The 113206-nt window shown below is 66.2% G+C and carries 100 protein-coding genes, 3 rRNA genes and 1 riboswitch (2 of these 104 cut by a window edge); of the genes, 69 read left to right on the forward strand and 34 right to left on the reverse strand.

Going from position 1 to position 113206, the window contains the following annotated elements; genetic code table 11:
- From A1D30_RS16925 to rrf (A1D30_RS16935), 3 genes are all read left to right on the forward strand, one after another.
- Positions 1-2685: ribosomal RNA gene (locus A1D30_RS16925) — 23S ribosomal RNA — on the forward strand; it begins 194 nt to the left of the window's first position.
- A 157-nt stretch (positions 2686-2842) separates the two neighbouring features.
- Positions 2843-2955, forward strand: a 5S ribosomal RNA gene (gene rrf, locus A1D30_RS16930).
- Between the two features lie 21 nt (positions 2956-2976).
- Positions 2977-3089, forward strand: a 5S ribosomal RNA gene (gene rrf, locus A1D30_RS16935).
- 178 nt (positions 3090-3267) lie between these two features.
- Here rrf (A1D30_RS16935) and A1D30_RS16940 read toward each other — a convergent pair.
- Entirely contained in the window at positions 3268-4386 is a 1119-nt protein-coding gene (locus A1D30_RS16940; RefSeq protein ID WP_063461989.1) for an MBL fold metallo-hydrolase, read from the reverse strand.
- Positions 4387-4511: 125 nt separating this feature from the next.
- On the opposite strand from A1D30_RS16940, the gene A1D30_RS16945 reads away from it, so the two are divergent.
- The 8 genes from A1D30_RS16945 (at position 4512) to A1D30_RS16980 (ending at position 12412) form a co-directional block, all read left to right on the forward strand.
- Positions 4512-4907: a MerR family DNA-binding transcriptional regulator gene (locus tag A1D30_RS16945; RefSeq protein ID WP_063461990.1), complete on the forward strand. Its 396-nt coding sequence runs from the start codon at positions 4512-4514 to the stop codon at positions 4905-4907.
- 120 nt (positions 4908-5027) lie between these two features.
- Positions 5028-5411, forward strand: coding sequence for a PaaI family thioesterase (locus tag A1D30_RS16950; RefSeq protein WP_199866005.1), 384 nt, complete (start codon positions 5028-5030; stop codon positions 5409-5411).
- Positions 5412-5449: 38 nt separating this feature from the next.
- Positions 5450-6640 carry an isovaleryl-CoA dehydrogenase gene (locus A1D30_RS16955; protein ID WP_063461904.1) on the forward strand — a complete coding sequence of 397 codons (1191 nt, stop codon included), beginning with the start codon at positions 5450-5452 and terminating at the stop codon, positions 6638-6640.
- Positions 6641-6693: 53 nt separating this feature from the next.
- The gene (gene can / locus A1D30_RS16960; protein WP_063461905.1) at positions 6694-7353 is read left to right on the forward strand and encodes a carbonate dehydratase; all 660 of its coding nucleotides are present in this window, start codon (positions 6694-6696) and stop codon (positions 7351-7353) included.
- A 44-nt stretch (positions 7354-7397) separates the two neighbouring features.
- Positions 7398-9203, forward strand: a complete 1806-nt coding sequence (gene aceK, locus A1D30_RS16965; protein WP_063461906.1) for a bifunctional isocitrate dehydrogenase kinase/phosphatase — start codon at positions 7398-7400, stop codon at positions 9201-9203.
- Positions 9204-9261: 58 nt separating this feature from the next.
- Positions 9262-10455: an acetyl-CoA C-acyltransferase gene (locus A1D30_RS16970; RefSeq protein ID WP_063461991.1), complete on the forward strand. Its 1194-nt coding sequence runs from the start codon at positions 9262-9264 to the stop codon at positions 10453-10455.
- A gap of 121 nt (positions 10456-10576) precedes the next feature.
- Positions 10577-11245, forward strand: coding sequence for an SDR family oxidoreductase (locus A1D30_RS16975; protein WP_063461907.1), 669 nt, complete (start codon positions 10577-10579; stop codon positions 11243-11245).
- Positions 11246-11281: 36 nt separating this feature from the next.
- Positions 11282-12412, forward strand: coding sequence for an acyl-CoA dehydrogenase family protein (locus A1D30_RS16980; RefSeq protein WP_063461908.1), 1131 nt, complete (start codon positions 11282-11284; stop codon positions 12410-12412).
- A gap of 22 nt (positions 12413-12434) precedes the next feature.
- Here A1D30_RS16980 and A1D30_RS16985 read toward each other — a convergent pair whose 3' ends face one another.
- From A1D30_RS16985 to A1D30_RS17000, 4 genes are all read right to left on the reverse strand, one after another.
- Positions 12435-13625, reverse strand: coding sequence for a hypothetical protein (locus tag A1D30_RS16985; protein ID WP_063461909.1), 1191 nt, complete (start codon positions 13623-13625; stop codon positions 12435-12437).
- Between the two features lie 82 nt (positions 13626-13707).
- A complete protein-coding gene (locus A1D30_RS16990) occupies positions 13708-15621 on the reverse strand; it encodes a hybrid sensor histidine kinase/response regulator (RefSeq protein WP_063461910.1) in 1914 nt (637 codons plus the stop codon).
- Positions 15618-17462 carry a hybrid sensor histidine kinase/response regulator gene (locus A1D30_RS16995; protein WP_082836501.1) on the reverse strand — a complete coding sequence of 615 codons (1845 nt, stop codon included), beginning with the start codon at positions 17460-17462 and terminating at the stop codon, positions 15618-15620. Before A1D30_RS16995 ends, A1D30_RS16990 begins: the two co-directional genes overlap by 4 nt.
- A 73-nt stretch (positions 17463-17535) precedes the next feature.
- Entirely contained in the window at positions 17536-18255 is a 720-nt protein-coding gene (locus tag A1D30_RS17000; protein ID WP_242421928.1) for a response regulator transcription factor, read from the reverse strand.
- Between the two features lie 109 nt (positions 18256-18364).
- On the opposite strand from A1D30_RS17000, the gene A1D30_RS17005 reads away from it, so the two are divergent.
- Together A1D30_RS17005 and A1D30_RS25570 are read left to right on the forward strand one after the other, a co-directional pair.
- Complete coding sequence (locus A1D30_RS17005; protein ID WP_063461911.1) at positions 18365-19438, forward strand: hypothetical protein; 1074 nt, start codon at positions 18365-18367, stop codon at positions 19436-19438.
- A gap of 132 nt (positions 19439-19570) precedes the next feature.
- On the forward strand, positions 19571-20623 hold the full coding sequence (locus A1D30_RS25570) for a DUF4369 domain-containing protein (protein ID WP_131798473.1): 1053 nt from the start codon (positions 19571-19573) through the stop codon (positions 20621-20623).
- Between the two features lie 36 nt (positions 20624-20659).
- On the opposite strand, the gene A1D30_RS17015 is transcribed toward A1D30_RS25570, so the two are convergent.
- Positions 20660-21139, reverse strand: a complete 480-nt coding sequence (locus A1D30_RS17015; protein WP_063461913.1) for a YetF domain-containing protein — start codon at positions 21137-21139, stop codon at positions 20660-20662.
- A 129-nt stretch (positions 21140-21268) separates the two neighbouring features.
- Between A1D30_RS17015 and A1D30_RS17020 the strand changes: the two genes are divergently transcribed.
- From A1D30_RS17020 to A1D30_RS17035, 4 genes are read left to right on the forward strand one after another with little or no spacing between them, the layout of a single operon-like run.
- Positions 21269-21967: a DUF4197 domain-containing protein gene (locus A1D30_RS17020; RefSeq protein WP_063461914.1), complete on the forward strand. Its 699-nt coding sequence runs from the start codon at positions 21269-21271 to the stop codon at positions 21965-21967.
- A gap of 34 nt (positions 21968-22001) precedes the next feature.
- Positions 22002-22427 (forward strand): YchJ family metal-binding protein, encoded by a 426-nt coding sequence (locus A1D30_RS17025; RefSeq protein ID WP_109790977.1) that lies wholly within the window; start codon positions 22002-22004, stop codon positions 22425-22427.
- A gap of 51 nt (positions 22428-22478) precedes the next feature.
- The gene (locus tag A1D30_RS17030; protein WP_063461916.1) at positions 22479-23132 is read left to right on the forward strand and encodes an HAD family phosphatase; all 654 of its coding nucleotides are present in this window, start codon (positions 22479-22481) and stop codon (positions 23130-23132) included.
- A gap of 60 nt (positions 23133-23192) precedes the next feature.
- The gene (locus tag A1D30_RS17035) at positions 23193-24647 is read left to right on the forward strand and encodes a patatin-like phospholipase family protein (RefSeq protein WP_242421929.1); all 1455 of its coding nucleotides are present in this window, start codon (positions 23193-23195) and stop codon (positions 24645-24647) included.
- A 201-nt stretch (positions 24648-24848) separates the two neighbouring features.
- Here the strand turns inward: A1D30_RS17035 and A1D30_RS17040 are convergent, their stop codons facing one another.
- The 3 genes from A1D30_RS17040 to A1D30_RS17050 form a co-directional block, all read right to left on the reverse strand.
- A complete protein-coding gene (locus A1D30_RS17040) occupies positions 24849-25523 on the reverse strand; it encodes a glutathione S-transferase family protein (RefSeq protein ID WP_063461917.1) in 675 nt (224 codons plus the stop codon).
- Positions 25524-25536: 13 nt separating this feature from the next.
- Positions 25537-26196: a hypothetical protein gene (locus tag A1D30_RS17045; RefSeq protein WP_131798474.1), complete on the reverse strand. Its 660-nt coding sequence runs from the start codon at positions 26194-26196 to the stop codon at positions 25537-25539.
- A 119-nt stretch (positions 26197-26315) separates the two neighbouring features.
- Entirely contained in the window at positions 26316-27404 is a 1089-nt protein-coding gene (locus A1D30_RS17050) for an AraC family transcriptional regulator (RefSeq protein ID WP_063461919.1), read from the reverse strand.
- Positions 27405-27524: 120 nt separating this feature from the next.
- On the opposite strand from A1D30_RS17050, the gene A1D30_RS17055 reads away from it, so the two are divergent.
- The 16 genes from A1D30_RS17055 to A1D30_RS17130 all read left to right on the forward strand — a co-directional run bounded on the left by A1D30_RS17055 (position 27525) and on the right by A1D30_RS17130 (position 42966).
- Positions 27525-29261: an AMP-binding protein gene (locus A1D30_RS17055; RefSeq protein ID WP_063461920.1), complete on the forward strand. Its 1737-nt coding sequence runs from the start codon at positions 27525-27527 to the stop codon at positions 29259-29261.
- A gap of 15 nt (positions 29262-29276) precedes the next feature.
- A complete protein-coding gene (locus A1D30_RS17060; RefSeq protein ID WP_063461921.1) occupies positions 29277-30884 on the forward strand; it encodes a carboxyl transferase domain-containing protein in 1608 nt (535 codons plus the stop codon).
- Positions 30885-30909: 25 nt separating this feature from the next.
- Entirely contained in the window at positions 30910-31797 is an 888-nt protein-coding gene (locus tag A1D30_RS17065; protein WP_082836502.1) for a dienelactone hydrolase family protein, read from the forward strand.
- A 15-nt stretch (positions 31798-31812) separates the two neighbouring features.
- Entirely contained in the window at positions 31813-32688 is an 876-nt protein-coding gene (locus A1D30_RS17070) for a dienelactone hydrolase family protein (protein ID WP_131798475.1), read from the forward strand.
- Positions 32685-33200, forward strand: coding sequence for a DinB family protein (locus tag A1D30_RS17075; protein WP_063461924.1), 516 nt, complete (start codon positions 32685-32687; stop codon positions 33198-33200). Before A1D30_RS17070 ends, A1D30_RS17075 begins: the two co-directional genes overlap by 4 nt.
- Entirely contained in the window at positions 33197-33982 is a 786-nt protein-coding gene (locus A1D30_RS17080) for an enoyl-CoA hydratase/isomerase family protein (RefSeq protein WP_063461925.1), read from the forward strand. The genes A1D30_RS17075 and A1D30_RS17080 overlap by 4 nt, the downstream gene beginning before the upstream one ends.
- A gap of 20 nt (positions 33983-34002) precedes the next feature.
- A complete protein-coding gene (locus A1D30_RS17085) occupies positions 34003-34728 on the forward strand; it encodes a DUF4126 domain-containing protein (protein ID WP_063461926.1) in 726 nt (241 codons plus the stop codon).
- A gap of 22 nt (positions 34729-34750) precedes the next feature.
- A complete protein-coding gene (locus A1D30_RS17090) occupies positions 34751-35242 on the forward strand; it encodes a hypothetical protein (protein WP_063461927.1) in 492 nt (163 codons plus the stop codon).
- Between the two features lie 12 nt (positions 35243-35254).
- Positions 35255-37282 carry an acetyl/propionyl/methylcrotonyl-CoA carboxylase subunit alpha gene (locus A1D30_RS17095; RefSeq protein ID WP_063461928.1) on the forward strand — a complete coding sequence of 676 codons (2028 nt, stop codon included), beginning with the start codon at positions 35255-35257 and terminating at the stop codon, positions 37280-37282.
- Positions 37283-37345: 63 nt separating this feature from the next.
- Positions 37346-38266 (forward strand): glyoxylate/hydroxypyruvate reductase A, encoded by a 921-nt coding sequence (locus tag A1D30_RS17100; protein WP_063461929.1) that lies wholly within the window; start codon positions 37346-37348, stop codon positions 38264-38266.
- Between the two features lie 29 nt (positions 38267-38295).
- Complete coding sequence (locus A1D30_RS17105) at positions 38296-39210, forward strand: hydroxymethylglutaryl-CoA lyase (protein WP_063461930.1); 915 nt, start codon at positions 38296-38298, stop codon at positions 39208-39210.
- Positions 39211-39237: 27 nt separating this feature from the next.
- Positions 39238-39747 carry a YbaK/EbsC family protein gene (locus A1D30_RS17110; RefSeq protein ID WP_063461931.1) on the forward strand — a complete coding sequence of 170 codons (510 nt, stop codon included), beginning with the start codon at positions 39238-39240 and terminating at the stop codon, positions 39745-39747.
- Positions 39744-40001 (forward strand): DUF1289 domain-containing protein, encoded by a 258-nt coding sequence (locus A1D30_RS17115; RefSeq protein WP_063461932.1) that lies wholly within the window; start codon positions 39744-39746, stop codon positions 39999-40001. Before A1D30_RS17110 ends, A1D30_RS17115 begins: the two co-directional genes overlap by 4 nt.
- An 80-nt stretch (positions 40002-40081) precedes the next feature.
- Entirely contained in the window at positions 40082-40735 is a 654-nt protein-coding gene (locus A1D30_RS17120; protein WP_063461933.1) for a 2-hydroxychromene-2-carboxylate isomerase, read from the forward strand.
- 173 nt (positions 40736-40908) lie between these two features.
- Complete coding sequence (locus A1D30_RS17125) at positions 40909-42570, forward strand: MFS transporter (RefSeq protein ID WP_063461934.1); 1662 nt, start codon at positions 40909-40911, stop codon at positions 42568-42570.
- A gap of 192 nt (positions 42571-42762) precedes the next feature.
- The gene (locus tag A1D30_RS17130; RefSeq protein ID WP_063461935.1) at positions 42763-42966 is read left to right on the forward strand and encodes a hypothetical protein; all 204 of its coding nucleotides are present in this window, start codon (positions 42763-42765) and stop codon (positions 42964-42966) included.
- 304 nt (positions 42967-43270) lie between these two features.
- On the opposite strand, the gene A1D30_RS17135 is transcribed toward A1D30_RS17130, so the two are convergent.
- Both A1D30_RS17135 and A1D30_RS17140 read right to left on the reverse strand, forming a co-directional pair.
- The gene (locus tag A1D30_RS17135) at positions 43271-44389 is read right to left on the reverse strand and encodes an ABC transporter substrate-binding protein (RefSeq protein ID WP_063461936.1); all 1119 of its coding nucleotides are present in this window, start codon (positions 44387-44389) and stop codon (positions 43271-43273) included.
- 90 nt (positions 44390-44479) lie between these two features.
- Positions 44480-45565, reverse strand: coding sequence for an ABC transporter substrate-binding protein (locus A1D30_RS17140; RefSeq protein ID WP_063461937.1), 1086 nt, complete (start codon positions 45563-45565; stop codon positions 44480-44482).
- Between the two features lie 243 nt (positions 45566-45808).
- Between A1D30_RS17140 and uvrA the strand changes: the two genes are divergently transcribed.
- The 3 genes from uvrA (at position 45809) to A1D30_RS17155 (ending at position 52947) form a co-directional block, all read left to right on the forward strand.
- Positions 45809-51682, forward strand: a complete 5874-nt coding sequence (gene uvrA, locus A1D30_RS17145) for an excinuclease ABC subunit UvrA (protein WP_063461938.1) — start codon at positions 45809-45811, stop codon at positions 51680-51682.
- A 160-nt stretch (positions 51683-51842) separates the two neighbouring features.
- Positions 51843-52349: a hypothetical protein gene (locus A1D30_RS17150; RefSeq protein ID WP_063461939.1), complete on the forward strand. Its 507-nt coding sequence runs from the start codon at positions 51843-51845 to the stop codon at positions 52347-52349.
- A gap of 250 nt (positions 52350-52599) precedes the next feature.
- The gene (locus tag A1D30_RS17155; RefSeq protein WP_063461995.1) at positions 52600-52947 is read left to right on the forward strand and encodes a hypothetical protein; all 348 of its coding nucleotides are present in this window, start codon (positions 52600-52602) and stop codon (positions 52945-52947) included.
- Between the two features lie 42 nt (positions 52948-52989).
- Here A1D30_RS17155 and A1D30_RS17160 read toward each other — a convergent pair whose 3' ends face one another.
- Positions 52990-53949, reverse strand: coding sequence for an arginine deiminase-related protein (locus tag A1D30_RS17160; RefSeq protein WP_063461940.1), 960 nt, complete (start codon positions 53947-53949; stop codon positions 52990-52992).
- 138 nt (positions 53950-54087) lie between these two features.
- Here A1D30_RS17160 and A1D30_RS17165 point away from each other — a divergent pair, with 138 nt between their 5' ends.
- The 3 genes from A1D30_RS17165 to A1D30_RS17175 all read left to right on the forward strand — a co-directional run bounded on the left by A1D30_RS17165 (position 54088) and on the right by A1D30_RS17175 (position 57178).
- Positions 54088-54519 (forward strand): Lrp/AsnC family transcriptional regulator, encoded by a 432-nt coding sequence (locus A1D30_RS17165; RefSeq protein ID WP_056057905.1) that lies wholly within the window; start codon positions 54088-54090, stop codon positions 54517-54519.
- A 127-nt stretch (positions 54520-54646) separates the two neighbouring features.
- Positions 54647-55609: a tripartite tricarboxylate transporter substrate binding protein gene (locus A1D30_RS17170; RefSeq protein WP_063461941.1), complete on the forward strand. Its 963-nt coding sequence runs from the start codon at positions 54647-54649 to the stop codon at positions 55607-55609.
- A 72-nt stretch (positions 55610-55681) separates the two neighbouring features.
- Positions 55682-57178 carry an NYN domain-containing protein gene (locus A1D30_RS17175; protein WP_063461942.1) on the forward strand — a complete coding sequence of 499 codons (1497 nt, stop codon included), beginning with the start codon at positions 55682-55684 and terminating at the stop codon, positions 57176-57178.
- Positions 57179-57181: 3 nt separating this feature from the next.
- Here the strand turns inward: A1D30_RS17175 and A1D30_RS17180 are convergent, their stop codons facing one another.
- Positions 57182-58234: a PfkB family carbohydrate kinase gene (locus tag A1D30_RS17180; RefSeq protein WP_063461943.1), complete on the reverse strand. Its 1053-nt coding sequence runs from the start codon at positions 58232-58234 to the stop codon at positions 57182-57184.
- 136 nt (positions 58235-58370) lie between these two features.
- On the opposite strand from A1D30_RS17180, the gene A1D30_RS17185 reads away from it, so the two are divergent.
- The 5 genes from A1D30_RS17185 (at position 58371) to A1D30_RS17205 (ending at position 63034) form a co-directional block, all read left to right on the forward strand.
- Positions 58371-59384, forward strand: coding sequence for a sugar ABC transporter substrate-binding protein (locus tag A1D30_RS17185; protein ID WP_063461944.1), 1014 nt, complete (start codon positions 58371-58373; stop codon positions 59382-59384).
- Between the two features lie 164 nt (positions 59385-59548).
- Entirely contained in the window at positions 59549-60508 is a 960-nt protein-coding gene (locus tag A1D30_RS17190) for an ABC transporter permease (protein ID WP_063461945.1), read from the forward strand.
- A 2-nt stretch (positions 60509-60510) separates the two neighbouring features.
- Positions 60511-61317 (forward strand): ATP-binding cassette domain-containing protein, encoded by an 807-nt coding sequence (locus A1D30_RS17195; protein ID WP_063461946.1) that lies wholly within the window; start codon positions 60511-60513, stop codon positions 61315-61317.
- A gap of 9 nt (positions 61318-61326) precedes the next feature.
- On the forward strand, positions 61327-61779 hold the full coding sequence (locus tag A1D30_RS17200; RefSeq protein ID WP_063461947.1) for an RbsD/FucU domain-containing protein: 453 nt from the start codon (positions 61327-61329) through the stop codon (positions 61777-61779).
- A 13-nt stretch (positions 61780-61792) separates the two neighbouring features.
- On the forward strand, positions 61793-63034 hold the full coding sequence (locus A1D30_RS17205) for an ROK family transcriptional regulator (RefSeq protein ID WP_063461948.1): 1242 nt from the start codon (positions 61793-61795) through the stop codon (positions 63032-63034).
- Between the two features lie 133 nt (positions 63035-63167).
- Here the strand turns inward: A1D30_RS17205 and A1D30_RS17210 are convergent, their stop codons facing one another.
- The 3 genes from A1D30_RS17210 to A1D30_RS17220 all read right to left on the reverse strand — a co-directional run bounded on the left by A1D30_RS17210 (position 63168) and on the right by A1D30_RS17220 (position 66672).
- Complete coding sequence (locus A1D30_RS17210) at positions 63168-63977, reverse strand: HAD family hydrolase (protein WP_063461949.1); 810 nt, start codon at positions 63975-63977, stop codon at positions 63168-63170.
- A 6-nt stretch (positions 63978-63983) separates the two neighbouring features.
- Positions 63984-65612 carry a peptide chain release factor 3 gene (locus tag A1D30_RS17215; RefSeq protein ID WP_063461950.1) on the reverse strand — a complete coding sequence of 543 codons (1629 nt, stop codon included), beginning with the start codon at positions 65610-65612 and terminating at the stop codon, positions 63984-63986.
- Between the two features lie 289 nt (positions 65613-65901).
- Complete coding sequence (locus A1D30_RS17220; protein ID WP_063461951.1) at positions 65902-66672, reverse strand: SDR family oxidoreductase; 771 nt, start codon at positions 66670-66672, stop codon at positions 65902-65904.
- Positions 66673-66861: 189 nt separating this feature from the next.
- Positions 66862-66941, forward strand: a riboswitch (S-adenosyl-L-homocysteine riboswitch).
- A gap of 69 nt (positions 66942-67010) precedes the next feature.
- Between A1D30_RS17220 and ahcY the strand changes: the two genes are divergently transcribed.
- From ahcY to A1D30_RS17240, 4 genes are all read left to right on the forward strand, one after another.
- Positions 67011-68447, forward strand: a complete 1437-nt coding sequence (gene ahcY / locus A1D30_RS17225) for an adenosylhomocysteinase (protein WP_063461996.1) — start codon at positions 67011-67013, stop codon at positions 68445-68447.
- Between the two features lie 174 nt (positions 68448-68621).
- A complete protein-coding gene (locus A1D30_RS17230) occupies positions 68622-69620 on the forward strand; it encodes a TlyA family RNA methyltransferase (RefSeq protein WP_063461952.1) in 999 nt (332 codons plus the stop codon).
- The gene (gene metF, locus A1D30_RS17235; RefSeq protein WP_063461953.1) at positions 69617-70468 is read left to right on the forward strand and encodes a methylenetetrahydrofolate reductase [NAD(P)H]; all 852 of its coding nucleotides are present in this window, start codon (positions 69617-69619) and stop codon (positions 70466-70468) included. The genes A1D30_RS17230 and metF overlap by 4 nt, the downstream gene beginning before the upstream one ends.
- Entirely contained in the window at positions 70468-71040 is a 573-nt protein-coding gene (locus A1D30_RS17240) for a septal ring lytic transglycosylase RlpA family protein (protein ID WP_109790976.1), read from the forward strand. The genes metF and A1D30_RS17240 overlap by 1 nt, the downstream gene beginning before the upstream one ends.
- Positions 71041-71099: 59 nt before the next feature.
- Here the strand turns inward: A1D30_RS17240 and rlmJ are convergent, their stop codons facing one another.
- Positions 71100-71987: a 23S rRNA (adenine(2030)-N(6))-methyltransferase RlmJ gene (gene rlmJ / locus A1D30_RS17245; RefSeq protein WP_063461954.1), complete on the reverse strand. Its 888-nt coding sequence runs from the start codon at positions 71985-71987 to the stop codon at positions 71100-71102.
- Between the two features lie 287 nt (positions 71988-72274).
- Here rlmJ and A1D30_RS17250 point away from each other — a divergent pair, with 287 nt between their 5' ends.
- The 6 genes from A1D30_RS17250 to erpA all read left to right on the forward strand — a co-directional run bounded on the left by A1D30_RS17250 (position 72275) and on the right by erpA (position 77141).
- Positions 72275-74230 (forward strand): serine/threonine-protein kinase, encoded by a 1956-nt coding sequence (locus tag A1D30_RS17250; protein WP_063461955.1) that lies wholly within the window; start codon positions 72275-72277, stop codon positions 74228-74230.
- Positions 74231-74433: 203 nt separating this feature from the next.
- Positions 74434-74865, forward strand: coding sequence for a 50S ribosomal protein L13 (gene rplM / locus A1D30_RS17255; RefSeq protein WP_063461956.1), 432 nt, complete (start codon positions 74434-74436; stop codon positions 74863-74865).
- 11 nt (positions 74866-74876) lie between these two features.
- Positions 74877-75269: a 30S ribosomal protein S9 gene (gene rpsI, locus A1D30_RS17260; RefSeq protein WP_007856955.1), complete on the forward strand. Its 393-nt coding sequence runs from the start codon at positions 74877-74879 to the stop codon at positions 75267-75269.
- Between the two features lie 155 nt (positions 75270-75424).
- Entirely contained in the window at positions 75425-76135 is a 711-nt protein-coding gene (locus tag A1D30_RS17265) for a DUF6776 family protein (protein WP_063461957.1), read from the forward strand.
- A gap of 181 nt (positions 76136-76316) precedes the next feature.
- Positions 76317-76715: a polymer-forming cytoskeletal protein gene (locus tag A1D30_RS17270; protein WP_063461958.1), complete on the forward strand. Its 399-nt coding sequence runs from the start codon at positions 76317-76319 to the stop codon at positions 76713-76715.
- A 60-nt stretch (positions 76716-76775) separates the two neighbouring features.
- Complete coding sequence (erpA, locus tag A1D30_RS17275; RefSeq protein ID WP_056414289.1) at positions 76776-77141, forward strand: iron-sulfur cluster insertion protein ErpA; 366 nt, start codon at positions 76776-76778, stop codon at positions 77139-77141.
- A 110-nt stretch (positions 77142-77251) separates the two neighbouring features.
- On the opposite strand, the gene A1D30_RS17280 is transcribed toward erpA, so the two are convergent.
- Both A1D30_RS17280 and A1D30_RS17285 read right to left on the reverse strand, forming a co-directional pair.
- Positions 77252-78367: an anhydro-N-acetylmuramic acid kinase gene (locus A1D30_RS17280; RefSeq protein WP_277922022.1), complete on the reverse strand. Its 1116-nt coding sequence runs from the start codon at positions 78365-78367 to the stop codon at positions 77252-77254.
- A gap of 193 nt (positions 78368-78560) precedes the next feature.
- The gene (locus tag A1D30_RS17285) at positions 78561-79931 is read right to left on the reverse strand and encodes a M23 family metallopeptidase (RefSeq protein WP_063461959.1); all 1371 of its coding nucleotides are present in this window, start codon (positions 79929-79931) and stop codon (positions 78561-78563) included.
- Between the two features lie 203 nt (positions 79932-80134).
- On the opposite strand from A1D30_RS17285, the gene tyrS reads away from it, so the two are divergent.
- Entirely contained in the window at positions 80135-81367 is a 1233-nt protein-coding gene (tyrS, locus tag A1D30_RS17290; RefSeq protein ID WP_063461960.1) for a tyrosine--tRNA ligase, read from the forward strand.
- Positions 81368-81474: 107 nt separating this feature from the next.
- Here tyrS and A1D30_RS17295 read toward each other — a convergent pair whose 3' ends face one another.
- Positions 81475-82476 (reverse strand): LysR substrate-binding domain-containing protein, encoded by a 1002-nt coding sequence (locus A1D30_RS17295; RefSeq protein ID WP_063461961.1) that lies wholly within the window; start codon positions 82474-82476, stop codon positions 81475-81477.
- A 137-nt stretch (positions 82477-82613) separates the two neighbouring features.
- Here A1D30_RS17295 and A1D30_RS17300 point away from each other — a divergent pair, with 137 nt between their 5' ends.
- Together A1D30_RS17300 and A1D30_RS17305 are read left to right on the forward strand one after the other, a co-directional pair.
- Positions 82614-83189, forward strand: a complete 576-nt coding sequence (locus A1D30_RS17300; RefSeq protein WP_063461962.1) for a DUF2917 domain-containing protein — start codon at positions 82614-82616, stop codon at positions 83187-83189.
- Positions 83190-83294: 105 nt separating this feature from the next.
- Complete coding sequence (locus tag A1D30_RS17305) at positions 83295-83687, forward strand: DUF2917 domain-containing protein (protein ID WP_063461963.1); 393 nt, start codon at positions 83295-83297, stop codon at positions 83685-83687.
- Between the two features lie 136 nt (positions 83688-83823).
- Here A1D30_RS17305 and A1D30_RS17310 read toward each other — a convergent pair whose 3' ends face one another.
- Positions 83824-84513, reverse strand: coding sequence for a TetR family transcriptional regulator (locus A1D30_RS17310; RefSeq protein ID WP_063461964.1), 690 nt, complete (start codon positions 84511-84513; stop codon positions 83824-83826).
- 250 nt (positions 84514-84763) lie between these two features.
- Between A1D30_RS17310 and fabF the strand changes: the two genes are divergently transcribed.
- On the forward strand, positions 84764-86044 hold the full coding sequence (gene fabF / locus A1D30_RS17315; protein WP_063461965.1) for a beta-ketoacyl-ACP synthase II: 1281 nt from the start codon (positions 84764-84766) through the stop codon (positions 86042-86044).
- 28 nt (positions 86045-86072) lie between these two features.
- On the opposite strand, the gene A1D30_RS17320 is transcribed toward fabF, so the two are convergent.
- Positions 86073-86471 (reverse strand): BLUF domain-containing protein, encoded by a 399-nt coding sequence (locus A1D30_RS17320; RefSeq protein WP_063461966.1) that lies wholly within the window; start codon positions 86469-86471, stop codon positions 86073-86075.
- A gap of 138 nt (positions 86472-86609) precedes the next feature.
- Between A1D30_RS17320 and A1D30_RS17325 the strand changes: the two genes are divergently transcribed.
- Positions 86610-87365, forward strand: a complete 756-nt coding sequence (locus A1D30_RS17325; protein WP_063461967.1) for a Crp/Fnr family transcriptional regulator — start codon at positions 86610-86612, stop codon at positions 87363-87365.
- On the opposite strand, the gene A1D30_RS25865 is transcribed toward A1D30_RS17325, so the two are convergent.
- Positions 87329-87487, reverse strand: coding sequence for a hypothetical protein (locus tag A1D30_RS25865; RefSeq protein WP_157891337.1), 159 nt, complete (start codon positions 87485-87487; stop codon positions 87329-87331). The two genes, A1D30_RS17325 and A1D30_RS25865, sit on opposite strands and share 37 nt — an antisense overlap.
- A 45-nt stretch (positions 87488-87532) precedes the next feature.
- Between A1D30_RS25865 and glmU the strand changes: the two genes are divergently transcribed.
- The gene (gene glmU / locus A1D30_RS17330; RefSeq protein WP_063461968.1) at positions 87533-88951 is read left to right on the forward strand and encodes a bifunctional UDP-N-acetylglucosamine diphosphorylase/glucosamine-1-phosphate N-acetyltransferase GlmU; all 1419 of its coding nucleotides are present in this window, start codon (positions 87533-87535) and stop codon (positions 88949-88951) included.
- A gap of 123 nt (positions 88952-89074) precedes the next feature.
- Positions 89075-89878, forward strand: coding sequence for an ATP-binding protein (locus A1D30_RS17335; protein WP_063461969.1), 804 nt, complete (start codon positions 89075-89077; stop codon positions 89876-89878).
- A gap of 26 nt (positions 89879-89904) precedes the next feature.
- On the opposite strand, the gene A1D30_RS17340 is transcribed toward A1D30_RS17335, so the two are convergent.
- Together A1D30_RS17340 and A1D30_RS17345 are read right to left on the reverse strand one after the other, a co-directional pair.
- Positions 89905-90957, reverse strand: a complete 1053-nt coding sequence (locus A1D30_RS17340) for a diguanylate cyclase (RefSeq protein ID WP_063461970.1) — start codon at positions 90955-90957, stop codon at positions 89905-89907.
- A 150-nt stretch (positions 90958-91107) separates the two neighbouring features.
- Entirely contained in the window at positions 91108-91599 is a 492-nt protein-coding gene (locus A1D30_RS17345) for an Lrp/AsnC family transcriptional regulator (RefSeq protein WP_063461971.1), read from the reverse strand.
- A 135-nt stretch (positions 91600-91734) separates the two neighbouring features.
- Here A1D30_RS17345 and glmS point away from each other — a divergent pair, with 135 nt between their 5' ends.
- Positions 91735-93660, forward strand: coding sequence for a glutamine--fructose-6-phosphate transaminase (isomerizing) (gene glmS / locus A1D30_RS17350; protein ID WP_063461972.1), 1926 nt, complete (start codon positions 91735-91737; stop codon positions 93658-93660).
- A 638-nt stretch (positions 93661-94298) separates the two neighbouring features.
- On the opposite strand, the gene A1D30_RS17355 is transcribed toward glmS, so the two are convergent.
- Positions 94299-95207 (reverse strand): LysR family transcriptional regulator, encoded by a 909-nt coding sequence (locus A1D30_RS17355; protein ID WP_063461973.1) that lies wholly within the window; start codon positions 95205-95207, stop codon positions 94299-94301.
- A gap of 223 nt (positions 95208-95430) precedes the next feature.
- On the opposite strand from A1D30_RS17355, the gene A1D30_RS17360 reads away from it, so the two are divergent.
- From A1D30_RS17360 to A1D30_RS17375, 4 genes are all read left to right on the forward strand, one after another.
- Complete coding sequence (locus tag A1D30_RS17360) at positions 95431-96069, forward strand: NAD(P)H-dependent oxidoreductase (protein ID WP_063461974.1); 639 nt, start codon at positions 95431-95433, stop codon at positions 96067-96069.
- Positions 96066-96926: an NAD(P)-dependent oxidoreductase gene (locus A1D30_RS17365; RefSeq protein ID WP_063461975.1), complete on the forward strand. Its 861-nt coding sequence runs from the start codon at positions 96066-96068 to the stop codon at positions 96924-96926. The genes A1D30_RS17360 and A1D30_RS17365 overlap by 4 nt, the downstream gene beginning before the upstream one ends.
- Positions 96927-97364: 438 nt before the next feature.
- Positions 97365-97664, forward strand: a complete 300-nt coding sequence (locus A1D30_RS17370) for a putative quinol monooxygenase (RefSeq protein ID WP_063461976.1) — start codon at positions 97365-97367, stop codon at positions 97662-97664.
- Between the two features lie 367 nt (positions 97665-98031).
- Positions 98032-100062: a UvrD-helicase domain-containing protein gene (locus A1D30_RS17375; protein WP_063461977.1), complete on the forward strand. Its 2031-nt coding sequence runs from the start codon at positions 98032-98034 to the stop codon at positions 100060-100062.
- 22 nt (positions 100063-100084) lie between these two features.
- Here the strand turns inward: A1D30_RS17375 and A1D30_RS17380 are convergent, their stop codons facing one another.
- The 8 genes from A1D30_RS17380 to A1D30_RS17415 form a co-directional block, all read right to left on the reverse strand.
- Positions 100085-100714 (reverse strand): DUF2894 domain-containing protein, encoded by a 630-nt coding sequence (locus A1D30_RS17380; RefSeq protein ID WP_063461978.1) that lies wholly within the window; start codon positions 100712-100714, stop codon positions 100085-100087.
- Positions 100707-101366, reverse strand: coding sequence for an OmpA family protein (locus tag A1D30_RS17385; protein ID WP_063461979.1), 660 nt, complete (start codon positions 101364-101366; stop codon positions 100707-100709). The genes A1D30_RS17380 and A1D30_RS17385 overlap by 8 nt, the downstream gene beginning before the upstream one ends.
- Entirely contained in the window at positions 101363-104056 is a 2694-nt protein-coding gene (locus A1D30_RS17390; protein ID WP_063461980.1) for a DUF802 domain-containing protein, read from the reverse strand. The genes A1D30_RS17385 and A1D30_RS17390 overlap by 4 nt, the downstream gene beginning before the upstream one ends.
- Positions 104053-104841 (reverse strand): DUF3348 family protein, encoded by a 789-nt coding sequence (locus A1D30_RS17395; protein ID WP_063461981.1) that lies wholly within the window; start codon positions 104839-104841, stop codon positions 104053-104055. Before A1D30_RS17395 ends, A1D30_RS17390 begins: the two co-directional genes overlap by 4 nt.
- A 274-nt stretch (positions 104842-105115) precedes the next feature.
- Entirely contained in the window at positions 105116-106384 is a 1269-nt protein-coding gene (gene boxA, locus A1D30_RS17400; RefSeq protein WP_063461982.1) for a benzoyl-CoA 2,3-epoxidase subunit BoxA, read from the reverse strand.
- Between the two features lie 146 nt (positions 106385-106530).
- Entirely contained in the window at positions 106531-107958 is a 1428-nt protein-coding gene (gene boxB / locus A1D30_RS17405) for a benzoyl-CoA 2,3-epoxidase subunit BoxB (RefSeq protein ID WP_063461983.1), read from the reverse strand.
- Between the two features lie 44 nt (positions 107959-108002).
- Positions 108003-109673 (reverse strand): 2,3-epoxybenzoyl-CoA dihydrolase, encoded by a 1671-nt coding sequence (gene boxC / locus A1D30_RS17410; RefSeq protein ID WP_063461984.1) that lies wholly within the window; start codon positions 109671-109673, stop codon positions 108003-108005.
- Between the two features lie 184 nt (positions 109674-109857).
- On the reverse strand, positions 109858-110787 hold the full coding sequence (locus A1D30_RS17415) for a helix-turn-helix transcriptional regulator (protein ID WP_063461999.1): 930 nt from the start codon (positions 110785-110787) through the stop codon (positions 109858-109860).
- 199 nt (positions 110788-110986) lie between these two features.
- On the opposite strand from A1D30_RS17415, the gene A1D30_RS17420 reads away from it, so the two are divergent.
- The 3 genes from A1D30_RS17420 to A1D30_RS17430 all read left to right on the forward strand — a co-directional run.
- Positions 110987-111454, forward strand: coding sequence for a DUF4863 family protein (locus A1D30_RS17420; protein WP_063461985.1), 468 nt, complete (start codon positions 110987-110989; stop codon positions 111452-111454).
- Positions 111455-111515: 61 nt separating this feature from the next.
- Entirely contained in the window at positions 111516-113078 is a 1563-nt protein-coding gene (locus tag A1D30_RS17425) for a 3,4-dehydroadipyl-CoA semialdehyde dehydrogenase (RefSeq protein WP_063461986.1), read from the forward strand.
- Positions 113079-113129: 51 nt separating this feature from the next.
- Positions 113130-113206 carry the beginning of a benzoate-CoA ligase family protein gene (locus tag A1D30_RS17430; RefSeq protein WP_063461987.1) on the forward strand. 1480 nt of this gene lie beyond the right edge of the window, so the window shows 77 of its 1557 coding nt (coding positions 1-77); it begins with the start codon at positions 113130-113132; the stop codon falls past the right edge of the window.

Below are 113206 nucleotides of genomic sequence, written 5' to 3' on the forward strand. Positions count from 1 at the left end.
ATCTCAGTAGCTCGAGGAAAAGACATCAACCGAGATTCCGAAAGTAGTGGCGAGCGAAATCGGAAGAGCCTTCTAGTGATAGCACGACTGTTAGCAAAACGGAATGGAAAGTCCGGCCATAGCAGGTGATAGCCCTGTATGCGAAAACAGACGTGTGGTACTAAGTTAGAGAAAAGTAGGGCGGGACACGAGAAATCCTGTCTGAATATGGGGGGACCATCCTCCAAGGCTAAATACTCGTAATCGACCGATAGTGAACCAGTACCGTGAGGGAAAGGCGAAAAGAACCCCGGGAGGGGAGTGAAATAGATCCTGAAACCGCATGCTTACAAAAAGTAGGAGCCCGCAAGGGTGACTGCGTACCTTTTGTATAATGGGTCAGCGACTTACATTCAGTGGCAAGGTTAACCGAATAGGGAAGCCGTAGAGAAATCGAGTCCGAATAGGGCGAATCAGTCGCTGGGTGTAGACCCGAAACCAAGTGATCTATCCATGGCCAGGATGAAGGTGCCGTAACAGGTACTGGAGGTCCGAACCCACTAGTGTTGCAAAACTAGGGGATGAGCTGTGGATAGGGGTGAAAGGCTAAACAAACTTGGAAATAGCTGGTTCTCTCCGAAAACTATTTAGGTAGTGCCTCAAGTATTACCTGCGGGGGTAGAGCACTGTTTAGGCTAGGGGGTCATGGCGACTTACCAAACCTATGCAAACTCCGAATACCGCAGAGTACAGCTTGGGAGACAGAGCACCGGGTGCTAACGTCCGGACTCAAGAGGGAAACAACCCAGACCGCCAGCTAAGGTCCCTAAAATTGGCTAAGTGGGAAACGAAGTGGGAAGGCTAAAACAGTCAGGATGTTGGCTTAGAAGCAGCCATCATTTAAAGAAAGCGTAATAGCTCACTGATCGAGTCGTCCTGCGCGGAAGATGTAACGGGGCTAAGCCAGTTACCGAAGCTGCGGATTTGCAATTTATTGCAAGTGGTAGGAGAGCGTTCTGTAGGCCTGTGAAGGTGTCTGGTAACGGATGCTGGAGGTATCAGAAGTGCGAATGCTGACATGAGTAGCGTTAAAGGGGGTGAAAAGCCCCCTCGCCGTAAGCGCAAGGTTTTCTACGCAACGTTCATCGGCGTAGAGTGAGTCGGCCCCTAAGGCGAGGCAGAGATGCGTAGCTGATGGGAAACAGGTCAATATTCCTGTACCGATCAATAGTGCGATGTGGGGACGGAGAAGGTTAGCTCAGCCAACTGTTGGATATGTTGGTTCAAGCCTGTAGTCGTGCCTGGTAGGCAAATCCGCCGGGCTTAGATGAGGGGTGATAACGAGTCTGCTTGCAGACGAAGTGAGTGATACCCTGCTTCCAGGAAAAGCCACTAAGCTTCAGCTATTGACGACCGTACCGCAAACCGACACTGGTGCGCGAGATGAGTATTCTAAGGCGCTTGAGAGAACTCAGGAGAAGGAACTCGGCAAATTGATACCGTAACTTCGGGAGAAGGTATGCCCCAAGTAGGTGAACTCGTACAGAGGGAGCCCAACGGGGTTGCAAAAAATCGGTGGCTGCGACTGTTTAATAAAAACACAGCACTCTGCAAACACGAAAGTGGACGTATAGGGTGTGACGCCTGCCCGGTGCTGGAAGATTAAATGATGGGGTGCAAGCTCTTGATTGAAGTCCCAGTAAACGGCGGCCGTAACTATAACGGTCCTAAGGTAGCGAAATTCCTTGTCGGGTAAGTTCCGACCTGCACGAATGGCGTAACGATGGCCACACTGTCTCCTCCTGAGACTCAGCGAAGTTGAAATGTTTGTGATGATGCAATCTCCCCGCGGAAAGACGGAAAGACCCCATGAACCTTTACTGTAGCTTTGTATTGGACTTTGAACAGATCTGTGTAGGATAGGTGGGAGGCTTTGAAGTGATGTCGCTAGATGTCATGGAGCCAACGTTGAAATACCACCCTGGTGTGTTTGAGGTTCTAACCTAGGTCCATTATCTGGATCGGGGACAGTGCATGGTAGGCAGTTTGACTGGGGCGGTCTCCTCCCAAAGCGTAACGGAGGAGTTCGAAGGTACGCTAGTTACGGTCGGACATCGTGACGATAGTGCAATGGCATAAGCGTGCTTAACTGCGAGACTGACAAGTCGAGCAGATGCGAAAGCAGGACATAGTGATCCGGTGGTTCTGTATGGAAGGGCCATCGCTCAACGGATAAAAGGTACTCTGGGGATAACAGGCTGATACCGCCCAAGAGTTCATATCGACGGCGGTGTTTGGCACCTCGATGTCGGCTCATCTCATCCTGGGGCTGTAGCCGGTCCCAAGGGTATGGCTGTTCGCCATTTAAAGAGGTACGTGAGCTGGGTTTAAAACGTCGTGAGACAGTTTGGTCCCTATCTTCCGTGGGCGCTGCAGATTTGAGGAAGCCTGCTCCTAGTACGAGAGGACCGGAGTGGACACACCTCTGGTGTATCGGTTGTCACGCCAGTGGCATTGCCGAGTAGCTAAGTGTGGAAGAGATAACCGCTGAAAGCATCTAAGCGGGAAACTCGTTTCAAGATGAGATCTGCCGGGGCCTTGAGCCCCCTAAAGAGTCGTTCAAGACCAGGACGTTGATAGGTCAGGTGTGGAAGCGCAGTAATGCGTTAAGCTAACTGATACTAATTGCTCGTGCGGCTTGACCCTATAACTTTGATAGCCAATCCCCGTGACTGCAACCGCAGCACCCGGACGCTTCGAAGATTGTTATGCCAAGTTAGACGCAGTCAAAACACATAAAATCTGATTCCAAACTCTATGAATTCGTTAGCYTGCTCACAGAGCAGGCCAACACCAAGTTATGCCTGATGACCATAGCAAGTTGGTACCACTCCTTCCCATCCCGAACAGGACAGTGAAACGACTTTGCGCCGATGATAGTGCGGGTTCCCGTGTGAAAGTAGGTCATCGTCAGGCTCTTACAGCCACCAAGTTATGCCTGATGACCATAGCAAGTTGGTACCACTCCTTCCCATCCCGAACAGGACAGTGAAACGACTTTGCGCCGATGATAGTGCGGGTTCCCGTGTGAAAGTAGGTCATCGTCAGGCTCTTACAGCCCAGAAAACCCCAGTCTCCAAAGGACTGGGGTTTTTTGCTTTTTGAAGGCGCATAACAACAAACTGGCTGCATTGATCTTGATAGCACCTACGGCCTATCAGGCGCAGCGGGGTACTGAATCAGTCAGAACCTCATCACGATCCATGTGCTGCCGGACCGCAGCGAAAACTATCCCGCGATCTGAACCGCACCCTCTCGGCTTCCCTTTGTCGAGCCCTGCGCGAGCTGGAACCGATGAACCCCGTTGGCGTCCCAAATCCGCTGCAGTCGCCCCTCAAACCACAACCAATGCAAGTGGGCCAATGCCTCGCCCATGGCAAAGGTCATCTGGTGGGCATCCAGCTTGCGCTTGAACATGATGGGCAGCACGTCGAATGCGGACAACGAACGCTCCTCGGCTGCCACAAGGATCTCATTGAGCCGATCCTGATGGTGACTTTGTAGCTGGTGGATGCGTTCGTGCAGGCCTTGGAAGGGCTTGCCGTGGGAGGGGAGCGCCAGCGTTTCCTCTGGCAGGACCAGGTAGCGCAGCAAAGAGGTCAAAAACAGCCGCAAGGGGTTGGATTCTGGCTCCGATGCATGAACGCGCACGTTGGTGGAGATCCGGGGCAACACCATGTCGCCGCTGATGAGGGCCGACAGCTCCCCGCAGTACAGCGCGATGTGTTCGGGGGCGTGACCATAACCGCTGATGCACTGCCAAACACGCCCGCCGATCTCCAGTAGGTCCCCATCCATGAGCCGGCGGAATCGGGGTGGTAGCGCGGGGACGAGCGTTGGAAAGTACGAAGCCCGCCCCCGCACATGCTGGAGGAATTCCCCATCCTGCATGCCATGCAGGGTATAGAAATCGGCGCCGGCCTCACCGCCAAAGCCATTGCGGTCGTACACGGCGACTCTGGCTACTTGGTAGTCGGTGGCGCTGATCCACAGGTTCACATTCCAGCGTTCGCACAGCCAATGCGCCAAGCCGATGTGGTCTGGATGCATGTGGGTGACGATCACCCGCAAGATGGGCAGGCCCTCCAGGCTGCTGGCAAACACCTGCTCCCACTGCGCGCGCGTGCTCGGACTGTCAATGCAGCAATCCACCACGGTCCAGCCCTCCACGAGGGTGCCGTGCACATCGGGCTGCCGATCCCGCAGCAGCCACAGGTTGATATGGTCAAGTGCGAACGGCAGGCCCATGCGAATCCACTTGACGCCGGGCGCGACGGTGATGGTGCCACCTTCAGGCGGAAGAACATCCCCCAACGGGTAGTGGATCTGGTGTTCAAGTGGATTCATGGCATCAGTGGTATGGGTTAGCATTGACGTTAACGTAAACGTCATGCATCCGGAGCATTGTAGGGACCGATGGCCCAGAGGCTGTCTCCTGCGCGAAACCGCAACGGATGCACGCAGCCCACACCATGGCCAATACCTACACCATCAGCGACCTCGCCAAAGAGTTTGACCTCACCACCCGGGCCATCCGCTTCTACGAAGACATGGGCCTGTTGCAGCCTGAGCGCACGGGGGCCGCAGGCCGCAACCGGGTCTACAGCGCCCGGGACCGCACCCGCTTGCGACTTACCCTGCGTGCCAAGCGCTTGGGACTGTCCCTCACCGAGGCCAAGGAGATCATTGATCTCTATGACAGCCCGCGTGATACCGGCGTGCAGCTGCGCAAATTCCTCGATGTACTGGTGCTGCACCGCAAGCAACTGGAGGAGCAGATGGCCGACCTGCGGGCCAACCTCGAAGAGGTCCAGGAGCACGAGGAAGAGGCGCGCGCGCTGCTGCACAAGGTGGAAACGCAAAAATGATTCATAATTGACGTTTACGTAAACGTAAATCAGGAGACCGGCGTGACAACGACCCCTTTCGAGCCCCGCTGTGCCCACTACGCAGACCGTGTGAAGGGCAGCTTTGCGCGCCAAGGGGCGATGGCGACTCTGGGTGGCCGTCTAGGTCTGCTGGAGCCTGGGGCGGTGGACATTGAGCTTCCCTGGGCCCCCGGGCTGACCCAGCAGCATGGCTTCCTGCATGCAGGCATGGTCGCCACCGCGCTGGACTCCGCCTGCGGCTACGCGGGCTTTACCCTGATGGCGGAGGACGCCGCCGTTCTCACCATCGAATTCAAGATCAACCTGCTGGCCCCTGCCAAGGGCGAGTGGTTTCGCATGGAAGGCCGGGTCGTCAAGCCCGGCCGCACCATCACCGTGTGCGAAGGCCGGACCTTCGCCATCGACGGCAACCAAGAAAAGCTGGTGGCCACCATGGGGTGCACCCTCATGGCGGTTACCGGGCGCGACGCGATCCAGGGCTGAGCGCAGCATTTCCCCTATCCATTCCGAGGAGACATTCCATGAGCATTCCCGCCAACCTGCCCGGCCTCAACTTCCAGCTGGGCGAAGACATTGATGCCCTGCGCGACGCCGTGCGCGACTTTGCCCAGGCCGAAATCGCGCCGCGCGCGGCAGATATCGACAAGAGCGACCAGTTCCCCATGGACCTCTGGCGCAAGATGGGCGACCTGGGCGTGCTCGGCATCACGGTGCCCGAGCAGTACGGCGGCGCTGCCATGGGCTACCTGGCCCACATGGTGGCGATGGAAGAAATCTCCCGCGCCAGCGCCTCGGTGGGCCTGTCTTACGGCGCGCACAGCAACCTGTGCGTGAACCAGATCAACCGCAACGGCAACGAGGCACAAAAGGCCAAGTACCTGTCCAAGCTGATCAGCGGCGAGCACGTGGGCGCGCTGGCGATGAGCGAACCCGGCGCGGGCTCCGATGTGATCAGCATGAAGCTCAAGGCCGAGGACAAGGGCGGTTATTACCTGCTCAACGGCAGCAAGATGTGGATCACCAACGGCCCGGACGCCGACACCCTGGTGGTTTATGCCAAGACCGAACCTGAACTCGGCGCGCGCGGCGTCACGGCCTTCCTGATCGAGAAGGGCATGAAGGGCTTCTCCATTGCCCAAAAGCTCGACAAGCTCGGCATGCGCGGCAGCCACACCGGCGAGCTGGTGTTCCAGGATGTGGAAGTGCCTGCCGAGAACGTGCTGGGCGGCCTGAACCAGGGCGCCAAGGTGCTGATGAGTGGCCTGGACTATGAGCGCGCGGTGCTGACCGGCGGCCCTCTGGGCATCATGCAGTCGGTGATGGACAACGTGATCCCTTACATTCACGACCGCAAGCAGTTCGGCCAGAGCATTGGCGAATTCCAGCTCATCCAGGGCAAGGTGGCCGACATGTACACCGTGCTCCAGGCGGGGCGCTCGTTTGCCTACACCGTGGCCAAGAACCTCGACATGCTCGGGACCGACCATGTGCGCCAGGTTCGCAAAGACTGCGCCAGCGTCATCCTCTGGTGTGCCGAAAAAGCCACCTGGATGGCGGGCGAAGGCGTGCAGATCTATGGTGGCAACGGCTACATCAACGAGTACCCCCTGGGCCGCCTCTGGCGCGATGCCAAGCTGTACGAGATTGGTGCGGGCACCAGCGAGATCCGCCGCATGCTGATCGGGCGCGAGCTGTTTGCCGAAACCTGCTGACCTGCGGACCTTTGCCGCAGGCCGATCCACTGTTTGAAAGAGCCAGACCCACCATGCCCACCTCCATCGAAGACCTGTTTGTCCACAACCGCGCCTGGGCGGCCCAGATGGAACGCGAGCGCCCTGGCTTTTTCACCGGCCTGCTGGCGCAGCAAAAGCCCAAGTACATGTGGATCGGCTGCTCCGACAGCCGCGTGCCCGCCAACCAGATCACGGGCCTGGAGCCGGGCGAGGTGTTCGTGCACCGCAACGTGGCCAACGTGGTCGTGCCCACCGACCTCAACTGCCTGTCCACCATCCAGTACGCGGTGGACCAGTTGCACGTGGAGCACCTCATGGTCGTGGGCCACTACGGCTGCGGCGGCGTGCTGGCCGCGCTGGAGGGCATGCGTGTCGGCCTGGCCGACAACTGGATCCGCCATGTGTCCGACGTGCGCGACCGCCACCGCGACCTGATCGCATCCATTGAACCCCAGTGGCGCCACGACGTGCTGTGCGAGCTGAACGCCATCGAGCAGGTGGTGAACGTGGCGCAAAGCACCGTGATGCTCGACGCCTGGGGCCGGGGCCAGAAGGTCACGCTGCATGGCTGGTGCTATGGCCTGAAAGACGGGCTCATCAACAACCTGCACATGTCGGTGGACAGCACCGAAGGCCTGGAGTCGCTCTACAAGGCGGCCATCGCTGGCGTGGCTGCCGCCAAGCGGCAGTAAGCGGCGCCCCCAAGCCTGCTCAGCGCGACGGCCCAGACCCCGCCATGTTCCCGCAGCGCCTCGATGCCCCCCAGGCCTACGGCATTGCCAAGGCCATGATGGATGGCTTCAACCGCCACTACCGGCTGTTCCGCACCGAGTCTGCGCGGGCCAAGCACCGGTTTGAAACCGCCGACTGGCACGGCCAGCAGCGGGCGCAGCGGGAGCGCATCGAGTTCTACGACCTGCGGGTGAAGGAATGCGTGCGCCGGCTGGAGAAGGAATTCAGCGCGGGTGCACAGCCCATGGACGTATGGCACCAGATCAAGCTGCACTACATCGGGCTGCTGGTGAACCACCACCAGCCTGAGCTGGCCGAGACCTTCTTCAACTCGGTCACCACCAAGATCCTGCACCGCACGCATTTCCACAACGACTTCATCTTTGTGCGGCCTGCGGTCAGCACTGAATACATCGAGAACGACGAGCCCGCCGCGCGGCCCACCTACCGGGCCTACTACCCCACGCGCGACACGCTGGGCGACGCGTTCCAGACCATCATCGAGAACTTCCAGCTCCAGCGCGAGTTTGCCGACCTGCCGCGCGACACCGCCTGTGTGGTGGCCGCGATGCGCAGCCGCCTGGACAAGGTCAAGCTGCGCACCAACTTCCAGGTGCAGGTGCTCACCAGCCTGTTCTTTCGCAACAAGGGCGCCTACGTGGTGGGCAAGATCATCAACGGCTTCAATGAGGTGCCGTTTGCGCTGCCCATCCTGCACGACGATGCTGGCCGCTTGTACATTGACGCCGCGCTGTTTGGCGAAGACGACATGCAGATGCTGTTCAGCTTTGCGCGTGCGTACTTCATGGTGGACATGGAGGTGCCCAGCGCCTACGTGCAGTTCTTGCGCAGCCTCATGCCGCGCAAGCCGCGTGCCGAGATCTACAACGCCTTGGGCCTGGCCAAGCAGGGCAAGACGCTGTTCTACCGCGACTTTCTGTACCACCTGAAGCACTCCAGCGACCAGTTCCGAATTGCGCCGGGCATCAAAGGCATGGTGATGCTGGTGTTCGACCTGCCGAGCTTCCCGTTTGTGTTCAAGCTCATCAAGGACTACTTTCCGCATCAGAAGGAAACCACGCGCGAGCAGATCAAGGCCAAGTACCTGCTGGTCAAGCAGCACGACCGCGTGGGCCGCATGGCCGACACGCTGGAGTACAGCGAGGTGGCCTTTCCGCGCGACCGCTTCGATGACGCGCTGATCGCCGAGATCGAGAAGTTCGCGCCCAGCCAGCTTGAAATCAGCGACCGCGATGGCGACGGCCAGACCGAGGTGATCATCAAGCACCTGTACATCGAGCGGCGCATGATTCCGCTCAACATCTACCTGCAGGAAGCCTTCGACACCGGCCTGGCCGACCCGCGCGCGCGCCAGCAGATGGAGCACAGCGTCATCGAATACGGCAACGCCATCAAGGACCTTGTGGCCGCCAACATCTTCCCCGGCGACATGCTCTGGAAGAACTTCGGCATCACGCGCAACGGCAAGGTCGTGTTCTACGACTACGACGAGATCGAGTACCTCACCGACTGCAACTTCCGCCGCGTGCCCACGCCGCGCAACGAAGAGGAAGAGATGAGCGGCGAGGTCTGGTATAGCGTGGGCCCGCGCGACGTGTTTCCCGAAACCTTCGGCCCCTTCCTGCTGGGCAACGACGCCGTGCGCGAGGTGTTCATGCAGCACCATGCCGATTTGCTCGACGCCGCGTTCTGGCAGTCGCACAAGGAGCGCATCCAGGCCGGCCACATGTTCGATGTGTTCCCTTACGACACCGAGCGCCGCTTTGCGCAGGGTGCTGCGGCCCGCTGACGCCAGCCAGTTTTTTGTCCCCCCTTTTTCTCAGCCCCTTTCCCAGGAGACCTTCACCATGTCCACGACCATCCAAGACCCCATCGTCATCGTCGGCGCTGCACGCACCCCCATGGGCTCGCTGCAGGGCGACTTCTCCAGCCTGGCCGCGCACGACCTGGGCGGCGCCGCCATCAAGGCCGCCATCGAGCGCGCTGGTGTCTCGCCCGATGCCGTGGGCGAAGTGCTGTTCGGCAACTGCCTGATGGCCGGCCAGGGCCAGGCACCTGCGCGCCAGGCGGCGTTCAAGGGCGGCCTGCCCAAGGGCGCGGGCGCGGTCACGCTCAGCAAGATGTGCGGCTCAGGCATGAAGGCCGCGATGATGGCGCACGACATGCTGCTGGCCGGCTCGCACGACGTGATGGTGGCGGGTGGCATGGAGAGCATGACCAACGCCCCCTACCTGCTGCAAAAGGGCCGTGGCGGCTACCGCCTGGGCCATGACCGTATCTTCGACCACATGATGCTCGACGGCCTGGAAGACGCGTACGAAGCGGGCCGCAGCATGGGCACCTTCGGTGAAGACTGCGCCGCCAAATACAGCTTCACGCGCGAACAGCAGGACGCGTTTGCCACCGCCAGCGTGCAGCGCGCCAAGGCCGCCACCGAGTCCGGCGCGTTCGCTGCCGAGATCGTGCCCGTCACCGTCAAGACCCGTGCGGGCGAGACCGTGGTGTCGGTGGACGAAGGCCCCGGCAAGGTCAAGCTCGAAAAGATCGCCACCTTGAAGCCCGCATTCAAGAAGGACGGCACCATCACCGCCGCCTCCAGCTCCAGCATCAACGACGGCGCCGCCGCGCTCGTGATGATGCGCGAGTCCACCGCCAAGAAGCTGGGCGCCAAGCCCCTGGCCCGCATCGTGAGCCATGCCACCCACGCGCAAGAGCCCGAGTGGTTTGCCACAGCCCCCCTGGGCGCCACGCAGAAGGCGCTGGCCAAGGCTGGGTGGCAGGTGGGCGATGTGCAGCTGTGGGAGATCAATGAAGCCTTCGCCGTGGTGCCCATGGCGCTGATGAAGGAACTGGACTTGCCCCACGACAAGGTCAACGTGAACGGGGGCGCCTGCGCGCTGGGCCACCCGATTGGCGCCAGCGGCGCGCGCATCATGGTCACGCTGATCCATGCGCTCAAGGCCCGTGGCCTGACCAAGGGCCTGGCCACGCTGTGCATCGGCGGCGGCGAGGCCACGGCCGTGGCGCTGGAACTGGTGTGATGCCAGCACCCGGCCCCGCCGGGTGCCGTGGGGAGCGAATCTGCACAGAGCAGGTTTGCTCATGTTTTGATAGCTTATTTCGTATGCTGGACGCGCGGAAGAGGCCTATTTTGTTCAAAAAATGAACTCCATACTCGTCATCGGCGCCTCGCGGGGCATTGGCCTGGAGCTGGTGCGCCAGTACGCCGAGGCGGGCCGCCGCGTGATTGCCACCGTGCGCGACGACGCGGGCCGCGAGCGCGTGCTGGCACTGGGCGCCGAGGCGCTGACGGTGGACGTGGCCCAGCCCGCCAGCATCAGCGGCCTGGCCTGGCAGCTCGATGGCGAGAAGATCGACATCGCCTGGTACGTGGCCGGCGTGATCCGCCGCCCGAACGCCCTCACGCCGCCCACGCAGCAGGACTTTGACGCCGTCATGCACACCAACGTGCTGGGCGCGATGCAGGCCATCCCTCAGGTGGCGCCGCTGGTGGCGGATGCGGGCGGGGTGTTTGCGTTCATCTCGTCCTCCATGTCGCAGATCGGTAGCGTGCCGAACAGCGGGTCCTGGCTGTACCGCACCAGCAAGGCCGCGCTCAACATGGCTGTGGCTGCGGCCCAGCACGACTACCCCGGCGCCACGCTGGTCACCATCGACCCCGGCTGGGTGCAGACCGACATGGGCGGCGACAGCGCCCCGCTCACGGTGGAGGACAGCGTGCACGGCCTGCGCAGCACGGTGGCGGGCCTGACCCCGGCCGACAAGGGCCGCCTGCTGCACCACGACGGCCGCCGCGCCGCGCACTGGTAATTCTTTTCAACGAACAACGACTTTCGGAGACACCTCATGCTGCTGACCCAAGACCAGGAAATGATCCGCGACGCCGTGCGCGACTTTGCGCAGACCGAGCTGTGGCCCCATGCTGCGCGTTGGGACAAGGAACACCACTTTCCCAAGGACGCCCACCAGGGGCTGGCCGCGCTGGGCGCCTACGGCATCTGCGTGCCCGAAGAGTTTGGCGGCGCCAATCTCGATTACCTCACGCTCGCGCTGGTGCTTGAAGAAATCGCCGCCGGTGACGGCGGCACCAGCACCGCCATCAGCGTGACCAACTGCCCCGTCAACGCCATCCTCATGCGCTACGGCAACGCGCAGCAAAAGCGCGACTGGCTCACGCCGCTGGCGCGTGGCGAGATGCTGGGCGCGTTCTGCCTGACCGAGCCGCATGTGGGCTCGGACGCCTCGGCCCTGCGCACCACGGCGGTGAAGCAGGGCGATGAATACGTGATCAACGGCGTCAAGCAGTTCATCACCAGCGGCAAGAACGGCCAGGTAGCCATCGTGATCGCCGTCACCGACAAGGGCGCGGGCAAGAAGGGCATGAGCGCCTTCCTGGTGCCCACCAACAACCCCGGCTACGTGGTCGCACGGCTCGAAGACAAGCTGGGCCAGCACAGCAGCGACACCGCGCAAATCAATTTCGACAACTGCCGCATCCCGGCCGAGAACCTGATCGGCGCCGAGGGCGAGGGCTACAAGATCGCGCTGGGCGCGCTCGAAGGCGGGCGCATCGGCATCGCAGCGCAAAGCGTGGGCATGGCGCGCAGCGCGTTCGACGCGGCGCTCGCGTATTCGAAGGAGCGTGAGAGCTTCGGCACCGCCATCTTCAACCACCAGGCCGTGGGTTTCAGGCTGGCCGACTGTGCCACGCAGATCGAGGCCGCACGCCAGCTCATCTGGCATGCCGCAGCGCTGCGCGATGCGGGCAAGCCCTGCCTGAAGGAAGCCGCCATGGCCAAACTGTTTGCCAGCGAGATGGCCGAGCGCGTGTGCAGCGCCGCCATCCAGACGCTGGGCGGCTACGGCGTGGTGAACGATTTCCCGGTGGAGCGCATCTACCGCGACGTGCGCGTGTGCCAGATTTACGAAGGCACGAGCGACGTGCAGAAAATCATCATCCAGCGCGCGCTGGCCTGAGACTGTGAAAGCGTCCTGAGCCTTAGCCCCGCATGCGCAGTTCGCGCTCCAGCATGGCCAGCCGCTCGGGCTCGGCATGGTGGCGCGACACGGGGTAGACGCCCGCAAACGCCTCGCGTGCGGCCTCGGGGCGGCCGCTCCAGGCCAGGGCCAGGGCGTAGTCACAGGTGCACACCGCCAGTGACGGCCAGGCGCCCGGGGCCTTGGGCACCAGCGCGAGGAACTGCGCGCAGGCCTGGCCCAGGTGGCGGGCCGCTTCGCTCGCCAGCGCCGGGTCGCGCAGCGCAATCAGGCCCCGCACCCAGTCGATGAAGGCCTGGCCGTGGGGCGGCAGCAGTTCTGTTTTTGTGGCGTCCAGCAGGCGCTGCGCTTCGTCGGTGTGGCCCGCCCGCGCTTCGCCCAGGGCCAGGTCCAACTGCAGGATGGGTTCGGCGGGGCGCAGGGCCATCAGCTCGCGCAGGCGGGCCGCGAACCCCGCGTGGTCGCCCGCTGCCAGGGGCAGGGTGTAGGTGCGCGCCAGAAAATCCGTGTCGTCCGGCGGGCGCATCGGGTGCACACGCAGCCGCAGGATGGCGGCTTCCACCCCCTCGGTGCGCGCCTCGAACCAGGCCATGCGCACAGCCGCATCCCAGGCGGGCTCGCGCATGAAACTGTGGCGCTCGGCGGCGTCGGCCAGGCGCTCGGCCAGCACCTGAAGGCGCGGCAGGTCGCCCGTGGCATGGGCCAGCAGGGCCTGCTGGTACATGCGCTGGAACCGCTGCATGTAGGCAAACCAGGCAAAGGGCACCAGCATGGCCACCACCACAGCGCCTTGCACCCAGGCACGCCATTCGCGCCACACGGCCAGCGCCAGCAGCGCGGCGCAGACCAGCAGCCAGGTGCGGTTGTTGCGCAGCAGCTGGCGCAGCGCAGTAAACAGGCCCGGGTTCTCCTGGGCTTCGATCTGGTCGCGTGCCAGCTGGCGCAGCGCCTTCACATCCAGAGTGCCCAGCACCTCGTCAGTCATCTCGGTCATCGCGCGGGCATACAGACCCGACGAGTGCAGCCGCACCTGGCTCAGCGGGGGCTGCAGCGCATGGACCGCCTGCAGGGCTTCTTCGGCGGTGGTGGCGTGGACAAAGCCCTCGGTGGGCTGGCCGTTGGCATCCTGGGCCTGGTACAGCCAGCGCGGCTTGCCGCTGGCAGAGGGGCTGGAAGGGTCTTGCTGCTTCAATCTGTGGCTCCGTGGGCGACGTGCAGCCGCGCACTATGCCGGTCGTACGGCCAAGCCCCACTGACGTACGGATGGCCGGGCCTCAGCGCTGGACCGTCGGTACCTCGGAGTCCAGCCAGCGCATCAGCAAGGCGTGCAGTTCGCCCACGTCTACGGGCTTGCGCAACACCACATAGCCTTCGGCCTCGGCCTCCTGCAAGGCGGGGGCGTCGAACTCGCCGCTCACCATGGCTCCACGCGCACCGGGGTGGCGGTCCAGCAACGCGCGCAGCACGTCAAAGCCGCTTTCGCCGGTGCGCAGCCGCTGGTCGCACAGCACCACCTCGGGGGGCGGGCCGCTGGCCGCAGCCGCCAGTGCCTCTTGCGCATTGGCGGCCAGGCGCACCTTCAGGCCCCAGCTGTGCAGCAGGTTGCACCAGGCCTGCTGCACCTGCGGGTCGTCGTCCAGCACCAGGCAGGCGCCGTGCAGGGTGGGCAAAGGCGGCGGAGCCGCACCGGGGGCGCTCTGCGCGCCCATGCCCGCCGGGGTGTTCTTGTGTTCAGGGGGCAACACGGCGGCGGTGGCGGCCAGTTGCAGCCAGAAGCAAGACCCCCGCCCCAGCCTCGAGCGCAGGCCGTGTTCGGCCGCCATCAGCTCGGCGCAGCGCGCCACCACAGCCAGCCCCAGGCCATGGCCTGCATCCACCTGCGTGCTGCCGCGCTGCAGGCGTTCGTAGGGCTGGTAGATGCGGTGGCGGTCCTGCTCGGCCACACCCACGCCGGTGTCCCACACGGCAATGCGCCACCGCCCGCCCCGGCGGCGCGCGGCCAGCAGCACACCGCCGTGGCGCGTGTAGCGCAGCGCGTTGTGCACCAGGTTGATCACACATTGGCGCAGCAGCACCGGGTCGGCCAGCACGGTGGCGCCCTCGGGCGGCAGGTGCTCGCGCAGCGCCAGGCCCAGGTCGCGCGCTTCGGCGCGGAACAGCAAGGCCACGTCGTGCAGCAGCGGCCGCAGCGCCACGGGCTGGCGGCGCGCCTGCAGGGTGCCGCTTTCGATGCGCGAGAGGTCCAGCAGCGCGTTGAACATCAGGCTCACCGAGCGCAGGCTGCGGCGCATGTCGTCCAGCGCGGGCAGCAGCGCAGTGTCGTGGTTGCGCCGCGCCAGCGCCTCGATCTGGAAGCCCATGGCGTGGATGGGCTGGCGCAGGTCGTGGCTGGCGGTGCTGAGGAAAAGGTTCTTGGCGCGCAGCGCCTGCTCGGCCTCGGCGTGGGCCTGCTGCGCCTCCAGCGCCAGGCGCAGGCTTTCCTCCTCCAGCCGCACCTGCTGCAGAAAGAAGTTGTGCGCCACCACCGCATGCCGGTACAGCGCCGCCATCAGCAACAGCGACATGGGGATGATGAAGCGCCAGGGCGACGCTGGCGGCCCGCCCGGCATGGCCGGGTCGCCAAACAGGTTGGGCCATTGCGACAGCGACAGCGGCACCAGCACCGAGATCACCCCCCAGCCAAACCCGTAAAAGCGCAGAAATGTACCCAGCGAGGGCAGCTGGAAGGTGGCGGTGCCCACAATCACCACCGCCAGGCTCACATGCAGCAACAGCACAAAGTCGAAGCTGGCGCGGCCGGGCGTCAGCACCACGATGGCGCCCAGCGAGGCCAGGCCCAGGGCCTGCCCCAGGCTGGTGTTGCGCACCCGGGGCCGCCAGCGCCGCAGCCAGGCGGCGTCGTCGGCGGCGGCCGTGCCGCTGCGGCTGGCCCGCAGCTGGCGCGACTGCACCCACACGGCCGCTGCGGCCAGCGTGTACAGCACCGTCCAGGCCAGCATGCCCAGGGGGTTGCGGCCCAGCCCCTGGAACCACATGGTGAACAGCACCCCCAGCAGCGGCATCGCAAAAATGCCCTGGGCCAGGCGCTGGTGGGTCAGCTCCAGCATGCGCACCTGGCCGCGCTCGGCCAGGTCGCCGGTGTCCAGCGCGCGGGGAAACCACTGCCGCCACAGGGCCAGCACCCTCATGGCTGAGGCACCTCCACGGCGGCAGCCGCATCCACCGGCGCCGCCAGCCAGCGGCTGAGCAGCGCCTGCAGGTCGGCCACGTCTACGGGCTTTTTCAGCACCAGGTAGCCCTCGTCTTCGGCGCGGCGCAAGGCCGGGGCATCGAACTCGCCGCTCACCATCGCCCCGCGCGCCTGCGGGCAGCGCGCCAGCAGGGCCAGCAGCACGTCAAACCCGCTTTCGCCCGAGCGCAGCCTCTGGTCGCACAGCACCACATCGATGGCCTGTCCCGCATCCACATGCGCAAACGCCTGCCGGGCGTCGGATGCCAGGCAGACCTGCAGCCCCCAACTGCTCAGCAGGGCCGACCAGGCGCCCAGCACGTGCGGGTCGTCATCCAGGATCAGGCAGCGGCCTTGCAGCGGCCGGGCGGGCTGGCTGCGGGGGCTGGCCGGGCAGGGCCCCGGGGCGGCTGCGGGCAACTGCAGCCAGAAGCAGGAGCCCGTGCCCAGGCGCGACTGCAGGCCATGCTGCGCGCCCATCAGGTCCACGCAGCGTGCCACCACGGCCAGCCCGAGCCCGTGGCCCTCGCGGTTGATGTGCCAGGCGTGCTGGGGGCGGTAAAACGGCTGGTAGATGCGGGCGCGGTCTTCCAGCGCCACGCCCAGGCCCGTGTCCCACACCTCGATGCGCCAATGGCCCTGCCGCCGCCGCGCCCCGATGAGCACGCCGCCCTGCGGCGTGTAGCGCAGCGCGTTGTGCACCAGGTTGGACAGCGACTGGCGCAGCAGCGCGGCATCGGCCTGCACGGCTGCGCCTGCTGGCGGCATGTGCAGCCGCAGACGCAGCCCACGCGAGCGGGCCTCGGCCAGGAACTGGATCTCCAGTTCGTTGAAAAACGGGCGCAACAGCAGGGGCTCGGGCCGCACCGCCACCTGGCCGGATTCGATCTTGGACAGGTCGAGCAGCGAGTTGAACATCAGCTGCACCGACTGCAGGTTCAGCCGCAGGTCGGACAAGGGCGCGGCCAGGGCCGTGTCGCGGTTGCGCAGCGCGATGGCTTCGGTGAGCAGGCCCATGGCGTGCACGGGCTGGCGCAGGTCGTGGGCGGCGGTGCTCAGAAAACGGTTCTTCTCGGCCAGGGCGGCCTCGGCGGCGTCGCGCGCTTCGCGGTACTGGGCCGACAGCTGCTGGCCGCGTTCTTCCAGCCAGACCTGGTGCACAAAAAACCGGTGCGCCGTGTGCGAGTGCCGGTACATGGTGAAGGTGTGCAGCAGCGACAGCGGAAGGATGAAATACCAGTGCTGGGGAAACAGCCAGGGCTGCACCAGCAGCGAGGCATTCCATCCGGTCATGAAGAACCGCATGAACACGCTCAGCACCGGCGTCTGGTGCGTGGCATTGCCCGCCAGGATGGCCGCGTTGGTCACCAGCAGCAGCAGCGCAAAGTCGTAGCTCGCATGGCCCGCCGCAATGACCACCGGGGCCGTGGTGCCCGCGCCGTGAATCAGCGCGCAAAGCTCCAGGCGCGGGCGCCAGCGGCGCATGAGGTCGGCCGCATCCCGTCTGCCCTGGTCCTGGCGGAAGACGCGGCGCAAGCGGTGGGAGGTGGCCGCAAACACCACATAGAAGCCGAACCACCCCCACATCCAGCGCGCGTCATGCTGCAGCTGGTAGAACAGCGTGAGCGCCAGCGCCACCAGGGGCAGCACCATGATGCTGGTGTGCAGGCGCTGGTAGGTCATCTCCAGCAGGCGGGCCTGGCCCGCCATGCTCACGGTCTGCAGCGAGGCCTGCGCAGGCTCCTGGGCCGGGGTTGCCGGGGCCCGGGCTGGTGCGGCAGGGGCTGAGACCGGTTCCATCAGCGCCCAGGCGTTGTGAACCGCGTGAATCGCACGCCGCTTGCAACCGGTGTGCAGGGGCCCTCTTCCCGCATCACAGCTCGCCCATGGACGGCAGCACCAGCCGCCGCCCGCGCAGCCGTGTGATCGCCTCCACCCGCGTGCGGGCGCCCAGGCGCAGCAAGATGGCGCTCATGTGTTCCTTGACCGTGCTCTCCGACAGGTCGTATTGCAGGGCAATGCGCTTGTTGGGCAGCCCTTGCAGCACCAGCGCCAGGATTTCGCCCTGGCGCATCGACAGGCCCAGCTCCGTCGGCGTCACGGGCAGGTCGCGGCTGCGCGGGGGCTGGCCGCTGTGGCTGGGGGGCTCAAACCAGGCCAGGCCGCACAGCAGCGCCTCCACGGCCAGGGCAAAGGTCTCGGGCGGGGCCTGCTTGTGGATGAAGCCATGGGCGCCCGCCTGGCGCACGCGCTCCATCACGTTGGGGTCGTCGTCGCCGCTGATCACCGCCAGGGCGCTGCTGGGGCAGTGCTGGCGCAGCTGGGCAATCAGGTCCAGCGCCGCCCCTTCGGCCAGCCAGAAGTCGATGAGGGCAATGGCGGGTGCACCGCGTTCGGCCACCAGGGGCAGCACGTCCTCGGTGCGGCCCGCCACGGCCACCTCCATCCGGGGCAGGCGCGAGCGCAGGAACTCGGCCACGCCGCGTGCTACCAGCGGGTGGTCGTCCAGGACAAGGGCATAGGGTGACGGTGACATGGCCAGGTCGGCAGAGGGGTAGGGGCGCAGGGCTGCACCAAGGGCAAATTTTGCCAAGTGTGGCCCAGGCAGGGTGGCGCGCAAACCCTACCCTGGTAGGGTTCCACGCCGCGTGCTGCGCTGCACAGAATCCGCCCTCCATTCACCCCCCTGGAGGTTTCCGCACATGGCTTCAACCCGCGCACAGCGCATCTGGCACCCCGCACGGCCCGTTTTCCGCTGGGCTCCCCTTGGCCTGGCTGCTGCGCTGCTGGCGGCATGTGGCGGTGGCGACGACAACAACAACGGCAGCACGCCCCCACCGGCTGTGGGGGTGTTCACGGTGGGCGGCGCCGTGGCAGGCCTCGGGGCAGGCAAGACCGTGACCCTGCAGAACCTGGGCACCGACGACCTCACGGTCAACGCCAACGGCAACTTTGTGTTCAACACCCGCATGGACCGGGGCGTGGCCTATGCCGTCACCATCAAGGCACAGCCCGCAGGCCAGCGCTGCACCGTGGCGCAGGGCACGGGCACCGCCACGGCCGACGTGAGCAATGTGCAGGTGCTTTGCGAGAACCTGGCCGCCGCCACCTTCACCGTGGGCGGCGCTGTCTCGGGCCTTAGCGGCAGCGGTCTGGTGCTGCAGAACAACGGGCGCGACGACCTGGGCGTGGCGGCCAACGGCGGCTTCAGCTTTGCCACGGCGCTGGCCGGTGGCACTGCCTACGCCGTCACGGTAAAGACCCAGCCCGGCGGGCAGAGCTGCACCGTCGCCAACGGCGCGGGCACCGTGGGCTCGGCCCATGTGACCACGGTGGACGTGCGCTGCGCCACTGCAGCCGCCGCCCTGCCCCAGGGCGACTGGAAACAGGAGCAGTGTTCGCCCTCGGGCCCCGGCCGGTGGACCCGTTTGTTGTGGCGCATCGATCGGCAGAGTGACACCCGTGCGACGGTCACCCTGGGCGGTGTGACCTACGCCGACGCGAGTTGCTCGGGCGCAGGCACGGTGACGGCCGCGCAGACCGGGGCGGGCGGCAGCTTCACCTTTGACCGCTCCGAGGCGACCGCCTCTGCCGCAGCCTTCTGGGGCAACTGGGCCCAGATCACGGGGCTGACCTCGCGCACCGTGTGGGCGCGCAAAGGGCCCTACCTGTGCCTGCTGGGGGACTCGACACCCACGGTGTTCCCGACGGTGGCCAGTGTCGAGAGCTACATGAACACGCTGATCCCCAACAAGATCTGCTACACGCAGAACTGACAGGCGGCCATTGTCCGGGGCTCTTGGTCCAAGCAGGTGGACCACACTCTGCATAGTGCACGATAGCTCTTTGTAAACTTGCTGAGGCTCTGGGAGAACATTGTGGTTCTCCCTTCTTCATCAATCACAAAGATGTTCGTACTCATGACAAGTCATCGCTCGCAGGTTTTCCAGTGCTTCCCATGGATCGCACGTGAAGCTCTCTTCGTTGCGGCCGCTGCACTCATGGTCGGCTGCGGCGGCGGTAGTGGCAGTGCGGCGCCAATAGGGGCGGAAGGCGCATACACGGTCGGAGGTGTAGTAAGCGGGCTGACAGCGGGTAAGACGCTGGTTCTGCAGAACAGCGGCGGTGACGATCTGGGTGTGAATTCCAATGGAAACTTTGCCTTTGCGACCCGTCTAGACAGCGGTGCGGCATATGCCGTCACGGTCAAGGCGCAGCCCGATGGGCAGCGTTGCGCTGTATCTCAGGGCGCGGGAACTGTAACGGCCAATGTCAGCGGAGTGGTAGTGCGTTGTGAGGCTCTGCCGGTTGCCACGTACACGGTGGGAGGGGTTGTTTCTGGGCTGGACAGTGGTGGCGCTGTGGTGCTGCAGAACAACGCTGGTGATGATATGTCGGTGAGCAGCAACGGCGGCTTCACGTTCCCGACAGCAGTGGGCGAAGGGGCTAGCTACTCAGTTGCCGTCAAGACGCAGCCTTCCTGGCAGACATGCATCGTACAAAACGGTGCCGGCACCGTGTCCACAGCCAATGTGCAGGCGATACAGGTGAATTGTGATTCGCTCATAGCTCAGCTGGAGGGCTTCTGGGTGGAAGACCTGTGTCTCCCCATGGCGTGGGGAACTGCGTTGACCATTGCGCGCCAGGGTCAGTCGCAGGTCAATGTGAAACAAATGGGTGTGATCTATGAGGACGGCTATTGTTCAGGCGCTTTTCGGACCTTGGCGCCATCGGACATGGGCAATGCCGTGTTTACCAGGGTCACATCTTCTGGCGGCGTGACCGTTTTTTGGGGTGCGTGGCCTGAGCGAAATGGCACCTACGACGCGGCCATTTGGACTCGCGTCGGGCCTTACCTGTGCTTCCTGCGCGACAACCCTGAAAGGCCCAGTACCATGGCGGAAGTCGAGGCAAGAACTGCAGGCGCTATAGCAGGCAAAGCTTGCGCGAGACGGCGTTGAGTGCGATTGCGCAGTGCGAGCGCGGGTTCGATATCTTTACGCATCGCCACCCCGCCGCCGCAGCACCACCGTGATCTGCCCGTTGGTTTCAATCGTCGCCCGCTCCACCTCGTGCAGGTGCAGGCAGCCGCTGGCGCGCAGCGCGGCCTCCAGGTCGTCGGTGGAGAGCAGTTCCTTGCGCATCAGGTCTGTATTCACCTGCCCCTGCTGCACCAGCACCTGCGGGCTGCCGTCGATCAGGCGCTCCATCCACGCGTACCGAAAGGTCAGCTGCGCCAGCACCACATGGCAGCCGATGAGCGTGGCGGCAGAGACCAGCCCGCCCACCAGCGAGTTGTCGCCCGCGTTCATCGAGTTCTGCACCGCGTTCGACAGGATCAGCAGCAGCACCAGGTCAAACGGCGCGTACTGCCCCGTCTGCCGCTTGCCCGTGAGGCGCAGGAACACCAGCAGAAACACATAGACCACCACGCCGCGCAGCACAAACTCCCACCACGGCACATTCATATCCCACATTGCAGGGCTCCTTTGAACAGGTTCTTTGTTGAAGGGGTGTTTCGCTCGCCAGTCTATGGCGCTGAGCGAAAATCCGGCGCAATCGCCTGCCTTCGCAGGCACCGCTCCCCCACAGAAAGAAACACCGCCATGCAACGCCGCCACCTCCTCCACACCAGCGCCCTGGGCGCCTTGCTGGGCGCCACCTGGCAGCAGGCCTGGGCCCTGTCGCTGGGCGACCTCTCCAGCGCCGACGCATCCAGCGGGCTCAAGGCGGCGCTGTCGCAGGGCGCGCAGGCGGCGGTGTCGCTGCTGGGGCGCACCGACGGCTTTCTGGGCAACCCCAAGGTGCGCATTGGCCTGCCGGGCTACCTGGAGGATGCCGCCAAGGTCATGAAGTCCCTGGGCCAGGGCAAACGCATCGACGAGCTGGTGGTCTCCATCAACCGCGCGGCAGAAGCCGCCGTACCCATGGGCAAGGATCTGCTGGTGGGCGCCGTGCAGAACATGACGGTGACCGATGCCAAGAACATCCTGACCGGCGGCGACACCTCGGTCACCACCTTTTTTGCCGACAAGACACGCGCCCCGCTGGGCCAGCGCTTTTTGCCCGTGGTGAACGAGGCCACGGAAAAAGTGGGGCTCACCCAGAAGTACAACGCCTTCGCGGGCAAGGCCGCCAGCTTCGGCCTGCTCAAGCCCGAGGAGTCCAACCTCGCGCAGTACGTCACCGGCAAGACGCTGGACGGCCTGTACCTCATGATCGGCGAGGAAGAGCGCCGCATCCGCCAGAACCCGGCCGGTGCGGGCAGCGCCATCGTCCGCAAGGTGTTCGGAACGCTGAGATGATCTTCGTCCGTGTGAAAGGCAGGCCTCCGTGTCCCTGACGAACGCCGAACCCTGCCCCTGTGGCCGTACCCGGGTCACGTCTGGTAAACCTGCCAAGGCTGTGGCACTGCCGTACGCAGATTGCTGTGGCCGCTACCTCGACCATGGGGACGATGCCGCCGCGCCCGATGCGGAAAGCCTCATGCGCTCGCGCTACACCGCCTTTGTGTGTGAGCGGGCCGACTACCTGCAGGCCACCTGGCACCCCAGCACCCGCCCGGCGGCGCTGGATTTTGAGCCCGGCACCCAATGGCTGGGGCTGGAGGTGCGCCGCCACCGCCCCACCGGCGACGACCGCGCCGAGGTGGAGTTTGTCGCCCGTTACCGCGTGGGCGGCCGCGCCGTGCGCCTGCACGAAACCAGCCGCTTCGTGTGCGAAGGCGGGCGCTGGTTCTATGTGGATGGCGACATCCATGCCTGAAAATTTGAATAAAAATGGCCGCCTGCGCGCGACCATCATGCCTTGATAGCTATGAAATTTGAAGCAATCCTGTTTGACTGCGACGGTGTGCTGGTAGACAGCGAACCCATCACCAATGGCGTGCTGCGCGACATGCTCAACGAGGCGGGCTGGGCCATCTCGCACCAGGAGTGCATGGACTACTTCATTGGCCGCACCGTGCGCAGCGCCACCGCCCGCATCGAGGCCGAAACCGGCCGCCCGCTGACGGACGCGTGGATGGCCCTCTTTTACGAGCGGCGCAACATCGCACTGAACGAACGCCTGCTGGCCATCGACCACATCCACCCCGCCATCGAACGCGTGCACGCCCACCACGGCGGGCGCATTGCCTGCGCCTCGGGGGCCGACCGCTTCAAGGTCGAGATGCAGCTGGTCAAGGTCGGGCTCATGCCGTACTTTGAAGGCCGCATCTTCAGCGGGCACGAGGTGCCCCAGACCAAGCCCGCCCCCGATGTCTACCTGGCCGCAGCGGCCGCGCTGCAGGCCAACCCCGCGCGCTGCGCGGTGGTGGAAGACTCGGCCATCGGCGTCACCGCCGGTGTGGCGGCCGGGGCCACCGTGCTGGGCTACGACCCGCTGGGCGACGGTGCAACACTGCGCGCCGCCGGGGCACAACACGTGTTCCGCAGCATGGCCGATCTGCCCGGCCTGCTGGGCTGCTGACGGCCCTGCGGATTGATGAACCTACCGGCCAGCGCGCCAACGCAACCCACAAGGAACGCCATGCACGGGATGAACCACAAGAGCACACGATCGGGGTTCTGCATGCGCAGGGCGCACTGGATGCACTGGGCACGGTGTGCGGCGCTCGGCGTGGCCGCCCTGGCCCTGGCCGGCTGCTCCTCCGTCAAGCCCTGGATCAACGAACCCCTGCCGCCCGAGGACCAGAGCATCCCGGTGCGCAAGTCCGAGCGCGACCCCAGCATCCTGGTGGCCGTGACCCTGTCGGGCGGTGGTGCGCGTGCTGCGGCGTTCGGGTTTGGCGTGCTGACCGAGATGCAGGAAACGCGGTTTGTGTGGAACGGCAGCCCCACCACCTTGCTCGATGCCACCGACGTGGTCAGCGGCGTCTCGGGCGGCAGCATCGTGGCGGCTTATTTTGCGGCGCATGGCATTGAAGGCCTGCCGCGCTTCGAGCACGAGTTTCTGCGCCAGAACTTCCAGAACAGCCTCATCACCCAGGCGCTGCGGCCCGGCAACCTCATCGACCTCACCTCGCCCTGGCTGGGCCGCACCCACCTGCTCGCGCGGCGGCTCGACGAGCTGTATGGCGGCCTCACCTTTGGCGACGTGGAGCGCCGCCCGCGCCACCCGCAGCTGTTCATCACCGCCACCGACATGTCGCTGGGCACGGGCTTCGAGTTCACGTGGGAGCAGTTCTCGCTCATCTGCTCGGACCTGCGCAAGGTGCCGCTGTCGTTTGCCGTGGCCTCGTCGTCGGCCGTGCCGCTGCTGCTCAGCCCCATGACGCTCAAGAACTACGCCCACCAGTGCCCCGAGCGCCGCAGCACCTCGGCCGCCAGCGCCCGCGCCGCCACCGGCGACTACCGCGCCCGCCTGTACCGCGCGCACGAGCTGAGCTACACCGACGCACAGCGCAAGCCCTACATCCACCTGGTGGACGGCGGCCTGGCCGACAACCTGGGCGTGCAGCGCCTGCTCGACCGCGCCCTGGCCGGTGGTGGCCTGCGCCAGACCTTCAGCGAAGTGGGCATACCGCCCGGCACCATCCGCAAGCTGGTGCTGATCACCGTGAACGCCGAGCGCGACCCCTCGGTGGACATCAGCCAGAGCGACAAGGTGCCCAACATGGCGCAGGTGGTGGACGCGCTGCTGTTTGGCACCGGCGCCCGCGCCACGCGCGAGACCCAGGAGTTTCTGCGCGACATCACGCGGCAGTGGAAACAATCGCTTGCCACCGGCTCGCCCGGCAGCACCGACGTGTTTGCGCCCGATGCCGAAGTCCACGTGATCCCCGTCAACCTGCGCGACGCACCCGACGACATCGCCCGCCGCCGCCTGCTGCAGGTGCCCACCGCGTTTTCCATCACATCGGAAGAAGTCACCGACCTCATCGAGGCCGGTGGCAGCGTGCTGCGCCACTCGCCGGAGTTCCGGGCGCTGGTGCAATCGCTGCTGCGCTCGGCGCCGCCTGCGGGGCTGCAGGCCAAGGACTGAGGGCGCGGCCCTCCGCGTGGCGGAAGGCATTTTTGTCGGCCCTCCATCCCCTCACCACCGTTCACGCTGAGCCCGTCGAAGCGCAGCACCCGGCTTCGACGGGCTCAGCCCGAACGGTCGGGGTGGTGCGCTAAGAAGGAGAAAGAAGCGAAGCGGAGCGGACGCCAGAGCCCGCAGGTGCTCAGGGCCGCCCGGTGAAGCTCAAGGCCGCGTATCCGGTGCCGGGGTCGTGGGCACGCCCTGTTCCTCTGCCGCCCGCACCTGCGCCGCCATCGCGCGCTGGTAGCCCGGCCGCTGCTGCAGCCGCTGCCAATACGCTTGCGTCGCGGGCCCAAACTGCGGCGCCAGCCCCAGGTGCTGCGCCAGCAGCAGCGCATMCCCCACCGCCACATCCGCCGCCGTGAACCGGCCCGCGCACAAGTGCTCGCTGCCGCTGTGGATCAATGCCGTTTCTACCGCCCGCAGCCGGGCCAGAAACCAGCGGCTGTAGTCCTCCACCACCTGCGGCTGCTTGCGCTCTACGGGCTCAAAGCGCCCATAGCGCAGCACCAGCGTCTGCGGAAAGGTCAGCGTGGCATCGCTCATGTGCAGCCAGTTCAGGTAGGCGCCATACGCCGGGTGCGTGGGCGCCACGTCCAGCCCCGCATCGGGGTGCGTGGCCGCGAGGTACTGGCACATGGCGGCCGATTCGGTCATGCGGACATCGCCTTGCACCAGCAGGGGCACCGTGCCCAGCGGGTTTTCGTCCAGAAACCACCGGGCCTTGGCGCGCGGCGGGAAGGGGAGCATGTGGAGCTGGTAGGGGAGCTGCAGTTCTTCGAGCATCCACAGGGGTCGGAGGGAGCGGGCGCTGATGCAGTGGTGGAGGTGGAGCATGGGTGGGGTTGTGTCAAAGTCCGCGCAATTTGTCGGCGATGTCGATGGCGTCGAAAGTAGCGGACATTAAAAACATCAACACAAGAATGTCACCGACCTCAATGTCAGTACCGAAGATGTTCCGGCCGTTCTGTGCCGGCCCATAGCTAAGACCTTTCCAACTTACTGGCACGGCATTTGGATTCTTGAAGTTGATGCGTGATCCATGGGCCATAGCGTTTCGCACAACGCGCGCAAACTGCCAGATTGGCGGCCACTTCGCTGCAGCCTCACCAAAGCACCTCTGGATCTCAACGAGATGATTTTCATAAAACTCCGTGAAGATCGGAAAAATCATCTTGAATACATAGGCGTGGACATTCGGCTCCGACAACGGTGAATCCGGTCTGGGTGTCCACGGCGCCAACGTCAACTTCACATAATTCGCCTCAAGCCCAAGTTTTGCATTCTCGATCGGGCCCACCAAAGGTAGCCGGACTTCGAATGGGCCGTAGGCCTTGCACTGGTAAAAAAACCAGTCACCCTGCCCCCACTCTTCAGGGGGTAAAAAACCTTTGGCGAAACACGCGTTCAGTACGAGATACGTTTGTAGCGTGGAGAAGAGGCGATCCGTGCCTTTTTCTACTAGAAGTTCGGTGTGACCCGGATGGTTTGGTACAGGCGATGATTTCATGTTCGAGTGACGTTAACGGTGGAATCTGCTCCTGCCAAGACGTTTCGTGCTGGAGTCTCTGCCGCATTTCTGGTGGCTGAAGTTGGTCTCTGGGGCGCGGTATTTGATAGTTCGTCGTCTTATCTTGCTACTTTTCGAAACTCCGCAGGCGACTGCCCCGTCCACCCCCGGAACGCCCGGATAAAACTCTTCTCGTTCTCAAACCCCGCCGCCTCGGCCACCTGCTTGATCGGCCTTTGCGTGCGGTGCAGCAGCTCCACCGCGCGGGTGCGGCGCACGTCATCCTTCAACCCCTGCAGCGTGGCGCCTTCCTCCTTCAGCTGCCGGTGCAGCGTGCGCGGCGACACATGCAGCAGCGCGGCCAGGGATTCCGCGCTGTGCTGGGGCAGGGCGTGGGCTGGCTGGCCCGGCAGGGGGGCGGCCAGCTGCTGGCGCACGCGCTGCACCAGCAGGCGGTCGCGTCGGTAGTGCAGCACCGTGAGAGGCAGGGCGTGTTGCAGCATCTGGCGCAGGGCCTGTTCGTCGCGGCGCAGGGGCAGGTGCAGGTAGCGGGCGTCGAAGTGGATGGCGGTGCGCGGCGCTTGGAAGGTGACGGGGCCCCGGAACAGCACGGCGTAGGCATCGGCATGTGGTGGCGCATCGAATGCGAATTCGGCAGCGATGAGGGGAATGCGCGAGTCCACCATCCAGCAGGCCAGGCCATGGGCATTGCGCAGCACCGACACCAGGCAGAACTCGCGCAGTACGCCCAGGTCGCGCGCCTCGGTGATGCGCAGCGTGGCGGTATCCCCCTCGGTGGTCAGCTGCAGTGCAATGTCGTCCGTCAGCAGCCCGTGGTGGCGGCACCAGCGGGCCAGGGCGACCTGCAGTGTGGGTGAGCTGATGCTGGCGCGCGCCAGCATGCCGTAGCTGCCCCAGGGCAGGCGGCGGCTGAACCAGCCCAGGGCCTCATCGTCCAGCTCCTGCATGGCGGCGTCGGAGATCTGCTCCATCTGCCAGGCGGTGATGCGGGCGCTGTCGTCCTGCAGCAACTGCGGCGCAATCTGTGCCTGGGCCAGGGCGCGTTCGGGGCTCAGGCCGCGCCGTTCGTAGGCCAGGACAATGGCGCGCACAAAGGCTATGGGCGTGGCGGCGGGGGCTGTGGCGGGCGCGGGCAAGCGGTGTGCGGGTGGGGCGGGCGGTTTCACGCCGCAGAGTGTGCCAGCCATGGCACGATTTGCAACCATTGTGTCCACCCGCCAGGGGTTCAGGCTTCTATGCTTACGGATCGCCCGCCCGCATCTTCTTGCGGCGTTGGGCCGAATGACAGAGCCGAGGAGACAACACCCGTGACGAGCAGCGCAGCCGCAACGAACTCCGCACCGCTGGTGGACAGCCACGCCCGTGGCGCCACCGACGTTCCCCTGATCGAGCAGACCATCGGCGCCTTTTTTGCCGACATGGTGGCCCGCCAGCCCGAGCGCGAGGCGTTGGTCAGCGTGCACCAGGGCCGCCGCTACACCTACGCCCAATTGCAAACCGAAGCCCACCGCCTGGCCAGCGCGTTGCTGGGCATGGGGCTCACCCCCGGTGACCGCGTGGGCATCTGGTCGCACAACAACGCCGAGTGGGTGCTGATGCAGCTGGCCACCGCGCAGGTGGGCCTGGTGCTGGTCAACATCAACCCGGCCTACCGCACGGCCGAGGTGGAATACGCGCTGAACAAGGTGGGCTGCAAGCTGCTGGTGAGCATGGCGCGCTTCAAGACCAGTGACTACCTGGGCATGCTGCGCGAGCTGGCGCCCGAGTGGCAGGGCCAGCAGCCGGGCCACCTGCAAGCGGCCAAGTTGCCGCAGCTGAAGACGGTGGTGTGGATTGATGACGAAGCAGGGCAGGGTGCCGACGAGCCCGGTCTGCTGCGCTTTACCGAGCTGATTGCACGCGGCAACGCGGCCGACCCGCGCCTGGCGCAGGTGGCGGCGGGCCTCCAGGCCACCGACCCCATCAACATCCAGTTCACCAGCGGCACCACGGGCTTCCCCAAGGGGGCCACGCTCACGCACCGCAACATCCTGAACAACGGCTTCTTCATCGGCGAGTGCATGAAGCTCACGCCCGCAGACCGGCTGTGCATCCCTGTGCCGCTGTACCACTGCTTTGGCATGGTGCTGGGCAACCTGGCCTGCTTCACGCACGGTGCGACCATCGTCTACCCCAACGACGGATTTGACCCGCTCACGGTGCTGCAGACGGTGCAGGACGAGCGCTGCACCGGCCTGCACGGCGTGCCCACCATGTTCATTGCCGAGCTGGACCACCCGCGTTTTGCCGAGTTCAACCTCAGCACCCTGCGCACCGGCATCATGGCCGGATCGCCGTGCCCCACCGAGGTGATGAAGCGCGTAGTGGAGCAGATGAACCTGCGCGAGATCACCATCGCCTACGGCATGACCGAGACCAGCCCCGTGAGCTGCCAGAGCAGCACCGACACGCCGCTTTCCAAGCGCGTCTCCACCGTGGGCCAGGTGCAGCCGCACCTGGAGGTCAAGATCGTGGACCCGGACACGGGCGCGGTGGTGCCCATCGGCCAGCGCGGAGAGTTCTGCACCAAGGGCTATTCCGTCATGCACGGCTACTGGGGCGACGAAGCCAAGACCCGCGAAGCCATCGATGAGGGCGGCTGGATGCACACCGGCGACCTGGCCACCATGGACGCCGAGGGCTATGTGAACATCGTCGGCCGCATCAAGGACATGGTGATCCGCGGCGGCGAGAACATCTACCCGCGCGAGATCGAAGAATTTTTGTACCGCCACCCCCAGGTGCAGGACGTGCAGGTGGTGGGCGTGCCCGACCAGAAATACGGCGAGGAACTCTGCGCCTGGATCATTGCCAAGCCCGGCACCCAGCCCACCGAGGACGACATTCGCGCCTTCTGCAAAGGCCAGATCGCGCACTACAAGGTGCCGCGCTACATCCGCTTTGTCACCAGCTTTCCGATGACGGTGACGGGCAAGATCCAGAAGTTCAAGATCCGCGACGAGATGAAAGACCAGCTGGGCCTGGAAGAACAGAAAACCGCTTGAGAGAGCAAAGAACGTATGACCATTCTCGACACCCAACTCAATGCCCGCTCGGCGGACTTCCAGACCAACGCCGCCGCCATGCGCGCGCTGGTGCAGGATCTGCGCGCCCAGCAGGACAAGATCGCCCAGGGCGGCGGCGAGGCAGCCCGCGCCAAACACACCGCACGCGGCAAGCTGCTGCCGCGCGAGCGCGTGGCCAACCTGCTGGACCCCGGCACGCCCTTTCTGGAGCTGGCCCCGCTGGCGGCGCTGAACATGTACAACAACGACGCACCCGGCGCGGGCCTGATTGCAGGCATCGGCCGCGTGAGCGGGGTGGACTGCATGATCGTGTGCAACGACGCCACGGTGAAGGGCGGCACCTACTACCCCATGACGGTGAAGAAGCATCTGCGCGCCCAAGAGGTGGCCGCGCAGAACCGCCTGCCCTGCATCTACCTGGTGGACTCCGGCGGCGCCAACCTGCCCAACCAGGACGACGTGTTCCCCGACCGTGACCACTTCGGCCGAATCTTCTTCAACCAGGCCAACATGAGCGCCCAGGGCATCGCGCAGATCGCGGTGGTCATGGGCAGCTGCACGGCCGGTGGCGCCTATGTGCCCGCCATGAGCGACGAATCCATCATCGTCAAGAACCAGGGCACCATCTTTTTGGGCGGCCCGCCGCTGGTGAAGGCCGCCACGGGCGAGGTGGTGAGCGCCGAAGACCTGGGCGGTGGCGACGTGCACACGCGCCTGTCGGGCGTGGCCGACCACCTGGCGCAGAACGACCTGCATGCGCTGCAGCTGGCGCGCACGGCGGTGCACAATTTGAATAAAAACAAGGCCCCTGCGCCTGCTGATCAAGCCCCAATAGCTCCTAAATTTGTAGCAGAAGAGCTGTATGGCGTGATCCCGGTGGACACGCGCAAGCCCTTTGATGTGCGCGAGATCATTGCGCGGGTGGTGGACGGCAGCGAGTTCGACGAGTTCAAGGCCCGCTTCGGCAGCACCCTGGTGTGCGGCTTTGCGCGCATCGAAGGCATGCCCGTGGGCATCATCGCCAACAACGGCATCCTGTTCAGTGAGAGCGCACAAAAAGGCGCGCACTTCATCGAGCTGTGCTGCCAGCGCAAGATCCCGCTGGTGTTTTTGCAGAACATCACCGGCTTCATGGTCGGCCGCAAGTACGAAAACGAAGGCATCGCGCGCCACGGCGCCAAGCTGGTCACGGCCGTGGCCACGGCCAGCGTGCCCAAGTTCACCATCATCATCGGCGGCAGTTTTGGCGCGGGCAACTACGGCATGTGCGGCCGGGCGTACAGCCCCCGCTTCCTGTGGATGTGGCCCAACGCGCGCATCAGCGTGATGGGCGGCGAGCAGGCCGCCAGCGTGCTGGCCACCGTCAAGCGCGACGGCATCGAAGCCAAGGGCGGCCAGTGGAGCATGGAGGAAGAAGAAGCCTTCAAGGCCCCCATCCGCCGCCAGTACGAAGACCAAGGCCATCCCTACTACGCCACCGCGCGCCTGTGGGATGACGGCGTGATCGACCCGGCTGATACCCGCCGCGTGCTGGCGCTGGGCCTGTCGGCCACGCGCAATGCGCCGATCGAAGACACCAAGTTCGGCATCTTCCGGATGTAGTCGTCGCTATCCAGGAGTGCCTGCCATGCGCCGCCAAACCTCGTTGTGTTGCCTCATCGCCAGCCTGTTGCTGGCCATGCCTGGCGCTGCGTCGGCGCGCCTGCTGGAGGAGCAGATCGATGTGCCCGTGCGCGTGCGTGACGCCTGGGGCAAGGAGGCGGCGCAGAACATTCGCGTGACGGTGTTCTCTGACGATGCCAACCCGCGCCCGGCGCCCATCGCCATCCTCAACCACGGCCGGGCCACCAGCGCAGAAGCGCGTGCGCGTCTGGGGCGTGCGCGTTTTGTCGATGCGTCGCGCTATTTTGTGCAGCGTGGCTTTGTGGTTGCTGTGCCCACACGCGTGGGCTATGGGGTGTCTGGCGGGCCCGATGTGGAAGACACGGGGGCCTGCAACAGCCGCAACTTCGCGCCGGGTTTTGCAGCCGCTGCAGACCAGTCGCTGGCAGTGTTGGCTGCAGTACGCCAGCGCCCGGACGTAGCGCCCGACAGCGTGCTGGCCGTAGGGCAGTCGTTTGGCGGGGCCTCCACCGTGGCGCTCGCGGCGATGAACCCGTCGGGTCTGGGCGCGGCCATCAACTTCGCGGGTGGCTCCGGGGGCGACCCGGTGGGGCGGCCACAAAATCCCTGTTCTTCCGCGCGCCTGGAGAAGGTCTACCGGGACTACGGGGTGCAGGCTCGCGTGCCGATGCTCTGGATCTATGCCGAGAACGACCAGTTCTTCGGTGGCAAGTTGCCGCGCGAGTGGCATGCGGCCTTTGTGCAGGCGGGGGGCACCGCGAAATTCGTGCAGGTGCCGCCCCATGGGGACGATGGCCACCTTCTGTTCAACCAGTTTCCCCAGGTGTGGCAGCCGCTGGTGTCGGAGTTTCTCGACAGCCATGGCTTTGCGCCACCGGGTGGCCGAAAGTAGCAGGAGCGCTTGAGCATGGGTCTTGTCTCTCGCTTTTTGCTGTGCATGGCCACCGCATTCACGGCGGTCACCGTGCATGCCGCGCCAGCGCTGCAGCGTGTGGACCTGCCGCCGCTGCCCTCCGGCGTGGTGCTGCACGCGCACTGGCTGCCCGCCGAGGGTGCGGAGCGTCGCCCGGCGGTGCTTGCGCTGCATGGCTGTGGCGGGCTGTACACCAAGGGGGGTGGTCTGGCCGTGCGTTACCGTGAGACGGCCGAGCGCCTGCACGCCGCAGGCTATGCCGTGCTGATGCCCGACAGCTTTGGTTCGCGCGGCCTGCGTGACATCTGCCAAACCCGCTACCGCGATCGCAGCGTGGACGTGGCCCAGCGTGTGCAGGACGCGCGCGCTGCGCTGGCCTGGCTGGCGGCCCAGCCGCAGGTGGATGCGCGGCACATCGGCGTGCTGGGGTGGTCCAACGGGGCGACCACCACCCTGAATCTGCTGGAGCAACGCCGCACCCGCCCCGAGCCGGGCGAGCCCGCCATCGCCGGTGCGGCCGTTTTCTACCCCGGCTGTGGCCCGCTGGCCAAGCGCCAGGCGGTGCTGGAGGCAGCCCCGCTGCTGATGCTGCTGGGCGCCCTGGACGATTGGACACCGGCCCAGCCCTGCGTGGACTTTGCACGCAGCCTGCAGGCGCGCAGCGGTGGCGGCGACATCACGGTGCAGGTGTACGACAACAGCTACCACGGCTTTGACGGCACCGCCCCGGTGCGCCTGCGCGCGGATGTGCCCAACGGGACCTCCCCGGAGGGCGTGCACCAGGGGGGCAACCCTGAAGCGCGTGCCAAGTCACTGGCTGCGCTCGATGCTTTCTGGAGCCGGGTGCTGGCCACCCGCGCTGCGCCATGAGTACAGGCTGGACCGCGCACTTCGACTTGCTCGCACGCTACAACGTGTGGGCCACGGCGCGCCTGCTGGGCGCTGTGCGGGCGCTGCCGGAAGATGACTACCGGCGCGATGTGGGCCTGTTCTTCCACAGCATCCACCGCACGCTCAACCACCTGCTGGTGGGCGAGCATCTGCTGTGGTTTGTTCGGTTTGCCGAAGGCCGTTCGCCCACCGTAGCGCTGGATGCCGAGGTGGAACCCGACCGCGCGCAGCTGGACGCCCGCCTGCGCGAGGGTGCAGCCCGCTGGGCACCGCTGATCGCATCGTTTTCGCCCGACCGGTGGGACGGAACGCTCGACTACACCACCATGCGCGGCACGGCCGCATCGCTGCCGTTTGCAGCCACGCTGGCCCATGTGTTCAACCACGGCACACACCACCGGGGCCAGATCACGGCGGCCTTGACCGCCCTGGGCCACCCCAGCCCCGAGCTGGACCTTGTCTACTTTTTGCAAAACCCGTCCCAGCCATGAGCAGCCAGAACCTCTCCATCACCCAATCCGGCGCCGTGGCGCGCATCACGCTCACCCAGCCCGAGGTGCGCAATGCGTTCAGCGACGAAGTCATTGCCGAGATCACCGCTGCCTTCACCGACGTGGGCAGCCGCCCCGATGTGCGCGCCGTGGTACTTGCCGCCGAGGGCCCCGCGTTCTGCGCGGGCGCCAACCTCAACTGGATGCGCCGCATGGCCGACTACACCCGCGAAGAGAACATCGCCGACGCGGGCAAGCTGGCCGAGATGCTGCGCGTGATCTACGAATGCCCCAAGCCCACGGTGGCGCGCGTGCAGGGCGATGTGTACGCAGGCGGCATGGGCCTGGTGGCCGCGTGCGACATGGCGGTGGCGGTGGACACCGCAGGCTTTTGCCTCAGCGAGGTGAAGCTGGGGCTCATCCCCGCCACCATCAGCCCCTATGTGATCCGTGCCATGGGCGCGCGGGCCGCGCACCGCTACTTCCTCACGGCCGAGCGCTTTGACGCGGCTGAGGCGCTGCGCATCGGTTTTGTGCACACCGTGGTGGCGGCTGACCAGCTCGATGCCAAGGTAGACGAGCTGCTCAAGGCGCTCACCAGTGCCAGCCCCAACGCCGTGCGCGCCTGCAAGAAGCTGGTGCTTCAAGTCGCCGAGCGCGAAATCAACGCGGGCCTGATCGCCGCCACCGTGCAGGGCATTGCCGACATCCGCGCCAGCGACGAAGGCAAGGAAGGCGTGCAGTCCTTCCTGAACAAACGCAAGCCCAACTGGCTGGGCTGATCGATCGGTACCTACAGGCCATGGACACCCTCTGGTTCAACATCGTGCAGTGGCTCCACACGCTGGGGCTGCATATGGATGGCGGCACCGCGCGCGCCGTGGGCGATGCTGCGGCCACGGCGACCGCCAAGCTCGACATGCCCAGCCTGATGGCCCTGGCCGCCGCATTGGGCTGGGCCAGCGGGTTCCGGCTGTACGCCGTGGTGTTCCTGGTGGGGATGATGGGCGTGCTGGGCTGGATGCCGCTGCCCCCGGGCCTGGCCGTGTTGCAGCACCCGCTGGTGCTGCTGGTCAGCGGCTTCATGCTGCTGGTGGAGTTTTTTGCCGACAAGGTGCCGTGGGTGGACAGCGCCTGGGACGCCATCCACGCCTTCATCCGTGTGCCTGCAGGCGCGGCCCTGGCCTTTGGCGTGTTTGGTGCCGACAACGCCACCCTGGCCGTGCTGGCGGGGCTGCTGGGCGGCTCGCTCTCGGCCACCGCGCTGGCCACCAAGATGACCACGCGGGCGGCGGTGAACACCTCGCCCGAGCCGTTTTCCAACTGGGGGCTGTCGTTCTTTGAAGACGGCCTGGTGGTGGCCGTGGTGTGGCTGGCCACGCAGTACCCCGTGGCGTTTGGTGTGGCGCTGGTGGTGATGGTGGCCGTGTCGGTGCTGCTGCTGGTGGTGCTGTTCAAGTTTCTGCGCGCGGTGGTGCGCAAGCTCACGGGCTCGTCAGGCGCCCGAGTGCCAGGGGCAACGCCGTGATGTTGTCCGCAGAAGGGGCCACATGATTCCTCAGTACCAGTTGCGGGACGACGGCTTGTATGAAGCTGCTTGGCCGGTGTGGCTGTCGTCGCTTCCGATGCTGCTTTTTAGTGCTGGCGGTGTTTATCGCCACTGGAATGAGGCCCCATTCCGTTACGGTTGGCTCACCGTATTGCTCGTGGTCCTGTTTCTGGTCTGGCGTCGGGGCTTGCGCTCGAGGCCGGTGTTTTGTTTCACCCGCGACAAGCTGAGGGTGGCCCCAAATTTCTGGCGCGAAGCCGTTGTGTTGGAGCTGGGGCAGGTCCGTGAGTTGTCAGTGCGCGGAAGCAATGGCCAGCGCGAGTTGTGGCGCACCGATCTGCGGGGTGCGGAGCTGCGCTTGGACCAGTCGTGGTGGTCACAGGATCTTGTCGCCCAGATCGAACGCTTCTTGATGTCGGAAAAAGGGCGGATCCCCGTCCCGATTCAGATCCACGAGCCGTCGAGTCCCTATTTAAATCAGTCCAGCAGGTAGAGCGAGGAAGCCATGTTCAAGAAAATTTTGATTGCAAACCGAGGCGAGATCGCCTGCCGTGTCGCCGCCACGGCCCAGCGCCTGGGCGTGAAGACCGTCGCGGTGTACTCCGACGCCGACGCCAATGCCAAACATGTGGCCGTGTGCGACGAGGCCGTGCACATTGGCGGCAGCGCGCCCAAGGACAGCTACCTGCGCTGGGAGCGCATCATCGAGGCCGCCAAAGCCACGGGCGCGCAGGCCATCCACCCCGGCTACGGCTTCCTGAGCGAGAACGAGGACTTCGCGCAGGCTTGCGCGGCTGCGGGCCTGGTGTTCATTGGCCCCCCCGCCTCGGCCATCAAGGACATGGGGCTTAAGGCCGAGTCCAAACAGCTCATGGAAAAGGCCGGTGTGCCCCTGGTGCCCGGCTACCACGGCAGCGACCAGGACCCGGCCCTGCTGCAGCGCGAAGCCGACCGCATTGGTTACCCCGTGCTCATCAAGGCCAGCGCGGGTGGCGGTGGCAAGGGCATGCGTGCGGTGGACAAAAGCGAGGACTTTGCCGCCGCGCTCGAATCCTGCAAGCGCGAGGCCATCAACAGCTTTGGTGACGATGCGGTGCTGGTCGAAAAATACGTGCAGCGCCCGCGCCACATTGAGATCCAGGTGTTTGGCGACATGCACGGCAATTGCGTCTACCTGTTCGAGCGCGACTGCTCGGTGCAGCGCCGCCACCAGAAGGTGCTGGAAGAGGCCCCGGCCCCCGGCATGACGCCCGCGCTGCGCGCACAGATGGGCGAAGCCGCCGTGGCCGCCGCCAAGGCGGTGAACTACGTGGGCGCGGGCACGGTGGAGTTCATCGTCGAGCAGCCGGGCGGCTACGAGCGGCCCGACCAGATGAAGTTCTACTTCATGGAGATGAACACCCGCCTGCAGGTGGAGCACCCCGTGACCGAGGCCATCACCGGCCTGGACCTGGTGGAGTGGCAGCTGCGCGTGGCCTCGGGCGAGCCGCTGCCGCTGCAGCAGCAAGACCTGCGCATCACCGGCCACGCCATCGAGGCGCGCATCTGCGCCGAGAACCCCGACAACAACTTCCTGCCCGCCACCGGCGCGCTGAATGTGTACGCACTGCCTGAGTGCGTGACGTTTGAACGCGGTGCGATCCGCGTCGATTCCGGCGTGCGCCAGGGCGATGCGATCAGCCCGTTCTATGACTCCATGGTGGCCAAGCTCATCGTGCACGGCGACACGCGCGAGCAGGCGCTGGCGCGGCTCGATGACGCGCTGGCGCAGACCCACATCGTGGGCCTGGCGACCAACGTGCAGTTCCTTCGCCGCGTGGCGAAGACGGATGCGTTTGCACAAGCCAAGCTCGACACTGCGCTGATCCCGCGCGAGCAGGCCGTGCTGTTCCACCAGGAGCCCGTCGGCCTGCCGCTGGCCGCCGCCGCTGCGGTGGCGCAAACGCTGCTGAAGGAGCGCGCCAGTGAAGGCGTGGACCCGTTCAGCCGCCGCGACGGCTTCCACACCCATGGTGTGGTGCAGCGCCGCTTTGAGTTCGAATTTGGCGGCGAGCATGCCAAGGCGTTGTTGACCTACGAGCGCGGTGGCAGCCTGCATCTGGCCGTGGGCGAGGGCGAAACCGCCGTGGCCGGGCCGCTGGTGTTTGCCCCGCAGGCCGATGGCATCGAGCTGCAGTTTGCAGGCCAGCGCACCCGCGCCGCTGTGTATGCGCAGGGCGAGGTGGACCATGTTTTTACCCCGCTGGGCGCCACGCAGATCACCGCCATCGACCTGCTGGCCCATGCGGGCGAGGTGGCGGCCGAAGGCGGGCGCCTGACGGCCCCCATGCCCGGCAAGGTGGTGTCGTTTGCCGTGAAGGCGGGCGACACGGTGGCCAAGGGCCAGCCCCTGGCGGTGATGGAAGCCATGAAAATGGAGCACACCATTGCCGCACCTGCGGATGGTGTGGTGCAGGAGCTGCTCTACGCGCCTGGCGACCAGGTGACCGAGGGGGCTGAACTGCTCAAGCTGGTGGCCGCCGAGAAGGCATGAGCCTGGCGGGGGCACCCCGCGCGTGACAGCGCGCAGGGTGCAATCCCGTTACCCTTGGGCGCCATGAAAATCACCTTTTGCTGTACCGATGCCAAGCCCGAGCCCTGGCTCCAGGGCTTTTCTGCCGCGCTGCCTGGCGCTGAGATCTCTGTGTGGCAGCCGGGTGCGCCGCAGGCCGACTATGCCGTGGTCTGGGCACCGCCCCAGCAGTTCATGGACGAGCAACCGGGCCTCAAGGCCCTGTTCAACATCGGTGCGGGCGTGGATGCGCTCCTCAAGCTGCGCTTGCCGCCCCATGCACTGGTCGTGCGGCTGGACGATGCGGGCATGGCCGTGCAGATGGCCGAGTACGTGTGCCACGCGGTCATCCGCCACTTCCGCGAGTTCGATGGCTACGAGGCCGACATGGCGGCGGGCCGCTGGGGCTACCGCAAGCCGCGCCTGCGCAGCGACTTCCCCATCGGCGTGATGGGCCTGGGCGTGCTGGGCGAGCGGGTGGCCAAGGCTCTGGCGCAGTTCGACTTTCCCATCAACGGCTGGAGCCGCAGCCCCAAGGCCATCGAGGGCGTGCGGGCCTTCAGCGGTGCAGACCAATTCAATGATTTCCTGGCCGCGAGCCGCGTGCTGGTCAACCTGCTGCCGCTCACGCCCGAGACGGCCGACGTGATCAACAAGGACACGCTGGCCCGCCTGCTGCCCGGCGCCTATGTGATCAACGTGGCGCGTGGCGCACACCTGGTGGACGACGACCTGCTGGCCGCCATCGACAGCGGCCAGGTGGCGGGCGCCACGCTCGACGTGTTCCGCACCGAGCCGCTGCCCGCAGGCCATGCGTTCTGGAGCCAGCCGCGCATCACCCTCACCCCGCACACCTCGGCGCGCACGCTGCGCGACGAGAGCATTGCCCAGATTGCGCGCAAGATCGCCGCGCTGCAGCGGGGCGAGGCGGTGGCGGGCATTGTCAACCCGGCGCGGGGGTACTGAACCCGCGCCTTTTTTGCATCAGGATTCCCATGACCTTCTCCATCCCCTCCCGCGTGCGCCTCATTGATGTGGGCCCCCGCGACGGCCTGCAGAACGAAAAGACGCCGGTGCCCGCTGCCGTCAAGATCGAGCTGGTGCACCGCCTGCAGCAGGCGGGCCTGAAAGAGATCGAGGTCACCAGCTATGTGTCGCCCAAGTGGGTGCCGCAGATGGCCGACAACCACGAGGTCATGGCCGGTATCACCCGCCAGAGCGGCGTGGCGTATTCGGTGCTCACGCCCAATCTCAAAGGTTTTGAAGCGGCGGTGCTCGACAAGCCCGACGAGATCGTCGTCTTCGGCTCCGCCAGCGAGGCCTTCAGCCAGCGCAACATCAACTGCAGCATTGTCGAGAGCATTGAGCGTTTTGCGCCCGTGGTGCAGGCCGCGCTGGCCGCTGGCATCCGCGTGCGGGGTGCCATGAGCTGCACCGTGGGCTGCCCGTACGAGGGTGACATCGCGCCCGAGCGCGTGGCGTACCTCGCGGGCCTGCTCAAGGGCATTGGCGTGCAGCGCGTGGACGTGGCCGACACCATCGGCGTGGGCACGCCACGCAAGGTGCAGCGCGCCATCGAGGCGACGCTGCAGCACTTCGGCATCGACGAGGTGTCGGGCCACTTCCATGACACCTACGGCCAGGCGCTGTCCAACACGCTGGCCGCGCTGGAGCTGGGCGTGTGGAACTACCAGTCGTCCGTGGCCGGGCTGGGTGGCTGCCCCTATGCCAAGGGCGCCACGGGCAATGTGGCGACCGAGGACGTGGTGTACATGCTGCAGGGCATGGGCATCGAGACGGGCGTTGACCTTGATAAGCTCATTGATGCGGGCGCGTACATCAGCGATTTTCTCGGCCGCAAACCCAATTCCCGGGCAGCCAATGCGCTGCTCACCAAACGCGCCGGGTGAACCCGCCGGGCGCAGGAGAAAACAACCGTGTGTGGAGCTGAACTGAAAACCCTGCCCGAGGGCGTGCAGCGCGTGGCTGCGGCGCTCGAATCCCTGGGCCACCCCCACCGCCCGCAGATGCTGGACGACGCCGCGCGCACCGCGCAGCAGGCCGCCGATGCGCTGGGCATTGCCGTGGGGCAGATTGCGAAAAGCATCATCTTTCGCCGCAAGAGCGACGATGTGGCCGTGCTGGTGGTCACCTCGGGCGACCGCCGCGTGGACGAGAAAAAGGTCGAGGCCCATGTGGGCGGCAAGATCGGCCGCGCCGATGCCGACTTCGTGAAAAGCCGCACGGGTTTTTCCATCGGCGGCGTTTCGCCCGTGGCGCACGCCACGCCGCCCGTCACGCTCATCGACCAGGACCTGCTGCGCTTTGAGGTGGTGTGGGCGGCCGCAGGGCACCCGCATGGCGTGTTTGCGCTGCACCCCAGCGACCTGCAGCGCCTGACGGGCGCCCCGGTGGTGGATGTGGTCCAGGCCCCGGTAGCCGCATGAATGCTATTGATTTGATAGCTGCAAAAGCAATGCAGTTGCGCGAAGAAGGCCATTTTGACCATGAAAATGCCGAGCCTGTGCCTTCGCCCTGCATCTCGGTGTGCCGCATGTCGCCCGACCGCAGCCACTGCGAAGGCTGCTTTCGCACGCTGGACGAGATCCGCCTCTGGTCGCGCGCCGATGGCAGCCTGCGCCGGGGCATCTGGGAGCAGCTGCTGGGCCGCGCAGGCATCGGCCATGAGGCACCCCCCTGAGCGGCCGAGCGGCGGCCCTCGCCCGGGCCACGCCCGTTGTGTGCACGGTGGCTCGCCGTGCAATGACATGGAGAGCTGACATGAAGCACATCACCTTCTACCTGGACTTTGTCTCGCCCTATGCCTGGCTCGCGTTCGAGCGCCTGCCCGAGGTGCTGGAGGGCCTGAGCTACAGCGTGGCCTACCAGCCTGTGCTGCTGGGCGCGCTGCTGCAGCAGCACGCCAACCCTGGCCCGGCGGGCATTGCGCCCAAACGCGACTGGACCTATCGCCACGTGACCTGGCTGGGCCACGCACAGGGCACGCCGCTGCAAATGCCCGCGCGCCATCCGTTCAACCCGCTGCCGCTGCTGCGCCAGGCGCTGGCCTGCAGCGACGACGGCGCCATCAACCGCTATGTGGCAGGCACTGTGCTGCGCCATGTGTGGCAGGGCGGGCATGATGCGCTGGACGCCGAGCGCCTGGCCGCACTGGCGGCCGATCTGGCCGATCAGATCCGTCCGGGGCAAGACGCGAGCAGCGACGGCCCCAAGTCGCTGCTGCGCGCCAACACCGAGGCCGCGCAGGCCGCAGGCGTGTTTGGCGTGCCTGCGTTTGCTGTGGACGGCAAGATTTTCTGGGGGCTCGACAGCCTGCCCATGCTGCGTGCCTACCTCGATGGAGATGCATGGTTTGATGGCCCGGGCTGGAATGCTGTCAGCCAGCTTCCATCGGGTTTACCCGCGAAGTCCTGAGCCGTTTCCGGATGCTGAAAGGGGTGCTGCGGGTTTCACCCTAAATTGTCAGAGAGCGGTCAGTTTGATGAAAGCTCGTGTTGGTTTCGCGTCAGAGCGTGGTCAGTGCTGTCCTGAAGAATCCGTGCAGCCCGCCGCAGTGCGGTCTGAATAACCAACAGGAGACATTCACCATGGCTACAGTCCATCCCGCACCGCGGCCGATGTCGCCCGAAGAGCGCAAGGTCATCTTCGCGTCATCGCTCGGCACCGTTTTTGAGTGGTACGACTTCTACCTCTACGGCTCGCTCGCAGCCATCATCGCCAAGCAGTTCTTCAGCGGGCTGGACTCCGGCTCGGCGTTCATCTTCGCGCTGCTGGCATTTGCGGCGGGCTTCATCGTCCGCCCCTTCGGCGCCATCTTCTTCGGCCGCCTGGGCGACATGATCGGCCGCAAGTACACCTTCCTGGTCACCATCCTGATCATGGGCCTGTCCACGTTCATCGTGGGTATCCTGCCGACCTACGCGTCGATTGGTGTGGCCGCTCCCATCATCCTGATCGTGCTGCGCCTGCTGCAGGGCCTGGCCCTGGGTGGTGAGTACGGCGGCGCTGCCACCTACGTGGCCGAGCATGCCCCGCACGGCCGCCGTGGCGCCTACACCGCCTGGATCCAGACCACCGCCACGCTGGGCCTGTTCCTGTCGCTGATGGTGATCCTGGGCACCCGCACCATCGTGGGCGAAGAAGCCTTTGCCGACTGGGGCTGGCGCGTTCCGTTCATCGTGTCCATCGTGCTGCTGGCCATCTCGGTGTGGATCCGCCTGGCCATGAACGAATCGCCTGCCTTCCAGAAGATGAAGGCCGAAGGCAAGACCTCCAAGGCGCCTCTGAAGGAATCCTTCGGCGAGTGGAAGAACCTGAAGATCGTGATCCTGGCGCTGGTGGGCCTGACGGCTGGCCAGGCTGTGGTGTGGTACTCGGGCCAGTTCTATGCCCTGTTCTTCCTGACGCAGGCGCTGAAGGTGGATGGCGCGACGGCCAACATCCTGGTGGCTGTGTCGCTGCTGATCGGTACGCCCTTCTTCATCGTGTTCGGTTCGCTGTCCGACAAGATCGGCCGCAAGCCCATCATCCTGGCAGGCTGCCTGCTGGCCGCACTGACCTACTTCCCCGTGTTCGGCGCACTTACCAAGGCGGCCAACCCCGCCCTGGCGGAAGCCCAGGCCAAGAACAAGGTCGTGGTGGTGGCAGATGCCAACGAGTGCTCGTTCCAGTTCAACCCCACGGGCACCGTCAAGTTCACCAGCTCGTGCGACATCGCCAAGCAGGTGCTGGCTGGCGCTTCGGTGAGCTATGAAAACGCGCCTGGTGCAGCCGGCACGCCTGCTGTGATCAAGATCGGCGAGACCGCCATCACCGGCTACAGCAGCAAGGGCCTGCCCGCTGACGAAGCCAAGAAGAAGGACGGCGAGTTCAAGAAGGCCGTGGCCGATGCGCTCAAGGCTGCTGGCTACCCCACCAAGGCAGACCCTGCCCGCATCGACAAGGTCATGGTCACAGCGATCCTGGTCTACCTGGTGCTGCTGGTGACCATGGTGTACGGCCCCATCGCCGCCATGCTGGTCGAAATGTTCCCCACCCGCATCCGCTACACGTCCATGTCCCTGCCGTACCACATCGGTAACGGCTGGTTCGGCGGCCTGCTGCCCACCACGGCATTCGCCATCGTGGCCCAGACCGGCAACATGTACAACGGCCTGTGGTACCCCATCATCATCGCCGCAGCCACGGTGGTGATCGGCGGCCTGTTCATCAAGGAAACCAAGGACGTGGACATCTACGCCAACGACTGATCGTGATGCCCGACCGGTGACCCTGCGGGTTGCCGGTCGGCACCGACCGGTGTGCAGGGCCCAACCCGCAAGGGGCGGGCCCTGTGTTCCATCAAGGGGCTTGTGCCACGCACCAGTACAACCGATAACCCTGCGCCTGAGCAGGCCCCTTGATTGAACAAACCCATTCCCTAGGACCCAAGGAGATTTTTTATGTGGAAGATTGTTGTTGGCTTCGTTCTGTTTGCAGCGCTGTCGATGTACGTGATCATCGTGGCGGGCGACAAGGCCGACATGGGCGGTGAAAAACACGGCGCAGATGCCGTGCACGCGCCAGAAGCCCCCGCCAGTGCCGCCGGGCCCGCGCCTGTGGCCGCCCCCGCTTCGGCACCTGCCGCTCCGGCCAGCGCCCAGTAAGCGTTCAGCCTGGTGATCGGGCGCCCGCTGGGGCTCTTGGCCACCGGCGGTGTCTCACAACCAAAAAGCCCGGTGCGTTGGCCCCGGGCTTTCTCTTTTTGTGCTGCCGCTGTCAAGCCGCAGCGTTCAGGGCCTTTGCGGCCTAGTGTCCCGAGTTAGAAATTCGTCGAATAAATCTCCCGACAATCCCCGCCATGCGTCGTTGCAAATGCTCGCCATGCCACCCGGCATGGCTGCGCTTTGCGCCTAGCCTGGCAGCGATTTCGACAGATTTCATTCTTCAACGACCCTCCAACTCGGAACACTAGCGTTTGAAGCGGCCGTCACTGCCAATGATGGAGAGATCGGCAAACTCCAGGCCGCTGTGGTCGGCGGGGCTGTAGCTCAGCTCCACCCCGCCCAGGTCCCATTTCTTGATGCTCTCCAGCCCGGCGTGCAGCTTGGCGCGGTCCGGCTTGGGCCCCGCGCGCTTGAGGCCCTCCACCAGGACCTTGGCGCTCACAAAACCCTCCACCATGGCGGGGGTGAGGTCGGTCATGTTCCTGGCCCGCGCCAGCTGCATCGCCTCCTTGACCACGGGGTAGTTGAGCGAGCGTTCCGACGGAAACACCTGCGTGACCACCACGCCCCGTGCCTGGTCGCCCAGCAGTTTCACGAAGCCACCCGAAGCGTTGTTGGACAGCGTGACGATCTGCCCGTTGACCCCTGCAGCACGCAGTGCCTTGATGCCGTCCACCACCGCCGCACCGGTGCCAATGAAGACCACGGCCTGCGGCTGCTTTTGTGCTACCCGGGGTGCGATAGCGCTGTAGTCGGGCTTGGCGCGGTCAAATTTCTCGATGAAAAGGGCGTCCAGCTGGTTGGCCTTGAAGCCGGATTGCGCACCCGCGAGGCCATCGGCACCAAAGGTGTCGTCCACATGCACGACACCAATGCGCTTGATGCCCAGGGTGTTGAGGTGGGTGATGGCCTTTTCCACCTCGCGCTGGTAAGGGGCCCGCACGTTGAAGATGTATTTGGGCACGGGCTGGTGCAGCACCATGGCCCCGGTGGAGGGGCCGACCAGCGGCACGCCGTGTTGCTCCAGCAGTGGCATGATGCCCTGCGTGTGGGGCGTGCCGCGTGTCATGAACAGGCCGATCACGCCTTTTTCCTCGATCAGCGTCTTGGTGTTCTGCAGCGTGAGTTTGGGGTCGAACCTGTCGTCCAGCGAAACCACTTCGACCTTCTGGCCGCCCACGCCGCCTTTGGCATTGACGTGGTCGATGTAGAGGGCCGCGCCCTGCATGGATTCGGCCACCGTGGCGGCGGCCGAGCCGGTGATGCCGACCGTCTGGCCAATCAGGATCTGGGAGTGGGCGGAACCGATGCCCAGGGCGGCAGCCAGGGCGCAGAGCGCGCCGGCCAGGCCAGTCTTCTTCATGGGGTTGTCTCCTGCATATGGAGCGCCCGAGTGTAGGGACGCCCTTGCGCAGGACAACTGTAAAAACGCGTAGGCCGGGTGCTCGGGCGCTCAGCGGCGGAAGCGCCCGTCCGTGCCAATGATGGCCAGGTCGGCAAAATCCAGCCCGGTATGGTCTTCGGGGCTGAAGTTCACCTCCAGCCCGCCCAGGTCCAGCTTCTTGATGCTCTCCAGCGCGGTCTGTATCTTCTCGCGGGTGGGCTTGGGGCCTGCGCGCTTGAGGCCTTCGACCAGCACCTTGGCTGCGGCAAAGCCCTCCAGCATGGCGGGGCTGATTTCGGTGAGCCCCTTGGTCTTGGCAAGCTCCTGGGCTTCCTTCACCATCGGGTAGGTCACGGCGCGCTCGTTGGGGAACACCTGGGTCACGATCACGCCCCGGGCGTTGGCCCCCAGGCTCTTGATGAAGCCGCTGGAGGCATTGTTGGACAGCGTCACGATCTGCGCGGCCGAGCCCGCCGTGCGCAGGGCGTTGGTGGCATCCACCACCGCAGAGCCCGAGGCCACCATCAACACCGCCTGCGCATCGGCCTTGGCCACCTTGGCGGCAATGGGGGCGAAGTCGGGTTTGGCTCGGTCAAATTTTTCGGACACCACGGCGGTCAGCTTGGCGGCCGTCAGGCCCTTCTGTGCGCCCTGGATGCCGTCGGCGCCAAAGCTGTCGTCCGCATACACCAGTGCCACGCGGGTGATGCCCATCGATGCCAGGTGGGTGATCGCCTTTTCGGCCTCGCGCTGGTAGGTGGCGCGCACATTGAAGATGTATTTGCGCACCGGCTGGTGCAGCACCATGGCCCCGGTGGAGGGCGCCACCAGCGCCACGCCGTGTTTGTCCAGCAGCGGCAGGATGGCCTCGGTGTGGGGGGTGCCCCGGTTGAGGAACAGGGCGGAGACGTTCTTGTCCTCGATCAGCGTGCGCGCGTTTTCGGCCGCCAGCTTGGGGTCGAACTTGTCATCCAGGGAGATCAGCTCGATCTTCTGGCCATTGACGCCGCCCTTGGCATTGATGGCGTCGATGTACAGCAGCGCGCCGTCGGTGGTCTCCTTCACCCCGGCGGCGACCTGGCCAGTGAAGCCTGCGGTCTGGCCGATCAGGATCTGGGCATGGCTGGCGGCACTGGCTGCCAGCGCCAGGACCATGCCCGCCGCCCTCAGTTGCCATTGTTTTGTCATGGCGGTCTCCTCTTGTTTTGTGTGGACGCCGCAGTCTAAACCGATGTTTCCGGCCAGAACACCCGCTTTTCCCTAGCCGCTGCCCCATGGCCCCTGCTTTGTCCACGGTCAAAAGCACCGCAGCGCGCCTCGGGGGTAATCGGCAGGCGCAGGCGCAAATCGGGGGTGCGTCCCTAGAATGTTCCGCCTCACCCCAGAAAGACCGCCTCCATGACCCAGGGACAGATCCGTATCCGTGGCGCACGCCAGCACAACCTCAAGAACCTGGACCTGGACATCCGCACCGGCGAACTCACGGTGGTGACGGGCCCGAGCGGCTCAGGCAAGTCCAGCCTGGTGTTTGACACGCTGTACGCCGAGGGCCAGCGCCGGTATGTGGAAACCTTCAGCGCCTACGCGCGCCAGTTTCTGGACCGCATGGACAAACCGGCCGTGGACAAGGTCGAAGGCGTACCCCCCGCCATCGCCATCGACCAGACCAACCCGGTGCGCTCCAGCCGATCCACCGTGGGCACGATGACGGAGCTGAACGATCACCTGAAGCTGCTGTTTGCACGTGCTGGCCAGTTGTTTGACAAGCAGACCGCGCAGCCGGTGCGGCACGACTCGCCGGAGACCATCTATGCCGAGCTGCAGCAGCGCAGCGCCGCAGCGGGCGACCCGCGCATCGTGCTGACCTTCCCGGTCGAGCTGCCTGCCAACACCTCGGCCGAGCAGGTCGAGCAATGGCTGTCCGCCAGCGGCTTCACCAAGGTGCAGGCCGAGCGCGAAGTGGCCACGCCCACCGGCCCGCGCAAGGTCCTGGACGTGGTGGCCGACCGCTTCCGCCTGGGCAATGCCGAGAAGGCGCGGGTGATCGAGGCGATTGAGGTGGCACTCAAGCGTGGCACGGGGCGGCTGAATGTGTACCGCCTGGTGGATGAGGGCGAGCCGGAACTGTGGCGCTTTTCAACCGGCCTGCATTGCCCGGACAGCGACCTGCGCTACAGCGACCCCATCCCGTCGATGTTCTCGTTCAACTCCGCCGTGGGCGCGTGTGACAGCTGCCGGGGCTTTGGCCGCGTGATCGGCGTGGACTACGGCCTTGTCATCCCCAACGACAAGCTCACGCTGCGCGCGGGTGCCATCAAGACCATCCAGACCCCCGCGTGGCAAGAGGCGCAGGACGACCTCATGCGCCACGCCGAGGCCGCAGGCATTCCGCGCGACACGCCCTGGTACAAGCTCACCGACGACCAGAAAAAGTGGGTCATCGGCGGCACGCCCGGCTACAAGGATGGGCAGTGGAGCAAGCAGTGGTACGGCATCAAGCGCTTCTTCGAGTACCTGGAGAGCAAGGCCTACAAGATGCACATCCGCGTGCTCTTGTCCAAGTACCGCAGCTACACGCCATGCCCCACCTGCGCGGGCGCACGCCTTAAGACCGAAAGCCTGCTCTGGCGCATTGGCCGCAAGGAAGACGCCGACGCGGTGCTGGAGCCCGGCAAGCGCTTCCTGCCCGAGGGCGTGCAATGGAGCCGCGAGCAGCTGGATGCCTTGCCCGGCCTGTGCCTGCACGACCTGATGCTGCTGCCCATCGACCGGCTGCGCCGGTTCTTTGACCGCATGCAATTGCCCGTGGGTGACGACGCCAAGGGCGGCGACGCCCAGGCGCTCAAGTTGTTGCACGAAGAAATCACCACGCGCCTCAAATACCTGTGCGACGTGGGCATTGGCTACCTCACGCTGGACCGCCAAAGCCGCACGCTGAGTGGCGGTGAGGTGCAGCGCATCAACCTCACCACCGCTTTAGGCACCAGCCTGGTCAACACGCTCTTCGTGCTGGATGAGCCCAGCATCGGCCTGCACCCGCGCGACATGCACCGCATCACCGAGGCCATGCTGCGCCTGCGCGATGCGGGCAACACCCTGGTGGTGGTGGAGCACGACCCGGCCGTCATGCTCGCGGCCGACCGCATGATCGACATGGGCCCGGGGCCGGGCAGCCTGGGCGGGCAGATCGTGTTCGACGGCACCACGGCCGACCTGCGCAGTGCCGACACGCTCACCGGCGCCTACCTGGGCGGCCGCAAGCATGTGGGTTTTGGCTTCAAGCGCATGGTGACCGAATCGACGCCGCGCCTCATCCTCGAAGGCGCGCGCGAGCACAACCTGCAGAACGTGTCCGTCGAGTTCCCGCTGCAGCGCCTGGTCACCGTGACGGGCGTGAGCGGCTCGGGCAAGTCGAGCCTGATCCAGGACGTGCTCGCCCCCGCGCTGCTGCGCCACTTTGGCAAGGCCACCGACACGCCCGGCGCGCACGACCGCATGCTGGGCGCCGACCACCTGTCGGACGTGGTGTTCGTGGACCAGTCGCCCATCGGCAAGACCGCGCGCTCCAACCCCGTGAGCTATGTGGGCGCGTGGGACAGCATCCGCGAGCTGTTTGCCGTGGCGCCGCTGTCCAAACAGCGCAGCTACACCGCCGCCAAGTTCAGCTTCAACAGTGGCGACGGGCGCTGCCCGACCTGCGGTGGCTCGGGCTTCGAGCATGTGGAGATGCAGTTCCTGTCGGACGTGTACCTGCGCTGCCCGGACTGCGACGGCAAGCGCTACCGGCCCGAGATCCTGGAGATCACGATTGAACGCGGCGGGCGAAGCCTCAACGTGGCCGACGTGCTGGCCCTCACGGTGGCCGAGGCTGCCACCCTGTTTGCGAACGACCGCGACGTGATCCGCGCGCTGCAGCCCATCGTGGACGTGGGGCTCGAATACGTGGCGCTGGGCCAGCCCGTGCCGACCCTGTCAGGTGGCGAAGCACAACGGCTCAAGCTGGCGGGCTTCCTGGCCGAAGCCGCCAAAACGGCCGCCAAATCGCGCCAGGCCGTGGCGCGCAAGGGCACGCTGTTCCTGTTCGACGAGCCCACCACCGGCCTGCACTTTGACGACATCGCCAAGCTCATGCGCGCGCTGCGCAAGCTCATCGATGCAGGGCACTCGCTCATCGTCATCGAACACAATCTGGACGTGATCCGCGCAAGCGACTGGCTCATCGACCTGGGGCCCGAAGGTGGCTATGCAGGCGGCCTGATCGTGGCCGAGGGCACACCCGAAGATGTGCGGGCGCATGCCACCTCGCACACCGGGCAGGCACTGCGCGACTACGAACTGGCGCTGGGCGTGGGCGGCCACTCGGTGCACGAAAAAGCTGCTGTGCTACGAAAAAAGGAGCTGCTTGGGCAAGAAGGACGCGCGCAGGAGGCCAAAAATGCCATTGAAATCGTCAACGCCAAGGAACACAACCTCAAGAACCTGAGCGTGGACATTCCGCGCGGCAAGTTCAACGTGGTGACCGGCGTGAGCGGCTCGGGCAAGTCCACGCTGGCGTTCGACATTTTGTTCAACGAAGGCCAGCGGCGTTACCTCGAATCGCTTAACGCCTATGCCCGCAGCATCGTGCAACCGGCGGGGCGGCCCGAGGTGGATGCGGTGTACGGCATTCCGCCCACCGTGGCCATCGAGCAGCGCCTCTCGCGCGGCGGGCGCAAGTCCACCGTGGGCACCACCACCGAGGTGTGGCACTTTCTGCGCCTGCTGTACGTCAAGCTCGGCACACAGCATTGCGTGAAAGACGGTGCCGCCGTACAGCCACAAACGCCCGAGAGTATTGCCGCGCAGCTGCTCACCCAGTTCCGTGGCCAGCACATCGGCCTGCTCGCCCCGCTGGTGATGAACCGCAAGGGCGTCTACACCGAGCTGGCCGACTGGGCCCGCCCGCGCGGCTACACGCACCTGCGGGTGGACGGCAACTTCTTGCCCACCACGGGTTTTCCGCGCATCGACCGCTTCAAGGAACACACCATCGAGCTGCCCGTGGCCAGCCTCGATGTGTCGCCCGAGAACGAAGCCGCACTGCGCACCGCGCTGGCCGACGCACTCACGCACGGCAAGGGCGTGGTGCATGTTCTCTCAGGCATCACGGGCCTGCGCGAAGCCATGGAAGGCGGCCTGCCCACGGCGGGCATCGGCCAGCTGCAGGCGTTCTCCACCAAGCGCGCCTGCCCCGTGTGCGCCACGAGTTATGCCGAGCTGGACCCACGCCTGTTCAGCTACAACAGCAAACACGGCTGGTGCCCCGACTGCGTGGGCACGGGCGTCAAGCTCACCAAGGACCAGCGCAAGGTGTTTGACGACTCGGTGCAGGACGACAAGGAAAAAGGCCGCGAGCAGACCTTTGCCGAGCCCGAGGTGGAAGACCTGGCCGACACCGCCTGCCCGAGTTGCAGCGGCACCCGCCTGAACGCCACGGCCCGCGCGGTGCAGTTTGCGGGTGTGGGCATCACCGACATTGCCGCGTTGTCGGTGACCGACGTGCGCCGCTGGGTGGAGACGCTGCGCGTGGAAGGTGGCATGACAGCCCGCGAGGCCGACATCGCCCGCGACCTGGTGCCCGAGATCCAGAGCCGCCTCGAATTCCTCGAAGAAGTGGGCCTGGGCTACCTCACGCTCGACCGGGGCGCGCCCACGCTCAGCGGTGGCGAGGCCCAGCGCATTCGCCTGGCCGCGCAGCTGGGCAGCAACCTGCAGGGCGTGTGCTACGTGCTCGATGAGCCCACCATTGGCCTGCATGCGCGGGACAACCAGATCCTGCTCAATGCCCTGCACAAGCTGGGCGACAAGGGCAACACGCTGGTGGTGGTGGAGCATGATGAAGACACCATCCGCCGCGCCGACCACATCATCGACATTGGCCCGAGCGCGGGCAAACGCGGCGGGCGCCTGGTGGCGCAGGGCAGCGTGGCCGACATCACGGGCGCCCCAGATTCGCAAACCGGCCGCTACCTGCTGCACGCGATGAAGCACCCGCTGCAGCTGCGCCGCAGCATGGTGGCGGGCGAGGTGAGCGCCGAAGCCACGGCCGCCTTCGCGCAGGCCGAAGCCGCCGCGCCCACCGGCCGCCAAAGCGCGGCCGTGAAGAAGCGTGCCGCCCAGGCCGCCGCGCTGGCGACCGATGCACTCACCGAGGCCAAAGAGCGCGCCGCCATGCGCTGGCTCACCGTGCACGGCGCGCAGCTGCACAACCTGCAGAACGTGACGGCCACCGTGCCGCTGCACCGCCTGGTGGCGGTGACGGGCGTGAGCGGATCGGGCAAGTCCACCCTGGCGCGCGATGTGCTGCTGGCCAACGTGCAGGCCTGGGTGCAGCAGCGCAGTACCAAGGCCGGGCGCGATGCCATGGACGCGGGCAAGGCGCCGCCGCTGGTCGGTTGCACGGGCCTGTCGGGCTTCGAGAGCATCGACCGCGTGCTCGAAGTGGACCAGACGCCCATCGGCAAAACACCGCGTTCCTGTCCCGCCACCTACATCGGCTTCTGGGACACCATCCGCAAGCTGTTTGCCGAAACGCTGGAGGCCAAGGCGCGTGGCTACGCGGCCGGGCGCTTCAGCTTCAACACCGGCGAAGGCCGCTGCGCGAGCTGCGAGGGCGCGGGCGTACGCACCATCGAGATGAGCTTTCTGCCCGATGTGAAGGTGCCCTGCGAGACCTGCCACGGCGCGCGCTTCAACCCCGAAACGCTGGCCGTGACCTGGCGCGGCAAGAGCATCGGCGACGTGCTGCAGATGGAGGTGGACGAGGCCGTGGACTTCTTCGCCAGCATGCCCAGCATCGCGCACCCGCTGCAACTGCTGAAAGATGTGGGCCTGGGCTACCTCACGCTGGGGCAACCCTCGCCCACGCTCAGCGGTGGCGAGGCGCAGCGCATCAAGCTGGTGACCGAGCTGACCAAGGTGCGCGACGAAGTGGGCCGCCGGGGCCAGAAGGCGCCCCACACGCTGTATGTGCTGGACGAGCCCACGGTGGGCCTGCACATGGCCGATGTGGACAAGCTCATCCGCGTGCTGCACCGCCTGGTCGATGGGGGCCACAGCGTGATCGTGATCGAACACGACCTGGACGTGATCGCCGAGGCCGACTGGATCCTGGACCTGGGGCCGGAAGGCGGTAACGCTGGGGGCCGCATTGTGGCTGCTGCCACGCCCGAAGAAGTGGTGGCGGCAGGCACCCACACGGGCAAGGCGCTGGCGCCGGTGCTGGCGCGCTGAGTTGGGCGGGGGCGGGGGCGACGGGCGCACAGCCCCGTCGGCCCCTGTCCTACGCGCAGCGCGGAACATGGCGCACGCGGTGTGCGGCATGGGCTTCCTACGATGGGTTGCAGGGGATTCGCTCCCCACTTTCCATCCACCTCCAAGGACGCCCATCGCCATGAATACGCTCCATTTCCTCAAGACCTGTACCGCTCTTGCGGCCACCTCCGTGTTGCTGGTCGCCTGCGGCGGCGGCAATGACGACGACCCGACACCCAGCAATGAACCCGGTGTGCTCACGGTGAGCAATGCCACCCTCGACGGGCTGAACGGCGTGTACGGTAACGGCGCGCTCAACCTCACCGAGGTGGACAAGAAGAACCCCATCGGCTCCACGCCAGAGCTGTGCACCTTCCGCTTTGACGGCGCCAACAAGGTGGGCTCGTCCGCCACGGCCTTTGGCGACATCCGCTACCGCCCCGATGCCACAAGCCTGCACCAGGTGTTCCTGACCTTTGATGGCAAGGAATACGGCAGCGGCGAAGCAACGGACACCGCCGTGGTGCGCGAGAGCGATCAGGTGCGGTTCACCGGCAAGACGCTCACCGCCTCGGATGGCTCCGGCGCCACGCTGCGTGTGAGCGGCATCGTGCCCATGCGGCCCAACCGCCCCCTGGGCTGCTGAGTCCGCATTTCGACTCTCTCATTGCTGGTCTCCCTCCCCGGCCCTTCGGCCGGTTCAGCCCCTGCTGCCATCGTGGCAGGGGCTTTTTTGCTGGCGCAAGGGCAGGGGCAGGCCGCTGTCCTGCGGGTGGCGCTGCATGCTGGGCGGACGCATCGGCCGTGCGCTCTCGGAGCGCGCCGAGGCGCGCTGGCCGCACAATGCAGCGGTGCTTGTGCGGCGCAGTGGCCGCGTTGCACTTTGCCCGTCGTCCATGCCAACACCACCTTCTGACCGACCCACCGTGGTCTGGCTGCACCCCGAAGCGCCGCCCAAGCCTGCTGAAGGCGCGCCCTGCAACGGCTGCGGCCTGTGTTGCCTGGCCGAGCCCTGTCCGCTGGGCGTGCTGGTCTCGCGCCGCCGCAAGGGCGCTTGTGTGGCCCTGCGCTGGAGCGATGCGGACCAGCGCTACTGGTGTGGCATGGTGGCCGACCCGGGCGGCGTGACGGGACTCACCCAGCCCTGGGCGGTGCGTGCGATGTCGGCGCTGGCGCGGCGCTGGATTGCATCGGGGATTGGCTGCGATGCGCGGCTGGATGTGGCGCCGCCTTCTGCCAGGTAGATGCGGTTTGCTATTGAATGCATAGCTATAAAGGCATGGCCATCAGGCGGTAACGGCATTTTTTGCTTGAAAAATGTCACGCCGTGCCAGGTGGATACCCGCCAGCATGCAGCGCACCGACCCACCCGCCAGCTCGATGGTGGGCACGGCCAGCGGCAGCAGCTTGGCGCTGCGCTCGATCACGGTCCTTTGGGCGGGCGACAGGCTGGCGGCTGCGCGCGCTGACAGCGCCAGCACCCGGCCTTGTGTGCCCTGCAGCTCCAGCGCATTGCCTGCAAATTCGCTGATCTGCCAGGGGCTCAGCTCCACCAGCTCCCGCCCCGTTTCGCGCAGCCGTGCGCGCACGGCGTGGCGCCGCGCGGGGTCGGTGATCAGGTCGAAGCCGCCCAGTGCAAAGTCGGTGCCCACGCACAGCATCACGTTGGTGTGGTAGCAGGGCCGCCCTTCGGCATCGGCCGTGACAAAGGCCATGGGCTCGTAGTTGAAGTGGGTGCAAAACCGCTCCAGCGCCATGGGGTCGGCGCGGTTGGATTGCGCGGTGTAGGCAATGCGGTGGATGTGGTCGAGCACCATCGCGCCCGTGCCTTCGAGGAACATGCCATCGGCCTCCAGGCCGGAGTAGTCGATCACGTCCTGCACGCGGTACTCGGCCTTGAGCAACTCGATGACATCGCTGCGCCGCTCTCGCCGCCGGCTCCTGGCGTACATGGGGTAGATCGCCACATGCCCACCCGCGTGGGTGGAGAACCAGTTGTTGGGGAACACCGCATCGGGCGTGTGGCGTTCGCCCCGGTCGTCAAACAGGTGCACGCGCACCCCGGTGGCCTGAAGCGCCGCAGCGGCGGCGGTGACTTCGGCAAAGGCGTGGCGTGCGGTGTCTTCGGCGGTCAGGCCGGTGGTGTGCGCCTGAAAGCTGTTGTCTCCGGCGGTTTCAGGGTTGGGGTGAAAGTGGTGGGGGCGCACCATCACGACGGCGCTGGGGGCTTGGATGGAAGAGGGCATGGTGGAGCCGTTTGTTGCGAGCAAGGGGCGCTGGAAGCGAAGAAGGCCCAATTTTCTGAACAGTCAGAGCTATTCAATAGCGTCAGGATTGTCCAAAATGCGCTGAAATTTGCCGATATGCCAAGTTCAAGGCCCACTATGACCAAGCTCGACGACACCGACCGCGAAATCATCAGCATCCTGCGTGCCGACGCCCGCACCCCCGTGGCAACGTTGGCGCAAAAGCTGCGGGTGTCGCGCGGCACGGTGCAAAACCGCCTGCACAAGATGGAGGAGAGCGGTGTCATCACCGGCTACACCGTGCGCCTGCGGCCTGACTCCGAGCCCCAGCGCATCCGCGCCTGGATGAGCATTGCGGTGGAGGGCAACGCCGCCCCCGCCGTGATCCGCGCGCTGCGCGGCGAGCCCACGGTGGGCACGCTGCACACCACCAACGGCCGCTGGGACATCGTGGCCGAGGTGCGCGCCGAGAGCCTGGAGGCGTTTGACGCGGCACTGGGCCGCATCCGGCTCACGCCCGGCATTGGCAACACCGAGACCAGCATCCTGCTCTCGACCTACAAAGCGTGAGCCGTATCCCCTGTGGCGCTGCGCGCTGGCGCCTTGGCGACATCGGCTAGGGGGTTTCCGCATACCCTCGTCGCGCGGCCTGCAGTCCAATAGCGGGGTCCTTGTTTTTGCTTTTCAGGAGCCCGCCATGCAACGTCGCCAGATCATCCAATGGGGAGCCGCCAGCCTGGCCGCCCCCGCATTCCTGGCTCAGGCCCAGAGCTTTCCCAACAAGCCCATCAAGCTGATCATCGCCTTCCCGGCCGGTGGCCCCACCGACATCACCATGCGTGCGCTGGCCGACAACGCGAGCAAGATCTTGGGCCAGCCCGTGATCGTCGAAAACAAGCCCGGCGCGGGCGGCACTTTGCCTGCGCAGGCGCTGCAAACCGTGCCTGCCGACGGCTACACCGTGGCGCAGATCCCGCTGGGCGTGTTCCGCCTGCCCTACACCACCAAGATCAACTGGGACCCGGTGAAGGACATCAGCTACGTGCTCAACGTCACCGGCTATGCGTTTGGCCTGGTGGTGCCCGCCGACTCGCCGCTCAAGACCTGGACCCACTTCGTGGCGTGGGCCAAGGCCAACCCGGGCAAGCTCAGTTATGGCTCCACCGGCACCATGACAAGCCCGCACCTGACGATGGAGCTGATTGCCCAGCAGCTGGGCCTGGAACTGCTGCATGTGCCCTACAAGGGCAGCGCCGACCTGATGCAGTCCATCCTGGGCGGCCAGATCATGGCCGCGGCCGACTCCACCGGTTTTGCCCCGCAGGTCGAGGCGGGCAAGCTGCGCGTGCTCAACACCTGGGGCGCCGAGCGTCTGACCAAGTTCCCCGATGCGCCCACGCTCAAGGAGCTGGGCCTGAACCTGGTGCAGAACTCGCCGTTTGGCATTGGCGCCCCCAAAGGCACGCCCGACGCGGTGGTCAAGCGCCTGCACGATGCGTTCAAACAGGCCATGGAGCAGGACAGCTACAAGACCGCACTGGCTCGCTACGACATGGTGCCGATGTACATGAGCACGGCGGCGTACAAGAAGTTTGCGCAGGACACCTTCACGCGCGAGAAGGCGCTGGTCGAAAAGCTGGGGCTTGCCAAGCCGGTGTGAAGCCGACCCTGGGGAGGGGTATTGCCCGTTCCGTGTGATGATCCGCAGCATTGAACGGAACTCACACACGATATGGCATCCCCCTCCGACAGCATCAGCATGGCCCTGTTTTGCGACTTTGAAAATGTCGCCCTGGGCGTGCGCGATGCGCAGTATGAAAAGTTCGACATCAAGCCCATCCTGGAGCGCCTGCTGCTCAAGGGCTCCATCGTGGTCAAGAAGGCCTATTGCGACTGGGAGCGCTACAAGGGCTTCAAGGCCACGATGCATGAGGCGAATTTCGAGCTGATCGAAATCCCGCATGTGCGCCAGTCCGGCAAAAATTCGGCCGACATCCGCCTGGTGGTGGACGCGCTGGACCTCTGCTACACCAAGTCGCATGTCAACACCTTCGTCATCATCAGCGGCGACTCGGACTTTTCGCCACTCGTCTCCAAGCTGCGCGAGAACAACAAGCAGGTGATCGGCGTGGGCGTGAAGCAGTCCACGTCCGACCTGCTGATCGCCAACTGCGACGAGTTCATCTTCTATGACGACCTGGTGCGCGAAAACCAGCGCGCCCAGGCCCGCCGCCAGAGCCCGGGCAGCAACCCGGCACCCGCGCCCCGCCGCAGCCCCGAAGAAGAACGCAGCCGCAAGGAGAGCCAGGACGCGCGCCGCACCCAGGGCGTGGAGCTGGCCGCCGAAACGTTTGAAGCCCTGCTGCTGGAGCGGGGCGACACCGGCAAGATCTGGGCCTCGGTGCTCAAGGAGGCCATCAAGCGCCGCAAGCCCGATTTCAGCGAAGGTCGTTATGGCTTCCGTACCTTTGGCAATTTGCTGGAAGAAGCGCAGGCACGCGGGCTGCTGGAGTTTGGGCGCGATGAAAAGTCGGGCGCATATGTGTACCGTAGCCATGGTGGGCCGACCGCAGTAGCAGCGCCCGCGCGGCCTGAAGGAGCAGGTGAGCGCCCCAGTGAGCGCACCAGCCAGGGCGGGGCCACGCGGCATGACTTCCATGCGGTGGCAACGGCGCCTGATCTGCGTTCAGACAACGGTGAAGGGCCGGGCCCATCGAGCCGCAACAGAGGGCGTCGCGGTGAGGGCTCGGACCGTGCAGATCGTGCAGAAACGCGCCCTGCGCAGCGCAACGAACACTTTGAGGCCGAGGAGGCCGATGCTCCCGTTGAGCGCCCGGCCAGCCGCTACTTCAGTCAGCCCGTGGCCCCAGAGCCGGTGATCGACACCACACCGCAACAAGAGCTGCGCGCCGACGTGGAAGAGGGGGAGAACACGCTGGAAAGCGGTGCATCCACTGAGGCCGACAGCCCCGAAGCCTCCACCCCTCGCCGCAGCCGCGCGCGCAGTGGAGATGGCGCAAAGGCAGGCGCCAGCCCCCGCAAGGCCGCCGCGCCCCGTGCGCGCGGTGCGCGTGCTGGCGGGGATGCAGGCGACGCGGCAAATGCCGAGTCCCCCGCCGCCGCGCCCGAGGCCTCTGCCGCAGAGGCAGAAGGCGCCGCACCTGCCAAGGCGCCGGTCGCTCGCCCCCGCAGCCGGGCCCGCAAACCGGCAGCCAAACCGGCTGAATAAGCGCTAGCGGGTGGTGGCCGCGCGCCGCAGCGACAGCCTTTCGCGCACTTCTTCGTAGCGAGGCGGCGTGCAGCCCGCCCGCTCCACGCAGTGGCTGGCACTGGCCAGCGCGTGGTGCAGCACGGCGCGCAGCCGGGCTTCGGTGACGGGCGCCGTCAGGCCTCCCGCGCGCAGTGCCAGTGCATCTTCGCCACGCTCGGGCCCCGCCAGCCAGGCGGTGATCAACCCCGCCAGAAAGCAATCGCCTGCCCCCACCGTGTCCACCACTGTGATCGGTGCTTCTTCGCGCGCATGCACGGCGAGCCCATCACGCTGCAGCAGCCAGGCGCCGTTCGGCCCCAGGGTCAGGGCCAGCCATTGCGCCTGGGTCTGCTGCTGCAGGAAGTGGGCGCGCTCCAGCGCGTTGGCGCCTGGAATGGCCAGCGCCTCCAGGTCATCGTCGCTCACCTTGATGAGGTGGGCGTGCTGCAGGGCGGCCATCACATTGGCGCGGTAGGCGTCGGCGTCGTCCACGGCCGACAGGCGCAGGTTGGCGTCCACCACCACCATGCGGCCCGCTGCGCGCTGCGCTGCCAGCCACGGCAGGTAGAGGGCGGCGTCCTGCGCCACCAGCGCCAGGCAGCCTGTGGCCACCACCTGCAGCTCGGGCAGCGCGGAGCATGCGGCCGTCAGCGCGGCGGCCGTCACCTGGCGGTCGGCCACGCCGTCGCGGTAGAAGCTGTAGCTGGCCTTGCCCTCGGCATCCAGTGCGGCCAGCGCCAGCGCGCTGGGTGCACGCACCGGCGTGGGGGCGGCCAAGGCCACGCCCGCATCGTGCAAGCCGCGCGCCAGTTGCCGCCCCAGCAGGTCGCCCGACAGCGGGTTGAGGTACAGCGTGCCCACCCCTTGCAAACCCAGCGCTCGCGTGAGGTTGTACACCGCGCCGCCCGCGCAGGGCTGGAGGCGGCCATCGGGCTCTTCGATCAGGTCAAACAGGGCCTCGCCCGCCGTGGCCACCCGCAGCGGCGGTGCGGTGTTGGCGGGGATGGAGTCGGCGGTTTGGATAGGGAAAACCATAAGTAAATCCACTTGATTTATTAACTTGTCGGCCACTATAGTTCGATCCCATCCACCCGACAAGAGTGGTTCACCTGCCAGCCGCGCAGCGCGGGGCCGACAGGAATCTGCCATCCCAACACCTGGAGACAACGCCATGCAACGCACCCCCGCTTTCGCGCTTTCTGCCCTTGCCCTCACCGGCGCCCTGGCCTGTGGCCTGGCCCAGGCACAAACGTCCGAGCCCGTCATCGGCCTCATCACCAAGACCGAGACCAACCCCTTCTTCGTGAAGATGAAAGAGGGCGCCACGGCCGAGGCCAAGAAGCTGGGCGCCAAGCTGGTGTCGGCTGCAGGCAAGACCGACGGCGACAACGCGGGCCAGGTCACGGCCATGGAGAACCTGATCGCCGCAGGCGCCAAGACCATCCTCATCACCCCCAGCGACGCCAAGGCCATCGTGCCCGCCATCAAGAAGGCGCAGGCCAAGGGCGTGATGGTGATTGCGCTCGACAGCCCCACCGAGCCCATGGATGCGACGGACGCCCTGTTTGCCACCGACAACTACAAGGCAGGCGAGCTGATCGGCCAGTACGCCAAGGCCGCCGCTGCGGGCAAGAAGCCCGTGATTGCCACGCTGGACCTGTTCCCTGGCCACCCGGTGGGTGCTCAGCGGCACAACGGCTTTCTGAAGGGCTTTGGCCTGCAGGCCAACGATGCCAAGAGCAATGAGCTCTCGCGCCCCGCCGAAGTGGTCTGCATGGCCGACAGCTTTGGCGACCGCGCCAAGGGCCAGACCGGCATGGAAAACTGCCTGCAGAAGAACCCCGACATCAACATCGTCTACACCATCAACGAGCCCGCTGCCGCCGGTGCCTACAACGCGCTCAAGGCTGCAGGCAAGGAGAAGAACGTGCTCATCGTGTCGGTGGACGGCGGCTGCGCAGGCATTGCCGATGTGGGCAAGGGCGTGATCGCCGCCACCAGCCAGCAGTACCCGCTGCGCATGGCCGCGATGGGCGTGGCGGCGGGCGTGGAATACGCCAAGACCGGCAAGAAGGTCAGCGGCTACACCGACACCGGCGTGACGCTGATTGCTGCCAAGCCCATGGCGGGCGTGGACAGCAAGGATGTGAAGACCGGCACCGACCTGTGCTGGGGCGCCAAGTAGGAGCCGCTCTCAAAGCTCTTCTGGCGTCGTTGCTGCGTCTTGTCGTACTACCGTACTGCCTGCGACGCAGCGCCTAGTCAGAACCGCTTCGCTGAGTTTTGCGAGCAGCTCTGAAAAAACGCCTTCTCTCTGAGAGTCACCTCATCCACCCGCACGGAGCCGCCATGTCCTCGACCGCTTCCAAACTACCGCCGCTGGCCACGCTGGGGCCGTTCATCGCGCTGATCCTGGCGTGCGCCTTTTTTGCCACGCAGAGCGAACGTTTCCTGTCGGCGCAGAACTTCGCGCTCATCCTGCAACAGGTCATGGTGGTGGCGGTGATCGCCATTGGCCAGACGCTGGTCATCCTCACCGCGGGCATTGATCTGTCGTGTGGCATGGTCATGGCGCTGGGCGGCATCGTGATGACCAAGATGGCGGCGGACTACGGCCTCTCGGCCCCCGTGGCGATTGCCTGCGGCATGGCCGTGACCATGCTGTTCGGCCTGATCAACGGACTGCTTGTCACCAAGATCAAGCTGCCGCCCTTCATCGTGACGCTGGGTACGCTCAACATCGCGTTTGCGGCCACGCAGCTGTACTCGGGCGCGCAGACCATCACCGACATCCCCGCTGGCATGACCGCACTGGGCAACACCTTCCAGTTGGGCCAGACCGCCATCGTGTGGGGCGCAGTGCTCATGCTGGCCCTGTACCTCGTCACGTGGTTTGCGCTGCGCGAGACTGCGCCGGGCCGCCACGTGTACGCCGTGGGCAACAGCCCCGAAGCCACGCGCCTCACCGGCATTGCCACCGACAAGGTGCTGCTGGGCGTGTATGTGCTGGCCGGCCTGTTCTACGGCATTGCGTCGCTGCTGTCGGTGGCCCGCACCGGCGCGGGCGACCCGAACGCGGGGCAGACGGAGAATCTCGACGCCATCAGCGCTGTGGTGCTGGGCGGCACCAGCCTGTTTGGCGGGCGCGGCGTCATTCTGGGCACGTTGGTGGGGGCGCTGATTGTGGGCGTGTTCCGCAACGGGCTCACGCTCATGGGCGTGTCGTCGGTGTACCAGATCCTCGTCACCGGCATCCTCGTGATCCTGGCCGTGGCCACCGACCAACTCTCGCGCAAAGGAGTGCGTTGACCATGACCACTTCCACCCAGACTACGAACGTTCCGCTGGTCATGCAGGCCAAGGGTCTGGTCAAGCGCTACGGCCAAGTCACCGCACTCGATGGCGCCGACTTTGAGCTGCGCGCGGGCGAAATCCTGGCCGTGATCGGTGACAACGGTGCGGGCAAATCCAGCCTCATCAAGGCGCTGTCCGGCGCCACCGTGCCGGACGAAGGCGAGATCCTGCTCGACGGCCAGCGCATCCAGTTCAAGAGCCCCATCGAGGCGCGCCGTGCGGGCATCGAAACCGTGTACCAGGACCTGGCCGTGGCCCCCGCGATGACCATTGCCGAGAACCTGTTCCTGGGCCGCGAGCTGCGTCGCCCGGGCCTCTTGGGCACTGCACTGCGCATGCTCGACAAAAAGAAAATGCTCGAAGAAAGCGTGGCCCGCATGGCCGAGCTGAAGGTGGGCATCCGCTCCATGACGCAGGCGGTGGAGACCCTGTCGGGCGGCCAGCGCCAGTGCGTGGCCGTGGCGCGTGCAGCAGCGTTTGCGCGCCACGTGGTCATCATGGACGAGCCCACTGCCGCCCTGGGTGTGAAGGAGGGCAACATGGTGCTGGAGCTCATCCGCCGCGTGCGCGACAAGGGCCTGCCCGTGATCCTCATCAGCCACAACATGCCCCATGTGTTCGAGATTGCCGACCGCATCCACATCGCCCGCCTGGGCAAACGCGCTGCGGTGGTCAACCCGAAAAAAATCAGCATGAGCGACACCGTGGCGGTGATGACGGGGGCCATGGCCGCGTCCGATCTGCCCGCCGAATGCCTTGCCTGAAACGCCCCCATGCTGAAGAACATTGATCCCCTGCTGACCCCCGACCTGCTCAAGGTGCTGGCCGAGATGGGCCACGACGACGCCATCGTGCTGGCCGACGCCAACTTCACCGCCATGAGCCTGGGCGCGGGCAAGCCCGTGCTGCGCCTGCCCGGCATTGGCATGGCGCGCGCCGTGCAAGCGGTGGCCAGCGTGCTGCCCCTGGCGCAGGATGTGCCGCACCCCGTGGCCTACATGCAGGTGGGTGGCACCGAGGTGCCGTACCGCTCAGCCCTGCAGCGCGAAACCATGGACGTGCTGGCGCGCGAGGGCGTGGCCAGCGCGCAGGCCGAAGGCGTGGAGCGTTTTGCGTTCTACGAGCGCGTCAAAAAGGCCTATGCGATCGTCGTCACTGGCGAGCGCCAGCCCTGGGGCAACTTCCTGCTGCGCAAGGGCGTCATCGGCGACACTCTGAACGCCTGACCGTTTCTTCACCATGCTGGACACCGACGCATCTCCATCCGCCGTTGACAACACTGCCGCCAGCCCCGCGCTGCTGCGCCAGCGCGGCTCCAACCACGTGGGGCTGCGCCAGTTCAACGAGCGCGTGGTACTGCAGGCGCTGCGTACCCACGGCAGTCTGGCCAAGGCCGAGATGGCGCGGGTCACGGGACTCACGGCGCAGACCATTGGCCTCATCACCGCGCGGCTGGACGAAGACCAGCTGCTGCGCCGCGAAGCCCCCGTGCGCGGCCGCGTGGGCCAGCCTTCGGTGCCCATTGGCCTCAACCCCGACGGCGCGTTTGCCATCGGCATCAAGATCGGCCGCCGCAGTGCCGACTGGCTGCTGGTGGATTTCACCGGCCATGTGCGCGAGCGCATCGTGCTCGACTACGCCTTCCCCGACATCGATGTGCTGCTGCCCGCCATCCGCACGCACCTCAACCAGCTGCTCGACGGCCTGGGCCCGCTGCGCTCGCGCGTGGTGGGCGTGGGCGTGGCCGCGCCGTTCCAGCTCGGCGGCTGGCACCGCATGCTGGGGCTGACCGAGGCGCAGTCCGAAGCCTGGAACAACATCGACCTGGCCGAGCAGGTGCAGCAGATGACCGAGCTGCCCGTGAGTTTTGCCAAGGACACCTCCGCGGCCTGCGTGGCCGAGCTGCTGCAGGGGCGCGGGCGCGACATCCCCAGCTTTTTGTACCTGTTCATGGACACCTTTGTGGGCGGCGGGCTGGTCATCAACTCGCACCTGCACCGGGGCCTGCATGGCAATGCGGGCGCCGTCGCCTCGCTGCCACTGTCGCCCGCCCAACCGGGGCAGGCGCCTGCACAGCTCATCAGCCAGGCATCCCTGTGGGAGCTGGAGCAGCGCTTTCGCGAACACGGCCTCGACCCCATGGCCGCCTACGACAAACGCGTGCTGCAGGCCCCGTGGCTGGAACACAGCCGGGGCTGGATTGCGCGCGCGGCAGCAGGCCTGGCGCACTGCATCGTCTCGGCCACCGCATTTTTGGATCTGGACGCCGTGGTGGTCGATGGCGCCGCAGCCCCCGAGCTGCTGCAGGCCCTGTGCGAAGGCGCCCGCCACGCGCTGGCCGACTACAACTGGGAAGGCCTGCACCAGCCGCCCCGGCTGGAACTGGGCACCATGGGCTCAGACGCCCGGGCGCTGGGGGGGGCGTTGCTGCCGCTGCATGCGTGTTTTGCGCCGGATACGGACATCTTCCTCAAGGCCTAGTGGCGACCGCGCGGCAGTGAAGGATTGGTTGCTATTAAATATATAGCTGCCAAGGCATATCCATCGCGCGGAAAGGCCTGGTTTTGTTCAAAATTCTTCGGTGAAACCGAGCGGAAAAAGCCCGCCTGCCACCTTACCGGCCCGCGAGGACCGCCCGCGCCACTTCCGCAAACCCCGCGCCCCGCTCGCCTTGGGTCACATAACGCGGCAGGTGCTTGAGCTGCGGCACAAACCGCGCGATGTTGGCCACGCCCACGCTGTGGGTGAAGTGGTGGAACATCGCCTGGTCGTTCCCCGAGTCGCCCACAAACACCCAGCGGTCCAGCTCCTGCGCCAGGTCGCGGCCCCACAGCTCGCGCACGATCCAGTTCGCGCCCTGCCATTTGTTGAAGTCGCCAAAACAACCGTGGATGTGGATGCTGCTCACCGTGGTCTGCATGCCTTCGCGCTGCAGCAGGGCCAGCACCTGCTGCACGGTGTCGGGTGTGTGCTGGTCGAACTCCGCGTAGTCAAACGCCAGGTCGGTCTCGCGCCCGGCGCTGTCGCGGCTCAGGGCCACGCCGGGGACTTCGTCCGCCACCAGGGCTGCGATTTCGCGCATGCGCGCCTGGTTGGCGCTGCGTATGGCGGCGTCTTGCTGGTAGCGTTTGAGCAGCGTTTGTCGCGAGTCGGCGCCCCGGGCAAATGCCACGGCCCCGTTCTCCGCCACCATGGCATCCACCGGCCAGGTCGAACCCGCAGGCCCTGCCATGAAAGGTTCACACCAGCCAATCGGCCGCCCGGTGATGGGGATGACCACCAGCCCCGCAGCCTTCAGGTCGGCCAGCGCCTGCAGTGCGTCGGGCGTGATGGCGCCTTCGGTGGTGAGGGTGTCGTCGATGTCGGTGAAGACGCCAACTACTTCACGGCGGGCCGCTGGCGGCCAGAAGTCCAAGGGCAACATGCGGGCTCAACCCGCCTTCTGCAGCGCCAACCCCGCATGCTCCCGCAGCGGATGGAAGTGGATCTTCGGAAACCGCTCCTGCGCCAAACGCACGTCATACGGCGACGTGCACAGATACGCCAGCGTGTCCGCCGCATCGTGCGCCAGGCGCAGCGGGTAGGCGTCGGTGAACGCGCGCAGGTCGGCCGCGTTGTCCGCAGTGATCCAGCGCGCGCCGGTGTACTGGCAGCCTTCCAGGCGGACATCGGCGTCGTATTCGGCCTTCAGGCGGTGCTGCACCACTTCGAACTGCAGCTGGCCTACGGCGCCCAGCAGCATGTTGCCGCCCGCATCGGGCTTGAAGACCTGAATCGCGCCTTCCTCGCCCAGCTGGGCCAGGCCCTGTTGCAGCTGTTTGGTGCGCAGGGGGTTCTTGAGCACCACGGTCATGAACATCTCGGGCGCGAAGAACGGCAGGCCGGTGAACTGCAGGTTGGCGCCGTCGGTGATGGTGTCGCCCAGCTGCACGCCGCCGTGGGTGGTAAAGCCGATGATGTCGCCCGCGTAGGCTTCTTCCACTGCCTCGCGGCGCTGGCTCATGAAGGTCACGACCGAGGTGGGGCGCAGCTCCTTGGCGGTGCGCTGCACCTTGAGCTTCATGCCCGGCGTGTACTTGCCCGAGGCCACGCGCACGAAGGCGATGCGGTCGCGGTGGTTGGCGTCCATGTTGGCCTGCACCTTGAACACGACGCCCGAGAAGCCTTCGTCCTCGGGCTGGATGGTCTTGACGACGGGTTGCCGGTTTACTTCGAGCGTGCTCACGCGGGGGCCGGGGGGCGGGGCCATGTCCACCAGGGCGTCCAGCACTTCCATCACACCGAAGTTGTTCACGCCGGAGCCGAAGAACACCGGGGTGAGTTTGCCGGCCAGGAAGGCTTCATGGTCCCACGCGGGCGATGCGCCCACGGCCAGTTCCATGCTTTCCAGCGCGGCGTCGAACTCCGCGCCAAAGCGCGCGCGCAGTGTGGTTTCGTCGGACAGGGGGATGGCCTCGAAGTCCTGCGGGCGGCGTTCGCTGCCGGACTCGAACACCGTCATGGTTTGGGTGCGCAGGTTGATGATGCCGCCGAAGGCCTTGCCCTGGCCCACGGGCCAGGTCATGGGGCAGCAGGGCATGCCCAGCTCGCGCTCGACCTCGTCCATGATGTCCAGCGGGTCGCGCACTTCGCGGTCCATCTTGTTGACGAAGGTGATGATGGGCGTGTCGCGCTGGCGGCAGACCTCGATCAGGCGGCGGGTTTGTGCTTCCACACCGTTGGCCGCGTCGATCACCATCAGGGCCGAGTCCACGGCGGTGAGCACGCGGTAGGTGTCTTCCGAGAAGTCCTTGTGGCCGGGCGTGTCGAGCAGGTTCACGACGTGGTCGCGGTACGCCATCTGCATGACCGAAGAGGCCACCGAGATGCCGCGCTGCTTTTCGATCTCCATCCAGTCGGATGTGGCGTGGCGGCTGGCCTTGCGGCCCTTGACGGCGCCAGCGATCTGGATCGCGCCCGAGAACAGCAGCAGCTTTTCCGTCAGCGTCGTTTTACCGGCGTCGGGGTGGGAAATGATGGCAAAGGTGCGGCGGCGCCGGGTTTCGGGGGCGTAGGACACGGGGGGGATTCCAAGAGGGCTAGGGCCCGCTGCGGCAAGGGCTGCGGCAGTGGGCGCGACAGGCGCGGTGCGCCGAATCGCGGGATTTTACCGGGCGGGCGCTCTGGATTCCCCGGGGCAGGCATCAGCTATTCATTGCGCTGCACGCCACCCACAGCGCTTGAAACTGGCGCGCACAAGGCCAGCGCACCCGTGGAGCTGGCTTTGCCAGGCCACCGGATGCGTCCCCCTCCCGCCCCGCACAGCGGGGCGAGAGAGGGGGAAGGCGCACAGCGCCTCAGGGGGTGTTTCACTTCGCCTGCGTGTGGCGGGCATACATCTTCTGCATGCCACCGATCCAGCGTTCGTAGTCCTGCCCCTTGTTGCGGAAGTACTGCGCCACCTCGGGGTGGGGCAGCACTAGAAAGCGCCCGTCCAACATGGCGGCCAGCACGTCGCTCGCCACCTGCTCAGGCGGCAGGATGCCGTCGTGCGAGGCCGATCCGCCGTCGCCCGTGACCATGGCCGTCTGCACCGACTGTGGGCACAGGCAGGCCACGCCCACGCCCTTGCGGCCATAGGCGATGCGCAGCCACTCGGCAAAGGCCACGGCCGCGTGTTTGGTGACGGCGTAGGGAGCGGATTCGACGATGGTCAAGAGCCCGGCGGCCGAGGCGGTGACCAGGAAAAAGCCTTCGCCGCGCTCCACCATCTCGGGCACCACGGCGCGAGCCGCCCACACATGGGCCATGCCGTGGATGTTCCACATGGCGTCCCACAGCGGGTCTTCCAGCTCGATGCCACCCGGGCGGCCCAGGATGCCCGCGTTGGAGATATAGGCGTCCACGCGGCCATAGCGCTCGCGCGTGGTGGCTACCAGGGCCTGGATATCGGCCTCTTTCGACACATCGCAGCGCACGGCCAGGCCGCCGAATTCTGCCGCCACGGCCTGGGCGGGTTCCAGGTGCAGGTCGGCCACGACGACGGCGCGCGCGCCCTCCTGCGCAAAACGCCGCGCGATGCTGCGGCCGATGCCGCTGGCGCCGCCGGTGACGATGATGACCTTGTCCTTGGGGTCCATGCTGTGCTCCTCGATGGGTCTTTTGAAAGAGCACCAGTGTCAGGGGCTCCGCTGCCCCCGGCAGCCGCACAGGTGACATGGGCGGTTGGCATGCCGCCGACGTAAGCGGGCGAGGACTGGCAATGGCCGGGCGGCCCCACCCGCAGCCCGGGGATGTTTCCCCGCCGGGCACTTGCTTTTATAATCCGCCGATCCGAGGAGCGTTGCAGCGTCCCCAGCACAGGCGGGGCGTGAGGCTCGGAGTCACCCAGCAACGACGCTCATCCACTTCTCGTGTGGTGAGCCTTGTCACTCCCCCCGACCAGTGGTTTTTCAAACATGCTTTGGAGCACACCACCATGAACGCACGCGTCAACGCCCCGGTCAACACCGACTGCATCATTGCCGACATCGGCCTGGCCGATTGGGGCCGCAAAGAAATCCGCATCGCCGAAACCGAGATGCCCGGCCTGATGGCCATCCGCGAGGAATTCGCGGCCAAGCAGTCGCTCAAGGGTGCCCGCATCACCGGCAGCCTGCACATGACGATCCAGACCGCCGTGCTGATCGAGACGCTGCAAGCCCTGGGCGCCGATGTGCGCTGGGCCTCGTGCAACATCTTCTCCACGCAGGACCACGCCGCCGCCGCCATCGCCGCCACCGGCACGCCCGTGTTTGCCATCAAGGGCGAGACCCTGGCCGAGTACTGGGACTACACCCACCGCATTTTTGACTTTGGCCCAAAGGGCACTGCAGGCGAAGGCCCCAACCTGATCCTGGACGACGGCGGCGATGCCACGCTGCTGATGCACCTGGGCAAGAAGGCCGAGAAGGATGCGTCCGTGCTGGCCAACCCGGGCAGCGAAGAAGAGCGCATTCTGTTTGCCGCCATCAAGGCCAAGCTGGCCGAAGACGGCACCTGGTACAGCCGCAAGAGCGCCGAGATCATCGGCGTGACCGAAGAGACCACCACCGGCGTGCACCGCCTCAAGGAAATGTCGGCCAAGGGCACGCTGATGTTCCGCGCCATCAACGTGAACGACTCGGTGACCAAGAGCAAGTTCGACAACCTGTATGGCTGCCGCGAGTCGCTGGTGGACGGCATCAAGCGCGCCACCGACGTGATGATCGCCGGCAAGGTGGCCGTGGTGGCGGGCTACGGCGACGTGGGCAAGGGCAGCGCCCAGGCCCTGCGCGCCCTGAGCGCTCAGGTGTGGGTGACCGAGATCGACCCCATCAACGCGCTGCAGGCCGCGATGGAAGGCTTCAAGGTCGTGACCATGGAATGGGCGGCCGACAAGGCCGACATCTTCGTGACCACCACCGGCAACCGCGACGTGATCACCTATGAGCACATGGCAGCGATGAAGGACCAGGCCATCGTCTGCAACATTGGCCACTTCGACAATGAGATCCAGGTCGCCAAGCTCGAAGAAAACTGCCAGTGGGACGAGATCAAGCCCCAGGTGGACCACGTGATCTTCCCCGATGGCAAGCGCATCATCCTGCTGGCCAAGGGCCGCCTGGTGAACCTGGGCTGCGGCACGGGCCACCCCAGCTTTGTGATGTCGAACTCGTTCGCCAACCAGACCATCGCCCAGATCGAGCTGTTCACGCACAGCGACTACTACGAAAACGGCAAGGTCTACGTGCTGCCCAAGCACCTCGACGAAAAGGTGGCGCGCCTGCACCTGAAGAAGGTGGGCGCCATGCTGACCGAGCTGAGCGACGACCAGGCCGCCTACATCGGCGTGCCCAAGCAAGGCCCTTACAAGCCAGACACGTACCGCTATTGATTGGATGTGCTGAGGGGGCTGCGCCCCCTTCCCCCGTGGCGTGACGCTGCGCGGGGCCGGGCAGCGGCGCTTGCACGCCGGGTGCTGATCGCCTAATTGCTATATTAATGATAGCTATCAGGGCATGATGGTCGCGCGGTAGCGGCTGTTTTTACTCATAAAAGGACGGGCGCCATGCGCGCAGATGTGTTTTTGGTGGAGCGGGGGCATGCCGCCACCCGCTCGCAGGCCCAGCGCCTGATTGCGTCGGGTGTCGAATGGCGCCTGTCGCCGCTCGCGCCCTGGCAGAAGGTGGCCAAGAATGGCGACGACATCCCGGCCATTGCCGAGGTGCAGTTGCTCGACGGCGCCGAGGCCAGGTACATCTCGCGCGGCGGGCTCAAGCTCGAAGGTGCGCTCGATGCCCTGGGCCTGAAGGTAGAAGGCTTGCGCTGCCTGGACGTGGGGCAGAGCACCGGCGGCTTCACCGACTGCCTGCTGCAGCGCGGCGCAGCGCAGGTGGTTGGCGTGGACGTGGGCCATGACCAGCTGCACGAGCGGCTGCGCAGCGACCCGCGGGTGGTGTATGTGGAGGGCGTGAACGCCCGCTCGCTGACCGCCGAGGCTTTGCTGCAGGCTTGCGAGCTGGCGCTCTCGGAAGTCATCGAGCTGGAAGAAGACAACGAGACCCAGCCCGAGGCCCCCTACAGCTGGATGCGCAACGGCGGCCAGGTGGACGAGGACTACGACGACAGCGACGATGCCAAGGAAAAGGACATCGAAGCCTTCAAGTCCGAACGCGCCGAACTGGCCAAGGCCCGTGCGCAGGGCACGCTGCCGGTGGAGCGCCGCCGCCGCGCCGACCGTGCCGACGTGGACATCACGCCCGAATTTGGCCTGGTGACGGGCGACCTGTCGTTCATCTCGCTCACGCTGGTGTTGCCCGCGCTGGTGCCACTGCTGGCACCGCAGGGCGACCTGGTCATGCTGGTCAAGCCGCAGTTCGAGCTGCAGCCGGGCCAGGTGGGCAAGGGCGGTATCGTGCGCGACGAGGCTCTGTATGCCGTGGTCGAACAACGCATCCGCGACTGCTGCGCCACCGTGGGCCTGGCCGTGCTGGCGTGGCTGGACAGCCCCATCCAGGGCGGCGACGGCAACCGTGAATTTTTTATCCATGCAAGGAGGGCTGCATGAATGCTGCCAATGCACAGGGCACCGGTTTCCCTGTGAGTTTTGAGTTCTTCCCGCCCAAGACGCCCGAAGGCGCCGAAAAGCTGCGCGTAGCCCGCCAGCAGTTGTATGTGCTGCACCCGGACTTTTGCTCGGTGACCTATGGCGCCGGGGGCTCCACACAAGAAGGCACCTTTGGCACCGTGCGCGAGATCCTGGCCGAGGGCGTGGGCGCGGCCTCGCACTTCTCCTGCATTGGCGCCACGCGCCAGTCGGTGCGCGAGCAGCTGGCCACGCTCAAGGCCATGGGTGTCAAGCGCCTGGTGGCGCTGCGCGGCGACCTGCCCAGCGGCTATGGCGCGGGCGGCGAGTTCCAGTACGCGAGCGACCTGGTGGCCTTCATCCGCGCGGAGACGGGGCGCGACTTCCACATCGAGGTGGCGGCCTACCCCGAGGTGCACCCCCAGGCGCGCTCACCCGAGGCGGACCTCAAGGCCTATGTGGCCAAGGTGCAGGCCGGGGCGGATTCGGCCATCACCCAGTATTTCTACAACAGCGACGCGTACTTTCGCTTCATGGAAGACACGCAGCGCCTGGGCGCCAATGTGCCGGTGGTGCCGGGCATCATGCCCATTGGCAGCTCCACACAGCTCATGCGTTTCTCGGACGCGTGTGGCGCCGAGATCCCGCGCTGGATCCGCCTGCGCCTGCAGGGGTTTGGGGACGACACAGCCAGCATCAAGGCCTTTGGCCTGGATGTGGTGACCGACCTGTGCGACCAGCTGCGCAGCGCGGGCGTGCCCGCCTTGCACTTCTACACCATGAACCAAAGCGCCGCGACGCTGGAGATCTGTCGCCGCCTGGGGATCTGATGGGTTGGGGTGGCCTGCCGCTGCCCGCCTGCCGTGGTGCCCTGCAGGGGCTTGTCAGGCATGCGGTGTGTGTGGGGTTGCTGTGGGCCCTGGTGGCGGCCCCCGCGCTGGCCCAAGGGCTGTCGGCAGAGGCCGATGCGCTGGCCCCCCACCTCCTGACGGTGCCGGGCGAGGCCATGCTGATCGACCCCCCGCCACCACCGCCGCTCCCGCCCCCGGGCGTGGATGCTTCGTCTCTGGGGCTGGCCACGGCCGACGAGGTGGGGCTGGCCTCGTGGTACGGGGCGCAGTTCCACCGGCGGCGCACGGCCAGCGGGGAGCGTTTTGACATGCGGGCGCTCACGGCGGCGCACCCCACGCTGCCGTTTGGCTCGCGGGTCTGCGTGCGCAGCCAGGCCACGGGGCGCACGGTGGTGGTGCGCATCAACGACCGGGGCCCCCATGTCCGCAACCGGGTGATCGACCTCAGCCGTGGCGCGGCCGAGGCCCTGGGCATGATCGGCCTGGGGCTCAAGCCGGTGGAGCTGTTTGCGCTGGACGACGACGAAAAGGATTGCCCGGCTGCGCCTTGACGAGGGCGTTATGGCCCGCGTTGTCACGGCCCATGGCTGGAGCCGCGGGGTAGGGCGCTTCAGCCGCCGGATTCGAGCGTGTGCGTGGCGTGTTTGTCCTGCGCCAGCAGCTCGGCCATCTGCGGCAGCGCGGTCTTCAGGGCCGCCTTGAGCGTGTAGGGCGGGTTGATCAGGAACATGCCGCTGGCGGGCAGGCCGGGGCGCTTGACTTCACCCGCAGCCGTTTCGACGAGCTTGCTGTTTTTCACCGTGAGTGTGGCGTGCAGCCAGCTTTTGCCCGCCTTGGTGGCCAGTGTCTTGAGGCGGCGGGGCAGGTCGTGTGCCTCAGGGCGCGGGATGATCGGATACCAGAACGCGTAGGTGCCGGTGGCAAAACGCTTGAGCGAGTCGGCTGCCATGTCGAGCACCTTGGCATAGTCGCTCTTGATTTCATAGCTTGGATCGCACAGCACAAGCGCGCGGCGGGCCGGTGGGGGCAAAAATTTCTTGATGCCTTCGAACCCGTCTTCGTGCAGCACGGCCACCTGGCGGCCTGCCTCCAGCTGGGCGACATTGCCTGCGAGGGAGCGCAGGTCGGTCGGGTGCAGCTCGAACAGCTTGAGCTTGTCCTGGCTGCGCAGCAGGCGCTGGGTGATGAAGGGCGAACCGGGGTAGACACGCAGGGTATTGCCCTGGTTGAACGCGTTCACCATGTCCACATAGGCCTGCAGGGCCGGGGTGAGGGGGGGTGCGGTGGGGGCAAAAAGGCGGACGATGCCGTCGGCGGCTTCGCCGCTGGTGCTGGCGTAGTCCCCGTCCAGCCGGTACAGGCCGGCGCCTGCATGGGTGTCCAGCACGGTCAGTGCCGCGTCTTTTTCGGTGAGGTGTTGCAAGGCGGCAATCAAAACCGTGTGCTTGAGCACATCGGCATGGTTGCCCGCGTGGAAGGCGTGGCGATAACTGAACATGGCCCAATGGTAACGAGTGCGCCCCCCGGCGGGCCTTTTTTGTGGTGCCACCCGCCAGGGCGGGGTGCCGTGGGGTCTGCTTGGGTGTATCTTTCCGGGCCACGGCACAATCCGAACGGCCGGATGGCCACGAGCGTGATGTTTTTGGCAGACAGGTCGGCATTTGTTAGCCATTTGTTTCGAAATCGCCCGCTGCCATGCCGCATGATCGCGCCTGCGGCGGTGCTGGCGCTCCGTCGCGCTCTTGAACCGCCTTCGACACCGCAAGCACGCCACGTCCTTTGACCATGACCGAAAGCCTCCGCCAAGCCCCTGCCACGGGAGTCAGCCATGTCGATGCGCTGCCCCCCGGCACCCGGCTGGCCGAATTCGAGATCCTGGCGCTCCTCGGGGTGGGCGGGTTTGGCATGGTCTACAAGGCGTTCGACCATTCCCTGCACCGGGCGGTGGCGATCAAGGAATACATGCCCTCGGCCCTGGCCGGGCGCTCCGAAGGGCAGTCGCTGTGGGTGCGGTCCTCGTCCGACCAGCAGACCTTCCACACCGGCCTGGCCTCGTTTGTGGGCGAAGCCCGACTGCTGGCCCAGTTTGACCATCCGTCGCTGGTCAAGGTGTTCCGGTTCTGGGAGGCCAACAACACCGCCTATATGGTGATGCCGCTCTACAGTGGCATGACCTTCAAGCAGGCACGCGCCCAGATGCGCACGCCCCCGCCCGAGGTCTGGCTGCGCAAGCTGCTGTGGTCGGTGCTGGACGCCCTGCGGGTGCTGCACGACGGGAACACGTTGCACCGCGACATTTCGCCCGACAACATCTTCCTGCAGGACAACGGCCCGCCGGTGCTGCTGGACCTGGGCGCGGCCCGGCACGCGATCAACGACCAGGACCGCAAGCACACGGCCGTGCTCAAGGTGAACTACGCACCGATCGAGCAGTATTCCGACGGCGACGAGGAGCTGCGCCAGGGCCCGTGGAGCGACCTCTATTCGCTGGCGGCCGTGATGCACGGCTGTCTGGCCAACGACACCCCGCTGCCCTCCACGCTGCGCTCGATCCGCGACCGCATGGTGTCGTTCCCGCGCATCGCCAAGACCGTCAAGCGGCAGTTTGGCGTGGAGTATTCGGCGCCTTTTGTGGCCGCGATTGCGCAAGCCCTGGCACTGCGGCCCGAAGACCGGCCGCAGAGCATCGACGCTTTTCTCCAGGCCATGGAGATGACTTCGCCGCCGGACGATGTCCAGCATTTTGATTTCCGCGCCGAGCTGGGCGATATCTGGGTCGAGCCCGCCGACCAACCCGGCCCCGGCTTGCTCACGCCCACGGTGGACGTGACCTCGGCACCGCGCATCGTGGCCGAGATGCAGGCCCAGGCGAAGCGTGCCGAGGCCTCCGATGCGGCGGCTCCCGTGGTGGTGGACAGCGGCGTGGGCCGGCCCGCGACGGACCCGGGCGCCGACACGGTCATGCTGGGAGGCCCCGACACCGTGTTTGCCGACCCGGGGGACACGGTGTTCATCGACGCAGGCGACACCGTGGCGGCCGATGATTCGCGCCATGACGGCGCAGCCCACCACCGTCGGCATGGGGGCGAGCCGCGTGCCCTGCCGCTGGAGCGGGACACGGTGCGCGCTGCGGGCAAAACTGCCAGACCCACCAAGCGGCGCTCGCCCCTGGTTGCGGGGCTGGTGGTGGCTGTGCTGGTGGTGGTGGCCTCTGCTGCCGGCCTGCGGTGGATGCAGGGCAACAAGGCGCCCCAAGACGACATCATTACCGAGATGGCCGAGCCGCCTGCACCGCCTGTGGCACCAGCTTCGGCAGAGGTCGTTCTTACAGAAACCGCTGCTGCTGCGATGGAAGGGGCGTCCAGTCCCGCCGGGCTGGCGGCAGCAGGTGCGGCTGCGGCAGCCTCTGCTGCATCCCCGGCCTCCGCAGCGGCATCGGCGCCCCGGGTGGCGCCCCGCACAGCCAAGCGTGGTGCGCCGGAGCCTGTGCCGACGCCCATCGTGGTGCGCGAAGAGCCCGAGCCGCCACCCCCGCCCGTGGTGGCCGAACCCAAACCCAAGCCACCGCCACCGCGTGTTCCATCGCCCCAGGAGGCCTGTGCCGACGCCAATTTCCTGTCGCGCCCCATGTGCATCCACCAGGAGTGCCAGAAGCCGTCGCAGGCCGGGCAGCCCATCTGCGTGGAAAACCGCCGCCGCTACGAAGCCGAGGAGCAGCGCCGCCGCCAGACGCCCAATTGACTGGGTTCGGCGGGTTTTTGGCGGGTGTCTGGGGCGATCTGGACTTGTCGCTTGCGCCCTTAAGGCACAAATTCGTATAATCGAGGGCTTCGCAGCGCTTTTGTGGTCCCGCGGCGAAGATCAAGCGCCACCTAAGAGGCTTCCGAAAGAGAAGCACCGACCGTGGAAAAGGACCCGCCAAACCCTCTTTCAAGAGAAAACTCATGACTACTACTTTCAGCGCAAAGCCCGCTGAGGTCGTGCACGAGTGGTTTGTGATTGACGCGACCGACAAGGTCCTCGGACGAGTAGCCAGCGAAGTTGCTCTCCGTTTGCGCGGCAAACACAAGGCCATTTACACGCCTCACGTCGATACCGGTGACTTCATCGTCATCATCAACGCAGCCCAGCTCAAGGTCACCGGCACCAAGTCCCTGGACAAGGTGTACTACCGCCACTCGGGTTACCCCGGCGGTATCACGGCCACGAACTTCCGCGACCTGCAAGCCAAGCACCCCGGCCGCGCGCTGGAAAAGGCTGTCAAGGGCATGCTGCCCAAGGGCCCCCTTGGTTACGCAATGATCAAGAAACTCAAGGTGTATGGCGGTGCAGAGCATCCCCACACCGCCCAGCAGCCCAAGGCTCTGGAAATCTAAGGAGCCTTGAGATGATTGGTGAATGGAACAATGGCACCGGCCGTCGCAAGTCCAGCGTCGCCCGCGTGTTTCTGAAAAAAGGCACTGGCAAGATCACGGTGAACGGCAAGGACATCCAGTCCTACTTCGGCCGCGAAACCTCGATCATGATTGCCAAGCAACCCCTGGCGTTGACCAACCATGTCGAAACCTTCGACATCCAGATCAACGTGCACGGTGGCGGTGAATCCGGCCAGGCTGGCGCTGCCCGCCACGGTATCACCCGTGCCCTGATCGACTACGACGCAACGCTGAAGCCCGCACTGAGCCAAGCCGGCTTCGTGACCCGCGACGCACGTGAAGTCGAGCGTAAGAAGGTCGGTCTGCACTCCGCACGCCGCGCCAAGCAGTTCTCCAAGCGTTAAACCTTGGCCCTGCCCGGATGCCGCCCTGTGCGGCATCTGCTGCAAAGCATCCCTGGGGTGCTTTACAGAGAAAAACCGCCTTCGGGCGGTTTTTTCGTTTATGGTGCGCTCTTTTCTTTTTGGGGCTGTATGACCAAGACACGCCTGTTGACCCTATGCGCTTTCGCCTGCTGCGCCGTCGGCTGACCATCAGCGCCCCCCGGGTGGCCATCCGCAGTGCCTTGCCCTGGCCCTTTCGCTGGCTGGCACTGGCGGTGGTGCTGGGCTTTTGTGCGGCGGTGGCGCTGTGGGCGTTCGAGTTTGGCAAATCCATCGCCGGGCTGGACACCGTTTCGCGCGACGAGGTGCACCAGATGAAGGCCGAAATCACGCGCTTGCGCGATGAGGGCCAGGAGCGGCAAACGGTGGCGCTGACCGCCGAGAGCCTGCTGGCCACCGAGCGCGCCGCCAAGGAGAGCCTGATGGCCCAGGTGCGCCAGCTGGAGGCTGACAACCGGACGCTGCGCGAAGACCTGGGGTTCTTCGAAAAGCTGATCCCGGCGGCCAAGACCGATGGCCTGGCGATCCGCGCCCTGCAGGCCGAAGTGCTGGGTGGGATGCAGCTGCGCTGGCAGGTGCTGGTCATCCAGGCGGCCCGCAATGCGCCCGAGTTCAATGGCCGTCTGGAGCTGGTGCTGGCGGGCACCCAGGATGGCAAACCCTGGACCCAGACCCTGCCGCCCCAGGGGCAGCCCCTGCAGGTCAAGCAGTACCGCCGCATGGAGGGGGTCCTCGATCTGCCGCCCCATGCCGTGGTAAAAACCGTGACCGCGCGCGTGCTGGACGGCGCCACCGTCCGCACCACGCAGACCATGGCCATCGAGTAAGAAGAGGCAAAAGGGGGCTGCCCCACAGGTAGCCCCGTGACCCCGTCGCAGCCGGTGGGGCCCGCCCCGGGGGTGCCAGTGGCCCTGTGCCTTGTGCATGGGTCGGTACCAGTGGCGTCGGTTTTCTCATTCATCCGCATGTGGGTCGTCCGGCCCGCGTGCTTATTCAGGAGTCCTGCCCATGTTTTCGCGTAAGAAGCAGCCCCCCATCAAGAGCCTGGTCGCGCAGGGCACCAAAATCGAAGGCAATGTGCTGTTTGCCGAGGGCATGCGCATCGATGGTGAAGTGGTGGGCGATATCCGTGCGGGGGCAGAGCAGCCCAGCATCCTGGTGATTTCGGAGACCGCGCGGGTGGAGGGTGCCGTGCATGCCGACCACGTGATCATCAATGGCCAGGTGCTGGGCCCCGTGCATGCGGGTGAATTGCTGGAGCTGCAGCCCAAGGCGCAGATCACCGGCAACGTGCACTACAAGGCGCTGGAGATGCACCAGGGCGCCGTGATTGCCGGGCAGTTGTTCCCGACCGCCGTGCTGGTTGAGGAAAAGCCCCCACTGAAGTTGGCGTCAAACAATCCGTGATCTGAATTCCCGAGCGGTTTGCAGTAGTATTAACCCCAAATACCGAACCCGGAGTACCCCATGAGCGCCGTTGCCGACAACATCCAGACCGAAATGCCCGCCCCCATCCTCTTCACCGACAGTGCTGCGGCCAAGGTGGCGGACCTGATTGCCGAGGAAGGCAATCCTGACCTGAAGCTGCGCGTGTTTGTGCAGGGTGGTGGCTGCTCCGGCTTCCAGTACGGCTTCACCTTCGACGAAATCACCAACGAAGACGACACCACCATGACCAAGAATGGCGTGTCGCTGCTCATCGACGCGATGAGCTACCAGTACCTGGTGGGCGCTGAGATCGACTACAAGGAAGACCTGCAGGGCGCCCAGTTTGTGATTAAGAACCCCAACGCCACCACCACCTGCGGGTGTGGCTCCAGCTTCTCGGCCTGATAGCCTGACAGGCCTTGGGGCGGGCCGGGAGGCCGGTGCCCCGGATGCCCCAAAGACAAAAACCGCCTTCGGGCGGTTTTTTCATGGGTGGAGGGATTCCGCTGCTGCGCTCACGCCGGGTACACCGCACCCAGCACGCGGGCACCCGCTGCGCCGGTCACGCTGGGCAGGTTGCCGGGGGCCTGGTGCAGGGCCTGGCGCGACAGCCAGGCAAAGGCGGCGGCTTCGACCTGCAGCGCGGGCAGCCCCAGGGCATCGGTGGCCACGACCTGCAGCGCAGGGCACAGGGCCTGCAGGCGGCGCATGAGCTGGGTGTTGAGCGCACCACCCCCACACACCGCCAGGATTTTGCTATCCATTTTGCAGCTATCAACGCATGCTGAGCAGGCGGTAGCAGTGAATTCTGTCAATGTGGCCTGCACATCGGCGGGCGCTGCCGACCCGAAGCGCTCCAGGTGGGKGGTGAGCCAGGGGGGGTTGAACAGGTCGCGCCCCGTGCTCTTGGGCGGCGGCTTGTGCAGAAAAGGCTCCTGCATCAGCGATGCCAGCAGGGCGGGCAGCACCTGCCCGGTGGCAGCCCAGGCGCCATCCCTGTCGAAGGCCTGGCCGGTGTGCAGCTGGCACCAGTGGTCCATCAGCGCATTGCCGGGCCCGCAATCAAACCCCAGCACGCTGCCGTCCGCGCCCAGCACGCTGAGGTTGGAGATGCCGCCAATGTTCAGCACCAGCACCGTCTCACCAGGCCGCCCGAAGATGCCCTGGTGGAAGGCGGGCACCAGTGGCGCGCCCTGGCCGCCCGCTGCCACGTCGCGGCTGCGCAGGTCGGCCACCACGGTGATGCCGGTCCGCTCGGCCAGCAGGGCGGGGCTGAGCAGCTGCAGGGTGTAGCCCGTGCCGTCGAATTCCTGGGGGCGGTGGCGCACAGTCTGCCCGTGGGCGCCGAGGGCGCGGATGGCGCTGGCAGGCAGGCCGCTGCGCTGCAGCAGCGTCTGCACCACCTCGGCATAGGCGCGCGACAGCGCGTTGCCTGCAAGGGCCGCGCGGTGCAGTTCGTTGTCGCCGGGGGTGTTCAGGGCCAGCAGCTCGGCGCGCAAGGCGGGCGCAAAGGGGGCGCTGGCGTGGTGGCTGACCCGCATGCGCGGGCCGGAGAAGTCTGCCAGGACCCCATCGATGCCGTCGAGCGAGGTGCCCGACATCAGGCCGATGTACAGATCGGATGCGCTCACTGCAGCTGTGCGCAATGTGAAAGTGTGGGCCTCAAAGCCCCGCTTTCAGCAGCGCTATGCGCGTTGCAACTGGCGCGGCGAAGGCCAGCGGCCGCCGCGCAAGGGCCGCCGCGCCGCGTGTGCGGCGCTTTGCTTGCGAGCGCTGGCGGCGTCCCCCTTCGGGGGGAAGGCGCGCAGCGACTCAGGGGGGGCTTCATTCAGCGCTGGCTTGCTCGATGAGTGCCGCTGCGTTCAGCTGCACACGCATGTTGGCGGCCAGGCGGTCAAACGCGGGGCGCCCGGCGGCCGAGACGGGCGCAGCGGCTTCGCTCTGGGCCACGATGGTCATGGGGTCCTGGTGCTGGCCATTGACGCGGAACTCGAAGTGCAGGTGCGGGCCGGTGGCCCAGCCCGTGGCACCCACGGCGCCCAGGGTCTGGCCCTGCTCGACCGACTGGCCCTGGCGCACGTCGATGCGGCTCAGGTGGGCGTACACCGTGACATGCTGGTTGCGGTGCTTGATGAACACCACGTTGCCGTAGCCGTTCTGCACCCCGGAGAACTCCACCACGCCATCGCCCACGGTGCGGACGGCGGTGCCCGTGGGGGCGGCGAAGTCGGTGCCCAGGTGGGCGCGCCAGGTCTTCAGGATGGGATGCAGGCGCATCTTGAAGCCGCTGGTTACGCGCGAGAACTCGACCGGCGAGGCCAGGTAGGCGCGGCGCATGCTTTCGCCGTCCAGCGTGTAGTAGGCGTCCTTGGTGGCGTTGGATTCCTGGAACCACACCGCCTGGTGGGTCTTGCCGTTGTTGACAAACTCGGCGCTCAGCACACGGCCGCTGCTCAGCGGCTCGCCATCGGCTTCCAGGGTTTCGTACACCACCGAGAAGCGGTCGCCCTTGCGCAGCGAGCGGCGGAAATCGATGTTGCCCGAGAACAGTTCGGCCACCTGCACGGCCACGGCGTCGGGGATGTTGGACGCGTCGGTGGCGGCAAACAGCGAGCTTTGGATGATGCCGCCGGACAGCCGGCTGCTGGTCGTCATCTTGGCAGTTTCGATGCGCGTCGCAAACTTGTTGTCGCCCTTGCGCTCGACGATCAGGCGGCGGAAGTTGCCGCTGTCGTCCGGCACCCAGCGCACCGTCAGGCGCACCAGGCGGTGGTCGTCGGTGGTTTCGGCCGACACGATGCGGCCGGTGCGGCCCAGCACGTTCTGGCGCACGGGGGTGTCACCACGCATGAAGGCGGCGGCGGCCGGGTCGGCCACGCCCAGGCGCTGCAGCAGGGATTCGGGGGTGTCGCTGGAGCGCACCTGCTCGGAGCGGAACAGCGAGAAGCCCGGGGTCTCCAGCTCGCCCAGCACGAGGTTCTCGGCCAGCGATTCGACGGGGTAGCTCACCATGCGCACGGGCAGCTCGGCCGGATCGGGCGCGAAAGACGCCACAGCGAAGGCCCCGCCGCCGCCCGTCAGCAGGACGGCGGCAACGGCGGCGGTGATGCGTTTGGGGTGTTGTTGGATCGTGCGGGACAGTCGGTCAAGCAAAGCGGTGCTGGCGGTGCGGACCGTAGTGAGGCCGTGAATCAAAGGTCTATCCCCAGGGTGATTGTGGTGCCATGGCGTTCCCCCGGTGTGAATGCGGGGCGAGGCCAGGACCACAGACTGTCAGGCTGCAGCCATTCGACAGGTTGATAAAAACAGGTCAAAACGGCGGGCCCACTAGAATCCGCCTCTGCAATGTGGGCTGAAGTATAGCGGCGCATGCTGTCTAGACATCCCAAAAAACCCTTATGAATCAATCTGCTGTTACAACAACCCCGGTCTCTGATGGTGTAAGACAAGCCCTCGAAATCTCGCTGCGCGGCGTGCAGGAACTGCTGCCGCAGGACGAATGGGTCAAGAAGCTGGCGCGCTCGGAGGCCACGGGCCAGCCGCTGCGCATCAAGCTGGGGCTCGATCCCACCGCGCCCGACATCCACATCGGCCACACCGTGGTGCTGAACAAGATGCGGCAATTGCAAGATCTGGGCCACCAGGTCATCTTCCTGATTGGCGACTTCACCAGCCTGATCGGCGACCCTTCGGGCCGCAACAGCACCCGCCCGCCGCTCACGCCCGAGCAGATCAAGGTGAATGCCGAGACCTACTACAAGCAGGCCAGCATGGTGCTGGACCCGGCCAAGACCGAGATCCGCTACAACAGCGAGTGGAGCGAACCCCTGGGCGCCAGCGGCATGATCCAGCTCGCATCCCGCTACACCGTGGCACGCATGATGGAGCGCGACGACTTCCACAAACGCTTCACCACCGGCCAGTCCATCGCGGTGCACGAGTTTTTGTACCCGCTGATGCAGGGCTACGACTCGGTAGCGCTCAAGAGTGACCTGGAGCTGGGTGGCACGGACCAGAAGTTCAACCTGCTCATGGGCCGCCACCTGCAGCAGGAATATGGCCAGGAGCCGCAGTGTGTGCTCACCATGCCGCTGTTGGTAGGCCTTGACGGTGTGGACAAGATGTCCAAGTCCAAGAACAACTACATCGGCATTGCCGAGGACGCCAACACCATGTTTGCCAAGGTGCTGTCGATCAGCGACACCCTGATGTGGGACTGGTTCACCCTGTTGTCGTTCCAAAGCCTGGCCGAAATCGCCGCGCTCAAGGCCGAGGTGGCGGGCGGCCGCAACCCCAAGGACGCCAAGGTGATGCTCGCCAAGGAGATCACTACGCGCTTCCACAGCGCTGCAGCGGCCGATGCGGCCGAGCAGGACTTCATCAACCGCAGCAAGGGCGGCGTGCCGGATGAGATTCCCGAGGTCAGCCTGTCGGGCGCACCGCTGGGCATTGGTGCGCTGCTCAAGCAGGCCAACCTGGCGCCCTCGGGCAGCGAAGCCAACCGCCTGATCGACGGCGGCGGCGTGCGTGTGGATGGCGGCGTGGTCAGCGACAAGGGCCTCAAGCTGGCCGCTGGCACCTACGTGGTGCAGGTGGGCAAGCGCAAGTTCGCGCGGGTCACATTGGCCTGATATTTATGAACTAAATTGGCCTTCACCGCGCGCTGGATAAGCGGTGATTGCTATAAAAACAGAAGCAAAAGCGCCGCGCCTGCCCAGGTCGGCGCTTTTTTGCTTTTTCAGGCACCGTCCAGGTTGTCGTTCAGATCCGTGTCGGGCACATCGCCAATCGCCTGGCGGGTGGCCTCGGCCTGCACCTGCAGCCAGGCGCAAAAAGCCTTGATCTCCGGCCGGTGCAGGCTGCGCGGCCCCACCATCAGCCAGTAGGCCAGGGGGGAGTCGATGCGGTGGCCGGGCAGCACCTCCACCAGGTCGCCCGAGGCCAGCGCGTCCGCAATCAGCGGCATGCGCGCCAGCGCCAGGCCCTGCCCGGCCAGTGCGGCCTGCACGATCTGGTGGGCGTAGTTGAAGTACAGCCAGCGCTGGGGTTGCAGCTTGGTCAGGTCGCGGGTGTCGAACCAGCGGCGCCAGCTCAGGTACTCCAGGTAGTGCGTGCGGTGGGCGTCGCCCGCCTCGATCAGGGTGAACTGCGCCACATCGGCGGGGGTGCGCAGCGGCTTGCCGCTCTTGAGCAGCCAGGGGCTGGCCACCACGGCCAGTTGTTCGCCAAACAGGCGGATGCCGCCCTGCGTGGCCCCGGCGGGCATGGCGTAGCGCAGGGCCAGGTCCACGTCCGAGGTTTCCAGATCCACCTGCACATCGCTCGCATCAATGCGGATGTCGATGCCCGGGTTGTCGCGCTGGAACTCCTCCATGCGCGGAATCAGCCACATCGACGCAAAACTGGCCCAGGTGGTGATGGCCACGCTGCGGCGCCCGGCCGTCTGGCGCACCAGGCGCACGGCGGCGTCCATGCGCTCCAGGGCAGGGCCCACGGCGCGCTGCAGCTGCGCGCCCGCGCTGGTCAGCTCCACCGCACGCGTGTGGCGCAGGAACAGCGCCACGCCCACCTCTTCTTCCAGTGCCTGGATCTGGCGGCTCACCGCCGACTGGGTGAGCGCCAGCTCATCGGCAGCGGCGCGGAAGTTCAGGTGCCGCGCCACGGCCAGAAAGGCGCGCCAGTGGCCCATGGCCACAGGGCGGGTGCGCAGCACAGCGGGTGAGTATTCGGCTGAGGCCATGGCAGGTCTCCCGGAGGGATTTGATTCATGCGTTGATGGAATGAATAGCGTACCGCGTTTTCATTGGACTGTGTGTGGCGCAAGGATCACTATTCATGCTCCAAAACACCTGTTTTATCCACTCTAAGGAGCCTGTCATGTCTGCCCGCAACGTTCTGGAATCGCAACAATCCGTGCAAGCCGCCGTGGCTGGCCGTTCTGCGGCCGGTTGCTGGAAACTGACCCCCGGCCGTGCCCTGTCGCTGCACCCGCGTGAGCGCAGCGTGCTGGAGATTGCCCAGGGCCGCGTCTGGCTCACGCTGAGCGGGGCCTTGCCTAGCCGCCAGCCCGCCGACATGCCCGCAGATTTGGCCCTTGGCGTGGCCGACCACCTGCTGCAGGCCGGTGACCGCCTCGACATCGCAGCGGGCCAGCATGTGGTGATGGAGGTCTGGGCCCCGGCGGGCTCGCCCGGCGAGGACGTGGCCTTCCATTGGCTCGGCGCCCCGGCCCCGGTGCCCGCGCAGGCCCAGCGTGCCCTGCGGCCCGGTGCCGAATGGGAGTGTGGCGTGGTCCAGCCCCTGCGCGACCTGGTGCAGGCACTGGCCCAGGGCGGGCGCGCCGTGGGGCTGGCGGGGGCCCAGGCACTGGGCGCCGGAGGGCGCCTGGTGCTCGGAATCGCCCGTTTTGCTCTCATTCGGATAGCGGCACCGCGCGAAAGCAAGCCCGCTTGAGCGCGACATGCAAGAAGAGCATCAATTGCTGCATTCCTTTTCATTGGACGCTGCAATTAGCACAGAGCACCATACAGTCCATCAAGGGTAAACCCGGAGATTCACATGACCACCTCGCAGACCTTCCAGTTCTTTTCCACCGCTGCCACGGCTGCTGCCGCCCACGGTGCCAGCACCTTGCTGCCAGGCAAGGCCCTCAGCCTCACGCCCCGCGCGCCCATGGCCCTGCGCATCGCCGAAGGCCAGGCCTGGGTCACGCTGGACGAGGGCCCCTACGGCACGGGCGCCGAAGCCGGGGACGTGTTCCTGCACGCCGGCCAGACCCTGTGGGTGGCTGCAGGCCAACACGCCGTGGTCGAGCCCGTGGGCCAACAGCGCCTGCAGTACCGTTTCACACGCACGCCGGTGGAGATGGCCAGCACCGCCACCCCCTGGTGGCGCCGTGCGGCGTTTGGCAGCCCATCGGTGGCGCTGGCCAGCGACGCCTGCTGCGCCTGATCCCTCCCGCCGAGGGGCGGCGGCGCACCCTGCCGCCTGCCGGATGGCCTCTCGGTTTCATGCTCAAAAGAGCTTCTTGCGCGCATCCATGTAGCGCAAGAAGCTCTCTTTTTGATAGCAAAATATCTTTCCCTGCTCACCGGCCTTCAGCGCTCGGTGCCTCCAGCCACTGGATCAGCTGGTCCTGCAGGGTGGTCAGAATCTCCTCAGACAAGCCCGGCTGCGCGGCCGCTGTGGCCCGGGCCAGCACCAGGCCGCCGACCATGGTGGCCAGCACCTGCATGGCGTGCGCGCGGTGGATGGCTGCGGCGGCGGCCGCCGTCGCTTCGTCGGCATCCTGCGGCGCGGTGCCAGCGGACACAACGGGCATGGCGGGCATGGCGGGCATGGCGGGCGCGGCAGGCGTGCTGTCGGCCAGCAGCTGCGCAAAGCGCTGGATGTTGCGCTCGATGCCGTCGGCAAACACCTGCGACAACTCGCCACCCGCGCGCGCTGCGTCCACCGCCAGGGCAGCGACGGGGCAGCCGGTGCCGGGGGCGTCGCGGTGCTGGGACGAGAGGTAGCTCTGGATGCGGTCGGCCACGCTGGCGTTGGGCGTGTGGCCGTCCAGCGGTGCAATCGACCAGTCGAATGCGCGGGCGCAGGCTTCACGCACCAGGGCGTCCTTGGACTCGAAATGCCGGTACAGCCCGCCGTGGGTGAGTCCCGCGTCGCGTGTGATGTCGGCCACACCCACGCCCGTCAGGCCGCGCTCGCGGTAGAGCCGGGCGGCGGCGTCCAGGATGCCCTGGCGGTTTTCGGCGGCCTGTGCCTTGGAGACTTTCATGGGGTGGGCCTTCTATTGATTGCGACCGTACGCAAAGCGATGTTTTGTGTTTATGATGACGGCCCCAATCATAAATGCCCGGCCCTTCTGCGGCGGTGTGACCGCGTGGCCCGCCACCGGGCGGCCGCTGGCTCCGTCAACCCGGGGCCGCAGAGGCGCCAGGCGGCAACCAGCGAGGTGATTCCATGACCCCCACCCCTCTTTCCCACCGCAGCGCCGTGGCGCCCGCCGCACACGGAGCGGCCCGTTGATGCGCCGCGTTGTCATCACCGGCATGGGCCTGGTGTCACCCCTGGGGTGCAATGTCGAGCTGGCCTGGCAGCGGCTGTTGGCGGGCCGCTCGGGCATCACCGTGCTGCCGGAGGCTGTGACCGAAGGCGTGCCCGCCAAGGTGGCCGGGCGGGTGTTGCCCTTGTCCGAAGACGCCGAGGGCGGTTGGGATGTGGATGCCGTCGTCTCGCCCAAGGACCAGCGCAAGATGGACCGCTTCATCCCCTTTGCGCTGGGCGCCGCCGACCAGGCGCTGGCCCAGGCGGGGTGGCCGGCAGTGGGGGGTGATGAGGCGGCGCGCGCGCGCTCGGCCACCGTCATCGCCTCGGGCATTGGCGGCTTTGGTGCGATTGCCGACGCCGTGCGCACCACTGAAACGCGCGGGCCGCAGCGGCTGTCGCCGTTCACCGTGCCGTCGTTCCTGGTCAATCTGGCGGCAGGGCAGGTGTCGATTCGCCATGGCCTCAAGGGGCCGCTGGGCGCGCCGGTCACCGCGTGCGCCGCCAGCGTGCAGGCGATTGGCGATGCCGCGCGCCTCATCCGCAGCGGCGAAGCCGACATCGCCGTGTGTGGTGGCAGCGAGGCCGCCATTGACCGCGTGAGCCTGGGCGGTTTTGCGGCGGCCAAGACGCTGTCCACCGGCTTCAACGCCGCGCCCGAGCAAGCCTCACGCCCGTTCGATGCGCAGCGCGACGGTTTTGTGATGGGCGAGGGGGCGGGCATGCTGGTGATCGAGGCGCTGGAGCATGCGCTGGCACGCGGCGCCCAGCCGCTGGCCGAGCTGGTGGGCTATGGCACGTCGGCCGACGCGTACCACATCACCTCCGGCCCCGAAGACGGCGACGGTGCTGCGCGCAGCATGTGGGCGGCGCTGGCGCAGGCGGGCCTCACGGCACAGGACGTGCAGCACCTGAACGCCCACGCCACCTCCACCGGCGTGGGCGACCGGGGCGAGCTGGCCGCCATCCGCCGCGTGTTTGGCACGGGGGCCGGACCCGCCATCGTCTCCACCAAGTCGGCCACGGGCCACCTGCTGGGCGCGGCGGGCGCGGTGGCCACCATCTTCACGGTGCAGGCGCTGCGCGACCAGGTGGTGCCTGGCACGCTGAACCTGCACACACCGGATGAACTGGCGCAGGGGTTGGATCTGGTGGCCCTGGCGCCGCGCCGCATGGCGCTCACACACGCCATGGTCAATGGGTTTGGCTTTGGCGGTGTCAACGCCACGCTGATCCTGCGGCGCTGGACCGAAGCTGCGTGATGCGTGGAAGAGTGCGCGAGGCGGCAGGTCAGAGCACCAGCTCGCCCCGCACGATCTCGAACGCGGCCATGGCCGCATCCCCGTCCAGCAGCTCCATGCGGGCCAGTGCATCCACGTCTTCCACGGTGCTGAACGCCAGGCTGAAGTGCTGAAAGCGCCGCCCCGCCAGCGGGCCGTGGTGCAGCACCTCGATGTTGATGTGGCGGGGGTCGTTGCGAATGCGCTCGATGAGCTTGAGCACGGCTTTTTGCGGGCCCTCCAGCTGCTGGCAAAAGCGCTGTCCGTCAAAGATCAGCAAGCCCGTCACGTCCAGCTCCGCGTTGACCTGGCGTGCGCGTCCGGCAATCTCGGCGACCACGCTCAGCGGTTGATCGGGGGCGATGGTGCTCACGTAGAGCACCTCGTACAGGGCGGGGGATAGATTCATAGATGCAGCCCAATGTAGGGGGCTCCAGGTGCCCGCGCAATGTCAAAAGACATAGCAGCGCCAGTGGCTCCGCCCAGTCTGCTGCGCGGTTGCAACACGGTGTGTGTCGGTGCCAGCCATCCCTAGAATCGCTTCCTCATGAACGTCACCTTGCCCGCCAATGTCTGTGCTCCGGCCTGCCGCGATTGCCGGTTGCGCAAGACGGGGGCCTTCACCGCCGTCAAACCGGAGGTGCTGGACTTCATCGAAGGCTTTCGCACCGACAGCTTGGCTGTGGAAGCAGGCGGTGCGCTGGTGCGGGAGAACCAGACCAATGCCAAGCTGTTCACGCTGTACTCGGGCTGGGCGTTTCGCTACAAGACGCTGAGCGACGGGCGCCGCCAGATCCTCAACTTTCTGCTGCCCGGCGACCTCGTGGGGCTGCAGCAGGAGTTTGGCGAGGTGTCGGCCCACGGCATCGAGGCGCTGACCGATTGCGCGCTGTGCGTGTTCCAGAACGACAGCCTGTGGGCCGTGTTCCGCGAGCATCCGCGCCTGGGCTACGACATCACCTGGCTGTCGGCCCACGAAGAGGGCCATGTGGACGACAACCTGCTCACCGCCGGCCGCCGCAACGCCACCGAGCGTGTGGCCATGCTGCTGATGCACCTGTACCGGCGGCTGGACCGCATCGGGCTGGTGGAGGACGGCTCGGTGGCCTTCCCGCTCAACCAGCAGCACATTGCCGACGCGCTTGGGCTGTCGTTGGTGCACACCAACAAGACGCTGCGGCGGCTGTCGCTGCTGGGCCTGCACGAGCTGAAAAACGGGCGGCTGCGCCTGCTCAACACCCGGGCCCTCGCGCGCATCGCCGAGTACTACGACACGCCGCCCCGGCTGATGCCGCTGCTGTAGGCAGCGCCGGTGCTGGCGGTGAGGGGCGTGAATGGCTGGATGTGCCGGTGGACCATGCCGGGCTTGCCATGGATGGGATAACGTTTTGCCGGGGCCGTGCCGCCGTCGATAATCCACGGCAAACCTGCGCGCAGCTGCCTGCCGCGCCTTATTCCCACTTTTTTTCCATGACCCCAATCGACATCCTCATCATGGCGGCCGGCAAAGGCACGCGCATGAAAAGCCGCCTCCCCAAAGTGCTGCAGCGCCTGGCCGGACGCCCGCTGCTGCACCACGTGCTGGACCAGGCGGCCCACCTGCAGGCGCGCAGCGCCACCGTCATCACGGGCCATGGTGCTATAGAAGTAGAAGCAGCTTGCGCAGGTGCAGCGCGCGCAGACGGCAGTTTTGACCTGAAATTTGTTCGCCAGGAACCCCAGCTGGGCACGGGCCACGCCGTGTTGCAGGCCGTGCCCCACCTGCGCGATGACGGCACGGCCGTGGTGCTGTCGGGCGATGTGCCGCTGACCCAGGCCGACACGTTGCGCGCGCTGGTGGCGGCCAGCGGCGGCGAGCAGCTGGCGCTGCTCACGGTGACCTTGCCCGACCCAACGGGCTATGGCCGCATCCTGCGCAACGCCGATGGTGCCGTGCAGGGCATCGTCGAACACAAGGATGCGAATGGCACCCAGCGCGCCATCGCCGAGATCTACAGCGGCATCATGGCCGTGCCCGCGCGCCTGCTGCGCGGCTGGCTGGCGCGGCTGACCAATGACAACGCCCAGGGCGAGTACTACCTCACCGACATCGTCGCCATGGCCGTGGCCGACGGCGTGCCTGTGGTGGCCTACCACATCACCGACGCATTGCAGGTGGCGGGCGTGAACAGCCCGCTGCAACTGGCTGAGCTGGAGCGCGCGCACCAGCTGCGCCAGGCCCGTGCCTTGATGGAGCAGGGCGTGCGCCTGGCTGACCCGGCGCGTTTTGACCTGCGCGACGACACCCGCACCGGTGCGCGCGGCGAGCTGCTGTGTGGGCAAGACGTGGAGATTGACGTCAACTGCGTCTTCACCGGCCGGGTGGAGCTGGGTGAGGGCGTGAGCATTGGCGCGCACTGCTGCATTGCCAACGCACGCATCGCGGCGGGCGCGGTGGTCCACCCCTACACCCACATCGACGGCGAAAAGGCCGGAGCCACCGTGGGCGAGGGGGCGCTGATCGGCCCCTTTGCCCGCCTGCGCCCTGGCGCACAACTGGGCCGCGAAGTGCACATCGGCAACTTCGTGGAAGTGAAGAACAGCACCATGGCCGACGGCGCCAAAGCCAACCACCTGGCCTACCTGGGCGACGCCACCGTGGGCGAGCGCGTGAACTACGGCGCGGGCAGCATCACCGCCAACTACGACGGTGCCAACAAACACCGCACGGTGATTGAGGCCGATGTGCACGTGGGCAGCAACTGCGTGCTGGTGGCGCCCGTGACCATTGGCGCAGGCGGCACGGTGGGCGGCGGCAGCACCATCACCAAAAGCACGGCACCGGGCGCGCTGAGCGTGGCGCGCGGCAAGCAGGTGAGCATTGCCAACTGGAATCGCCCGAAAAAATGAAGCACCCCCTGAGTCGCTTCGCGCCTTCCCCCTCCAGGGGGACGCCGCCAGCGCGGCGGGGCGGCCCTTGCGCGGCGGCCACTGGCCTAGGCCGTGCCCTGCTGACGCTTTTGGAAGCTTGGCATGAACAGTGAAAACGAACTGCAGACGGTCGAAGGATTGCGCGCCGAACTGGCCCGCAGCCAGCAGCAGGTGGCCGACATGGCGGCTGCGCAGGAGGAGTTCTTGCGCGCCGTCTCGCACGACCTGCGCGCGCCGCTGCGGCATGTGACGTCATACGGCACGCTGGTGCGCGAGGTGCTGGGCGACCTGCCGCCCGAGGTGGTGCAGGGCGCCGAGGTGCAGGAGGCGCTGGGTTTTCTGACCACCATGGACCAGTCCGCCCGGCGCATGGGCCTAATGATCGACGGCCTGCAAGCCCTGGTGCGCGCCAGTCGCGCCCCGCTGCGCCTGCAGCCCGTGCCGCTGGCCGATGCGATGGCCCACGCACGCGCCACGCTGGCTCCTGCCGAGGCGGGGCGGTCCGTGGAATGGCACGTGGATCCCGACCTGCCCACGCTGCACGCCGACCCGGTGCTGCTGCAGGAGTTGCTGGTGCAGTTGCTGGGCAATGCGCTCAAGTTCACGGGCCCCGTGGCCCAGCCCCGTATCACCGTGCGGGCCGACGCGGCACCCACAGGCAGCGTGGCCTTCACGCTGCAGGACAACGGCGTGGGCTTTGACCCGGCGCGCGCGGGCGCCTTGTTCGGCGTGTTCCAGCGCCTGCACCGCGAGACCGAGTTTGACGGCGTGGGCGCAGGGCTGGCCCTGTGCCGCGCGATTGCCCAGCGCCATGGTGCTGCGGTGGCCGCCATGGCGGCGCCGGGAGCGGGCTGTACGGTGCGGGTGGCGTGGCCTGTGGTCGCAGCGGCTGCAGCCGCTGTGTAAGAGCCGGCGGCTCTGTAAAAACGCGTTTAGACCGCTGGCGCCAGCGCGGGCTCCATGTAGCCCGACACGCGGTTGCGCCCTTCGTGCTTGGCCACATACAGCGCTGCATCGGCCGCATCGATCCAGGCGCGCAGGTTGCTGTGGCGGTGGTCGGCCGGGGCCACGCCGATGCTGCTGGTGATGCGCAGGTCGGGCAGGTGGCGCAGCCGCACGCATTCGGTCTGCTCGCGGATGCGCTGGGCAATCGCCAGGGCGTCGCGGGCGTGCATGCCGGGCAGCACGATGGCAAATTCATCGCCGCCAAAGCGCCCCGCGCAGTCGCCCGCGCGCACATGGCCGCGCACCACATGGGCCAGGGCGCGGATCACCTCGTCCCCCACGGTGTGGCCGTGCAGATCGTTGATGCTTTTGAAATGGTCGATGTCCAGCATCAGCATGCAGGCGGGTTCGTCGGTGGTGTGGTGGCGGCGCAGCGCGGCTTCGGCCTGTTCTTGCCAGTGGCCGCGGCCAAACAGGCCGGTGAGCGCGTCCACGCGCCGCAGTTCGTCCAGCATCAGGTTGTTGTGTGTGGCCTTGCGGATGAGCTGGTAGCTCACGATGCTGACGGACAGCGTGTGCAGCACCATCACCGGCAGGCAGGCCACCATCACCCGCATGGAGGTCTCGGGCGCCCAGTGCATGCCGGTGAGCAGGGTGCTGGCGGCGCCCGCCACCAGCATCACCACCAGGGCGCGCGCCCACAGCCCCCGGATGCCGGTGGTGATCTTGTCCACCAGCGTCAGGGTGACCAGCAGCACGCTGGGCAGCAGGTTGAAATGCATGAGCGGCACCAGCGCAGCGGTCAGGGCCGAATCGATGAGCAGGTTGCGGGTTTCGGTGCGGTAGGGGTCGGCGCTGCGCAGGGTGAGCAGGTAGGCCACATGGGGCCAGGCAAAGCAGGGCAGCACCATGCACAGCCAGGCCAGGGTGGAGGCCTGGCGCTCCCACAGCACCACGCCCACCACCATGCCGCCCAGCCCCATGCCCAGTACGCGCAGTGGATAGATGCGGCGGGGCATCTGGCGTCGGGAGGTTGGCATCGGTCTGTGGGGGTGCCCGCAAGGGCAAAGGTCAAGGATGCGCGGGAGCTTACAACGCACGTCCGGACGATGCCAGCAAGAAATGACCATCTAGCGCCAGGCGCTCTGGTGGGGCTTTGGGTTATCAAATTTGATAGCTAGAAGCGCTTGTCAGTCGCGCGCAAGAGGCACTTTTGTATCGAATTTTGCGCGCCGGGTCGCAAAGAAGGCCTTCACATTGCGCACATTGGCGTCGCCCGTGAACAGCCGCTGCGACAGCGCCAGGTACCCCGGCATGTCGCGCGTGTGCACCACCAGCACAAAGTCCGGGCCCGGTGACACGCGCCAGCATTGCTGCACGGCGTCGTCGGCCACCGCGCGCGCCTCGAAGGCGTCGAGCTGCTCTGCGCCCTGGCGGTCCAACGACACCTCGACGATGCAGGCCAGCCCGTGGCCCTGCAGCGCGGCCAGCCGGTCGGGCTGCAGGATGGCCACCTGGCGCTCGATCAGCCCCGCATCCTGCAGGCGCTTGACGCGGCGCAGGCAGGTGGGCGGCGACACATGCACCTGCTCGGCCAGCGCCTGGTTGCTTTGGGCGGCGTCGGTCTGCAGCAGGTTGAGCAGCTGCAGGTCGGTGGCGTCCAGTGTGATTTGTTCCGTCATCTTTGGTATTTTGAACTTAAATTTCACTAATGGGTTTTTGTGAAATTTAAGTTCAAATTTGTTTGAATATCAATCAAACATTTCTTTTTGGGCTGCCTACCATCGCTCCATCGTTTTCCAACCAAGGCATTCACCATGTGCGGCATCGTCGGCGCAGTCTCCACGCGCAACATCGTTCCCATCCTCGTGCAGGGCCTGCAGCGGCTGGAGTACCGGGGTTATGACTCCTGCGGCGTGGCCGTGCACGGCGCCAGCATCGACGCATCGCGCCACGGCACCGCACGCGGCGGCCTGCAGCGTGCCCGCAGCACGGCCCGCGTGGCCGAGCTGCTGGAGCAGGTGCAGGCCGAGCATGTCGATGGCGCCACCGGCATCGCCCACACGCGCTGGGCCACCCACGGGGCGCCGGCGGTGCACAACGCCCACCCCCATTTCAGCCATGGCCTGGGCGTTGACGCTGCCACCCAGCAGGCAGGCCGCGTGGCGCTGGTGCACAACGGCATCATCGAAAACCACGAAGAGCTGCGCCGCACTTTGCAGGCACGCGGCTACGTGTTTGCCAGCCAGACCGACACCGAGGTCATCGCCCACCTCGTGGACAGCCACTACAGCGGCGACCTGTTCGAGGCCGTGCGGGCCACGGTGGCCGAGCTGCACGGCGCCTACGCCATCGCCGTGATCCACAAGGACGAACCCCACCGCGTGGTGGGCGCGCGTGCGGGCTCGCCGCTGATCCTGGGGGTTGGAAACGCGGGGGCAGAGCACTTTCTGGCCAGCGACGCCATGGCCCTGGCGGGCGTGACGGACCAGATCGTCTACCTGGAAGAAGGCGACCTGGTGGACCTGCAGCTGGGCCGCTACTGGATCGTGGGCAAGGACGGCGCCGCGCTATCCCCCGCGCAGCGCCCCGTGCGCACCGTGCAGGCCCACAGCGGCGCGGCCGAGCTGGGCCCCTACCGCCACTACATGCAAAAGGAAATCTTCGAACAGCCGCGCGCCATTGCCGACACGCTGGAGGGGGTGGAAGGCATCGTGCCCGAGCTGTTCGACGGTGCGGGCCAACACGGCCAGCCCGGCGCGGCCGCCTGGCGCGTGTTCAAGGAGATCGACAACGTCTTGATCCTGGCCTGTGGCACCAGCTACTACAGCGGTTGCGCGGCCAAATACTGGCTCGAAGAAATCGCGGGTATCCCCACCCAGGTGGAGGTGGCCAGCGAATACCGCTACCGCACCAGCGTGCCCAACCCGCGCACCCTGGTCGTCACCATCACCCAGAGCGGCGAAACCGCCGACACCCTGGCCGCGCTGCGCCATGCGCAGAGCCTGGGCATGCAGCACACGCTGACCATCTGCAACGTGGTCACCAGCGCCATGGTGCGCGAATGCAAGCTCGCCTACATCACCCGCGCGGGGGTCGAGATCGGCGTGGCCAGCACCAAGGCCTTCACCACGCAGCTTGCGGGCCTGTTCCTGCTCACGCTGGCCTTGGCGCAATCCAAGGGCCGCCTCTCCGAAGAACAGGAAGCCGCCCACCTCAAGGCCATGCGCCATCTGCCGGTGGCCCTGCAAGCCGTGCTGGCACTGGAGCCTCAATTGATCAGCTGGGCCGAAGACTTCGCGCGCATGGAAAACGCCCTGTTCCTGGGCCGGGGCCTGCACTACCCCATCGCGCTGGAGGGTGCGCTGAAGCTCAAGGAAATCAGCTACATCCACGCCGAGGCCTACCCCGCTGGCGAACTCAAGCACGGCCCCCTGGCCCTGGTCACCAGCGCCATGCCCGTGGTCACGGTGGCACCCAACGATGCACTGCTCGAAAAGCTCAAGAGCAACATGCAGGAGGTGCGCGCCCGCGCCGGCGTGCTCTACGTGCTGGCCGACGGGGACACCCACATCGAAAGCAGCGAAGGCATCCATGTGATCCGCATGCCCGAACACTACGGCGCGCTCAGCCCCCTGCTGCACGTGGTGCCGCTGCAATTGCTGGCGTATCACACGGCCTGCGCTCGGGGGACGGACGTCGATAAGCCAAGGAACTTGGCCAAGAGTGTCACGGTGGAGTGAGGGAGAGGAGGCTCTTCGAGTCCGTCGGGGAAATTCCGCATTGAGAAATTAATGCCGCCTTATTTGAGGCGGTTCATGTATCGACGCATGTGGAGGGGCGGTGGGCTGCTTCAGGCTGAGAGCAGCCGCTCGCCCCCCCTTTTGCGACCGACCGCTCATCGCGAGAGCCGACACTGCTTGTCAAGTCAGCACTTGGTCTCCGGACCAAGATCACCGTTGGCGCGGGCAGCCGCAGTGCAGCGGGGGTGTTCGTTGGCTGTTGCTTCTTCTTGCGCGGTTGGTAGTGGGCCGTCGGGCAGCCAAGGGGGGGCGCGAATCTCAAATCGCGCTTTACAAGAGTGGCGAGTGCAGGGACTTGAATTCAGGGCCGTGATGCTGAGGGATGATGTTGGGTTACAGCTCTGCAGCGGTTGCCGCGATCGCGGACGAGGCTCCTTCTGCAGCGAGGGGCCAGAATCGGGCGCTGAATCTTGAACCACGAAGCTGGCCACGGGATATGCAGCCGCTCAGGTGTGACGCAGTGAGGCCGCTGTCCCGAATAGCAGTCGAACGCGCCGCAGCATCAGAAGGTTGCTTTCACATCTGCTTCTATGTCCTCAATCGGGCCCGGAGCAAACTGGGTCGATTTTCTGCAGACCTCAACGCATAGCATCCCGCATGAAATCCACGAAGGCGCGTACCTTCGCCGGAACGTAGGACCGGCTGGGATACACCAGCCAAGCGTTTGAAGGCGCTTCACTGGCCGCCACCTGATGGTCAGGAAATAGGTCCACCAGACGCCCGGCCGCGATGTCGTTGTCTATCAACCAGTCAGGTAGCAACGACGGTCCCATTCCGCCCAACGCGCATTCGCGCAGTGCAATGCCACTCGTCATTAGTACGTTTGGGACCACAGCGACGGCCGCTCCCGAGGTGTTGTCATGCGCCCCGGGTTCGCTAAACCACCAGAGATCCCTGAACCCCGGCAGGGAAAATGTCAAACAAGGCATCCCGGCCATGTCCTCGGGTACTTGGGGCGGTTTAGTCTGCGACATGATCCACTCAGGACTTGCAACAACCCGGTATCGGATGCGCAGCAGTGGCAAGGCCACAAGAGAAGAATCGCGAAGCGTTCCCAGCCGGACGGCAACATCTATTCGCTCTGCGACCAAGTCCACCACTGCGTCTGAAAAAACCAGATCCAGCTTCAACAAGGGATGTGCCCTGCTGAATTCGGGCAGCAGAGGCACTATGCGGCGCAATCCAAAAGTATTGGACACGCTCAAACGCAGCACGCCTTGAACTTTGCCCGCTGCGTCCACGGCCGCTTGACGCGCGCCCTGGAACTCTTCCAGCAAGGGAGTCAACCGGCTCACAAAGGCGGCGCCAGCTTCGGTCAATGCCAACTTGCGGGTACTCCGCTGGAACAAGCGAACGCCTAGGTCGGCCTCGAGTCCAGACACCGCTCTGGAAATCGATGACGGGTCCACATCCAACTCACGAGCTGCAGCAGCAAAGCTCCCGGTTTGCACCGCACGCGTTAACCACTCAAGTTCGGAAAGATTCATTCAGATTGATGAGAAATTCCCATTTATCAATTGCGTGAGATTGATTGTCATGCAAGTAGGGCATGAATACTCTTCTGTTGGTGATCAGTTTCGGAGGTCGGTGCATCGGCAGGTTGTGAAGGCTAGCCGCCGAAATGGTCTCGCCTGGCACTTCGGAGCGCGCGCTGTATCCCCGAGTGCGACCGCAGTGCCTCGTTTTATCGAACTTACCTCAAAGGACCCAATGAAGAACACCGCTGCCCCTACATTGCTGCGCATTGATTCCAGCGCCCGAAGGAACGGATCTGTGAGCAGGCTACTTGCCGACAACATCGAGAACGCCTGGCTTGGCGCCCATCCCGATGGCGAAATCAAAAGGCGCGATCTGGCCGCCGACCCGATGTCCCACATTAGCGAGACCACTATTCAGGGCTTCTACACGCCAGCTGAACAGATGACTTCCACCTTGCTGGCCGCCACTGCGTTATCAGATGTTCTGATCGCCGAGCTGAAGTCAGCTCACACGGTGCTCATTTCTGCGCCTATCTACAACTTTTCAGTGCCCTCATCTCTCAAGGCCTGGATCGATCAGGTGGTACGCATCGGGCACTCGTTTGCCTACGACGGGCAAAGTTTTTCAGGATTGGTCACTCAGCCACGCGCCGTGCTCGCCCTGGCCTACGGTGCGGCGGGGTACCAAGGCCCGATGAAAGACATGGACCACCTGGGCCCGTATCTCACCCAACTGCTGGGCTTTCTGGGATTGCCCCGAGTAGATCTCATAGCTGTAGAAGACACCACGGGTGAAGCTCTAAAGGTGTCGGATGCCGTCAAAACTGCTCAGTCCGCGATTCCATCCTTGTTTCAGCGGGTGCCAGCATGACGGGGCATGTCGCCTTCCTGGGGTTGGGCGCTATGGGGCAGCGCATGGCGCGACGCCTGTTGGAGGCGGGAAACTCCGTTGTGGTCTGGAACCGAGATTCCGCAAAGACATCCGCCTTGGAGACTGCGGGCGCCCAAGTGGCAGCGACACCGGGCGCGGCAGCCAACGGCGCCATCCTGGTAGTGTCCATGGTGCGTGACGATGAGGCTTCTCGCAGAGTTTGGTGTGCCCCTGGCGATGGTGCCTTGGCGCGCATGGATGAGAGTGCTGTCGCCGTAGAGTGCTCAACCCTGAGCCGAGGCTGGGTGCGAGAACTTGCGGATGCAGCAGCCAAGCACGGTGTGTCCCTTCTCGATGCACCGGTTGCAGGCTCTCGACCGCAGGCCGAATCTGGACAACTCATCCATCTGGTCGGCGGTGAACCTCCGGCGCTGAAGCGGGCGGAGCCTTACCTCAAGAGCTGGAGTGCAACGGTACTGAGCGTTGGCCCGAGCGGCAGCGGCACGCTCGCCAAATTGTTGTTGAATCAACTATTCGCAGTGCAGGTTGCTGCGATGGCGGAAATCGTTGCCAGTGCACGGGGTGCGCAGGTGGACGTGTCCCGCCTGATCGAGGCGATTGGCGCAACACCGGTGTGCAGTCCGGCATTGAAAGTGGCCTCAATGGCAATGCTCGGGACCAACCATCCCCCACAGTTTCCGCTGGAACTGGTTGCCAAGGATCTCAGCTATGCCGCCTCATTGGCGGACAGCACACTGCATCCCATTTCCGAGGCCGTTCAGCTTACGGTGGCGAATGCCCTGAGAGCAGGCCTTGGCGGGCAAAACATCACAGCGCTATGTCAGCTATACGATTAACCGCTACGTGTCAGATGCCATCGCCAACGCGACGGGACACCAGCAGATTGCCAACCTGATTTTCTCGGCGTATTGAAGAACGGCTTGCCGTGAACTCAGCGCCAGATGCGCCTGGCAGCGCAAGCCCGCATCTGGTGTTTCGTGTGGCGCCGCAGCCCCATCTGTCCGTGCCACGAAGATTCCTCGGGGCGTTCATTGCCCAGGTAGCTGTAGTTGCCGCTTGCGCTGCTGCAGCCAGCTTACGCTGCCCGTCAGCCGAGTAGAACGCGTTGTTCACGCCCATCACGCCATTGGCATCACACCCCAGCCCGCGCGCGTGGACTAGCCTGCGCTACATGACCGGTGCCATCATCCCCATCGACGGCGGCGCCCGCGCGCGTTAGCGCCTGGAGCATTCGTTCAGTTCTTTCCAACCGCAAACACAGAGGAAGCCACACCATGATCATCGTCACAGGCCATGTGATCGCACGCCAAGATACGGAGGAGGCCGTTGAACGGCTGGCCGTGGAGCACGTCCTGTGCTCCCGGGCCGAGCCAGGGTGCATTTCCCACGAAGTGAGCCGCGATGTGCAACAGCCCCTGCGCTTCGTGTTCGTGGAGCGCTGGAGCGACATGGCCGCACTGCAGGCCCATTTCCGAGTGGAAGCTTCGCGCAAGTTCGCACAGTCGATGGCCAGCTTGTGTCATGAGCCTCCGCAGATCGATATCTATGAGGCAGAAATGGCTGGCGCACGCTGACGACGCTAGTTCAATACCTGCGATCCCGCCAACGGGACCAGGAACTCTATGTACTCTTGAATAGGTCCAGACTCACGTTGCGGGTGGGCGTATCAAGCGCATCGTTCCCCACCCGCTGCACGTGCTCGACGCTGCCTGCCTTGCGTCGGGAGCCTGTTGCACTGGCCCGGCGCTGGGTATGTGGCTGTCGGGGTTGTTGTTTGCTATCAAATATGTAGCTGTATATTGATATGGGTCGCGCGCAGAGGCTTTTTTTTGTTTGAATTTTCGGCGTTTGGGGCAACGCAGGTGCTTCAGCGCAGCCCCCAGGCACCGTTGGCGCGGCCGGTGACAATAGCGCCCCCGTCTGCCACATGGCCCCCAAGAAATGACACACCCCCCCGCCAGGAGCTGGAACAGCCAGTGGTTCGTGCCCACCGGCGAACAGCAGCAGGTGCTGCAGTCCAGCGCACCGGCCCTCATCATCAGTGCGCTGGCTGGCACAGGCAAAACCACCACGTTGTGCATGAAGGCCTGCCAGCTGCTCGCGGGCCTGGGGCCGCAGGGGCGCATCCTGGTGCTGGCCTATTCCCGCGCCGGGGTGACGGCGCTGCGCGACCGGTTTCTCAAGCTCCATGGCGCCGTGCCCGCCAGCCTGGAGATCCTGACGATCGAGCAGCTCAGCGAACAGGTGCTCAAGGCCCAGGGCGATCCGGTGGTCAAGCTCGATGACCCGGTGCAGCGGCGCTTCTTGATCCTGCAGGCACAGCAGGCGCTGCGCCAGGAGCTGGCGCGCAGCCCGGACCTGGACGCCGACGCCGTGCTGGCACACGACGTGGACATCGACGCGTTTCTGGCGTTCGAAGCCCTGGCCAAGAAGCGGCAGCTGGACAAGCAGTGTGAGGATGAGGACCAGGGCGGCACCTTGCGGGATTTTTGTGAAGCGCAGGACCTGGACTACGGCCTGTACCGCCTGCTGCGGCACTACGAGCGCATGCGCGTGGGCATGGACCACGAACCCCGCTTCTATGCCGAGGGCGACTGCAGCTTCGAGCTGTGCCGCCAGCTCGACCTGCTGGGCTGGGACGAGCCCTGCGAGCCGCTGGTGGGGCGCTATGGCGCGGTGCTGTTTGATGAACTGCACGACCTGGACGAAGGCGCGCTGACGATTCTGCGCAAGCTGGTGCAAAGCCACAACGGCGTGTTTGTGGGCGCGGGCGACTTCAACCAGCACATCCACGAGGGCGCGTTCTCGGTGTTTGGCGGCGCGCTGCAGCACATGCGGGGCAGCCTGCCTGCGGGCACGGAAGTCCTGCGTATCCACACCACACGCCGCTTTGGCGCGGAGATCTGTGCGGCCCTCAATCCCTTGTTCGGGGTGGAGTTTGCGTGTGCTCCGCAAAGTTCGGACTCGTTCGTGCACCTGCGCTACGACACGGACGCGCACTGCGCGCAGCAGCTGGTGGAGCTGCACACCCAGATTGTTCAGGGCTGGGGCGGCCTGCGGGCTGACACATCCGACAAGGGCGGGCACAGCGCGCTGAACGTGGTGCTGCGCAACCCGCAGGACAGCATCCTGCTGGAGTGGGTGTTTGGGCACGAAGGTGTGCACTACGGCTGCCAGGGGATGGGCGCCTTCTACCTGCGCCGCGAAGTGGCCCTGGTGCTGTGCCTGATGTGGGTGCTGGACGGCGACAGCGCCGCAGAGCGGCCCCTCACCCCAGGGATCGTGGCCGCCGCCATCCAGGGGCTGCTGCACTATGGCCGCCGCAACGCCCGGCCCGATGCGGTGGACCCCGACGTGCTGGCCCAGGGCCAGTTTGACGATGCGGGCTGGAGGGTGGGGCCGGGGGCCAGTGAAAGCCAGCAGCTGGCCGCGACCCTGCATGGCAATGCGCCGCTGATGCAGCGCTACATCGTGCACGGCACGCTGGACCGCAACGCCCCGCCGCTTGCAGACGCCTGTGCCCAGGCCCTGGCGCTGGGGCCGGAAGTGCTGGCCGATGCCGGCGCGTTTTTCAGCCATGCGCGGGTGCGCCGCATCTTTGACGATGCCGCCATCCATGGCGTGGAGCGGCAGGCCTGCCTGGCCAGCCTGGAGCAACTGGCACGGCTGGCGCAGGGCATGCCTGCAAGCGAGTTCCTGGGCCGCCTCACGCTCATGGCCACCACCAGCATCGCGATGTACCAGGCCAAGGAGCCCGTCACCCTGCGCCTGCTGAGCGTCGAGGCCTGCAAGGGGCGCGAGTTCATGTTTGTGGCCGTGCCGTTTGTGGAGCGTGGGCGGTTTCCGGGCCCGGCCTCGCATGCAGAGGCTTACCGTGAGCGCAACATGCTGTACGTGGCCATGACCCGCGCACGCACGGCGCTGTGGCTGCTGGAGAGCGCCGCGCGGCCGGTGAGCCCGGGGCCGGTGTAGCCAGGGCTGCCAGGGAGGGGGCTTAGACCTTGCCGCGCCCCTTGCGCGGGGCGCGCGCGGCCTGTGCGGGCGCCCGGGTGCCTGTCTGGTCGAGCCACAGCAGGGCGTCCATCTGGGACATGAAGCGCCGCAGGTAGTCGGGCGACAGCGCGCGCATCAGGCTCAGCGAGCGGAGCACGAGCTTGTGCGAGTTCAGCGGGCCTGCGTTTTCGGGCCCCCGGTGCAGGGCCTGCACCACCTGCTGCTCGGCCGAGATCTTGCACCAGACCTCGCTGAACTGGCGCACGCTTTTCATGTCGGGCGGGTGTGTGCCTGCGCTGGCTAGCAAGGCGTCGGTGGTGGCGGCATGGGGCTCGGCCGATGCGCGGGTGTTCAGCTCGCGGTTGAGCCGGGCCAGGGGGGATGGCGCAGCGGTTACTGGGGTCGCCCCCGTGCCGGGTGCCGCCGCTGCGGTGGCGGCAGACCGGGCCTCGCGGGCATAGGTGGCCACGGCCTGCTCCAGCCGCTGCGCCAGCACTTGCTGCACGGCTGCGGGCTGGCCCGGAAGGCGCTGCGCCAACACCTCCAGGTAGTGGAAGCGGGCCGGGTTGTAGTGGTGGGCGCCCTCGGCCCGCAACACCTCTAGCATCGGCGCGCCATGCTGTTCACTCATGGCGCCGGGTTGGGGTGTTCGAGGCCTTGGGCACCGGGGCCATTTCCACGCGCCGGTTTTGTGCACGGCCTTTTTCATCGGCGTTGTCGGCCACGGGCTGCTCGGCGCCAAAAGCGGCGGCAAACACCTGGGACGAGGGCATGCCTTCATCGATGAGTGCGCGGGCCACCGTGAGGGCCCGCTGGGCCGACAGCTCCAGGTTGTCGGCAAAACGCTGGTGGGGGCCGCGCAGCAGCGTGGTGTTGTCGGTGAAGCCGCTCACCATCAGCATTTCGTCGCGCTCGCGCAGGTAGACCTGCAGGGGCTGCACCAGGCTCTTGAGCAGCTGGCGGCCTTCGGGGCGCAGCTCGTCGGAGCCTGTGGCAAACAGCACGCTGCCGCTGATGCCGATGCGGCCGTTGTTCACCGTGACGCGTCCGCTGGCCAGCGGGATGGCCAATGCTTTCTCCAGCGCCATGCGGCGCTGTTCCTCCTGCTGGCGCTTTTCCACCTCCTGCTTGAGGCTGGCCACTAGGTCGATCTGCACCACCAGCACCCCGGCCAGGATCAGCACGAACGCGCCCAGCAAACCGGCCATGAGGTCGCCGAACACCGCCCACACGGGGGCGGTGGTTTCGGCGCTGTCGTCCAGGGTGTCGTCCAGGCCGGTCACGCGGCGGCTCCCTCAGCGGTCGCAGCCAGGCGGCCCGCGTTGCCATGCAGCCTGCGCAGGTCTTCCACAATGCCCTGCTGGGCGCTGATGCTCAGGTCAATCACCTCGCGCGCCTGGGCCACGTAGTAGGCCAGTTGCTCGTCGCTGCGGTTCATCGACTGGCTGATCGCGCCCTCGATGCTCTGCAGGCCTTCCACCAGCTTGTCGTTGCTCGCGCTGAACAGGCCCACGCCATGGCCGAAGGCCTCGCCCAGGCTGGACAGCTCCACCGCGCTGGCAGCCACATGGGCGGCGACTTCGTCCACCTTGCCAGCCTGTGCGCTCAGCGCCTTGGCAAATTGGTCGCCCGCCTGTTCCAGCACCCGGGCGGCAGAGCCGACCAGGGCATCAATGGCCGCGCGCTGCTGCACGGCAGCATCGTTCACGGCGTGCAGCAGGGTGCCCAGTTGTTCCACCATGGCGGTGCGCTCGGCCAGCGCGGTGTTGTCGCGCTCGCTCATGCGCGCCATCTCCTGGCGCAGCTGGGTGATGACCTCGGCCGCGGCCTGCGGCACGTCGGATGCGGTCTGCAGCAGGCGTGTGAGCGGCGCCTCCAGCGCCGACCCGAGCGTGGCCAGGTGCTGTGCCACGGCGGCCTGCAGCGTGTCGAGCCGCTCCACGGCGGCCTGGCCGCGCTGGGCCTCGGCATCGCGCAGGGCCTGCAGCTCGGTGCGCCACACGCTGGTGAGTTCGTTCATGCGCTGGCCCTGGGCCTGCACCCACTGGGCCTCGGTGGCAAGGCGCGTGCGCAGCAGGGTGTCCGACTGCTCCATCAGCGCCGCCGTGCTGCCCAGGGCGCGCGCCACCTGCTCTGTCATGCGCTCGGTGACCTGGGTGGCGGTGGCCTCCAGCGCCTGGCAAACGCCCTGCTGCTGAGCCACCGCTTGCTCGCCCACACGCTGCCATTCGGCCGTCAGGGCGCCTGCCATGCCGTCCATGGAGCGGCTCCAGGCCTCCAGCCGTTGTTGGTCTGCGGCCAGCTGGGTGGTGTGAGATTGGGCTACGGTGTTGTTCAGGGCCTCCAGCCAGGCGCTGGAGCGCTGGTCCAGCGCCTGGCTGGCAGTCTGCAGTGTGTGGCCGATCTGGGTGGCCGTGCCTTCGAGTGCCTGGCAGGCTGCCTGCTGCTGCGCCACGGTGTGTGCGCCCACCTGTTGCCATTCGGCACGGAGGGTGCTGGCCAGGCCTTCCATGGTGCGGCTCCAGCCCTCCGCGCGCTGCTGCTCTGCCGCCAGCTGGGCCGCGTGCGATTGGGCCACGGTGTCTTGCAGGGCAGCCAGCAGGGCGTCTGCGCGCTGGTCGAACGCCTGGGTGGCGCTGTGCAGGGTGTGGCCAATCTGCGCGGCTGCGCCCTCCAGCGCCTGGCCCACGCCCTGCTGCTGCGCCACCGTCTGGGCGCTGGCCTGCTGCCATTCGGCGGCGAGTGTGGTGGCCATGCCGTTCAGGGCGTCGCGCCAGCCTTCCAGGCGCTGCGCATCGGCGGCGGCCTGGGCAGCTTGCAACTGGGTGGCCGAGGCTTGCAGCGATGCCAGCAGGGCGCTGGAGCGCTGGTCAAACGCCTGGGTCACGGTCTGCAGGGCCTGCTCCAGCTGGGCCACCTGCGTGGACTGGGTCTGGGTCTGGTTTTGCAATGCGCTGGTCCAGGTGTCGGCCACCTGGCGGGCCGTGCCCTCCCATTGGCCCGACAGCGCCTGCATCTGCGCATCGGTGGTGGCGCGCAGGCGGTCGTGCGAGCGCTGGGCTTCCTGGGCCAGGGTGGCCATGGCCTGCTCTACCACGGGGCGGATGGCCTCTCCGGCCTGGCGTGCGCTGGCGCCCAGGCTGTCTTGCAGCGAGGTGCCCACGGTGCTGGCCAGCTGGGTGTAGGCGGCAGCGGCTTCGCGGTGAAATTCTTGCTGCTGCGTTGCCAGCTGGGTGCCCAGCTGCTCGTTGCGCCGCTCCAGCCCTTCCACCAGGCCCTGCAGGCGCTCGGCGATCAGGGGCAGGGCCTGGGCCTGTGTCTGCAGTGCATGCAGCATCTCGTCACGCCGGTGGGCGGGCGAGAAGGGGCGGAACAGCGTGGGGATGTGGGCGTCCAGCAGGCGCACGGCCGCCAGCCGCTCGCGGCGGCTCAGCGCCGACAGCAGGCCCAGCATGGCCGAGGCGGCCACACCGGCCACCGAGGTGCCGAACGACAGGCCCAGCCCCTTGATGGGCGCCGACAGTGCGGCGCGGATCGACTCCAGGTTGGACGAGGTCTCCAGCGCAGACATGGTGCCGCTGAAGGTGATCACCATGCCAAGAAAGGTGCCCAGCATGCCCAGCATGACCAGCAGGCCCACCAGGTAGGGCGTGAGGGCCGGGCCGGGCAATGCGACGCGTTCGCCTTCGATGCGCTGGCGCACCGGGTGACGCAGCGCAGGCGCCAGGCGGCCCAGCCAGCCGTCCAGGTCCGCCAGTGGCGTTGGAGTTGCCGCGCTGTCAGCCAGCGCACGGGCGAGGGACTGGGTGGCGGCGCGGAACTGCCGCAGCTCATACGCACCCAGCACATAGACCGCGCCAATCACCGCCGTCATGGCCAGCGCCAGGGGGCTGGTTCCGACAAAGCCCCAGCCCACCCAGCCCACGGCCGCCAGGCCCACGGCAAAGATGGCGGGCATCACACTCTTGTTCATTCCTGTTGTCCTGTTTTCTCGTTGTGGGCGGCTTCCAGCAGCCCCGTGATGGGTAGCAGGCGCACTTGCATCTCGGCCAGCAGCAGCGCCTGCATGTCTTGTTCAAAAGCCCACAGCCAGCCGCCCGGCTGGCGCCAGCGTTGCGGCTCGTCGGCCAGGCCCTTGGTTTGCAGCGCCTGCTGGTGCGCCTGGTGGCGGTGGGCCAGGCGGCGCTCCAGGTGGCTAGGCAGCGATGCCCACAGCCGCTGCTCGCGCGCGCCCAGCATCTGCTCCATGACGGCATCCAGTGCCGCCAGCTGCCGCAATGCGGGGCGGCCCTTGGCGATGGCATGGCGCACCTGGGCCCGCAAGGCCAGCAGCCGCGTGTCCATCTGCCGCTGCAGCTCCAGGTAGCGGGGGCCATGGGCACCAAAGTCTGCATCGGCCTCGGGATCGGGCAGCGCCACGGGCGTGTTGTCGGCCCGCGCGCGCAGGGGCTTGGGGGCTGCGGCCCGGGCTGTGAGCAGCGCAGACAGGTCCGCCTGGGCCTTCTGGACAAAACGGTCCAGTGCGGCCAGGTCGATGGCCAGGCCAGGTTCTGCCCGCGCGCGCCCTGCCTCTGGCAAGGATTCGATGGCATGCAGCGCCCGGCTGAGTTGTACGGCGTCCACCGTGCCCAGCCACTGGCTCAGCGTGTGCGCCACATCGGGCTGCGGCAGCTGCGCCGCCCGCGCGCCATCGTCCCGCGCCCATTGCTGGAGCAGGACAACAAGGCGTGAGCTGTTGAGTCGGTGGTGCAGGTACATCCCGTGGAGGCCATTCACTGTGCTGGCACCCCGCACCAGATCACTCCGGGCGCGGGGGCATCAGGGAACGGGTCCCCAGTGGGCAAAGCCCGCTATTTTCGCAGGAACGCCGAACTGGCCTGCCCGGGCCGGGAGGGCGTTGCAGGTGTTACATGTCCGGAACCCCTGGGAGAGAGGGGAAAAGCGGCGCAGAGAGGCCGCAGGCGCCCTGCGCCGGGGCGCTATGACCCCGGGAGGGCTGGCGGGGCTTGGGGGGCCGCCAAGGAGTGGGGGCTCAGTAGGTTTCCAGGTGCAGGCGGCCCTCGCGCTGCAGGGCCGCGCCCACGGTGTCCCAGTCCAGCCCGGCCTCGCTGGCAATGTCGCGCAGGGCCATCACCACGCCTTCTTCCATGCTTTTCAGGCCACACACATAGAAGTGGCCGCTGCCGTCCCGCAGCAGCGCGGCCAGGTCGGCGGCGCGCTCGCGCATCAGGTCCTGCACATAGCGCTTGGGCTGCCCGGCGGTGCGGGAGAACGCGAGGTTGATGTCGATGAAATCCTTGGGGAGGTTTTGCAGCGGGCCAAAGTACGGCAGCTCCTGCTGCGTGCGTGCGCCGAAGAACAGCATGAGCTTGCCGCCTTCAAACTTGCCGCTGCTGCGCAGGCGCCGACGCCATTCGGTCATCGCGCGCATGGGGGCGCTGCCGGTGCCGGTGCAGATCATCACGATGTGCGAGCGCGGGTGGTTGGGCATCAGGAAGGAGCTTCCAAACGGCCCCACCACCTGGACCTTGTCGCCCACTTTCAGGTCGCAGACGAAGTTGGAAGCGATGCCGCGCACGGCGTTGCCGTCGTGGTCGGTGGTCACGCGCTTTACCGTGAGCGCCAGGTTGTTATAACCGGGCCGCTCGCCATTGCGCGGGCTGGCGATGGAGTACTGGCGCGCGTGGTGCTCCTTGCCCAGCGCGTCGGTGCCGGGCGGGATGATGCCGATGGACTGCCCCTCCAGCACCGGGAACGGCATGCTGCCGAAGTCGAGCACCACGTGGTGGGTCTCGTTCTCGAAACCTGCCTCGGTGCAGTTGAAGTTGCCGACCACGGTGGCCTCGGTAGGGCTCTTGGGCGGGAACAGGTTGGTGTACGGGTGGGCCGCCGACCAAGGCGGCACAGTGGCGCCGTACTGGGCCGAGCGGAAGGCCTGCGTGCCCGGCTCCACGGGCGCGGCAGGCGTGGTCGGCGGCACGGCATCCGCGGAAGGCGCAACACCTTCGGCGGCCAGTGCATCGGGCGGAAGTTCGGGCGGAAGTTCCTCCCAGGTGAGCTGCTCTTCAATCGTGTATGCGCGCGCCAGGGGCATGGTGCGCCAGTTGTCGATGGAGCCCGTGGGGCAGGGCGAGATGCAGGCCATGCAGCCGTTGCACACATCGGCCCGCACGACGTAGTTGTTGTCGTCGTGCGTGATGGCGCCCACCGGGCAGGTGGCCTCGCAGGTGTTGCAGCGGATGCAGATCTCGGGGTCGATCAGGTGCTGCTTGATGACGGCGGCTTCAACGGCCATATCCATGGTTGTTCTCCTGAAGGCCTCGCGGTCGGAAGGGGGGTGTACCGGGAGGCGGGCGGGGTGCGCTATCGGCAAAAACGTGGGGCCCCGGCCCATGTTGCCCTGCTCCCGGCTATGGGGCAGCGGGGCAACGCTGGCATGTGGGTGGGTCAGCCGAACCGGACGTATTCGAAGTCCACGGGCTGGCGGTTGATGCCCATGACCGGTGGCGCGATCCAGCCCGCAAACTTGCCGGGCTCGACCACACGCCCCATCAGCGAGGCCACAAAGGCAAAGTCCTCCGGCGTGGGCAGCCATTCGGCTTTGCGTGCTGTCCATTCTGCCTCGCTCACCACGCGGCCGTCGGGAGACATCTTGATGCCCGCGAGGGCGCCGATCTGGCGGTTGAACGCCTTGTGCGGCACGGCCAGGCGCGTGGGAATACCCGCTTTTTCCAGCACCTTGTTCCAGCGGCCGACACCGGCCATCGAGTCCTTGATGAAGTCGTCGCGCAGCACCTCGTTCAAGGCGTTGAGCATGGGCACGTCCTTCTCCTGCAGTTGGCCGTTGACCACTTCCAGCACCTTGTAGGTCTGGCCTTTGAGGATGTGGTCGTCACTTCGCTTGCCTTCTTCGTAGCGGCCCTTGAGGCCCGAGCTGTAGAACGTGGCGGCGTTGCTCGACTGGTCGGCCCCGAACAGGTCGATGGTCACGCTGTAGTGGAAGTTAAGGTAGCGCTGGATGGTGCCGAGGTCGATGGCGCCTGCTGCGCGCACCTTGGCTGGGTCGTCGGTCTTGAGGTCGTTCATCACCTGCGCCGTGCGCGACAGCACGCGCGAGACACCGCTCTCGCCCACGAACATGTGGTGGGCTTCCTCGGTCAGCATGAACTTGGTGGTGCGCGCCAGTGGGTCGAATGCGCTTTCGGCCAGCGCTGAGAGCTGGAACTTGCCGTCGCGGTCGGTGAAGTAGGTGAACATGAAAAACGCCAGCCAGTCGGGCGTCTTCTCGTTGAACGCGCCCAGGATGCGCGGGTTGTCCTGGTCGCCCGAGGTGCGCTGCAGCAGCGCCTCGGCCTCTTCGCGGCCGTCGCGGCCGAAGTGCTTGTGCAGCAGGTAGACCATGGCCCACAGGTGGCGGCCTTCTTCCACATTGATCTGGAACAGGTTGCGCAGGTCGTACATGCTGGGCGCCGTGAGGCCCAGGTGGCGCTGCTGCTCCACCGAGGCGGGTTCGGTGTCGCCCTGCGTCACGATGATGCGGCGCAGATTGGCGCGGTGCTCGCCGGGCACGTCTTGCCAGGCCTTCTCGCCCTTGTGGTCGCCAAAGTGGATCTCTCGGTTGGCGTCGCCGGGGTTCAGGAAGATGCCCCAGCGGTAGTCGCGCATCTTCACGTGGCCGAACTGGGCCCAGCCGTTCGGGTCCACGCTCACGGCGGTGCGCAGGTAGACGTCGTAGTTGGTCGAGCCCTCGGGGCCCACGTCGTCCCACCAGTTGATGAAGTTGGGCTGCCAGCCTTCGAGCGCGCGCTGCAGCGTGCGGTCCTCGCCCAGGTTGACGTTGTTGGGAATCTTCTCGCTGTAGTTGATGGTGCTCATGGATGTCTCCTCGTGGGATGGAAAACCGAACGGTCGGGGTGGGGCTAGACGCGGTTCAGATCAAAGCCAGCCTTCTGGCCGGTGCCGTAGACCTTGAGCGCACCCTTGTCGCCCACGGCGTTGGGGCGGTTGAAGATCCAGTTCTGCCAGGCGGTCAGGCGGCCGAAGATGCGGGTGTTCATGTTTTCCTTGCTCGCAAACCGCAGGTTGGCTTCCAGCCCTGTGAGCGAGTCGGGCGACATGGCGGCACGCTCCTCGATGGCGATGCGGATCTCGTCGTCCCAGTCGATGTCGTCTGGGGCAGCCGTCACCAGGCCCAGTGCGAGGGCGGCGTCTGCATCCTGCGGCTTGCCAGCAGCCGCGCGGGCGGCTTCCAGCGGCGCGGCTTCTTCGTAAAAGCGGCGTTGCAGGCGGCTCTGGTCGTTCACCATCGGCAGCAGGCCGAAGTTGAATTCGTTCAGCGTGATCTTGGGGGCACGCTCGGTGTCGTCGGGCAGGGCCAGCATGTAGGTGCGGTCGGCTGCAAAGGACAGCTCGGCCAGCGAGCCCGCGAAGGCCGAGCCGGGTTCCACCAGCGCGAACAGGCTGCGTGAGGACACGTCCAGCCGCGCGAAGGTGCGGCGCAGCGCGCCGATGGTCTCACGCACCAGCCAGTGGCCTTGGTGCGCAATCAGCGTGGCATCGCTGGCCAGCACGGCCTGTGCGTCGCCTTCGGTCTTGAGCAGCCAGGTGCCGATGTCGAGTTCGTTGGTGCGCAGGTTCAGGATGGCGTCGTCCAGCTGGCGCGCCAGGGCCAGGGGCCACCAGGCGGCGCCAGCGGCTTCAATGTCAGCGATGTCCGTGGGCTGCGGGCCCGTGGGCGCCTTCAGCGTCAGGGTTGCGGTGCGGCGAGTGCGGTCGATGCTGACGCTGACATGTGTGTAGCGCAGACTGTCGGCCGTTTCTTCGCGCTCCACGCGGGGCAGGGCCACGCCTTGCGCGTGGCTTGGGCGGGGGCTGCCCTCCGTCAGACGTGCGGCGGTGTCGTCCACTGCAGCAGCGAACTGTGCAGGCTTGGCAATGCGGTCCACCAGGCGCCAGTCCACTGCGCGCTGGCCGCGCACACCTTCCACGCTGGTGCAGAAGATGTCGGCCAGGTCGTGGCGCACATGGCGCTTGTCGGTCACGCGGGTCAGGCCGCCGGTGCCGGGCAGCACGCCCAGCAGGGGCACTTCGGGCAGCGACACGGCGGACGAGCGGTCATCCACCAGCACGATCTCGTCGCAGGCCAGCGCCAGCTCATAACCGCCACCGGCGCAGGCGCCATTCACGGCGGCCACGAATTTGAGGCCCGAGTGCTTCGACGAGTCCTCGATGCCGTTGCGCGTCTCGTTGGTGAACTTGCAGAAGTTCACCTTCCAGGCGTGGCTGGAGACACCCAGCATGAAGATGTTGGCGCCCGAGCAGAAGATGCGGTCCCGTGCGCTGGTGACGATGACCGAGCGCACCTGCGGGTGCTCGAAGCGGATGCGGTTGAGGGCATCGTGCAGCTCGATGTCTACGCCCAGGTCGTAGCTGTTGAGCTTGAGCTTGTAGCCAGGGCGGATGCCGCCGTCTTCGGCAATGTCGAGCGACAGGCGTGCCACGGCGCCGTCCACGGCCAGCTTCCAGTGGCGGTACTGCGTGGGGTCGGTGCGGTAGTCCACACGGGACGGGGGCTGCACGGGGTGGGTCATGGCGTCTCCTTGGAATGGGTTTGTGCAAAATAATGCATGTTTTGCCTGTTGATGTGCATCATGCTGCATATCAACAGGCAAGTCAATGCATGTTTGTGCGGTGATTCGTCAGGAGGTGCGCGGTGGAAGGGGCGGCGCTGGGCGGACAGGGCCACACCCTGTGCGGGGTGTGGCAGGTGTGGGCTCAGGCCGCCCGGGCCGTGGCCTTGCGCACGCCCGCGTGCAGGGCGGCCAGGCTTTGTTCGGGGGTCTGCCCTGAGGTGTCGATCGTGATGTCGGCCTTGGAATAGAAGGCGGCGCGCCCGTCCAGAATGCGCTTGAGGTCGTCCATGGCTTCCTTGCTGGCTGCCATGGGGCGCATGTCGCCCTGGGCCACCACGCGGCCCATGTGCTCTTCGGGCGCGGCGCGCAGCCAGACGGTGGTGCAGTGGGCCAGCAACTCGTTGAAGGTAGCGGGGTCCGACACAATCCCGCCCGGGGTGGCGATCACGACCTCGCTGTGGATTTGGATGGTTTCCTCCAGCGCCCTGCGCTCATAGCGGCGGTAGGCCGTGGTGCCATAGAGGTCGTGGATCTCGCGCACGCTGCAGCCCGCCAGGCTTTCGATCTCGCGGCTCAGCTCGATAAAAGGCACATCGAGTGCACGCGCCAGCAGGGGCCCCAAGGTGGACTTGCCTGCACCCCGCAGGCCGACCAGGGCGATGCGCCCGTGCCGGGCTGTGTCATTGCTGCCGCCGCTCAGCAGCTCATGCAATGCCAGGCGCACGCGGCGCAGCTCGGGCTCGCTGCGGTGCTCCAGCAACTCGCGGATCAGCAGCCATTCGGGCGAGCTTGTCGTGAAATCGCCCATCAGTTCGGCCAGCGAGCAGTGCAAGGCCCCGGCCACCTGCTGCAGCACCAGGATGGACGCATTCCCTGTGCCGTACTCCAGGTTGGCCAAGTGCCGCTCGGACACGTCGGCTGCCAGGGCCACGGCCTTGCGGGTCAACCCCCGCTGCGCGCGCAGGTTGCGCGCCCGCTCTCCCAGCGCCACCAGCACGGGGTTCTTGGGCTCCTCAGCCACGGCTGTTGCGGCCGCTGGCAGTCCCATTCCTGCTTCTTCTTGTTCGTTCATGCCCATCCTCGTGCGCGAATTGCACCCTCGTATCTGCTCAGGGAAAATACTAAATATGCACTATAGTGCTTGACGTTGGTTGAATCACAAACTATTGTTCATGTAACGCAACATACTGCATGTTTTAGGGTGGCGCAAGGACATGGATCAACCCGTTGCCTTCGCGCTTTCGCCCCGGATGCCCTCACCTGAGACGCCCATGTCCACCAAAGCCGTATTTCACCAGACCCTTGCCACGTTGACGGGCCAGATCACCGGGCGGCCGCTGGATGCGGCACTGGCGGGCTGGCTCAACCAGACCCACGGCCCCGGGAGCGATCTGTACGAGCGACTCAAGGACGCGTGCACGGTGGGGGTGCGTGAAGGCTGGTTGTGCGAGCGCGAGGGCGGTGGCATCCGCTACGGCCGGGTTTTCAAGCCCGAGGACGCCTTGCACCGCTTCTCGGTGGATGTGGTGGACATGCAGGACCTGGCGGGCCCGCACCACACGCACCCGAACGGCGAGATCGACCTGATCATGCCGCTCACGGAGGGCGCGACTTTTGATGGCCACCCTGCAGGCTGGTGCGGCTACCCGCCCGGCAGTGCACACCATCCCACAGTGGCACAGGGCCGTGCCCTCGTGCTCTACCTCCTGCCCGAGGGGCAGATCCATTTCACCCGGTAGGCGCCACGGCGGCCTGGCAGCTTTTTGCCAACTCCTTTCCCTCTATTGAAGAAAGCCCCGCATGACTGAACTGCTCCCCAACTTCGCCGCAGGGCGCTGGCAACATGGAACCGGGCCGGGCACCGCGTTGTGGGACCCTGTGCTGGGCACGGCGCTGGTGCGGGTGGATGCGGCCGGGCTGGACCTGGCCGAGGCGTTTGCGTTTGCGCGCGACATGGGGGGCGCAGCATTGCGCGCGGCTACCTACCGCGAGCGTGCCGCGATGCTGGCTGCCGTGGTGAAGGTGCTGCAGACCCACCGCGACAGCTACTACGACATCGCCACGGCCAATGCCGGTACCGTCAAGAACGACTCGGCGGTGGACATCGACGGCGCCATCTTCACCCTGGGCCAGTACGCCAGATGGGGTGATGCCTTGGGCGATGTGCGGGCCCTGCGCGATGGTGGGGCCGTGAAACTGGGCAAGGAGCCTGTGTTCCTGTCGCAGCACCTGCAGGTGCCCCGGCAGGGCGTGGCGCTGTTCATCAATGCCTTCAACTTCCCGGCCTGGGGGTTGTGGGAGAAAGCCGCACCGGCCCTGTTGTCGGGCATGCCCGTCATCGTCAAACCCGCCACGGCCACCGCATGGCTGACGCAGCGCATGGTCCAGGACGTGGTCGATGCCGGGGTGCTGCCCGTGGGCGCGCTGTCGGTCATCGCCGGGAGTTCCGCGGGGCTGATGGACCAGCTCCAGCCGTTCGACGTGGTGTCGTTCACGGGTTCGGCCGAAACGGCGGGCGTGATCCGCGCCCATGCTGCGGTGGCCCAGCGCTCGGTGCGCGCCAACATCGAGGCCGACAGCCTCAACAGCGCCCTGTTGCTGCCGGGCGAGGCACCGGGCAGCGAGGCCTTCAACCTGCTGGTGCGCGAAGTGGTGCGCGAGATGACCGTGAAGTCCGGCCAGAAGTGCACGGCGATCCGCCGCATTCTGGTGCCCGCAGACGTGTACGACGCGGCTGCCGAAGCCATTGGCGCCAAGCTGGCTGGCATCACGGTGGGCAATCCGCGCAACGATGGCGTGCGCATGGGCTCGCTGGTCAGCCGCGCCCAGCTCGCATCGGTGCGCGAAGGCCTGGTCACGCTGCAGGCCCATGCCACAGTGCTGCACGATGGCCGCCACCAGCCGCTGGTGGATGCTGACCCCGCCGTGGCCGCCTGCATGGGGCCCGTGCTGCTGGGCGCGCGCGATGCCGATGCTGCGCAGCCGGTGCACGATGTCGAGGTTTTCGGCCCCGTGGCCACGCTGCTGCCCTACCGCGACAGCGCGCATGCGATCGCGCTCGCGCAGCGCGGCCAGGGCTCGCTGGTCACCTCGCTGTATGGCAGCGACGAGGCCGCATTGGCGCACACCGCGCTGGCGGTGGCTGCCAGCCATGGCCGTGTGCATGTGGTCACGCCCGATGTGGCGCAGACCCACAGTGGCCATGGCAATGTGATGCCCATGTCGCAGCACGGCGGCCCGGGCCGTGCGGGCGGTGGTGCCGAGCTGGGCGGGTTGCGTGCGCTGGACTTCTACCACCAGCGCAGCGCCGTGCAGGCCAGCCCCGCAGTGCTGGCGGCACTGGGTTTGCCCGATCCGGCGTAGCCCCGCTTTTTTGCGCAGGCCTTTCCCTACAAGAACCACGGAGACATCCCCATGACCCGCCTGCCGGAGCATTTCAACTTTGCGGAGCACCTGTTTGCGCTGAATCGCGCACGCGGCGACCGCATGGC

This window comes from Acidovorax sp. GW101-3H11, assembly GCF_001633105.1.
Lineage (GTDB): Bacteria > Pseudomonadota > Gammaproteobacteria > Burkholderiales > Burkholderiaceae_C > Acidovorax.

What these genes read in the sequence shown, in the direction of transcription:
- A1D30_RS17115 (WP_063461932.1), top strand. Translation starts at nt 39,744, where the DNA reads ATGAATGCTATTGATTTGATAGCTGCAAAAGCAATGCAGTTGCGCGAA.
- metF (WP_063461953.1), top strand. Translation starts at nt 69,617, where the DNA reads ATGAATGCTGCCAATGCACAGGGCACCGGTTTCCCTGTGAGTTTTGAG.
- A1D30_RS17045 (WP_131798474.1), bottom strand. Translation starts at nt 26,196, where the DNA reads ATGAAATCATCGCCTGTACCAAACCATCCGGGTCACACCGAACTTCTA.
- uvrA (WP_063461938.1), top strand. Translation starts at nt 45,809, where the DNA reads ATGACCCAGGGACAGATCCGTATCCGTGGCGCACGCCAGCACAACCTC.
- A1D30_RS17210 (WP_063461949.1), bottom strand. Translation starts at nt 63,977, where the DNA reads ATGTTGCCCTTGGACTTCTGGCCGCCAGCGGCCCGCCGTGAAGTAGTT.
- A1D30_RS16970 (WP_063461991.1), top strand. Translation starts at nt 9,262, where the DNA reads ATGTCCACGACCATCCAAGACCCCATCGTCATCGTCGGCGCTGCACGC.
- A1D30_RS17300 (WP_063461962.1), top strand. Translation starts at nt 82,614, where the DNA reads ATGTCTGCCCGCAACGTTCTGGAATCGCAACAATCCGTGCAAGCCGCC.
- rplM (WP_063461956.1), top strand. Translation starts at nt 74,434, where the DNA reads ATGACTACTACTTTCAGCGCAAAGCCCGCTGAGGTCGTGCACGAGTGG.
- A1D30_RS17305 (WP_063461963.1), top strand. Translation starts at nt 83,295, where the DNA reads ATGACCACCTCGCAGACCTTCCAGTTCTTTTCCACCGCTGCCACGGCT.
- A1D30_RS17180 (WP_063461943.1), bottom strand. Translation starts at nt 58,234, where the DNA reads ATGGTTTTCCCTATCCAAACCGCCGACTCCATCCCCGCCAACACCGCA.
- ahcY (WP_063461996.1), top strand. Translation starts at nt 67,011, where the DNA reads ATGAACGCACGCGTCAACGCCCCGGTCAACACCGACTGCATCATTGCC.
- A1D30_RS16940 (WP_063461989.1), bottom strand. Translation starts at nt 4,386, where the DNA reads ATGAATCCACTTGAACACCAGATCCACTACCCGTTGGGGGATGTTCTT.
- A1D30_RS17100 (WP_063461929.1), top strand. Translation starts at nt 37,346, where the DNA reads ATGAAAATCACCTTTTGCTGTACCGATGCCAAGCCCGAGCCCTGGCTC.
- A1D30_RS17065 (WP_082836502.1), top strand. Translation starts at nt 30,910, where the DNA reads ATGCGCCGCCAAACCTCGTTGTGTTGCCTCATCGCCAGCCTGTTGCTG.
- A1D30_RS17005 (WP_063461911.1), top strand. Translation starts at nt 18,365, where the DNA reads ATGGCTTCAACCCGCGCACAGCGCATCTGGCACCCCGCACGGCCCGTT.
- A1D30_RS17150 (WP_063461939.1), top strand. Translation starts at nt 51,843, where the DNA reads ATGAATACGCTCCATTTCCTCAAGACCTGTACCGCTCTTGCGGCCACC.
- A1D30_RS16945 (WP_063461990.1), top strand. Translation starts at nt 4,512, where the DNA reads ATGGCCAATACCTACACCATCAGCGACCTCGCCAAAGAGTTTGACCTC.
- A1D30_RS17080 (WP_063461925.1), top strand. Translation starts at nt 33,197, where the DNA reads ATGAGCAGCCAGAACCTCTCCATCACCCAATCCGGCGCCGTGGCGCGC.
- A1D30_RS25570 (WP_131798473.1), top strand. Translation starts at nt 19,571, where the DNA reads ATGTTCGTACTCATGACAAGTCATCGCTCGCAGGTTTTCCAGTGCTTC.
- A1D30_RS17310 (WP_063461964.1), bottom strand. Translation starts at nt 84,513, where the DNA reads ATGAAAGTCTCCAAGGCACAGGCCGCCGAAAACCGCCAGGGCATCCTG.
- A1D30_RS16950 (WP_199866005.1), top strand. Translation starts at nt 5,028, where the DNA reads ATGGCGACTCTGGGTGGCCGTCTAGGTCTGCTGGAGCCTGGGGCGGTG.
- A1D30_RS17250 (WP_063461955.1), top strand. Translation starts at nt 72,275, where the DNA reads ATGACCGAAAGCCTCCGCCAAGCCCCTGCCACGGGAGTCAGCCATGTC.
- A1D30_RS17375 (WP_063461977.1), top strand. Translation starts at nt 98,032, where the DNA reads ATGACACACCCCCCCGCCAGGAGCTGGAACAGCCAGTGGTTCGTGCCC.
- A1D30_RS17345 (WP_063461971.1), bottom strand. Translation starts at nt 91,599, where the DNA reads ATGACGGAACAAATCACACTGGACGCCACCGACCTGCAGCTGCTCAAC.
- rlmJ (WP_063461954.1), bottom strand. Translation starts at nt 71,987, where the DNA reads ATGTTCAGTTATCGCCACGCCTTCCACGCGGGCAACCATGCCGATGTG.
- can (WP_063461905.1), top strand. Translation starts at nt 6,694, where the DNA reads ATGCCCACCTCCATCGAAGACCTGTTTGTCCACAACCGCGCCTGGGCG.
- A1D30_RS17205 (WP_063461948.1), top strand. Translation starts at nt 61,793, where the DNA reads ATGCTGGACACCGACGCATCTCCATCCGCCGTTGACAACACTGCCGCC.
- A1D30_RS17160 (WP_063461940.1), bottom strand. Translation starts at nt 53,949, where the DNA reads ATGCCCTCTTCCATCCAAGCCCCCAGCGCCGTCGTGATGGTGCGCCCC.
- boxC (WP_063461984.1), bottom strand. Translation starts at nt 109,673, where the DNA reads ATGACCCACCCCGTGCAGCCCCCGTCCCGTGTGGACTACCGCACCGAC.
- A1D30_RS17060 (WP_063461921.1), top strand. Translation starts at nt 29,277, where the DNA reads ATGACCATTCTCGACACCCAACTCAATGCCCGCTCGGCGGACTTCCAG.
- A1D30_RS17365 (WP_063461975.1), top strand. Translation starts at nt 96,066, where the DNA reads ATGACGGGGCATGTCGCCTTCCTGGGGTTGGGCGCTATGGGGCAGCGC.
- A1D30_RS17135 (WP_063461936.1), bottom strand. Translation starts at nt 44,389, where the DNA reads ATGAAGAAGACTGGCCTGGCCGGCGCGCTCTGCGCCCTGGCTGCCGCC.
- fabF (WP_063461965.1), top strand. Translation starts at nt 84,764, where the DNA reads ATGCGCCGCGTTGTCATCACCGGCATGGGCCTGGTGTCACCCCTGGGG.
- A1D30_RS17035 (WP_242421929.1), top strand. Translation starts at nt 23,193, where the DNA reads ATGCACGGGATGAACCACAAGAGCACACGATCGGGGTTCTGCATGCGC.
- A1D30_RS17240 (WP_109790976.1), top strand. Translation starts at nt 70,468, where the DNA reads ATGGGTTGGGGTGGCCTGCCGCTGCCCGCCTGCCGTGGTGCCCTGCAG.
- boxB (WP_063461983.1), bottom strand. Translation starts at nt 107,958, where the DNA reads ATGAGCACCATCAACTACAGCGAGAAGATTCCCAACAACGTCAACCTG.
- tyrS (WP_063461960.1), top strand. Translation starts at nt 80,135, where the DNA reads ATGAATCAATCTGCTGTTACAACAACCCCGGTCTCTGATGGTGTAAGA.
- A1D30_RS17125 (WP_063461934.1), top strand. Translation starts at nt 40,909, where the DNA reads ATGGCTACAGTCCATCCCGCACCGCGGCCGATGTCGCCCGAAGAGCGC.
- A1D30_RS17340 (WP_063461970.1), bottom strand. Translation starts at nt 90,957, where the DNA reads ATGCCAACCTCCCGACGCCAGATGCCCCGCCGCATCTATCCACTGCGC.
- A1D30_RS17030 (WP_063461916.1), top strand. Translation starts at nt 22,479, where the DNA reads ATGAAATTTGAAGCAATCCTGTTTGACTGCGACGGTGTGCTGGTAGAC.
- A1D30_RS17170 (WP_063461941.1), top strand. Translation starts at nt 54,647, where the DNA reads ATGCAACGTCGCCAGATCATCCAATGGGGAGCCGCCAGCCTGGCCGCC.
- A1D30_RS17270 (WP_063461958.1), top strand. Translation starts at nt 76,317, where the DNA reads ATGTTTTCGCGTAAGAAGCAGCCCCCCATCAAGAGCCTGGTCGCGCAG.
- A1D30_RS17155 (WP_063461995.1), top strand. Translation starts at nt 52,600, where the DNA reads ATGCCAACACCACCTTCTGACCGACCCACCGTGGTCTGGCTGCACCCC.
- A1D30_RS17070 (WP_131798475.1), top strand. Translation starts at nt 31,813, where the DNA reads ATGGGTCTTGTCTCTCGCTTTTTGCTGTGCATGGCCACCGCATTCACG.
- A1D30_RS16990 (WP_063461910.1), bottom strand. Translation starts at nt 15,621, where the DNA reads ATGAGGGTGCTGGCCCTGTGGCGGCAGTGGTTTCCCCGCGCGCTGGAC.
- A1D30_RS17130 (WP_063461935.1), top strand. Translation starts at nt 42,763, where the DNA reads ATGTGGAAGATTGTTGTTGGCTTCGTTCTGTTTGCAGCGCTGTCGATG.
- A1D30_RS17140 (WP_063461937.1), bottom strand. Translation starts at nt 45,565, where the DNA reads ATGGTCCTGGCGCTGGCAGCCAGTGCCGCCAGCCATGCCCAGATCCTG.
- A1D30_RS17395 (WP_063461981.1), bottom strand. Translation starts at nt 104,841, where the DNA reads ATGTACCTGCACCACCGACTCAACAGCTCACGCCTTGTTGTCCTGCTC.
- erpA (WP_056414289.1), top strand. Translation starts at nt 76,776, where the DNA reads ATGAGCGCCGTTGCCGACAACATCCAGACCGAAATGCCCGCCCCCATC.
- A1D30_RS17190 (WP_063461945.1), top strand. Translation starts at nt 59,549, where the DNA reads ATGTCCTCGACCGCTTCCAAACTACCGCCGCTGGCCACGCTGGGGCCG.
- glmS (WP_063461972.1), top strand. Translation starts at nt 91,735, where the DNA reads ATGTGCGGCATCGTCGGCGCAGTCTCCACGCGCAACATCGTTCCCATC.
- A1D30_RS17195 (WP_063461946.1), top strand. Translation starts at nt 60,511, where the DNA reads ATGACCACTTCCACCCAGACTACGAACGTTCCGCTGGTCATGCAGGCC.
- A1D30_RS17420 (WP_063461985.1), top strand. Translation starts at nt 110,987, where the DNA reads ATGTCCACCAAAGCCGTATTTCACCAGACCCTTGCCACGTTGACGGGC.
- boxA (WP_063461982.1), bottom strand. Translation starts at nt 106,384, where the DNA reads ATGGATATGGCCGTTGAAGCCGCCGTCATCAAGCAGCACCTGATCGAC.
- A1D30_RS17120 (WP_063461933.1), top strand. Translation starts at nt 40,082, where the DNA reads ATGAAGCACATCACCTTCTACCTGGACTTTGTCTCGCCCTATGCCTGG.
- A1D30_RS17360 (WP_063461974.1), top strand. Translation starts at nt 95,431, where the DNA reads ATGAAGAACACCGCTGCCCCTACATTGCTGCGCATTGATTCCAGCGCC.
- A1D30_RS17320 (WP_063461966.1), bottom strand. Translation starts at nt 86,471, where the DNA reads ATGAATCTATCCCCCGCCCTGTACGAGGTGCTCTACGTGAGCACCATC.
- A1D30_RS17230 (WP_063461952.1), top strand. Translation starts at nt 68,622, where the DNA reads ATGCGCGCAGATGTGTTTTTGGTGGAGCGGGGGCATGCCGCCACCCGC.
- A1D30_RS17370 (WP_063461976.1), top strand. Translation starts at nt 97,365, where the DNA reads ATGATCATCGTCACAGGCCATGTGATCGCACGCCAAGATACGGAGGAG.
- A1D30_RS17050 (WP_063461919.1), bottom strand. Translation starts at nt 27,404, where the DNA reads ATGGCTGGCACACTCTGCGGCGTGAAACCGCCCGCCCCACCCGCACAC.
- A1D30_RS17085 (WP_063461926.1), top strand. Translation starts at nt 34,003, where the DNA reads ATGGACACCCTCTGGTTCAACATCGTGCAGTGGCTCCACACGCTGGGG.
- A1D30_RS17355 (WP_063461973.1), bottom strand. Translation starts at nt 95,207, where the DNA reads ATGAATCTTTCCGAACTTGAGTGGTTAACGCGTGCGGTGCAAACCGGG.
- A1D30_RS17185 (WP_063461944.1), top strand. Translation starts at nt 58,371, where the DNA reads ATGCAACGCACCCCCGCTTTCGCGCTTTCTGCCCTTGCCCTCACCGGC.
- A1D30_RS17165 (WP_056057905.1), top strand. Translation starts at nt 54,088, where the DNA reads ATGACCAAGCTCGACGACACCGACCGCGAAATCATCAGCATCCTGCGT.
- A1D30_RS17200 (WP_063461947.1), top strand. Translation starts at nt 61,327, where the DNA reads ATGCTGAAGAACATTGATCCCCTGCTGACCCCCGACCTGCTCAAGGTG.
- A1D30_RS17425 (WP_063461986.1), top strand. Translation starts at nt 111,516, where the DNA reads ATGACTGAACTGCTCCCCAACTTCGCCGCAGGGCGCTGGCAACATGGA.
- A1D30_RS17175 (WP_063461942.1), top strand. Translation starts at nt 55,682, where the DNA reads ATGGCATCCCCCTCCGACAGCATCAGCATGGCCCTGTTTTGCGACTTT.
- A1D30_RS17325 (WP_063461967.1), top strand. Translation starts at nt 86,610, where the DNA reads ATGAACGTCACCTTGCCCGCCAATGTCTGTGCTCCGGCCTGCCGCGAT.
- A1D30_RS17415 (WP_063461999.1), bottom strand. Translation starts at nt 110,787, where the DNA reads ATGAACGAACAAGAAGAAGCAGGAATGGGACTGCCAGCGGCCGCAACA.
- A1D30_RS17390 (WP_063461980.1), bottom strand. Translation starts at nt 104,056, where the DNA reads ATGAACAAGAGTGTGATGCCCGCCATCTTTGCCGTGGGCCTGGCGGCC.
- A1D30_RS16995 (WP_082836501.1), bottom strand. Translation starts at nt 17,462, where the DNA reads ATGGAACCGGTCTCAGCCCCTGCCGCACCAGCCCGGGCCCCGGCAACC.
- A1D30_RS17295 (WP_063461961.1), bottom strand. Translation starts at nt 82,476, where the DNA reads ATGGCCTCAGCCGAATACTCACCCGCTGTGCTGCGCACCCGCCCTGTG.
- A1D30_RS17265 (WP_063461957.1), top strand. Translation starts at nt 75,425, where the DNA reads ATGCGCTTTCGCCTGCTGCGCCGTCGGCTGACCATCAGCGCCCCCCGG.
- A1D30_RS17380 (WP_063461978.1), bottom strand. Translation starts at nt 100,714, where the DNA reads ATGAGTGAACAGCATGGCGCGCCGATGCTAGAGGTGTTGCGGGCCGAG.
- rpsI (WP_007856955.1), top strand. Translation starts at nt 74,877, where the DNA reads ATGATTGGTGAATGGAACAATGGCACCGGCCGTCGCAAGTCCAGCGTC.
- A1D30_RS17020 (WP_063461914.1), top strand. Translation starts at nt 21,269, where the DNA reads ATGCAACGCCGCCACCTCCTCCACACCAGCGCCCTGGGCGCCTTGCTG.
- A1D30_RS17220 (WP_063461951.1), bottom strand. Translation starts at nt 66,672, where the DNA reads ATGGACCCCAAGGACAAGGTCATCATCGTCACCGGCGGCGCCAGCGGC.
- A1D30_RS17335 (WP_063461969.1), top strand. Translation starts at nt 89,075, where the DNA reads ATGAACAGTGAAAACGAACTGCAGACGGTCGAAGGATTGCGCGCCGAA.
- A1D30_RS17015 (WP_063461913.1), bottom strand. Translation starts at nt 21,139, where the DNA reads ATGTGGGATATGAATGTGCCGTGGTGGGAGTTTGTGCTGCGCGGCGTG.
- A1D30_RS17090 (WP_063461927.1), top strand. Translation starts at nt 34,751, where the DNA reads ATGATTCCTCAGTACCAGTTGCGGGACGACGGCTTGTATGAAGCTGCT.
- A1D30_RS17075 (WP_063461924.1), top strand. Translation starts at nt 32,685, where the DNA reads ATGAGTACAGGCTGGACCGCGCACTTCGACTTGCTCGCACGCTACAAC.
- A1D30_RS16975 (WP_063461907.1), top strand. Translation starts at nt 10,577, where the DNA reads ATGAACTCCATACTCGTCATCGGCGCCTCGCGGGGCATTGGCCTGGAG.
- aceK (WP_063461906.1), top strand. Translation starts at nt 7,398, where the DNA reads ATGTTCCCGCAGCGCCTCGATGCCCCCCAGGCCTACGGCATTGCCAAG.
- glmU (WP_063461968.1), top strand. Translation starts at nt 87,533, where the DNA reads ATGACCCCAATCGACATCCTCATCATGGCGGCCGGCAAAGGCACGCGC.
- A1D30_RS17105 (WP_063461930.1), top strand. Translation starts at nt 38,296, where the DNA reads ATGACCTTCTCCATCCCCTCCCGCGTGCGCCTCATTGATGTGGGCCCC.
- A1D30_RS17095 (WP_063461928.1), top strand. Translation starts at nt 35,255, where the DNA reads ATGTTCAAGAAAATTTTGATTGCAAACCGAGGCGAGATCGCCTGCCGT.
- A1D30_RS16955 (WP_063461904.1), top strand. Translation starts at nt 5,450, where the DNA reads ATGAGCATTCCCGCCAACCTGCCCGGCCTCAACTTCCAGCTGGGCGAA.
- A1D30_RS16980 (WP_063461908.1), top strand. Translation starts at nt 11,282, where the DNA reads ATGCTGCTGACCCAAGACCAGGAAATGATCCGCGACGCCGTGCGCGAC.